This window comes from Aeromicrobium changchenzhani, from assembly GCF_057586615.1.
In genome coordinates, this window is sequence record NZ_CM172480.1 from 3,252,020 (window position 1) to 3,366,404 (window position 114,385).

Consider the following 114,385-nt stretch of genomic DNA (forward strand, 5'->3'; position numbering starts at 1 on the left):
CTACCGCCCGAGCCGACGAGCTCAGCAAACAAGAACTCACTGACGGTGGCCGTGCACTCATCCAGCGCATTCAGCAGATCCAGCCGACCGTCGTGGCGATTCTGGGCATCACTGCCTATCGGAGTGCGTTCGACCGGCCTAAAGCGACCACGGGGCAGCAACTCGAGGAGCTCGGCGGGGCCGCACTGTGGGTTGTGCCAAATCCGAGCGGGCTCAACGCCCATTCATCACTCGATGCGCTCGCTGCGGCCTACCGCGAAGTCGCGATCGCGGCCGGCATCGACGTCTTCGATCAGCCACGCTGAACGTCAGCCGCCAGGCTTGACCGTCGCTTTGGCGCTGGGCTTGGCACTGGGCTTGGCCGAAGGCTTCTTCGTCGGAGTCGCTTTCGAAGGCTTCGGCTTCGGCTTGTTCTCGATCCGGAAGGACGCCTTACCGATCTCGCCGCCAAGCGTCGCCGACTTGATCACGTAGCTGCCCTGCGCGGCGAACCCTTCCTTTTGCGAGCAGGTCTTGCCCGAACCACGGCCAGTCCACGTAGTTTCGACGACCGTCGCCCAGTTCGCCGAGATGGATACCGGACCGGTCAACAGCGCACTCTTACAGACACTTGAGTCCCAGACCGGCTTCTTGTTTGCGCTGATGACGACCAGCAGGTCGGCAGCCTTCGCATCCAGCACGCAGTCTTTGGCGTCGGTAGTACTGATACTCATCGTCACGTCGACCGGGCCACCGGTGAACTGGCCGGGTCGTATCGAGGGCGCGACCAAAACCTTTTCGGGATTACAGGCCGCATTGCCCGCAGTCAGATCGACCTGGACCTTCCCGCTGGTTGGCGCTGCCGCTGGTGCTTCAGTCGTCGCGGTCGCGGTTGGCGCAGCCTTCGACGTCGTGTCGTTGCCGCGATCGAGTACTTGCAGCACGATCCACGTGATCAGCAAGATAACCGCCAGCAGCACGAGCCGTCGGCGCCAGAAAATCGCTCGGGACATACCGCGTTGACTCACAGGCCAACGCTAACCGGGCCGACCCCTCATGCGAAGATCGACGCGCCATGACCATGCCGCCGAGATCGTTGTCACGCACCCAAATCGCCCAATTCCAGGTTCTGCTGCTCGATTGGTATGCCGGCAACGCCCGCGACCTTCCCTGGCGCGGCAATGCTTCGCCTTGGGCAATAATGGTCTCGGAGTTCATGTTGCAACAGACGCCGGTGGCCCGTGTGTTGCCGGTGTTCTCCGAATGGATGCAGCGCTGGCCGGCGCCCGCTGATCTCGCGGCCGAACCTGCCGGCGCTGCCGTACGGGCGTGGGGGCGGCTCGGGTATCCGCGTCGAGCACTCCGCCTGCATGCAGCGGCGACGACGATCGTTGCGGTCCATCACGGCGAGGTGCCGGCCGATCACGATGCGCTACTGGCGCTGCCCGGCGTTGGGTCCTATACGGCTGCCGCGATCGCTTCCTTCGCGTATGGACAGCCGCACGTCGTCCTTGACACGAATATTCGTCGGGTGTTCGCACGCGTCTATCAAGGTACCGCCCAACCGGCCGCGTCGATCACTGCGGCAGAACGGCAAATCGCCAGCACTCTCATGCCGCCGGATCCAACCGCGAGCCGCTGGGCCGCCGCAACGATGGAACTAGGCGCAATCGTCTGCACGTCCCGCTCACCACAGTGCGCGGAATGCCCAGTGGCGGCACTGTGCCGTTGGCGTGCGGCCGATTATCCCGCCCACGGCGGGCCAAAGCGCCCGACCCAAAAATGGCATGGAACCGACCGGCAGTGCCGTGGTCGCATCCTGCAGGCGCTTCGCGATGCCGATGGCCCGCTCCACAAGTCTTCAATCGATCTCGTGTGGCCAGAGGACGATCAGCGCGAGCGCGCCCTGGACGGACTAATGGCCGACGGACTGGTCGAACTGATGTCGGACAACCGATTCGCCCTACCTGGCTAAACGGGTGGACTCAACGGTTTGCGAGAAAGCCCACGGCCGCCGCCAAGTCTTCGATTGCGCGTTGAGTGTCGCTTCCGGCGTCGCTGAGCACCTCGTCCAGTTGTAGGCCCATGAACGTCGCATCGACGAGATTGGCCACTCGCGTAGCGCGCCGAACGGGCACTCCCGAAGCCAATACATAAGCGCGTAGCGCCTCGTACCAAACCGTATTGGCCTCGGCGACGACCGTTGCGTATGGCTCGCTGCCGAACAGGCCGAGTGCGGCGGCCTCGACATACATTCGCTGACAGCGCTGCAGGTCATCGGCGGAGAGCACCCGCCAGAGATCAATCACGGCCTGTTGCGGCGTTCGGGCCGGCGGGAGCGCCCCGATCTGGGCCGCCGAACGATCGGTCGATTCACGCAGGATCGCCGCAACAAGCCCGGCTTTGCTGCCGAAATGATAGTTGAGCATCCGGTCGCTGGTTCCCAATGCAGCTGCAAGCGGACGCAAACTGAGCCCGATTAGTCCCGCCGCCAATACATAGTCAGTAGCTTGGACGACCAGCTCTTCGCGACGATTCATGAATCGAGTGTAGCAAGTGCTACACTTATTTATGTAGCAGTCGCTACATTTTACGCAAGGATCTCACCATGTATGTCGCCCTCGGCCTGCTCTTTGTTGCCATCAGCGCGGAAGTCGGTGCGACAACGGCACTGCCGCGCGCCCAGGGTTTCACCAACCCCGCATGGACCACGATTGTGCTGGTCGGCTACATCTTCTCAATTTGGCTATTGACGATCGTGGTCAAGACGATTCCGGTATCAGTCACCTACGCCACGTGGGCCGGGCTGGGAACCGCAGCGATCGCGGTCGTCGGGGTGGCATTCCTTAATGAGTCGATCAACCCGCTCAAAGTCATCGCGATTGCGTGCATCGTCGGTGGCGTGGTCCTGCTGAACTTCCAGCGCGTTCAATGACCAAATACAGAAGCCCCGCATCCACTGGATGCGGGGCTTCTGTATTTGGGATTACTCCGACTTGGCGGACTCCATCGCCGGCGGGATCTCCGGCAACTCGAGATCGGCCTTCGCCGTCCCCCTGAACGTGAACGTCGCGCTCGGGCCTTCACCCTCGACATCGACAAGCACGATCTGACCGGGACGCAACTCGCCGAACAGCATCTTCTCCGCCATCGCGTCTTCGATCTCACGCTGGATGGTGCGACGCAACGGGCGCGCACCAAGCACCGGATCGAAGCCACGGACGGCCAGCAGCGACTTAGCCTTATCGGTGAGTTCGAGGCCCATATCCTTATCCTGAAGACGAAGCTCAAGACCATCGATCATCATGTCGACCATTGCCACAATTTCTTCTTGAGTCAACGGCGGGAACACGACGATCTCATCGACGCGGTTGAGGAACTCAGGTCGGAAGTGCTGCTTGAGCTCTTCGGTAACCTTCGCCTTCATCTTGTCGTAGGAACCAGCAACATCGCTGGCCTGGCTGAAACCGAGGTTGACGCCCTTGGAAATGTCCCTCGTGCCCAGGTTGGTCGTCATAATGATGATCGTGTTTTTGAAGTCAATGACACGGCCTTGGGAGTCGGTGAGCCGGCCTTCCTCGAGGATCTGCAACAACGAGTTGAAGATGTCAGGGTGAGCCTTCTCAACCTCATCGAACAGGACGACTGAGAACGGCTTACGCCGCACCTTCTCGGTGAGCTGGCCGCCCTCTTCGTAACCGACGTAGCCCGGAGGTGATCCGAACAGCCGGGAAACGGTGTGCTTCTCGGCGTATTCGCTCATGTCGAGCTGGATCAGGGCGTCATCGTCACCGAACAGGAAGTTGGCGAGCGTCTTTGACAGCCACGTCTTGCCGACACCGGATGGGCCAGCGAAGATGAACGATCCACCAGGCCGGCGCGGATCCTTCAGACCTGCGCGGGTGCGTCGGATGGCACGCGACAAGGCCTTGATGGCTTCGTGCTGGCCGATGACACGCTTGGACAGCTCCGCCTCCATGTTGAGCAGGCGGCTGGATTCTTCTTCACTGAGCTTGACGATCGGAATGCCAGTGGCAAGCGCGAGGACCTCGGCGATGAGTTCCTCATCGACGACCGCGACGACGTCCATGTCGCCCGCCTTCCACTGCTTCTCCCGCTCATTGCGTGCAGCAATGAGCTTCTTTTCCTCATCGCGCAATGATGCGGCCGCTTCGAAGTCTTGCCCGTCGATGGCGCCTTCCTTGTTGCGGCGGACGTCAGCGATCTTCTCGTCGAACTCGCGCAGATCCGGCGGCACCGTCATACGGCGGATTCGCAAGCGCGAACCGGCCTCGTCGACGAGGTCGATCGCCTTATCGGGAAGGAAACGGTCGGACACGTAGCGGTCTGCGAGCGTAGCCGCCGCAACGAGGGCCTCATCGGTGATCGTGACCCGGTGGTGAGCCTCATAGCGGTCGCGCAGCCCCTTGAGCATTTCGATCGTATGCGCGACCGACGGCTCGGGGACCTGGATTGGCTGGAACCGGCGTTCGAGCGCGGCATCCTTTTCGAAGTGCTTGCGGTATTCGTCGAGCGTTGTCGCACCGATGGTTTGCAGCTCGCCACGGGCAAGCATCGGCTTGAGGATGCTTGCTGCATCGATCGCGCCTTCGGCCGCACCAGCACCGACGAGGGTATGAATCTCGTCGATGAACAAGATGATGTCGCCGCGGGTCTTAATCTCCTTGAGGACCTTCTTGAGCCGTTCCTCGAAGTCACCGCGGTAGCGCGAACCGGCCACGAGCGCGCCGAGATCAAGCGTGTAGATCTGCTTGTCCTTGAGCGTCTCGGGCACATCGCCCTTGACGATGTCCTGGGCGAGGCCTTCAACGACTGTCGTCTTGCCAACGCCGGGTTCACCGATCAGGACCGGGTTGTTCTTGGTACGGCGGCTGAGCACCTGCATGACGCGCTCGATCTGATCGCCACGACCGATGACCGGGTCCAACTTGCCCTCACGGGCGGCCTGGGTCAGGTTGCGGCCGAACTGGTCGAGCACAGCCGATGTGCTCGGGCCGCTGTCGCTCGGGGCGCCAGCGGACTCTGATTCCTTGCCCTGGAAGCCACTGACCAACTGGATGACCTGCTGGCGGACGCGGTTGAGGTCGGCGCCGAGTTTGACCAAGACTTGGGCGGCAACGCCCTCACCCTCGCGGATCAAACCAAGCAAAATGTGTTCAGTGCCGATGTAATTGTGGCCGAGCTGCAGCGCCTCGCGCAGACTCAACTCAAGCACCTTTTTGGCGCGCGGGGTGAACGGGATGTGCCCGCTCGGCGCCTGCTGGCCCTGACCGATGATGTCCTCAACCTGCCCGCGTACGGCTTCGAGCGAGATGTCGAGGCTTTCGAGCGCCTTGGCGGCAACTCCTTCACCTTCGTGAATCAGACCGAGAAGGATGTGCTCAGTGCCGATGTAGTTGTGGCTGAGCATGCGTGCCTCTTCTTGGGCAAGCACGACCACACGACGGGCTCTGTCGGTGAATCGTTCAAACATTACGTCCCCCTCAACTGGGTATATCTCTTCATCTTAGTCGCCGATTGGTAGACCCGCAGATCAAGTCCACATACCAATTTAACCTCACGCAGCGGCCCAATGTTCCGGCGTTCACTCAGGGCAGAACCGCCGCCCGGGAAGTTTGTGACGGATGGGGGTTATTCGGCGCGCGACAACGGGAACAGGATCGCTTCGCGGATCCCGATACCTTGCAGCAGCATGACTAGACGGTCGACGCCAACGCCCATCCCGCCGGCTGGCGGCATGCCGAATTCGAGCGCCCGCAGGAAGTCCTCGTCCACATCCATCGCCTCGGGATCGCCAGCGGCGGCCAACTGTGATTGGGCGACCAGCCGCTCGCGCTGGATGACCGGATCGTTGAGTTCGGAATATGCCGGTGCAAGTTCGACACCGTTGATGATCAGATCCCACGCCTCGACAAGCCCTGGCTTCGTCCGATGTTTCTTGGCCAGCGGCCGGACCGCTTCGGGGTAGTCACACACGAACGTCGGCGTGATGAGGGTGTGCTCGACGAGCTTCTCAAATAACTCGAGCACGATCTCACCGGCATTCCAGTGGTCCTGAAGTTTGACCTCATGCTTGACCGCAAACGCCCTGAGTTCATCCGCGCTGGTGTCATTGTCAATGTCCTTGCCGAGCGCTTCGGCGACGAGTTCGTGGATGCTGGCACGGCGCCATTCACCCTCAAGGTCGATCTCGCTGCCATCACGGCCCGGGACGACCGTATGACCAACTGCGCGCGCGGCATTGACGACGAGCGTCTTGATCAGGTCGGCCATCGTGTCGTAGGAGCCATAGGCCTCATAAACCTCAAGCATCATGAACTCGGGGTTATGGGTGTTGTCGACGCCCTCGTTGCGGAACGTCTTGCCGATCTCGTAGACCCGGTCGATGCCGCCCACGAGAGCCCGCTTGAGATGCAACTCAATCGCGATGCGCAACAGCATGTCTTCGTCGAACGCGTTGACATGGGTGCCGAACGGGCGCGCAGCGGCGCCGCCGTTGGTGTGTTGCAGGACTGGCGTTTCGACCTCAACATAATCCTGGCCGTCAAGCGTCGCGCGTAGCGACTGCAAAACCTTGGCCTTCACGCGTACGTTGTCACGTGCCTCGGGCCGAACGATCAGATCGACATACCGCATACGACTGCGCGCTTCATCGCTGAGCGGATTGTGTTCATTGGGCAGCGGACGCATCGTCTTCGCCGCCATCTGCCAGGACGTAGCAGCAACGGAGAGTTCGCCGCGTCGGCTCGTGATGATCTCGCCGGTCACCGCAAGGTGGTCGCCGATGTCGACGAGCGATTTGAAATCGGCGAGCGCTTCTTCACCCAGTGCATCGAGGGAGAGCATCGCCTGCAACTCGGTGCCATCGCCTTCACGCAGCCGGGCAAAGCACAACTTGCCCGTGTTGCGCAGGAAAATAACCCGGCCCGCGACAGAGACAATCGTGCCGGTCTGCACGTCGGGGCCCAGCGCGGCTGCATCGTAGGACGCAACGATCTGTTTGAGCGTATGGGTTCGGTCGACAATCACCGGGTAGGGCTCGCGGCCCTTGTCGATCAGGTGCTGCCGTTTGTCACGGCGCACGCGCATCTGCTCGGGAAGGTCGTCAGCCGCTAGATTCTCTTCGCTCATAATTGCCCCAGCCTAGTGGCGACGGAGTGCTATGAGGCCCGGTGGTCGGTCGGCCGCTCTCTTCAACAGCTGCGCCGCCGCGGTCCAGGCAGTCGATTACGAAGCCAGCAAGGACCGAATCAACTCCAAGAATCGTTCCGGCGTCTCCACCATGGGTGTGTGACCGGCTGCCGGGATGCGCACGATGCGAACCCCCGGGACGGTGCTGAAATCGGCGCAGGATCGCTCGGGATCGTGGAAACTGTCCTTATCGCCGAAGACCACCAATGCGGGCAATGCCAGATCGGTCAATCGAGCATCAAGTGGCTTGGCGTCGACGAACCGCGGAAGCCCAAGCTGCATCTCCCGTTAACACGCGTGCGGCAGCATCCTGGCATCTCGGATGCCTTGATTCGGATCGTCAAAGTCCGTTGCCATGTCGAAACCGGGGGCAACCGCCATTCGCAAAGCGATCCGCAGCGCAGCGTCAGGTGCATGCCGGTGCAGCATCGCACCCATCCCCCGCGTCACCATGATCTGGTTCGCCGCCGGGATGGTGGCCGCAGCGCTTGACGGGCAGGTGACCGGGCGCCGGGACACGAGCTGCTCAGCCATGGTTCTTCTCGTGAACCAATCGCAGGCCAGTGAGTGTCAGCCACGGATCGAGGATCGAAATCGTCGAACAGTTGTCAACGACAACATCGGGATAGCTACCGGTAGCCACGACGGTCACGTGATCGCGATCCGCCCCAAGCGCTTCGATCAGCCGCGTGACGATGCCGTCGACCTGACCAGCGAAACCGTAGATAACCCCCGACTGGATCGCTTCGACGGTGTTCTTGCCGATGATGCCGCGTGGCATCGCAAGTTCGACGCTTCGCAATTGAGCGCCGCGGCGACCGAGCGTCTCAAGTGAGAGCTGTACACCCGGAGCGATCGCGCCACCGAGATAACGGTGCTCGGCGTCAATCACATCGAATGTGGTCGCAGTACCGAAATCCACAACGATGCTCGGCCCGCCATACACGGTCGCGGCGGCAAGCGCGTTGACAATGCGATCGGCGCCGACTTCGCGCGGATTGTCGGTAAGGATCGGGACACCGGTCTTGATACCCGGGCCAACGAACGAGACCGGCAGGCCACGGAAATAGCGATCGGCGAGCGTACGCATCTCGACCGCGATGTTCGGGACCGTGCAGCACGCGCTAACCGCGTCAATGTCATCAACGTCAGCGTTGCGCAGCAGCCCCGCGATGATCAGTTGCCATTCATCGGCCGTGCGTCGCTCGTTGGACTCAACTTTCCAATGCGCGAACAGATCATCACCGTCGAAGACCCCGATGACGGTATGGCTGTTGCCGACATCAAGGGCGAGGAGTGACATCAGGCTTTCGCGAGCATCGGGTTATACGCAATGTCGCCGCGCGTCAGACCGGTTCCCGGCAACGCCTCTGCCGGGTCGTTGCCGGTGCCGATGATCTTGTTCTCGGAGTCGACGAAGACGACGTTCGGCTTAAACTCGCGAGCTTCAGCATCCTGCATCTGCCCGTAAGCAATGAGAATGACGAGGTCGCCGGGATGTACAAGTCGGGCCGCCGCGCCATTGATGCCGATGACACCGCTGCCGCGTTCGCCCGCGATCGTGTAGGTCGACAGACGGTTGCCGTTGTCGATATCGACGATGTCGACGCGCTCGCCGGAGAGCAGGTCAGCAGCGTCGAGCAGATCCTCATCGATGGTCACCGATCCCACATAGTGCAGGTCCGCCTGCGTGACGGTGGCGCGGTGAATCTTGCTGGTCATCATGGTTCGCAACATGGTCAGTTACCTAACGTCAATCCGGTGTTGTCGAGCAATCGAGTGGTTCCGACCCGGCCTTCAATAAGAAGGCGGGCCACTTGACCTGGAATATTCCGCTCAGTTGATAGAGCGCCCAAGTCGGGGTCAGTGAGTGCGAGGTAGTCGAGTTCGAATCCGGCGGACTCATCGATGACTCGTTGGGCCGCAGTGAGGACAGCGTCAGCGCCTTCGCTGCCGTGAGCGACACCAGCCGCGAGCGCACGCGACAAAACAGTGGCTTGGCCACGCTGCTCAGCGTCGAGATAGCGGTTGCGCGAACTCATCGCGAGCCCATCGGCTTCGCGTACGGTCGGACAGCCAATGATTTCGGTGCCCATGCACAACTCCCCCGCCATCAGCCGGATGAGCGTCAGCTGTTGGTAGTCCTTCTCGCCGAAGACGGCGACATCGGGTCGTACGAGGTTGAGGAACTTCGCCACAACGGTCAGGACACCACGGAAATGCGTCGGCCGGGTCGCACCTTCAAGTATCTGCCCCAGCGGACCGGGATCGATCATCGTTCCGCCACCGACACCGTGCGGATACATAACCTCAACGCTCGGCGCGAAGACAATTGAGGCACCCGATTCGGCGCACCGTTCGAGGTCGCCGTCCATCGTGCGCGGATACTCCGCAAAATCTTCACCCGGCGCGAACTGTGTCGGGTTCACGAAGATCGAGGCGACAAGCAGATCGGCCAACGGCGCCGCATGCTTCATGAGCTGGGCGTGCCCCTCGTGCAGCGCACCCATCGTCGGGACGAAGGCAACCGTGCCCACGCCTTGAAGCAATCGTCGGAGTTCGGTGGGCGTCCGCACAACAATCGGCTGCATCATCGAAGCCCCGCAACGACCTCGGCGCGGATTTCCAGATCCGTCTCATTGAGCACCTGCCGGACCTGACTGGCTCCGGTCGCGGTCAACCGACCGGCGTCCTCGGCCCGATCGGCGGTAGCTCGTGCCATCGCGAGATATGCCTCAACGGTCGAACCATCTGCACTGACCTTGGCAAACGCTTCAGCATGAGCCCGGATCGTGGTGACGTCGCCGCGCACGACCGGCCCGGTAAGAGCTGCGTCGCCTTGAGCGAGCGTGTTGTCGAGTGCCGCAGCCAGCAACGGGCGAAGCACTGCGGCCGGATCATCGGCACCGGCCTGTCGCAATAGATCCATCGACTGTGCGACCAGCGTGACCAGATGGTTGGCGCCGTGCGCGAGCGCCGCGTGATAGAGCGCACGGTTAGCCTCCGGAACCCACATCGCGGTGCCGCCAAGCTCGGCCACGAGCTCCTCGGCAACCCTTTTATCAGCATCAGCGGCGGTCAGGCCGAAGACGCATGTGCGGTCGAGATCCACGCTAGTCCCGGTGAAGGTCATCGCCGGGTGGAACGCGACCGGCCGGGCACCTTGACGCGTGAGCGCAGCAAGCGCATCAAGCCCGTGGCGTCCGCTGGTGTGTAGAACGATCTGTCCGGGCCGGATTGCGCCGGCCGCGGCCAACTCCTCAGCAACAAGGATCAGGCTGTCATCGGGCACGGCAATAATGAGTATGTCGCTGCGCCGAGCAACGTCGGCAGGTTCATCTAGTTTGACGCCAGGAAGCAACGCTGCGACCCGCTCATAGCTAGCAGCTGAGCGTCCGCTGATCGCGACGATCGGATGACCGGCGAGCCGGAGTTTCGCCGCGAGGACAGTACCAACGCGGCCGGCGCCGATAACGCCAACAGAATGCTTCTTCATGAGTATTGCCTTTCGTTCCAGTCCCGAAAGCGGGTACCAGACAAATTGACACCTTCAGTTTACGTCGAATCCGCAGATGCTGCACACCCTTCGATCACGTGGGCTGCATCACAGTGTGGAGACCACCGACTAGCGTGGCGCCATGAGTCTGACGGCCGTGCCAACACCATGGCGACAGGCGTGGCAATCAGCGCTGTACGGCACCGAGGGGTTCTTCCGCCGTCAGAACCCCGCCAATCATTTCCGTACGAGTGCCAACTCCGGCCCGCAGTTTGCCGAAGCGATCTGGCAATTAATTCAAGCCCACAACTTCGACACCGTTGTCGACGTCGGCGCCGGCCGCGGCGAGTTGCTCGAACATCTGCATAGCCGCTCCGGCGGCGCGCTTCAGCTCAGTGGGATCGAGATCGCGGACCGACCGGAAGGACTCGCTGGGGCAATCGGCTGGTCCGCTGAACTCCCCGACCACATCGACGGCCTGCTGATCGCCAACGAGTGGCTTGACAACGTCCCGTGTGATGTCGTCGAGGCCGACGAGAACGGCGACGTTCGCTCGGTCCTGATCGATCCTCGGACCGGAATCGAAACGCTCGGCGACGAGTGCGCCGACCCCTGGCTCGACTCTTGGTGGCCCCTCGACCACCCCGGTCAGCGTGCTGAGATTGGCCGGCCACGCGATGAAGCCTGGGCCGATGCTGTGGCACGCGTCGACGGCATCGCGATCGCGATCGACTACGGCCACACCCGTGACGATCGCCCGTGCACTGGGTCGCTGCGCTCCTACCGTGACGGTCATGAAACCGACATACGCCCCGATGGAACCCGCGATGTGACCGCGCACGTTGCCGTGGACTCCGTTGCCGCGGCCGTCAGCGCGAGTGTGAGCCGGCAATCCGAGCGATTGACTGCTCTCGGAGTGAGGGGAACTCGACCACCGCTCGAACTCGCACACACCGATCCGGCCGGCTATCTACAAGCGCTGTCGGCGGCGGGGATGGCCGCCGAGCTCAAAGCCCGCGGCGGCTGGGGCGACTTCTGGTGGATCTGGACGGACACTCGTACAGGCGTGCAAGGATGAGCGCATGAACCCGAGCGACGGCGGGCGGCAGGTCACAGTCGGTCTCGGCACCGGCTTCGCCACAACCGACATGGTGCTCAACGTCGGGCCGCAGCACCCCGCGACCCATGGCGTTCTTCGCCTGCGCCTGACCCTCGACGGTGAACGCATCGTGCACACTGAGCCGATCATCGGCTACATGCATCGCGGCGTCGAGAAATTATTCGAAGTTCGTGACTATCGGCAGATCATTGTGCTGGCTAACCGCCATGACTGGCTCAGCGCCTTCTCCTCAGAGCTGGGCGTCGTCCTCGCCGTTGAAGACATGCTCGGCATGGAGGTACCCGAGCGTGCCACCTGGACGCGCATGCTGCTGGCCGAGCTCAACCGGGTCCTCAATCACTTGATGTTTCTCGGTTCATATCCGCTCGAACTCGGCGCGATAACGCCGATCTTCTATGCCTTCCGCGAGCGCGAAACGATTCAGGAAGTCATGGAGGAGCTTTCCGGCGGCCGTATGCATTACATGTTCAACCGTGTCGGCGGCCTCAAAGAAGACATTCCGGCTGGCTGGCTCGATCGTGCGTCGGCAGCCATCGCCGCAGTGCGCGAACGGTTGCCACAGATCGAAGACCTCATTTTCGGCAACGAGATCTTCCGCGCCCGAACGATCGGCGTCGGCACGCTCAGCGCTGCCCTCGTCCATGCCTACGGCGTCTCCGGGCCGATCGCACGTGCCTCTGGTGTCGATTTTGATCTGCGTCGGGACGAGCCATATCTCGCGTATGCCGAGCTAGCCGACATACTCCGTGTCCCGGTCCGCGCCGACGGTGACTGCTATTCACGCTTCGCGGTCATGCTCGAGCAGGCCAAAATCTCGCTCGACCTGGCCGATGCCTGCATCGAACGGCTCCGCTCACTGGCACCAGGCGCGATCAACGTCCGGCTGCCCAAAATCCTCAAGGCCCCAGAAGGATCGATCTACTGCTGGACCGAGAATCCGCTCGGCATCAACGGCTATTACCTCGTCTCTCGCGGCGAAAAAACGCCCTGGCGGCTGAAACTCCGCTCGGCATCGTTCAACAATGTCCAAGTGCTGCCCGAAATCCTCAAGGGGCATGTCGTCGCCGATATGGTCGCCATCCTTGGCTCAATGTTCTTCGTCGTCGGCGACATCGACAAATAGGCCTAAGCAGTGAAGGGTTGGCGTATGACTGACAATCCTGTGCGTGTCCCGTCGGTGGTTGACGTTCTTGCCGAGGAGTGGCTCGACACGTTGCTCGACCTCAACCCGGAGCTGCACACTCACCTTGGTCGGCCGGGCCGCGAATCGGATTATTCGGATCATTCACCCGAAGGCGCGAACGCTGCCGCCGGTGCCGCTCGCGCGATGTTGACGCGCGTACGCGCCTCCGAGCCCGCCGATTCAGTCGACGTCATCACCCGCCTCGAACTTATCCGGACACTTGAACTCGACGTTGAGCAGTACGAAGCCGGCTTCTGGCAACGTGACCTCAATGTGATCGCCTCGGCCGGTCAGGATCTGCGCGACATCTTCGATCTCATGCCAACTGCGGATGAGCCGGATTGGGAACATGTTGCCAAGCGTCTGCACAATCTTCCCGATGCGATGCACGGTTATGTCGAGGCCCTGCGCAGCGGCATCACCGCTGGCAACGTTCCGGCGATCCGGCAGATCCGAGAAGTCATCAAACAGGCCGAAAAGTTGGTGGCCGACAGCGGCTATTTCTTCCAGCTCGCGACCCGCGCCGACGAAACGGTGTCCGACGGGCTCCAATCCGATCTCGTTTCGGGTGCACTCGAATCCTCGAAGGCATATGCCGATCTGATCGCATTTTTGGCCAATGACCTCGCACCGAACGCACCCACGGCCGATGCGGTTGGCCGCGACCACTACGCCCTAGCCTCCCGATATTTCGTCGGCACCACGATCGATCTCGACGAAACGTACGAATGGGGTCTGGATGAGCTCGCCCGCATGGTGGCCGAGCAAGAAGCGATCGCCAAGCTAATCTTGCCGGGTGCGAGCGTCGCCGAGGCGATCAAGTTCCTCGACGGTGACACCAGCCGCAAATTACATGGCACCGACGCGCTTCGGGAATGGATGCAGTCGACCAGCGACCGCGCAGTCACTGACCTCAGTCACAGCCATTTTGACATCCCCGAGAAGATGCGCCGCCTCGAGTGCATGATCGCGCCGACTCAGGAAGGCGGCATCTACTACACCCCGCCCAGCGAAGATTTCACCCGCGCTGGCCGTATGTGGTGGAGCGTTCCCGAAGGAGTCACCGAATTCGACACCTGGCGCGAGCTCACGACGGTCTACCACGAGGGCGTCCCTGGTCACCACCTCCAGTGCGGCCTCGCGACCTACAACAGCGCCCAACTGAACAGCTGGCGCCGGATGAACTGGAACTCAGGCCACGGCGAGGGCTGGGCGCTCTATGCCGAGCGACTGATGGCTGATCTGGGCTATCTAGACGATCCGGCCGACCGGCTCGGGATGCTCGACGGTCAGCGTATGCGGGCCGCTCGCGTAGTCGTCGACCTCGGCGTTCACCTCGGCAAGCCCAAACCCGATGGCACCGGACCGTGGACCGGCGACGATGCCTTTGGGTTCCTGTCCCAGCACGTCAACATGAACGAACCATTCATCCGCTTCGAGGCCAATCGTTATCTCGGTTGGCCCGGGCAGGCGCCGTCATACAAGGTCGGTCAACGGATCTGGGAAGAATTGCGCGACGACTACGTGGCCGCAAACGGACCCGATTTGAAGCAGTTCCACAGCAATGCCCTTGCCCTCGGCAGCGTCGGGCTCGAAACATTGCGCACGGCGTTGCTCCGCTGACTCGGCTCTAGGCCGGGTCGGCATCAGCTTCGGTGTTGCCGGCTTGGTCCTCGCCACCGGGTAGACGCAGCGCGCGCTCAAGCAGCAACCCCGCGACCACCATGAGCAGCCCAGCCGCCCCCGCAAGGCCCGCATGGGTCACCCGCTCGTGGCCGAACGCGGTGTCCATCGAATCAACGAAGGCCAGCGCGAAACCGAAATAGCCACCGGCGCACAGCGCACCAACCCAGGCGCTCGCCTTGGCCAGTGAAAGCATCTTGATGCCGTGGTCCGACGTCATCCGTTCGTCGCGCTTGTGCAGGCTCTGCCATGTGTTCCACGCGGACATCCCGATAATCGCGGCGACAACGAAAAGCGCAACTGCCGCCGACCAGCCGACGCGCGGCGCATTGCCACCATTTCCTTCGACAATCGGCCGCACAAGCCGTCCAACGATCAGACCGAGGCCGCCCAGAAGGACAAGGGTTACCGGGGAAATGCGGCGCATGTGTCTCACGACAGTTTGTTCACACTGCGTCATTCATACTGTGTCATTCATAACAGGAGCTCAAGGTCCTCGCGCCGTGTGACGCCGGACGTGTCGACCGCACCGATCAGATCGGCGACAAAGCCTTTGCCGGGAATCTCGCCCTCGGGATCGATCTCAAGCCACGGGGTGAGCACGAAGCCACGCTCATGAGCACGCGGATGCGGCAGAATGAGTGAATCATCTGAGCACACACGATCGCCAACGACGAGCAGATCGACATCAAGGGTGCGGGGCGCATTGGTCTCGGCGCGCTCGCGACCGAAGGCGTCCTCAATCGCCAGCGCCCGGTCGAGCAGGGTGTGGACCGTCAGAGTCGTGTCGATCAGAACGACCGCATTGAGGAATTTGCCCGATCCGTCGGGAGTGCCGATCGGATCAGTCTCGTAGACCGAGGAGACCGCAACCATCGTGACCTCTGGCGTGTCTTCAAGCGCCGCTACGCCGCCCTGCAGTCGATTGAGTCGGTCGCCCAAATTGGAGCCGAAAGCCAAAACCGCTTGCCGGATTGGGCGCATGCCTCCGGTCATCGTGTCCGCATCAAGGACGTACGGCGTAGGTGATTCTGTCACGTTCGGCTCCGCTCTATCGTGACGGCGACATCAGTAAACGTCACCGCGATGGGCGCTTCGGGTTTGTGGACTGTCACGCTAACCCATTGCACTGACTCGTATTCCAAGCATAAGTCCACCATACGCAGCGCCAATGTCTCAATCAGGTCGACCGGATCATGGGTGATGGCATCGTGTATGCGCTGAGAAAGCTCACCGTAGTCAACCGTTTTGCGCAGATCCTTGTCGTTGGCCGCTGGCCCGAGGTCAAGACCAAGGCGCACATCGACGATAAACGGTTGCCCATTTTCGCGTTCAAACGCGAACAATCCATGCCGCCCACGTGCAGTGATGCCACGCAGATCGATGCGATCGAGGCCTACGGGACAACTCATTGCTGATCCTCTCCGTGCTCGTCAGTCACCATGACCGGCGATGCGTGGCGCATCCAAAATTTCCAGGACTGCCCATCCCTGACCAAGATACTGCTTGCTATTGCCTTAATCCCGGCGAAGGACTCGACCGACTCGAGGCCGTCACCGGACAGAATGTTCTCCGTGCACGTTATGACCGCGGTTTGCGGATCGTCCGAGCCCGGCGGGCAGAGCAAGATCTCGACGTCGGTTAGGAAGAATTGGATGTAACCGACGTTGGCCATCAGCATCGACCAGGACCGCAGCACCGCTGGCGTTCCACGTACGAGCTCGGCGCCCGGGTGCGCACAGCTGACCCGATCAGAGACGGCCCACAACGACGCCATCAGGTCGATATCGCCAAACTCGATCGCATCATAGAACGACCGATGAACCTGCAGCGGATCGTTCATTGGCCCGCCTTCAGCCGGCCAATCGCTCGCACTGCATCGGCGGAGGCTCGAGGTTCGTGAACCCGGACACACCAGGCCCCACGGTCGGCTGAAATCGCGGTTATCGCCAGAGTCGCGGACTCGCGACGATCGGTCGGACGCAACGTGTCGCCGTCGGCAAGCAATTCGCCAAGAAACCGTTTGCGGCTCGCCGCGACCAAAAGCGGATAGCCCAAGGCAGTGAAGGCGTCAAGGTTGTTGAGGACGGTCCAGTTTTGCGCACCGGTCTTTGAGAAGCCGAGGCCCGGGTCGATGATGATCTGTGAATCGTCGATTCCGGCCGCGTGCGCCGCAGCGATCTGCACTTGCAACTCGACGATCACATCGGCGACAACATCGTCATAGTCGGTGTTGTTCTGCATCGTCGCGGAGTGTTCGCGCCAATGCATCAAGACGAGCGGTTGCCCGGCGGCAGCGGCTACCGGCAGCATGTCCTGATCGGCACGACCACCGGATACGTCGTTGATGATCTGCGCGCCGGCGTCAAGCGCTTTGCGGGCCACTGCGGCGCGCATCGTGTCGACCGACACCATGGCGCCCTCGGCTGCCAGCGCTTTGACCACCGGAATGACGCGGCGTAACTCTTCTTCAGCGTCGATCCGAATCGCTCCGGGCCGGGTCGATTCGCCGCCGACGTCAATGATGTCGGCGCCCCCGACGAGCATGTCAACGCCGTGCTTGATCGCCGAGGCCGCATCGAGCCATTTGCCGCCGTCGGAGAACGAATCAGGTGTCACGTTGATAACGCCCATGACGAGGCACCGGTCGGTGGCCAGTCCGTCGAGCGGAGTGGGCGCGGTCATCTGCTCTCAGCCCTTAGGAGGCGGTGATGAGGCCCATGGCCTCGGCTCGAGTCGCCGAATCGCGGAGCTGGCCGCGTACGGCACTGGTGATCGTACGGGCACCGGCCTTACGTACGCCACGCATCGTCATGCACAGGTGCTCGGCCTCGATGACGACAATCACGCCGCGTGGTTGGAGGACATCGGTGAGCGCATCTGCAATTTGCGTGGTGAGTCGTTCCTGCACCTGAGGCCGGCGGGCAAACACGTCGACGAGCCGGGCGAGCTTAGACAAGCCGGTAACCCGGCCGCCCTCTTGTGGGATGTACCCAACGTGGGCGACGCCGGTGAACGGCACCAGATGGTGCTCGCACATCGACCACAATTCGATGTCCTTGACCAGAACGAGCTCATCGTGGCCAACGTCGAACGTCTTCGACAGAACATCGAGTGGATCTTGGCCGAGCCCCGCGAACATCTCCTCATAGCTGCGGGCGACCCGTGCTGGCGTCTCGCGCAGGCCCTCGCGGTCGGGATCCTCACCAACCGCGAACAGCAGCTCGCGGATGGCAGCCTCGGCACGCTCGTGATCGACGGTCACGACTGCTCCGGAGCATCCGTGCCCTGATCGGGTGCGATGACCGTGCCCTGACCCTTCGTGGTTTCATCCTCCGGGACCGGCTGGTTGACCGGCGCCATGCCAGGCAGACTCGAGTTGACGAACACCCGATCTGGCGTTGCCACCGGCGGCAGACTCGATGGCGGGCGCATGTCCGAGCCGGTCCAAGGCGGGCGCACGTCGCGACGTCGCAGCGGCTCAAAGATCGCGGCAATTTGAGCCTTGTCTAGGGTTTCCTTTTCAAGCAGCTCAACGACCAAGCTGTCAAGAACATCGCGATTGGCCTCGAGGATGTCGAAGGCCTCCTGATGCGCGGTCGCGATGAGCTTGTTGATCTCCTCATCGACAATCGCCGCGACCGCCTCAGAGTAATTGCGGGTATGCCCAATGTCGCGACCGAGGAACGGCTGCCCCTCAGTTTCGCCAAGTTTGACCGCGCCAAGACGTTCAGTCATGCCGTACTGGGTGACCATCGCACGCGCGAGCCCGGTGGCCTTTTCGATGTCGTTGCCGGCGCCGGTCGTCGGATCGTGATAGACGAGTTCTTCGGCCGCTCGGCCGCCCAGCATGTAAGCGAGCTTGTCGAGCAACTCGCCACGAGTCTGGCTGTACTTGTCCTCGTCGGGGAGCACCATCGTGTAGCCGAGTGCACGTCCGCGCGGCAGGATCGTGATCTTATGCACCGGATCGCTGCCTGGCAGTGCCGCAGCGACGAGCGCATGGCCGCCCTCGTGATAGGCAGTGATTTTCTTCTCGTGATCGTTCATCAGACGGCTGCGCTTCTGCGGGCCGGAGATGACGCGATCGATTGCCTCGTCGAGGGCGTAGTTGTCGATGACCTTCTTGCCGTTGCGGGCCGTAAGCAGCGCCGCCTCATTGAGCACATTGGCCAGATCAGCACCGCTGAAGCCAGGCGTACGGCGACCAATCGATTCGAGATCGACACCATCGGCCATCGGTTTGCCGCGCGAATGCACTTTGAGGATCTGGGTACGACCAGCCAGATCGGGCGCTTCGACGCCAATCTGTCGATCAAAACGGCCGGGCCGCAACAGTGCGGGGTCGAGAACATCAGGCCGGTTGGTAGCCGCAATCAAGATGACGCCGCCGCGCACGTCGAAGCCATCCATCTCGACCAGCAATTGGTTAAGAGTTTGTTCGCGCTCGTCGTGGCCGCCGCCCATACCGGTGCCGCGATGCCGTCCGACCGCGTCGATCTCGTCGATGAAGACGATTGCCGGGGCGTTTTCCTTGGCCTGTTCGAACAAGTCGCGCACGCGACTGGCGCCAACGCCGACGAACATCTCGACGAAATCGGAGCCCGAGATTGAGTAGAACGGCACGCCAGCTTCACCCGCGACTGCACGGGCCAGCAGTGTCTTGCCGGTGCCGGGCGGACCATACAGAAGGACACCCTTGGGAATCTTCGCGCCGACGGCCTGGAATTTTGCTGGCTCCTGCAAGAACTCTTTGATCTCGCCGAGCTCCTCGATCGCTTCATCACAACCGGCGACATCAGCAAACGTCGTCTTAGGAGTGTCCTTGGTGATCAGCTTGGCCTTGGATTTGGCGAACTGCATAACCCGGCCACCGCCGCCCTGGACGTTGTTCATGAGGAACAGGAACAGCAGTACGAGCAAAATGATCGGCCCGAAGGAGAAGATCAGCGTCGAGAAGAAACTTTGCTTCGGCTTGTCGACAGTCCACGTCTTGAGCGTTTTGTTGGCCACCGATTTTTCCGCTTGGTTTGCCAGATCATAACCCTGATCACCGATCCAGGTGGCACGGACTTTCTTGCCATTCTGGAGCGTCGCACGGATTTGTTGATCGCCTTCGACGAACGTGACGTCCTTTAACTTGTTCGAGTTGAAGTACGTGACCATCGTGGCGGTCTTGATCTCGGTGTAGCCCTTTGAGGAGGAAGCGAAGTTGAACACCGCGAGCACCAGAATGACGGTGACGAGGATCCACATCCATGGACCTTTGAGAAAGCGCTTGAAATTCATAGCCAGCGGACCGGGGCCCACTCCTCCTTGAGAAAATGCCGAGAGTAAGACGGTACCGGAGGCCCGCCCATCTAGTGAACGCGCACGGTCACAGGTTTGGTTCCCGCGGGCGGTGGATCAGGAGTAAATATGCGGCGCGAGAGTGCCGACGCAGCGCAGGTTTCGGTATTTCTCGTTGTAGTCAAGGCCATAGCCGACGACGAAGGCATTAGGGATCTCAAAGCCCACATATTTGACGTCAACGTCCATCTGGACCGCATCTGGCTTGCGCAATAGGGTCGCGATCTCGACCGAGGCCGGGCCGCGCGAGCGCAAGTTGGTGATAAGCCACGACAGAGTCAGACCCGTGTCGATGATGTCCTCGACGATCAACACGTGCCGATCGGTCAAGTCCGAGTCAAGGTCCTTGAGAATGCGAACGACACCGGAGGACTTGGTACCTGATCCATATGACGACACCGCCATCCAGTCCATCTCGACGTGCCGGTTGAGGCTACGTGCAAGATCGGCCATGACCATGACTGCGCCGCGGAGTACGCCGACGAGAAGGATCTCTTTGCCCTCGTAGTCGCGCTCAATCTCGACGGCCATTTCCTTGAGGCGGTCGAGGATCTGCGCTTCAGTGAATAGGGTCTTGTCTAGATCGAGGTCGCCCTCAATATGTGTCTTCTCCACTGGCCTAGCGTCCCACAGGGGTGGGCACGAACACCACTGCGTCCCCCGCGCGCTGCGCCGCAACCCCGCCGGGAAGTTCGATTCGTTGCTGACCGTGCCAGTCGGTGACCAGCCGATCCATGCCGCGTATGTGGTGCGCCGCAAGTTCCGAGCCGTCCGCCCCCGCCGCCAGAGCAGCAGTGCGCAGGACCCGCGACCGGATCGCAGCAGGGAGTTCGGTGAGCATTCGTACCTCAAGCTGGCCGCTATGGCGGGCCGCCGCAAGGTCAAGGGCCGCGTTGTCGTCGCGCAGGAGGTCGGCCGTTCGTGCCAACGCTTTTGCGACTCCGCCACCGAGGATCTCCTCGAGCAATGGCAGCGCTTCGTGTCGAAGGCGTACGCGGGTGAAGGACGGATCGCTGTTGTGTGGATCGGTCCACCAATCGAGCCCGCTCGCCCGACAAACCTGCTCGGTGTCGTGTCGGGTCAGTCCGAGGAATGGCCGTCGCAGGGGACCGTCGATCGCCGCCATGCCAGCCAGCGAACGTGCTCCCGAGCCGCGCCCGAGGCCGAGCAGCACGGTTTCGGCCTGATCGTCCAGGGTGTGGCCAAGCAGAATTGCATCGGCGTCGAGGGCCGCGAACACCTCGCGGCGACAAGCCCGTGCAGCCGCTTCCATCCCGCCTTCGACGCCGACTGTCACCGCAACAATCTCGGCGTGGATGCCTAGCCCAGCAAGCTGGTTGGCTGCGGTCGCGGCCACGTCAGCCGAGCCGGTCTGCAATTGATGATCAACGATGACCGCGCTCACTGCGAGGTCCCGCTTCGCTGCCACGAAAGCAGTTGCTGCGGCCAGCGCCAGCGAGTCGGCGCCGCCTGAGACCGCGACGACGACGCGGGCGTTCCGGTCAAGATCGGCCAGCACCTCGGCGACTGCGTTGCGCGCCCGTGCGACCATCGGGTCGAGTGCACCACCCATCGTCATGTGCCCCGAATCAGCCGTGGATGCGGGTTACCCAAGTGCTGGGTTCGAGGATTTCGGCCTTGGTCGGCAAATTGGCTGGCTTTTCCCAGGCGGCATTGAAGCCGTCGCGGCCGAGACGATCGTTGACCTCGCGGACAAACACGGCGCCGTCACGGTATTGCCGCATCTTGCCCTCGAGGCCGAGCAGTCGACGCAGCAGCCGATCGAACGGCCCAACGCCTTTGCGTCGCTGGGTGAACTTGCGACGAATGTTCTCGACGCTCGGGATGACCTCCGGGCCGACACCGTCCATCACAACATCGGCGTGCCCTTCGAGCAGGGACATGATGCCGGTCATCTGGTCGACGATCGCACGCTGCTTGTCGTTCTGGAATAGCTCGGAAATCGATACTTCGGAGCTGCCCTTGACGATCCGAACGAACTCGCCGACGCCGTCGCTAAGGAACTTTTTCAGGGCATTTCCGTCTAGATCAGTCGCATCGGCGAACTCCTCCATCAATGATTTGAGATGATCGCTCATCCAGTCGACGGCGGTGAACTGAACCCGGTGAGTCTCCTCGTGCAGACAGACCCAAAGCCGGAAGTCGTGTGGGTCGACGTCGAGTTCTCGTTCGGCTTTGACGATATTGGGCGCGACCAACAACAAACGCCCCTGATCGCCATTCGGGCCACGATAGAACGGATCAAACTGGCCCAGCACCTTCGAGGACATGAATGCCATCAATGCGCCGATCTCGCCGCCGCTGATCTTGCGGCCGACTGCCTTGCCGAGCGGTCCCGGAGCCTTCGGCGAATGCTCAAGTTTGTCGATCAACGGATCGAGCATAATCTTGAAACTCTCGAGATTAGCCTCGACCCAGCGCGGCCGATCGACGACGAGAATCGGGGCGGTCGCAGAAGACGCATACAGGTTAGTGAACTCGCGGACCGGTGCCTCAGAACGGGCCGCACCCGCGCGGAGTTCGGCCACCGCCTCGGAAACCTCGGCGGCAGAAATCTGCGGGCCGGGGCGCGACAATCGCTCGGCGGTCTGCAGCGCGAACTCCCAATCGATCATGAGCCAACCGTACGGCCAAAGCGAAAGCGCCGGTCAACCACCGCAGTGACAACGCGCGAGGTCGGCCACGATCCGGTCGATCGCTGCCTCGGCGGTCAAAGTTCCTACGGCCTTCGTCCGATCGGCCATGATCGCGAACACGATGGGCCGGCCGTCGGCGTCCTGAACAATTCCCGCCAGGCTGCTGATGCCGGTCAGCGTGCCGGTTTTGGCACGGGCAACACCTTTGGCCGGCGCCGAGGACGAGTCGCTGAAGCGGCGCAGTAGCGAGCCGCTGAACCCGGCGACGGGCAAATCGCTGACGAGGCTCCCCGGTGGCTCATCCCGCGTTGCCGCACGAACCAGATGCACCAGCGTCGTCGGTGCGATGCGATTATCTCGCGATAGACCACTGCCGTCATACAGCGTGAGTCCGGTCGCGGGTATGCCGTTGCGCGTCAATACGGCCTTGACCGCGGCGACACCGGCAACGAATGATCCGGCGTTGTGTTCGGCAATTGCCACGTGCCGCAGCATGACCTCGGTAGCTTGATTGTCGCTGTGCTGGATCAGTGATTCGACGATCTGCAAGACCGTGCCACTCTCAACACGTGCGAGCTCGGTAGCGCTGCCGCTCGCGGTGATGGGTGCGATCTTGCCGGTGACCTTGATACCTTTCTGCGTCAGCAGGCCGGCGAACTGCTCGGCTGCGGTACGCGCCGGTTCGCGCGAACGGATGCCGTTGCTGTCCACGCCCTGGGAAACCCACAACGCGCTGACCGGAGTGGTGATGTTCTCGGTGATATATGACTTCGGCCAGTGCGGATTAACTGCGGGACCGCTGAACAGCGCCGCGTCAAAACCGAGCGTCACCGACTTCGTATCGGAGTTCTTTAATGCGGCGACCGTTCGGGCAGCCAGACTGCTCAGCGTCGCATGGTGGCCATATTTGGCCGGCTTGGGTTTTTTCGCATCGAGATAGGGGTCGCCGCCGCCGACCAACACGATGGCACCAGATCCGTCACTGACCACGCGAGTCGCGAATCTCGTCTGCGGGGCAATCGTGTCGAGCGCCGCGTATGCGGTGAGCAGCTTGGTCGTCGAGGCCGGGGTGAAGGTACCCGATCCCTTGGTCGCCAGCACCGCGCCGGAGGCCAGATCCAAGGCGACGAATCCGGACTGTGTGCCGAGCCCGGATTGGGCGAGTCCTGGCTTCACCGCCGCAGCAACCTTCGCTGCGCTGAGGGTTCCTGCCGGGATCACGTCCGGCCGGATCGTCATACGCGCGCCGACGGTTCCCAGCTGCTCGGGCGGGTCGACATATTGCGCCGCACACGGACCGTCACAAATCAGCGGATTGAGTTTGCCGCTGCGGTATGCACCGACACCGAGCAGCGCAATCAGCAGTGTCACAACCAATGGGATGGCAATGACACCACGAGATCGCGCTACCCTGCTCGAGCGCCTGTTGACCATATGCGTGACACTATAAGTCCCTGAACCATGCTTTGAACGCGCCATGCGCGCGCACCCAATCTAGTCGGAGGAATTGTGATTTTCGACGTCACCGTGGAGATCCCCAAGGGAGTCCGCAACAAGTACGAAGTCGACCACGCATCGCATCGGATCCGGCTCGACCGCACGCTGTTCACGTCGACGCAGTACCCCGCCGACTACGGTTTCATCGATCTCACGCTCGGTCTCGACGGCGATCCGCTCGACGCACTCGTGCTGCTCTCCGAGCCAACCTTCCCCGGTTGTTTGATTGCTTGCCGCGCGATCGGCATGTTCCGCATGACCGATGAGGCTGGCGGCGATGACAAGGTTCTGTGCGTTCCAGCATCCGATCCACGCCAGGAGCACCTACGCGACATCCACCACGTGCCCGAGTTTGACCGGCTTGAGATCCAGCACTTCTTCGAGGTCTACAAGGATCTTGAGCCCGGCAAGTCGGTCGAAGGCGCCAACTGGGTCGGCCGCACCGAAGCCGAAGCCGAAGTCGCCGCAAGCTTCCAGCGCTACAAAGACAACGGCGGCTACTAACCCCAAAAGGTTTCCCACGATAACCCCGAAAACTGGCGCTTATGACAGGTTACAAACTGTTATAAGCGCCAGTTTTCTGTCTTAGGCACAATGGCGGGTATGAAGTCTTGGCCAATTCTGATCGCCGCCCTCGGGCTGACCGTTTCAGCCTGCGCCGGTGGCGACGCGACGTCCGCGCCCTCGAAGACTGCGACCGCAGCACCGACAACGGCCGCACCGAACCCGACCAAGGTCCCAACACTGACAGCGAAAGTCCTAGTCAAGGGTCTTCAGATCCCGTGGGACATCACTTTTCTCCCAACTGGCGACATGCTTTACACCGAACGCGATCGCGAGCGGATCACGCTGCGCAAGCCTGATGGCAGCTCGACCGTCGTACTCGATTCACCAACCGGCATGTGGCACAACGGCGAAACCGGGCTCATGTCGGTGCTTCCGGCGTCGGACTACAACACCAGTCACGACATCATCACCTGCCACGGCTTCAAGGATTCAAATACCCAAGATGTGCGCGTCGTTCGCTGGCACCTCGGGAAGAAGCTGACCTTCGTACGCAATCTCGTCACCGGGCTGCCTTCAACATCAGGACGCCACGGCGGTTGCGCCCTCGAACACGGCAAGAACGGCGATTTATATGTCGGCACCGGTGATGCCGCCGATGGCCGCAACCCCCAGAACCTGAAATCGGGCGGCGGCAAGGTCCTCCGGATCGACGACGCGACCGGCAAGGGATTGTCCGATAATCCGTTCGCGAGCAGCAGCAACAGAATGAAGCAACGCGTATGGAGTTATGGCCATCGCAATGTGCAGGGCCTGAGTTATCGGCCCGCCGACGGGACGGTCTGGTCGATCGAGCAAGGGTCGTACCGCGACGACGAGGTCAACCGTTCCGTGCGTGGCGGTGACTTCGGCTGGAGTCCGCTACCTGGTTTCAACGAGAAGCGGCCAATGACCGATCACAGCCTGCCGGGCAAGCAGAGCGATGCGGCATGGTCATCGGGCAATTCCACGATCGCCACGTCCGGCGGAACATTCTTGCGCGGCGAGCAGTGGGGCGCGTGGCGTGGCGCGATGATTGTGGCCGCGCTCAAGGACAAATCGCTGACCGTGCTGCAGTTCAATAATGCTGGCAAACTCATGAAGCAGAGCGACGCGAAGTCGATCCGTGGCAAGTACGGTCGTCTCCGCGCCGCAGTAGAAGGCCCCGACGGCGCCCTCTATGTCACGACCTCGAACGGGTCCGACGACAAAGTGCTCAAAATCACGGCACACTGACGACTTCGGTATGTGACACTCTTAATGTCACATACCGAAGGGATGTTCATGATCACCGATCACGTCAACGTCATCATCGTCGGAGCAGGGCTGTCGGGAATCGGCGCGGCCTACCGGCTGCAGGAGACCTGCCCGGACAAAACGTATGCGCTGTTGGAGTCGCGCGACGCAATCGGCGGAACGTGGGACCTCTTTCGCTACCCAGGTATCCGGTCGGACTCCGACATGTACACGCTCAGCTATCCATTCCGCCCCTGGACCAATTCCAAGTCGATCGCCGATGGCGCCGACATTCGCGATTACATCCGCGACGCCGCCGACGAATACGGCATCAAGCAACACATCCGTTTTGGCCACCGTGTCACCAACGCCGCGTGGTCATCGGAGGATGCCCGCTGGACGATCACGTCGAGCACAGCCGATGGCACGACCGAGATCACGGCAAATTTCATCTACCTGTGCAGTGGCTACTACTCCTACGACGAGGGCTACCTCCCCGATTTTCCGGGCCTTGAATCGTACGAAGGAACCCTGATCCACCCGCAGTTCTGGCCCGAAGACCTCGACTACGCCGGCAAGGAGGTCGTCGTCATCGGCAGCGGGGCGACCGCCGTGACACTGATCCCGTCGATGGCCAAGCAGGCCGGCCACATCACGATGCTGCAGCGCTCCCCCACTTACATCACCGCGCTACCGGAGGGTGACAAGATCGCTGACGGTATGCGTAAGGTCCTGCCGGGGAAGCTCGCACATCGGGTGATCCGGCAGAAAAATGCGGTGGTTGCCGTCGGCTTCTACCTGTTCTGCCGACAATTTCCGACGGCCGCGAGGCGTGTCCTGCTGTCCCGCGCAAAGGCAGCATTGCCCAAAGATTTCGACGCCAAACACCTGACCCCGCGCTACAAGCCATGGGATCAACGCCTGTGCATCGTGCCGAATGGCGACCTGTTCCGCACCTTGCGGCACGGCGACGCGTCAATCGTCACCGATCGCATCGTGGCCTTCGACGCCAAGGGAATCGCCCTCGCTTCGGGTGACCGACTCGACGCGGACATCATAATCTCGGCGACCGGTCTCAAAGTCGTCGCCATGGGCCAGATCGAGGTCGAGGTGGATGGCCGCGCGATCGATCCGCACGAGCTCTTCACCTACAAGGGACTCATGTTCAGCGGGCTCCCCAATTTCGCCTGGTGCGTTGGCTACACAAATGCATCCTGGACCCTGCGCGCCGATATTTCGTCGCAGTATGTTGTCCGGCTGATCAAGCATATGGATGACAACGGGTATGCCTTCGGGATGCCAGATCCGGCCGGTGTCGACGGCGCCGCCCCGATCTTGGATTTGTCTTCGGGTTACGTGCAGCGCGTCGTCGGTGACCTGCCCCAACAGGGATCCAATCGGCCTTGGACCGTGCGCCAGAATTATTTCCTCGATGCCTGGGATCACCGTCATACCGACCTTGACGAAGACATGATCTGGATGAGCAAGGAGCCGGCCCGCATTCCGTCCTGACTGTCCTGCCGGACGCCGAGTGGGCACGCGGCGGCCTCAAGCCTTGGCGAGCAGGGCCCTGATGGTGTTGCCGAAGACATCGACATCCAGGCTGCCGTCGAGCGAGCGCATAGCGCCGAGTCCGATGCCGAGACTCAGCAATGCGGTTGCCGCCTGCTGCGGCGTCAGGGCGATCTCGACCCCGGCCTGACTCGTGACTTCGGCGATCAACTGCGCGAGGCCGTCAATTATCTCGCGGTGCCGCTTGGCAAGTTCGGCGGCGACGTATGGGCTCTGCCGCGCCGAGCCGGCGAACTCGACTTCAAGCGCGGTCCATCTAGGTCTGCCCAAGCCAACTCGCGCCCACTCGACAAACGCTTCGATCCGACCGTCAAGGTCGGTGTCCTTCGTGAACGCGGAAAGAACCCCTTCGATCTGCTCGGCATGGATGCTATCGAGAACCGCCATACAGAGCTCCTCCTTGCCGGCGAAATTGGAATAGACCGCGCCCTTGGAGTAGCCCGCCTGCAACGCGACACGGTCAAGCGAGGTCGCGGCATAGCCATCGGACAAGAACATCTCGCGCGCGGTTGCGATCAGCGCGTCACGCGTACGCGCCTGACGCTCGGCTCGGCTGGTGCCAGCTGATTGGTTGAGGCTCATGGCTCCCTTTCGGTGTATGCGTGTTCACGATCACTGGAACACCCATTGGCATCTATTCCAGATACCGATAGTATCTGAAACATGATCTCCAAAGACGTCATCATCATCGGCACCGGATTCTCCGGCATGGGAATGGCCATCAAGCTACTCGAGTCCGGACGAGATGACTTCGTCGTCCTTGAGAAGGCCGGCGATGTCGGTGGCACCTGGCGTGACAATACCTACCCCGGCTGCGAGTGCGACATCCCCAGCCACATGTACTCCTTCTCCTACGAGCTGAACAACGACTGGAGCAAGAGCTTTTCTGGCCAGCCGGAGATCTGGGCATACCTACGCAAGGTGGCCGACGAAAAAGGCATCCGCAGCAAGATTGACTTCGGTGTCGAGGTTAAAGGCGCCACCTGGGATGAAGACGCGAAGCGTTGGACGATCCACACCAACGGCGAGACGTATGTCGCTCGCGTCCTGGTCGCCGGCGTCGGCGGACTGCACATCCCCAACATCCCGGAGATCGACGGAACCGACTCATTCACCGGCGAAATGTTCCACTCCTCCAACTGGAACCACGATGCCGACCTCAAGGGTAAAAAAGTCGTCGTCATCGGCACTGGCGCCAGTGCGATCCAGTTCATCCCGATCATCGCCAAAGAAGTCGACACCCTGACGGTCTTCCAGCGGACTCCTGCCTGGGTACTGCCCAAGAAGGACAAGCCGACTTCTGCAGTCAAAAAGACCATCTTCAGCAACGTGCCCGGCGCCACTCGCATCTACCGCAACGTTCTCTATTGGGGGCTGGAGTCGCGCGCAATCGCCTTCAACGGTCACCTCAATGTGCTGCCCATCGCCGAGCAGGTGGTTAAGCGCTATCTCGCGAAAGCGATCCCCGATGCCGAACTGCGGGCCAAACTCACGCCGGACTATCGCCTCGGCTGCAAGCGCGTCCTGCAATCCAACACCTATTACCCAACCTTTCTTCGCGACAATGTCGAACTCAACACCGATGGCGCCATCACGATCGTCGCGGACGGTGTCATCGACGGCAATGGCGTCAAGCACGATGCCGACGTCATCATTTGGGGCACCGGCTTCCATGTGATCGATGCCTTCGACTACCTCAGCGTCAAAGGCCGCAACGGGATCGATCTCGCAACGCAGTTCAAGGAGGGTGGCACCGAGACCTATATGGGTATGGCGATCCACAACTTCCCAAATCTCTACTTCATGCTTGGGCCCAACACCGCGCTCGGCCACAACTCGGTCGTCTTCATGATCGAGCAGCAAACCAAATACATCATCAAGATGCTCGATGAGATGCAGCAACGCGGCGCAGCTGCCGCCGAGCCAACTCTCGCAGCGCAAAGCGCGTTCAACACCGAAGTTCAACGGCTTGTCGAGAAGGGCATCTGGACTCAGGGCGGCTGCACGAGTTGGTATCTGGACAGTCACGGCAAGAACCGCACAATCTGGCCGAAGTTCACCTTCCAGTACTGGTGGGAGACGCGCAAGATCAAGGCCCCGGACTTTGTCTGGGAGTCCGCGGCATGACTGCCACGGACGCTCCCGCGGCGCTGGCGACACACGACGGACTCCCGCCGGGTCCGTCCGTGCCCGCACTCTTAATGACGTGGCGCTTCATGCGCAAACGCACCAAATTCATGAAGAAGTACCACGCGAAGTATGGCGACACCTTCATGGTGCGCATCCTGCCCGGACCACGACGATTGATCATTTTCAGCAGACCCGAAGACTTCAAGGAAATCTTCGCCGGCGACCCAACTCAGTTCCATGCGGGCGAAGGCAACGCGATCCTCAAGCCGGTCATGGGTCCGCACTCGCTGCTGCTCACTGACGACGACGAGCATCAGCGAGCACGCAAATTGCTGATGCCAGCCTTCAACGGAGCCTCACTGCGCGGCTACCGCTCGATCGTTGAGTCGATTGCGAAGCACGAGATCGACACGTGGACCGACGGCCAGACCCTTGTGACGTTGGATCGCATGAATGCGTTGACGTTGGAGGTCATCCTCCAAGTTGTGTTCGGTGTGACCGATGAGTCCCGACTGGAGGTGTTGCGCCCGCTAGTCAACCGGATGGTCAACATCGACGCCAAAATGCTGCTCGCCTGGTCCTATCCGAAACTCTTCGCGCTGCCACCGTGGAAGGGCTATTTCCAGAACCAGGCCAAGGTCGACGCTCTTTTGTATGCCGAGATCGCCGAGCGTCGCGCCGCCCCGGATCTGGATGATCGAGGCGACGTCCTATCCCGGCTGCTGCGGGTCGGCACCGGCACGGATCAGGACCACGAGCCGCTGACCGACGCCGAACTGCGCGATCAATTGGTCACTTTAATGCTGGCCGGTCACGAGACGACGGCGTCGGCGCTGTCCTTCACGCTGCACGAACTCGGCCGCAATCCTGAGCTCCGACAGACCGCGATCACGGCTGCTGACGCGGGCGATGACGCCTTTCTCGAGGCCTGCCTCAAGGAAGGCATGCGATTGCATCCGGTCATCGACTTCGTCGCCCGTAGTCTCAAGTCACCGCAGGTCATTGGCGGTTGGTCGTTGCCACGCGGGGTCACTGTCGCACCGTCAATCATGCTCTCGCACCGACGAAACTTCTCCGCTGAACACCGCTACCGCCCGCGGCGCTTCCTTGACGACCCGATCGCTCCCAACACGTGGATCCCGTTCGGCGGAGGCGTACGACGTTGCATCGGCGCTGGCTTCTCGTTGATGGAGGGGACGACAGTGCTCAAGGAGATCTTGCAGCGCTATGACGTGACCGCAGTCAAACCAACGACCAACCGATTGCGGAACATCACGAATGTGCCCGAAGACAAGGCACCACTCACATTGGCTGCGCGCCGGGCCTGAAAACCGTCCAGGTGTCGATTGACTCTTCAGTTTTCTAAGCAAGCGCTTAGTCGTGCGGTAGGGTGCCAATATGAAGGCAATTCAGATCACCTCACTCGATGGTCCCGAAGCAATCGAACTCCTCGACGTCGATGCGCCCGTTGCCGCCGAAGGGCAGGTCTTAATTGACGTGAAGGCCGCTGGCGTCGCATTTCCCGAGGTCCTGCAGTCACGCGGCAAGTATCAAATCAAGCCCGACTTGCCATTCACGCCGGGCGCCGAAGTCGCTGGCGTCGTACTCGCTGCCGCCGAATCAACCGGGTTCACGGTCGGCGACCGGGTTGCCGCGTTACCGCTGTTGGGCGGCTTCGCCGAGCAGGTCGCCGCGCAGGCTGACCTGACCTTCAAGCTTCCCGACAATGTGCCGTTCGAGCAGGCCGCAGCGATCCCGTTCAACTACCTCACGGTTTATTTTGCATTGATCGAGCGCGGCCAGATGCTCGCGGGCGACTCGGTCCTCGTGCACGGCGCTGCTGGCGGCATCGGCACCGCCGCAATTCAGCTCGCCAAAGCGTACGGCGCGGGTCGAGTCATCGCCGTGACTTCCACGGCCGAGAAGGGCGCAATCGCGCTCGAAGTTGGCGCCGACGAGTTCGTCCTCGTTGACGGTTTCAAGGATGCGGTCAAGGCCCAAGGCGGCGTGGATCTCGTTGTCGATCCAGTCGGCGGCGACCGATTCACCGACTCACTTCGTTGCCTCAAAGAAAACGGTCGCTTGCTGGTTATCGGGTTCACTGGCGGCTCGATCCCGACCGTCCAGGTCAACCGGTTGCTACTCAACAACATTTCAGTTGTTGGTGTGGGTTGGGGCGCGTTCGTACTTAAGCGGCCCGGTTATGTCGGACGGCAATGGGCAGCAATCCTTCCGCATATCGAGTCCGGTGCCCTGTCGCCGGTCATCGGCGGCAGTTTCGCGCTGGCCGACGCAGCACAGGCACTCAACCTGATCGACAATCGCAAAGCAACCGGGAAGATCCTGCTGACGCCCTGACATCGCATGACGGGTGGACCCGGCCGGTCCCGTTTCCGCCAATCCCTCGGGTTGGATTTCATCTTGCATCCCGCGCAATCGGTGGGAGGCTAGTTGAATGCCGCGACCACCGAACCGAAGGGCTGAGACTGCATGCCCGACGCCTTAAACACGTCCTTTTGGCCCGATCTTGTCGCCAAGGTGCATGCGCGAGTGCCGCTCCTAACCGGTAAACTCGTCGATACAATTCTCGCCGAAAACCCCGGCTACGGCTCTGCCGATGTGGTCCCAACCGAAGACCTCACGCGATCTTGCCATGACAACATCGTGCGCGTGCTGCAACTCATGGACACTCTCGAGACCGACCGACTCGACGAGCACGCACACTATTTCGACGCAGCACGAGCCACCGGCGGACGTCGCGCCCAGCAGGGGTTGCCGTTGGACGATGTGCTGCGATCGTTCAGATTCGGCGGCAGCATTATCTGGGAGGCATTCAACGACGAAGCCAGCGGCGATGAGCAGATCGGCCCCGATGCGCTGCGCATTGTCGGCACCAGGCTCTGGTCTGCTGTTGATAGGACATCGGCCCAGGTCGCAGCGGCATACCATTCGACCGAGATGCGTCTTGTCCGCGCGGACGACCAGCGACGAGCCGCTGTTTGGGAAGGGCTGCTGAGCGGGCGGGCTACCGACCCACGTTTTCTCCAGGAAACTTCGCGGGTCATCGATCTGCCACTGAATGGGCGGTTCGTGGTGGTCGTGATCGGCGACGCCACCGCTGGTGCGGGACTCGAGCCGGCTGACCTTGTGAGTCGCGTGCAGCACGGACTACTGCGTCGCGGTATCGAATCGACCTGGCAACCGCGGGCCGACAGCACTGTCGGCATCCTTCAACTCGACGAGCAATCCACGCAGACTGCCCTGCATGTTTTGTCGGTTGACCCGCTGTGTTCAGCTGGCATGTCGTCGGTCATCCATGAGTTGGCCGACATCGAGGTCGCTCATAGGCAGGCGCTACTCGCACTGCACAGTCTCGCCAGCGGCGTCGGCGCAGTCTCGCTCGATGATCGGCTGCCCGAGGCACTGCTACTGAACTCGGCCGAGCTCAGTGCGAGCCTTGTCCGGCTTTGGCTCGGGCCGCTGCTCGATCTCGACGCTGCCGCTCGCAAACCACTGTGGGACGCCCTCCAAGTCTGGGTCGGCACGGGTGGATCCACGGCGCGCAGTGCCGAACAACTGCACTGCCACCGCAACACTGTCATTAACCGGATACGACACCTCGAGGAAGTCCTCGGTCAGCCGCTCTCCACGGCACCGCTGCCGATCGAGTTTAGCTTGGCGATCCGCGCCCATCTGCTGACTCGCAGCCGTGACTGAGTGACGCTGGTGCACAACCGCAGGGGCCGAATGCTGGGCATCGGAACCATGTTGAAGAGCAGTGATGTGTGTCACGGTGGTTATGGGTGGGAGTGACCCAGTGACCCGAAGTAAACCGGCGGGAGACGGTTTCGGGCTGGCACCGATGAGAGGATCACCATGGCACGAACCCCAGAAAAATCCGACTCCGCGACCCCTATGGCCAACCCGGCCACGCCCGAAACGGCAGACGGCACTGACCGCCGTCACTTCCTTGGCTACCTTGTCGCCGCCCCGACCCTGGCGGTCGCCGCCCAATTCGGCGGCGCTGTGTTCGACCCGGCCGCAGCCGCCATTCCGTCACTTCCACAGCCCGCTGATTTATTCGATCTCAACGACCTGTTGACCGCCGCCACGTTGCCGACATCTGGGCTGATCAAGATCGTGATCAATAAGGACGGCAGCGCCTCATTCGCGATGCCCCGCCTGGAGATGGGCCAAGGCATCGCGACGTCGAGCGCCATGATCATTGCCGAGGAGCTAGACCTGCCGCTGGACAAGGTGCACGTCACGCTTGCCGATGCACGACCCGAACTCATCTTTAATCAGTTCACCGCCGGCTCCAACACCACGATCTCTACTTACACTCCGTTCCGGGTTGCCGCGGCGCTCGCCCGCAAGCAACTCCTCGGCGCCGCTTCAATTGTCCTCGGAGACGCCGTCACCGAACTGACCGCCAAGGCAGGCATGATCATCTCCGCCAGCGGCGGCAGGGCGTCTTACGGTTCGCTTGCTGAGAAGGCAGCCGTCACCAAGACAAGCCGCGCATCGGTGACGCTCAAACAACGGGCGAAGTTCTCGATCATCGGGACGCCGCAAAGCCGCACCGATGCGCTCGAAGTCGTCACGGGCCGCAAGAAATATGCGATGGACATCGATGTGCCCAACGCGCTGCCCACCATGATTTGTCGCGCACCCACAATTAACGGCAAGGTCAAGTCCGTCCAGAATGCCGCCGCAGTCACCGCGATGCCCGGCATCACCGATGTCGTGACGATCGATACCGGGGTCGCCGTACGCGGTGCGACCTTTGGGCAATGCATCGATGCGATACGTGCGCTCAAAGTCGACTGGGGTCCCGGGACCGTGGACAACGAGTCCGACGCGACCGTGCTGAAAAAGCTCCGCGCCTCCCAGCTTCCGCTCGTCGTCCCGAAGTTGCCCATACTTGCCAAGAGCATCGAATCGGAGTTTGTCTTCCACTGGAAGAGCAACAGTGCGCTCGAGCCGCAAACCGCGATCGCCGACGTACGCAAGGACCGTGCCGAAATCTGGTCAGCGATGCAGTCGCCGATCCTCGCTCAAGAACGCATTGCCGCGAAGCTGAAGATGCCAATCAACAAGGTCACGGCGCACGTCGTCCAGGCTGGCGGCGCCTTCGGCCGGCGGATGTTCGCCAATGCCCCCATTGAGGCGGCCGAAATCTCGCAGAAGATCGGCAAGCCAGTCAAACTGATGTGGCACCGTACCGATGAGTTTAGGTTTGGGCGGGTACATCCGATCTGCACGTCGCGCATCCGGGCAAGCTACTTACTTGGCAATGTTCTGGCCTTCGAACAACGTCATACCGGTGTCTCGACCGACTACACCCAGGGCTTCGGCGAAGCGATCACCGGCGGTTTGGCGCAATTGCCCGCTCAAAACTTCATCCAATATTCGACGACGATCTTTGAGACGACCGTCAACGTCCCCTACAACTTCGGCGTTGTGACCCAACTGCTCAACGAGACCGAGGCATTCGATACCTACCACACCGGCAGCGCCCGTAACCTCTTCAATCCCGACGTCGTGACCGCGGTCGAACTGATGGTCGACCAGCTCGCCGCGAAGCTTGGCAAGGATCCCTACAAGTTCCGCCGCGAGTTCCTCAAGGACAAGCGGGCCGTGGCGGTCCTCGATGCGGTCGCCAAAGCCGGCAACTGGGGCAAGAAGATGCCCAAGAACACTGCGCAGGGCGTTGCATTGCATTCAGAATACAAGGGCGTCAATGCGGCGCTCGTCGAAGTGGATGCGCGCCCTGAGACGATCAATCGACCGATTCGCGACGGCGTGACCGGGCCCCGCGTCACGAAAGTAATTCTCGCGATCGACATCGGTCTAGCGATCAATCCACGTGGTCTCGCCGCCCAGATGGAGGGCGGTATCACCGACGCGATCGGCCAAATATTCACCGAGAGCCTGCACCTCAAGGACGGGCACTTCCTCGAAGGCAGTTGGGACGAGTACTTCTACACCCGCGAGTGGAACACGCCGCCGGAGGTTCAGATCATCGTTATGCCGCCCACGACAGGTAAGCCCGGCGGCGCTGGTGAGTTCGGCGTGGCCACGGCCAAGGCCGCGGTCGCCACCGCCTATGCCAGGGCGGTGGGCAAGATGCCGACCAGCTTCCCGATCAATCATTACGATGCGCTCGAGTTCGGCGAGCCGCTTCCGACCGTCCCATCCATACCGCAGTCGCCCACTGACGGCCTGAAATACCAGTACTGAGGAGCATGACGTGCCAAAACACACTTTCACACTGAATGGCGAAAAAACTACCGTCGACGTCGCCAATGGCGTACGGCTCCTCTGGGTGCTCCGCGACGTCCTTGGCGTCACCGGCCCGAAGTATGGTTGCGGACTCAACGTTTGCAAGGCGTGTACGAGCCACATCAACGGCAAGGCATTCAATCCCTGTGCCGTGCCGATTGAGCAGATCAAAGCCACCGACGAAATCACCACAATCGAGGGCTTGCCCGACACGGTGAACAAGGACCTGCATCCGATGCAGGAGGCCTGGATCGAACGCGATGTGGCCCAGTGCGGCTACTGCCAGCCGGGCCAGATCATGGCCGCGGTGGCGCTGGTCAGGAAGGTTCAGGCCGAGAAGCGCGAAATCACCGACGATGACCTTGACGGAATTCGCAACATTTGCCGATGCGGGACCTATACCCGCATCCGTGACGCCATCAAGGTCGGCGCCAAAAAGATGTGAGCCCGGCTAATCTCAGACCATGGTCACATTCGAAGGATTTCCTGAAGCCGCACTGGATTTCTACGACGACCTCGAATTGGACAACACCAAGGCATTCTGGGCCGAGCACCGTGGCACCTATGACAGCGCAGTGGCCGCGCCGATGCGAGCACTGACCGCTGACCTCGCTGATGAGTTCGGCGATGCAAAGACTTTTCGTCCCTACCGCGATGTCCGCTTCGCCAAGGACAAAACGCCCTACAAAACCCATCAGGGCGCCTTCATTGCGCGCGGACCAGCAACCGGCTTCTATCTGCAGGTTGGCGCACCGGGGGTACGCGTCGGAGTTGGCTTTTACGCCGCGGATGCACTGCGGCTGGCAACAATCCGCGAAGCAATCGTCGATCCAGCGCACGGTGCACAACTCCAACAGATCATCGACGACCTCCGTGGCAAAGGCTGGACGCTCGGCGGCGATCAACTCAAGACGGCGCCGCGCGGCTACTCGGTTGACCATCCGCGGATTGAGTTGCTTCGACACAAGTCGATGACGCTCGGTAAGGACTACGGCTTCGAGCCGATAATTCATACCGCTGAACTGGTTGAGCGCATTCGCGCCGATTGGCGCGAGGCAACGCCATTCGTCGAATGGGTTCTCGCCCACGCCAAATCCTGACGAAGCACCGATCGGGTTGCTGGCGCTACCCGCCAGCGGCCTAGTTCTCCTAAAGACACAGCGCAGCCCTTCCCATTTGTGCGCTGGGTCACTACGTTCGATGGGGGCCCATGCGGGCCGCCGGGTCTCAGTTCGTCAAGGAGTACATGTATGCCACTCGCCAACCGTGCACGAACTCTCATCGGGGCCGTCGGTCTCGCGTTCATCGGAGCTACCCTCGTCGCGACGCCGGCGCAGGCCGAAGGGCCCGGCGCAGGATCGCCTTGGGTCGTGTCGGTTGGCGACTCTTACATCTCCGGAGAGGCCGGTCGTTGGGCCGGCGCGTCCAACAGCAACTCCGCTTCAGCCGACGCCCTCGGCAGCACGGCATATTTTGACAATTCAGCCAATAATGCCGAGACGATCAACCGCTGCCATCGCAGCAAGAGTGCTGAGATCAGCATCGGCGATGCCAACAGCTTGAACCTGGCCTGCTCGGGTGCCAAGGCCGCGACCTATACCGACGGCAGCTATTTCAAGCCCGGTCTCGACTTCTACGACAACGGCGCCGGCAAGCAAGGCCAGGCGAAGATGCTGCAAACCTTCGCAGCAAGCCACAACGTTAAAATGGTCACCGTCTCGATCGGCGGCAACGACTTCAACTTTGCCAAGATCATCCAGTCGTGTGTGACCGACTGGCTGACCTCGCCGACGTGGAACAAGGATTATTGCAACGACGACCGGAGCGTCAAAGCGAACTTCACCAGCGCCAACGTTGCTGCGGTGAAAGCCAGAATCGCCAATGCCTACGCCAACGTCCGCACAGCGATGCGCAATGCCGGCTATGCCGACACTTCATGGACGATGTTGGTCCAGAACTACCCATCGCCGATCCCCAACAGCAGCAGTTTTCGATACAGCGAGAGCGGCTATTCTCGGCAAAACGTCGGCGGCTGTGGATTCTGGAACAACGACGCCAACTGGGCCAACTCGACTGCATTGCCCACGATCAACAACGCAGTGACCGGCGCGATCAGTCAGGCCGGCGTCTCGAACGCCAAGACCCTCAACCTGGCGTCGGCGTTCAATGGTCGTCGTCTGTGCGAGAGCGGTGTCGGCCTGTATGAAGAGGTCGGCCTGACCTCGTGGACGCAGCCAAGTGCGGTCGACCGGACCGAGTGGGTCAATCAGATCCGTACGGTGACGACTGCCGGCAGCAGTCCCTACTACATCCAGGAGTCGCTGCACCCGAACTATTGGGGACAGCTCGCGGTCCGCAACTGCGTACGCCAGGCCTACAACGGCGGTGTGCCCAAGAACGGTACGTGCACACGCAGCGGCAATGGCAAGAATGCCAAGGGCGAACCGAATATGGTCAATCAGTAGTTAGGCAGCGTGGCGCTGCGCGATGATGGAGTTGGCGAAATCGATCTCTAATGCCGATTCTCCGCCAATTCGTCGCATAATCGTGGAGTCCGAACCCCCTGAGCGAACGGTCTTGCCCGCCGGCAGATGCCATTGATGACCATCCGGTCCGATCGTCGTATCGACGATGCCGAAGGTCTTGAATCGATGGTGCCGCCGGCACAAATTGCGCAAATTAGCTGCCGCTGTCGGCCCGCGTGGTGAAGGTATGACGTGGTCGGCGTCGCAATTGGCCGCTGCCACATTGCAGGTCGGGAAGGCACACGTGCCATCGCGTAGGTCGAGTGCAACATGCAGCTTCGCGGACGGAAAGCGGCCGATTTCGGTGACATCGAGAATGTGGCCGAGTCGATCGGTCAACAAACGATAAAACAGGGTGCCTGGTTCTGCCGCCAATTCACGAACCATGCCCGCAGGCAACACGAATCGCTGATCGAACGACTCGCCGGGAGTGTCATCGAGGCCGGCCAATGTGGTGATCGGCACCGTCACCCCAATGACTGCACCACCATGGGTCCGGCCGGTCGCCGATCCGGCCAGATCAACCCGCCCTAACAGAATGTCGGCGAACAGATCCGCCCGGCGCTGGCCAAGAGCACAGTCGTCGGCTGGCGTTTGTTTAGCTAGGCCGGTCAGCAAGGAGTCGATTCGCACCGCATCGGAGGTGTGGATCAATGCGTGCAGCCACGTCATGCCGTCTTCGTCTGGATCGAGGTAGACGCTGCGCCGCTCAAACGCCGAAGCAACCCGATCCCTATCCGGCCCGTTGTGAGCAACGAATCGTTTAAGCCAAGACTTGAGCTGCGCCACCGTATGGCTCGCGGCATAGCCAATGACCCGGTAGTCGAGCTCAATAATCGGATGATTGCCGTCCAGTTTGTCGGCCGCTTCAGCGATCAGCCGGATCCGAATCTGATCGACCAGACCATCGGCCCAGGCGGCCCAGGTCAGTGGGAGAAGTCCGCGTACGCGCCGCGCCTCGGCAACACGACGCTGCACCGTCATAGTCGGCTGCCGCAACACCAACGAGAGTTCATCAGCCGCAAAAGAAGCCTCCAGCTCACCGATCCTTGGATCGAGCGCTAGTTCGGATTCGCGACGCCGAAGATCGCAGAAGTCGAGCGCACGCCGGGCAATCTTCGACTCAATCCGCGCACGCTCAACCTCGAGCGCGGCGATCTCATCAAGAATCACCGCGCCACGGTCGTCGAGAACTGCTTCCATAACTCAAATCTAGCCGTACCCACTGACAGCCAAAATTCTTACAAATTGACGCGCCGAAGCAGATAGATGTCCATGATCCAGCCGGCTGCCGCTTTTGCGGCAGCGCGCGCATCGATGATCTGAGCAGCGACATCGCTAAGCCGGCCCGAGACCAACGCCTCGTTTCGGGTCCCAAGGTTCGTGCCCCACCAGATGTCCCAGTCGCCGTCCAGATCGGTGGCGACGAAGCTCGAGTTGAGCATCACCACGAGGTTGTCGTGGCCGGCCGCGACCGCTTCCACCAGCCGCCGTCCGGTGGTGACCGTGAACGGTTCGCCGATGCCGTTCAGCACAATTTTGTGCCGCGCGGCCAGCACCTGCAGACTCGAAATACCGGGGATAACGTCATAGTCGAATTCGACGTTTCCGCGCGCATGAATGCGCTCGACGATACGGATGTTCGAGTCGTAGAACGCAGGATCGCCCCAGACCAAGAACCCGGCATCACCAAGATTGTCGAGCAGCGCCTGTTCGTAGGCCACCGCCCGAGCTTCGTGCCAGTCAGCGACGGCCTGGTCATATGCCTGTTGATCGGTCGATGAAACCGAACGATCACGTTCGGGATCGCGGACCGCGATGATGCGCCAGCTGCCGTCGATGTGCTGTCGGCAGATCTCTTCACGGGCGCGCACGAGACCGTCGGGGTCTTCCCCGCCAAGTGCGTTGCCCTTGTCCGGGACGATGAAATAGTCGACCTCGTTGAGCGCGCGCGCCGCTTCGGCAGTGACCTGATCGGGATGGCCCGCACCAATCCCGATGATCCGCACCTTACGCGTCATTGGCGGTCCTCCAGGTCACCCTCGATGTCGAGGTAGACCTGTTGCATCTGTGCCAACACCTCCGCATCGGGCTCTTCCCAGAGCTCGCGATCTGCCGCCTCGTTGAGCCGTTCGATGATGCCGCGCAGCGCCCACGGGTTGGCCCGCCGCATGAATTCTTGGTTGTCCTCATCAAGCACATACGTCTTGGCCAGGGTGTCGTACATCCAGTCCTCGACGACACCGGTCGTGGCGTCATAGCCGAACAGGAAGTCGACCGTCGCGGCAAGTTCGAAGGCGCCCTTGTAGCCGTGTCGCTGCATCGCGCTGATCCAGCGCGGGTTCACGACTCGGGCACGAAAGACTCGCGCTGTTTCCTCGGCGAGCGACCGCGTGCGCACCGCATCGGGCGTTGTTGAGTCGCCGATATATGCCCGCGGCGCTGCTCCGCTCAATGCCCGTACGGTTGCCACCATCCCACCATGGAACTGGAAGTAGTCGCCCGAATCGGCGATGTCGTGCTCGCGTGTGTCGGTGTTCTTCGCCGCAACAGCGATTCGCGTGTAGTTGGCACGCATGTCCTCAGCAGCTGGAACACCATCGAGATTCCGGCCGTAAGCGAAGCCGCTCCAAGCGCTGTAGACCTCGGCCAGATCCTTGTCATCGCGCCAACTGCCCGACTCAATCAATTGCATGATGCCCGCGCCATAGGCGCCAGGCTTCGAGCCGAAAATTCGGGTCGTCGCACGACGGGCGTCACCGTGCTCAGCTAGATCACGTTGCGCGTGCGCACGCACATAATTCTGCTCGTCGGTCTCCTCGAGTTCGGCCACCATACGAATCGCATCATCGAGGATGGCGATGACGTGCGGGAACGCATCGCGGAAGAAGCCCGAGATACGGACTGTCACGTCAATACGGGGACGACCGAGTTCCTCCAGCGATACGACTGACATGCCATTCACCCGGCGCGAGGCCGGATCCCATTCGAGTTGGACGCCAATCAGTGCAAGGACCTCGGCGATATCATCGCCGGATGTTCGCATTGCCGACGTGCCCCATACCGATAGACCGACCGACTTGGGATATTCGCCGGTCTCGGCGAGATAGCGCTCGATCAGCGACTCGGCCATCCGCCGACCGGTTTCGTAGGCGAGTTTCGAGGGCACTGCCTTGGGATCAACGGTGTAGAAATTGCGGCCCGTCGGCAGGACATTGACGAGTCCGCGCAGTGGCGAACCCGACGGGCCGGCCGGAATGAAGCCGCCGGCCAAAGCATGCAAGACAGCAGTAAGTTCGTCCGTAGTTTGAGCAAGGCGCGGGACGACCTGCTCGGCCGCGAATTCAAGCACCCGTATGACAGTGGGGTCGTCATGCAACGTTGCTGCCGCCGCGACGTTCCAGTCGGCAGCTTCCATCGCGATGATGAGCGCACGAGCCTGCTCCTCGATCGCATCGACGGCAGCGGTCGACTCCGTGTCCTCCTTGAGTCCGAGCGCGGCGCGCAAGCCGGGAAGTGAGTTCGTGTCACCGCCCCAGATTTGGGTCGCGCGCAGGATCGACAACACCAGATTGACCCGAACCTCGCCCTCGGGTGCTTGACCAAGAATGTGCAAGCCATCACGAATCTGCGCATCTTTGATCTCGCACAACCAACCGTCGATGTGGAGCACGAAGTCGTCAAACTCCTCTTCATCGGGTGCATCGTCTAGGCCGAGATCGCGGTGCATTTCGGCGGCCTTCAACAGCGTCCAGATCTCTGCCCTGATCATCGGCAGTTTGGCCGGATCCATTGCGGCGATATTGGCGTACTCGTCCAATAACTGTTCAAGTTTGGCAATGTCGCCGTAGGACTCCGCCCGTGCCATCGGCGGAATCAGGTGATCAATGATGGTGGCGTGGGCGCGGCGCTTGGCCTGTGCGCCTTCGCCCGGGTCGTTGATCAAGAAGGGATAGATCAGCGGCATGCTGCCGATCGCGGCATCCGTCGCGCAGGCCGCCGACAAACCCGCGGTCTTACCCGGTAGCCATTCCATCGAACCATGTTTGCCCAGATGTACGACCGCATGAGCGCCGAAGCCGCCATCGTCGACGGTATTTTCCAGCCAGCGGTAGGCCGCCAGATAGTGGTGCGACGGCGGCATGTCCGGATCGTGATAGATCGCGACGGGATTCTCGCCGAACCCACGCGGCGGCTGGATCATAATCACGATGTTGCCGGCTTGAAGGGTCGCGAGCACGATCTCGTCAGCATCGTTGACGAAGAGTTTGCCTGGCGCCTCGCCCCACGTTTCGGCCATCGCACCGGTGAGTTCGGCCGGGAGATGTTCGATCCACGTCTTGTAGGACTCGGCCGGGACGCGAACTGTGCTGTCAGTCAGCTGAGCCGAAGTCAGCCATTCCTCGTCCTGGCCACCGGCGGCGATAAGGGCGTGGATCAGAGCATTGCCCGATGTTGTGTCGGGCTCCTCGCCCTCGATTGGTGGCAACGGATCCAATCCCGGGATGAGTCCGGGCTCGCCAACGTCGTAGCCGGCGTCGCGCATTCCGCGGAGCAGCCGAATCGCCGAGACTGGGGTGTCGAGGCCGACGGCGTTGCCGATGCGACTGTGTTTGGTCGGGTAGGCCGATAGCATGACCGCGACTTTGCGATCGGCCGGCGCGACGTGACGCAACCGGGCATGGGCGACGGCGATGCCAGCGACCCGCGCACAGCGTTCGGGATCAGCAACATAATGCGGCAGCCCGTCCTTGTCGATCTCTTTGAACGAGAACGGGGCGGTGATGATGCGGCCGTCGAATTCGGGGATCGCAACTTGATTGGCCGAGTCGAGCGGCGACATTCCGTCATCAGACTGAAGCCATGCGTCACGTCCCCAGGTCAGACACAATCCCTGCAGGACCGGGATGTCCAGCGCCTTCATACGTTCGACGTCCCAGGCTTCGTCATCGCCACCCGCGCTGACGGTGCCGGGCTTCGTACCGCCGGCGGCGAGCACCGTAACGATCAGAGCATCCAGCGTGCCGAGCGCGGCATAGAGGTCATCGGGAGCAGAGCGTAGTGACGCCGAGAAGATCGGAACGCCAACTGCCTGCCCGGTGGCATCGATCGAGTCGGCGAGGTCGTGGACGAACTGGTTGTTGCCACTGCTTTCGTGGGCGCGATAAAAGAGGATGCCCACGCGTGGTAGGTCCCCCGCGGTCGCGCCGCGAGTTGAATAGCCCCATTCAGGGAGCGACTTGGGCGGCTCGAAACCTTCGCCGGTGAGCAGGATCGTGTCAGAGAGAAAGGCATGCAGCTGCGCGATGTTGGCTGGTCCACCTTCGGCGAGGTAGCGATGCGCCTCGGCCGCAACTCCGATCGGGACGGTGGATTGTTCCATCAACTCGGCACTTGGCGTCTGCTCGCCGCCGAGTACGACCATCGGCTTACCGGTCGCACGGATGCGTTCAAACCCGCCACACAGATCGTCGACGGTGCCCAAGATCCGAGCCACAATGATGTCGGCAGCCTCGAGCGCATCGCTCATTGCTTGATGCGGCGGCCGGCTCGGATTGGCCAGCAGGTAGTCAGCCCCCGAAGCCCGTGCCGACAGCAAATCGGTGTCGGAGGTGGAAAGCAAAGCAATTGTGGTCATGATGTTCCTTCGGGGTTGTACGTTTCGAAATCCGGGCGTTTGGGTGTGCGCGGCAACAGGTGAGCTTCGACCGGGCGCCCGCCAATCAGGTGTTCGCTGACGATCGCGGCAGCTGCAGCCGCGTCGACCAGTCCGTACCAAGCGTCATCGGGATGCACCGTGACGATCGGCGCAGGATTGCAAGGGAATTGACACCCGGTCTGGGTCACCAGAACGTCGGTGTCGGTCAGCCCCGCCGCCGTGAGAGTAGTGGCGAGCGCTGCGGCGGTTGCATCAGCACCCTGCGCACTACAGCGGGGGCCACGACATACGAAAACCTGATGCCGATAGCCCGGCACATCTTCCCAGCCCGGCGAACAAAGCGGCGCTTCCTGACCGGTCACTTCGCTGCGAAGGGACGGATCGCCCAGTTGGAGGAAAGCCACCGACGTGGCACTGCGACGGGCCGCCAGCTCTATGAGCATTTTCTTATCGCTGGCGTCACGGACCGACATACCGACCAAGATCACCGCAGTCATACACGATCCCGATGCGGAGTGACGTCACTCCAAGTGACGTGAGGTCGCGCCACGTGCGGATGCTCCTGCACAGATCCGTCCACCTGATAAACGGCAGCAAGAAGGCTGCGATTCAAGACCTGGTCAACGGTTCCGTAGGCCACTGTGTTGCCCTGATCGAGCACAATCAGGCGATCGCAGAACGCCGCGGCGAGTTCCAAGTCATGCAGCGCAGCGATAGTGGTAATGCCAAAGCCCTTGACGGCTTTTAGCAAATCGATCTGATGGCCAAGATCGAGATGATTGGTCGGCTCGTCCAGCAACAGGAGCGATGGTTGTTGAGCCATCGCGCGCGCCAAATGCGTACGTTGACGCTCGCCGCCCGATAGCGTCGGCCAGACTTGATCGGCCAAATGGGAGATTCGACTTGCCGCCATTGCCTCGGCAACGATCGACGCATCATCGCACTGCGCTCCTGGCCACCGCCCGCGGTGCGGCGTGCGGCCCAATTCGACAACTTGGCGAACCGTGAGATCAAGACCGGTGTCGGCCTGTTGCTCAACGAACGCGATCTTGCGTGCCCGATCGCGACCACTCAGGCGATGCAGATCGACGTCGTCAATCAGCACTTGGCCATGGCTCGGCCGGTGAATTCCGGCCAGCACATTGAGTAGCGTGGATTTGCCCGAGCCATTCGGTCCGAGCAATCCCAGGAACATTCCCGGTTCAACACTTAGGGAAATGTGCTCGATGATCGTTCGCGACGGCGCACGCCACGCCACATCTTTGGCAGTGAGTTTCATGAGCCGCTCGCTTTCCGCCGCAACAGCCAACCGAACAGCGGCGCACCCACTGCCGCGGTCACCACGCCAACCGGAATTTCCTGACCGCTGACCAAGGAGCGTGCAGCGGTGTCGGCCCAGACCAGCATGACCGCCCCAAGCAGCGCACTCAGTGGGAGCAACGTGTGGTGTCGCGGACCGAACAGCATCCGCACCATGTGCGGGACGATCAAACCGACAAAGCCAATCGCACCGGTGTACGCAACAAGACTTGAGGTAAGGAATGCGGTGCCGATCAGCAGCACCCACCGGACCGTATTGACGTTGACGCCCAAGGTTCGCGCCGCCGTCTCACCGAAGGCAAATGCATCCAGACTCGACGCGAACATCATGATCACGATGATCGACACTGCGGTCGCCAGCAGGAGGAATATGGCCGACCCCCAGCGCAATCCCGCCAACGAGCCGAGCGTCCAGCTCAACACTTCGCGCGCAGCATCACGATTGCCGCTGAAGATGACCAAAAAAGCGGTGTAGGCGGCGCACACTTGACCGACCGCAACTCCGGCAAGGATGGTCCGCGCCGGAGGTAGGTCACCTGATCGTCCTGCGGCAAGCGCCAGGACCGCAATCAGCGCCAGAATCGCGCCCGCGAACGCGAACGCAGTGATCGCGGCCGACCCGATCAGAGTTCCGAATGACACGCCGAGGACGATCACGCTAACGGCACCGACCGTCGCGCCACCGCTGATCCCCAACAGATAAGGATCTGCCAGGTCGTTGCGCGTCAACGATTGAAGTACCGCGCCAGCAATCGCGAGTCCGGCGCCCGTCGCTGCTGCACCAATCACCCGCGGCATCCGCAACTGCCACACAATCTGGTCATCAAGCAGCGTCACGTCGAAACTGCCCAATTGCAATCTTCGAGCCACCACCTCGGCGACCGTGTGCAACGGCATCGACACCGAGCCGAAGGTCAACGCAATCCCGATCGTGGCGATCAGCAGAATCGACAAGACTATGGCCGCCAATGCCGCCTGCGGCAACGTGGAACGGCTGCGGCTGCGGCTGGCTATCGCATTGAACATCAGCCCACGTCGAGATTCCCGAGGACGTACTTACCGCTGATCGTGCGTCTCATTTGCCCTTCTCCAGCGCCGCCATCTGATCGGCGACCGTGATGGCACCGTCCACAAGCCGCACCCCCGGGGTGGTCTCGGAGAACGGGATCTCGACATATGCCTTGGCCTTGACCGCCCGCAGTTGACTCAACACCGGGTCCTTGGCCAGGTAGGTCTGCTTGGCCGCAACGGTCGACCAGTTGGCGTCAGCGAACACGATGACATCGGGATCAGCCTTGATGACCTTCTCCCAGCTGACATCGGCCCAGCCGCCGCTGAGCTTCGCAAAGACGTTCTCGGCACCCACCGCGTCGAGGATCAACTGCGGTCCGCCCTCACCTGCGCCGGCGAATGCTGCCTTGTCACCCGAGTCGAACCAGAAAACCCGCAGGCCTTTGCCATCAGCAGACGCCTTTAGCTGTGCCAATGTCTTCTTCTGGTCGGTTTCGATCGCAGTTGCGCGCTTCGAGACACCAAAGATGTCGGCCACGGCATGAACCTCAGCCCATACCGAATCAAATGAAGCATCGGCATTCGGATGATCTTTGCCGCAACCGAATGGCGATATATAGGTCGCAACGCCACTTTTGGCCAGTTCTGCTTGGGTTCCAACCGCCTTGGCATCGAAGGCGCTCCCGTACGACGCGTACGCAAAGTCTGGTTTGGCAGCAAGGAACGATTCGTGGTCGGGGTATTCCTTAGCCAACACCTTGACCGAATCGTAAGCCTTCTTCCACTTCGCCGGCACGGCGTCGTCGAGATAAGCGGTCCCCGCTAGTTGGCTCTCGACACCGAGCGCCAGCGCGACCTCAGTTGCGCCTTGATTCAGTGTCACCGCGCGTTTGGGTTTGGTATCAACCGCGGAGGTATGGTCGCAACTCTTGGCTTGTACAGGATAGTTGTCGCCACTCACAGCGGCTTTTTCGGCAGCAGGTGCGCCCGCGCAAGCGGTGAGCACCAACCCTCCCGCGATGGCGACAAGGACAATCTTTGGCAGGGGTCGTCTGCGCATTTTTACTCCAAACCCTCGTGGAAATATGACGCGCCTTGGCCGGTCTCCTGACTCACGCATCAACATCGTGCGGCTGACCTTCCCAGACTGCTGTCCAGTGGTCCCCATGACGTGAATCATGGGCATGAGTCGCACGACTCAGCGCTTACAGTGGCGAGGGCCGCGTCGGATTTTCACCGACTTCCCGAGCACCAGGGCACCCGCAACGTAGCAGAGCGGACCGGTCAACTGCCAGCCCGGCCCACCGTGCGATGTGGCACGATGAGCCGGTGACGCGCACGTATGTCGACCGCTGCCCAGGTGTTCTCCGGCCGTGGATCGCCGAGGATGGGGCCCTCATCCGGCTTCGGCTCATCGGCGGCGCGCTGCCGGTTAAGGCGCTGTGTGCGCTGGCCGAAGTTTCGGCTGTTTGGGCCGACGGAAACATCCTGATGACCAAACGCGCCAACTTGCAGTTGCGCGGAATCGAGCACGTCGATGGGTGCCTACCCGCCGAGTTCATCGCCGCAATTTCAGCGACCGGACTGTTGCCGGTTCCCTCGCACGAGTTGGTCCGCAACATCATGATTTCGCCGCTTACCGGGCGCTCCGAGGGCCGCCTCGATGTTCGGCCGATCGCCGATGAACTCGACGCGTTGTTATGCGCCGACCCTGTCTTCGCAGGTTTGGCCGGTCGTTTCCTGTTCGTGCTCGATGACGGGCGCGGTGATCTCGTCGATCGGCAACTCGACCTCGGCCTCATGGCGGTCGACAGCGATACGGTCCAATTGCGGATCGGCTCACACATCTGGGGTCCGATCGTGCCGCCATCCGATGCGGCTGAACTGCTGCTGGACAGCGCGGGCCGGTTTCTTTCGATTCATGGCGATGGTGACACCGCGTTGTGGCACATCGATGAGTTGCCCGCCCAGGGTGCCGAACTCCTCAACCACCGGCACGCCCGCCACTTACGCACCCAGGTCACCTCGTTGCCTCTGCCGTACGGCAGGATCAGCCAGGCTGACGGCCTCGTGGCTCGCCATCTCGAGGTACCTGACGGTGTTCTGACTCCCGCTTTCGTCGATGAGGTGGCCGAACTCGCGAGTCCTGAGGTAATCGTCACTCCCTGGCGCAGCGTCATTGTTCCCGATTTGGAGTCCGCATGAAACTCGAACGACCGAACCGTCATTTCGACTACATCGATGACGGCCCGGCCATTTACGTCGACTCATTTGCGACGATTCGGGCCGAGTCGGATTTGTCGCAGATACCGGCTGCGGCCGAGAAGATCGCGGTCCGCATGATCCACGCCACCGGTCAGACCGACCTGGCGAAGGATCTGATCATTCATCCGGGTCTCGTCGCCGCAGCTCGTGCGGCATTGGCCGCTGGTGCTCCGATTCTGACCGACGCCAATATGGTTGCTTCCGGTGTGACTCGTGCACGCCTCCCCAAAGACAACGACGTGTTGTGCTTCCTGCGTGCTCCTCGGGTGCCGGCACTCGCTGCCGAATGGGGCACAACCCGATCGGCGGCTGCGGCCTCGCTCTGGACCGACCATCTCGAAGGTTCGGTTGTGGCGATCGGCAATGCCCCTACCGCGCTGTTCCACCTGCTGGAGATGCTGCTCGATGGCGCACCTCGACCGGCAGCAATCATCGGTGTGCCAGTCGGCTTCATCGGTGCGGCCGAGTCCAAAGAAGCGCTCATCAATTTGCATATCGATCACCCCGAGCTGGATATTCCGTTCTTGGCCGTGCGTGGTCGACGCGGCGGCTCGGCGATGGCCGCCTCGGCGCTCAACGCGATCGCGCAGGAGAAGGAATGACCGGCAAATTGTACGGCGCCGGGCTCGGTCCCGGCGATCCCGAACTCATCACCATCAAAGCAGCTCGGTTGATCGCGGCGGCCGATGTCATCGCCTATCACTCAGGCGTCGGTAAGAGCTCTATCGCGCGAAGGATCGCAGCGCATCTGTTTCCCGCCAACGTTGTCGAGGAAGATCTGCGCTATCCGGTCACGACCGGAATGACCGACCATCCGGGTGGCTACGCCGGGGCGATGGCTGACTTCTATGAGGAATGCGCGGCGCGACTAGCCATACATCTTGAGGCTGACCGAACCGTTGTGATTATCGCCGAGGGCGACCCGTTGTTCTATGGCTCGTACATGTACATGCATGACCGGCTCTCATCACGATTCCACACCGAAGTCATACCTGGGGTCACCTCGATCGCGGCCGCTACGGCAGCAGTCGCCTCCCCGCTGGTGCGCCAGACCGATGTGCTCACGATCCTGCCCGGCACGCTGCCCGAGCCCGAGCTGGCGCGGCGACTGGCTGACACCGATGGCGCGATCATCATGAAACTCGGCCGGACGTTCCCCACCGTTTATGCCGCTCTGACCCAGGCTGGCCGGCTCGACGATGCGTTGTACGTTGAGCGCGCCTCGATGGCCGAGGAACGCTGGCTGCCGGTCCGCGATGTCGATCCGACCTCAGTACCGTACTTCTCCATCATCGTCGTACCCACCCGCACCGTCGACCATGAGCCTGCCGAGCAGCCAACTGCCAGCGGTGCCGCCGCTGAACTCCTCGTTGTCGGCCTCGGCCCCGGTCCAGACCGATGGCTGACGCCCGAGGTCAGCGACGCACTCGCCACGGTTGACCATGTGATCGGCTACGCCCCGTACGTCAACCGGGTTCCGCAGCGAGTTGGCCTCGAACGTCATGCGAGTGGCAACACGGTTGAGATCGACCGCGCACGCCATGCCCTGGAGTTGGCCAAGGCTGGTGAAAGGGTTGCTGTCGTTTCCGGCGGCGACGCCGGGGTCTTCGGCATGGCCGCCGCAATATTCGAAGCTGCTGAGGATCTGGAATTCGCCGAGGTCCCAATCCGCGTTCTGCCCGGTATGACGGCAGTACAAGCGGTTGCGGCACGGGCGGGCGCTCCGCTCGGCGGCGATTTCGCCGTGATGAGCTTGTCGGACCGGCTGAAACCATGGGCATTGATCGAGAAGCGGCTCCGCGCGGTGTCCGAGGCCGACCTCGTGCTCGGCATCTACAATCCGGCATCGCGATCACGCAGCACTCAGGTCGCCGAAACACAGGCAATCCTGCTTGAGCATCGTTCACCGGAGACCGTCGTGATCATCGGCCGTGATGTCGGCCGCGAAGACGAGTCGCTCACTGTCACGACGTTGGCTGAACTCGATGCACCGTCAATCGATATGAAATGCCTGTTGATCATCGGTGCCAGCGGCACAAGAGTGACCGCGGCGGGTCTGACCTGGACTCCGCGATCGACGGCATGAACGGCCCGCCAGAATTGCCGATCGCAGAGTTTGCCTTCCCCGGGCCATTGCGTGACCGATTAGTCGCCGCGATTCTCGAAGGCGCCAAAACCACAACGTCCTCGACCCTGATCGAGACAACCAACGTCCGCATCACCCGGCTTGCCGACGTTGATGAGGAACATGCCTTTGGCGAGGGCGAGGGCTACGCATCGGTCGATGAATGGCACTCCGGCCATGAACGCTTCTGGCACGGCGACGAGATGCGCGACTATCTTCAGGACCCAGATTTCGGGGTCGATGATGAGACCCAGATTGTTCTCGAGCAATTTAAGCTTGTGGAGATTCTGGGCTAACCGAAGCAGCATTCAGGCAGCGTGGCGCTGCGCGATGATGGAGTTGGCGAAATCGATCTCTAATGCCGATTCTCCGCCAATTCGTCGCATAATCGTGGAGTCCGAACCCCCTGAGCGGACGGTCTTGCCCGCCGGCAGATGCCATTGATGACCATCCGGTCCGATCGTCGTATCGACGATGCCGAAGGTCTTGAATCGATGGTGCCGCCGGCACAAATTGCGCAAATTAGCTGCCGCTGTCGGCCCGCGTGGTGAAGGTATGACGTGGTCGGCGTCGCAATTGGCCGCTGCCACATTGCAGGTCGGGAAGGCACACGTCCCATCGCGTAGGTCGAGTGCAACATGCAGCTTCGCGGACGGAAAGCGGCCGATTTCGGTGACATCGAGAATGTGGCCGAGTCGATCGGTCAACAAACGATAAAACAGGGTGCCTGGTTCTGCCGCCAATTCACGAACCATGCCCGCAGGCAACACGAATCGCTGATCGAACGACTCGCCGGGAGTGTCATCGAGGCCAGCCAATGTGGTGACCGGCACCGTCACCCCAATGACTGCACCACCATGGGTCCGGCCGGTCGCCGATCCGGCCAGATCAACCCGCCCTAACAGAATGTCGGCGAACAGATCCGCCCGGCGCTGGCCAAGAGCACAGTCGTCGGCTGGCGTTTGTTTAGCTAGGCCGGTCAGCAAGGAGTCGATTCGCACCGCATCGGAGGTGTGGATCAATGCGTGCAGCCACGTCATGCCGTCTTCGTCTGGATCGAGGTAGACGCTGCGCCGCTCAAACGCCGAAGCAACCCGATCCCTATCCGGCCCGTTGTGAGCAACGAATCGTTTAAGCCAAGACTTGAGCTGCGCCACCGTATGGCTCGCGGCATAGCCAATGACCCGGTAGTCGAGCTCAATAATCGGATGATTGCCGTCCAGTTTGTCGGCCGCTTCAGCGATCAGCCGGATCCGAATCTGATCGACCAGACCATCGGCCCAGGCGGCCCAGGTCAGTGGGAGAAGTCCGCGTACGCGCCGCGCCTCGGCAACACGACGCTGCACCGTCATAGTCGGCTGCCGCAACACCAACGAGAGTTCATCAGCCGCAAAAGAAGCCTCCAGCTCACCGATCCTTGGATCGAGCGCAAACTCAGATTCGCGACGACGAAGGTCACAGAAGTCGAGCGCACGCCGGGCAATCTTCGACTCAATCCGCGCACGCTCAACCTCGAGCGCGGCGATCTCATCAAGAATCACCGCGCCACGGTCGTCGAGAACTGCTTCCATAACTCAAATCTAGCCGTACCCACTGACAGCCAAGATCGGCGCGAACAGGCCAGCATTCGAAACCTTTGACCGACCGCGCATGATGGAATCATGACTCAAATCAATGCGTTGCTGACCGATGCTTTCGACCGAATCAAGCAACTGGTCCATTCGACCGTCGACGGCCTATCCGAACAGCAGTTGACCGCGCGTGTTGGGCCAGACGCCAACACAATCGGCTGGCTCGTGTGGCACCTCGCGCGGGTTCAGGACGACCACATCGCTGCTGCCGCGGACCTTGACCAGGTGTGGACCTCTGCCGGGTTCTATGAGGACTTCGGACTCCCATTCGACCCCGCCGCCCACGGTTTTGGACACTCCAGCGAGGACGTCGCCGCGGTCAAGGACATCACGGCCGATCAGCTGATCAGCTATTATGACGCCGCTCACGCCCAAACCCTGGCGTATGTCGCCGGGCTGAACGATAGCGATCTTGAGCGAATCGTCGACACCAACTGGGACCCGCCGGTCACACTGGCCGCCCGGTTGATCAGCGTGCTGAGCGATGACCTCCAGCACATCGGGCAGGCGGCATACGTCAAAGGACTGGTTTAGCCAACGCGCCGCGTACGACGCTGTGATACTCACTGGATGACCGACGAACGCGTGCCCACTTGGCCCGAACTGATAACCCTCATGTGTTTCGGCGAGGAGGAGCCCTTCGTCGGCATCCTTGAACTCGACCCAAAATACGACGAGGATCGCGCGGGCAAGTTGCGGGTCCTCAAGCGGGGGCCGTACGTATGGGTCGAACAACTGGACGGCACGCCGGTCGGCATCAGACGGCCGAACTGCTCTTGGACTTTCGGGTCTGACCCGGCCGCACCCTTGTTCATCGAGAACGAGGACGAGAGTGTGATTTTCGCAAATTCACCCGGCTACGACTATTTGGTTGGCCGACCGACTCTCGACCGCTGGGAAGGCGATGACTTCAGCAAACCGACTGCGCCTGCCGTCAGGACGACATGGCTCGGCCGCGAAGCCTGGGAGATCGAGCTTGCCCCGCCATCCCACAAGCCCTCGCCTTTGCTCGTGACGATCGATGCACAGAACGGCATGACGCTACGTGAGCGGAGTTTGAAGTACGGACCGCTCGGCCAGTACGTCGACGCGAACGACGACCAGTCACAGCGGTGGTCCGATGGCACTTGGGACTGGTGTCTCGGCGTCGACGACGACGTCAGCCCTGAGCGGTTCGAGCAGATCCGCACCGAGATCGCCAGAACGAGCGAACGCTAGCCGATCTTTCTGAGCAGCGGCTCGACCCGCGTATGCCGCTCGCGAAATACGGCAACAACTGCCGGTATCAGCGACAGCAGAACAACACCGATAACGATGATTTCAACGTGCGCCGCGATGATCGGTATGCCGCCAAGGAAGTAGCCGGCAAGCACAATGCCACCTGCCCAGAGCAGCCCGCCGACGATGTTGTAGGTCACGAAGCGGCGGTATTTCATCCGGCCAACCCCTGCCGTGACCGGCACAAACGTACGGACGACCGGAATGAAGCGGCCGAGGATGACCGCCTTCGGGCCGAAGCGCGCGTAAAAGGCATTGGCTCGGGCGGCATGGGTCGGCGCGAAAAGACGCGACTCCTCCCGTGCGAAGATCTTCGGGCCAAAGCGGCGGCCGAGAAGATAGCCGACCTGATCACCGGTCACGGCGGCGATGAACACGCCAACCGCGACCAGCCAGATCGGCAGGTGCAGGACGCCGGTGGCTACGAGCGCGCCGGCGATGAAGAGCAGCGAGTCGCCTGGCAAGAAGAAGCCCACCAGGAGTCCCGTCTCGGCAAACACAACGCCCATGACTAGCAGCAGCGCAGCGGGACCGAGTGCATACATCAGCGGTGTCAGGGTGGCGAGCATTAGGAATGCACAGCCGCGCGCTCAGGATTGGCGGGAATCGCCACGCTGCGGCGATCCATCTTGGTGAACCAGACGACGCAACCGACGATCACGGCAAGGAAGATGGCACTCGTCCCGTTGGTGCCGAGTCCTAGCCCGCCGTCATGACGTGTGGCCGTGAGGAAGTCGCCCATCGACGCACCGAACGGGCGGGTCACGATGTACGCGAGCCAGAAGGCGAGCACCGCATTGAGCTTGAAACGGTAGTGCGCGATCGTGATGAGCGCGATGACGCCGGCGAACACCGCCGCTGAGGGCAGATAGCCGAAGGCGAGCTTTTCCGCGATCAGGTCGCCCGCTGACGTACCCAGCGCAAAGGTGAACAGGATCGCGAGCCAATAGAATGCTTCGCGCTTGCGCGTCATGATGGTGTGGATCGACAGGGTCCGTTCGGTGCGATACCAGGCGAAAAATGAGGCGGCGAGACATGTGGTGAAGACCCCGGTCGTCACCCACAGACTCACGCCGAGGTTATCGACGAGATTGTCGGAGAACAACGTGCCGACGACACTAATGAGAACGACAGCAAGCCAATAAATCAAAGGGATGTAACGGCGGACCGAGAACTGCGCGATAAGGACGACTGCCAAGCCCAGGCTCATCACCGCGGTCGTCGCTGGCAGCCCTAATCCGAGGTTGCCGGAGAGAAAATCGGCGGCCGTTTCACCGACCGTGGTGGACAGAATTTTGACGACCCAGAACAGGATCGTGACTTCGGGGACCTTGTTGAGGAGCGTTCGCGTCCACGTGGTCTCGGGTAAATGAGTATTGGTCATAGTGCCACTGTCGGGGACTGAACCTGCATACGACCTGACTGCAAATCGTGTACTACGGTATGGCGATGGACAGTGGCGGGAGTCCCGAGCCGGTTCGCTATCGGCGCACGCTATTGCAGGTGCCCATCCTGTCTGCGTGCGTGATCATCGCAGCGCTGTGGTTAATGGTCGCGTTCGGGCAACCCTTGCAACGCGCCGATGCGGCGAGCTGGTGCGGGACCGCGCTCGCAATAGTCATCGCCGCCGTGCTTAGCTGAGTTTTGCTGCAATCAGCAGACCCGTCCTAGTACGACGGGAATTCGACGGTGAAGGTCGTTGGCTTGGCCGCTGAGGTCAACCGCACATCGCCACCGAGGGTTCGCGCCACGCGTTGCGAGAGCGCCAAGCCAAGGCCCGCGCCGAAGACCTCCGCAGCCGGATCCATACCCGGTCCGTCATCACTGATCCGCACCTGGACGACCCGGCCAGCCAGCGATGTCGACACGGTCAGTCTTGCGGTCGCGAAGCGCAACGCGTTGTCGATCAATGGGGCGAGCGTACGTTCAACCATCTCTACCGTCGCCCCCACTTCAATCGAGTCATCGACCTGCGCAGCATCAATACTGATCCCGGCCGGAACCTGAAGTCCCCCGATAACATTCGACACCGCCATGGCCACAAAACACCGCTGACCGCTTATCGAGCGACCGCGTGCCAACGCCACCAACGTTGAGATTGTCGAGGTCATTCGGTCCGACAGCGCGACAACTCGCTCGAGCCGATCGCGCGCAGCCGGATCAAGAGTTCCCATCAACCCCAGTTCGGCTTCGCCGCGGATAGCGGTGAGTGGGGTACGAAGTTCGTGCGCTAGCTCCGAGGTCAGGAGTTGCTCGCCACGGATCGTGATCGCGACTCGGTCGAGTAGGAGGTTGAGGGTCCTGCCTAGATCGGCGATCTCATCATCAGCCAGACCAGGCTCGAAACGGGAATCGAGGTCATACTCGCTCCATTCCTCGGCATTTTCAGCCATCAACTTAACCGGTCCGAGAGTTCTGCCGACGATCCATGCGGACAGTGCCGATGTTCCCCCGATGACTATCAGACCAAGCACGCCCAAGCCGATGAAGATTCCGGTGTGCTGATTTTCGTAAGGCTCCGATGACGCCGCGGCCACCACTACGGCAAATGTCTTGCCGGTGCGCTCGTTCCGGACCGGTCCGGCTGTATAACGGAAGTGACCGCGATGCGCCTCGGTCCGTTTGGTCACATCCGAAAGCGACTGGACGACATCAGAAATATCCGATCCTGCCGATGGCCCGGCCAGCTGTTTACCGTCCGAGTCAAACACCCAAACTCGGTCTTCAATCACATCCGATGGTGTTTCAAGCAAGGAGATGTGGCCGGACCTATCCTGCGAAATCGTTGCGACTCCGGTGTCGAAACGATAATCAGCGGAGGCCTTCACCCTGCCGTTGGTGAGGCTGATGACCACGAGCACCATCGTGCTGACCACCGCGATCATCGCAATCGAGGACACAATCGCGGTCGACCACACAATGCGAGCGCGCAGGCTCCGGGGGCGGATGTTCATTCGAGGATGAACCCGACACCGCGGACCGTCGTCAATGTCATTGGCGATCCGACCGCAGCGAGTTTGACCCGAATGCGGCGAATATAAGAGTCAATCGTGTTCTCGCTGACGATTGCACCATCGGGCCAACCCGCCGCGACGACCGCATGCCGGCGCACAATGACGCCACGATCAGCCGCGAGTGCGGCCAATAACCGGAACTCCGTCGGCGTCAGTTTCTCCTCCATGTCATCCACCCGTATGGAGAACCGTTCGGGATCTAACTGCAACCCAGCGTTCTGCACGGTGCGGGGGCTTGAGCGTCGCAGCAGCGACTCAAGCCGCACCAAAATCTCGGCAATCGCAAACGGTTTGATGACGTAGTCGTCGCCGCCGGCATGAAATCCCGAAACCCGATCGTGCACCCCGTCGAGCGCGGTGAGAAACAGCACCGGCGCGTGCTGGCCACCCGCGCGCAATGCCTGACACACGTCGCGGCCATCGGCGTCTGGGAGGCCGATATCCATGATCAGGAGCTCAACGCCACTGACCGGGGCAAAGTTGGCAACCGCTTCATGGCCGTTGCGGGCGATGACAATGTCGTAGCCCTTCATCTTCAGCGCATCGGTCAAGACATGACGAACCGCTTCATCGTCCTCGCAGATGCCAACTTTAGTCACGGTTTCATCGTGCCTGATTCGGACAACATGCGCGCTCTAATCAGGTCACATCAGGACTTCCATTCAGGTTGTGGTCAGGTTCAACGGATCACGCTGTCGATATGGCCCTCGTCCTTGATCGACCACGCTCCGTTGCCAGCTCGCGCAACGTGGCGCGCTGGACCGTGCCAATCGCCATTATTTTGTCCGTTGCGGCACGCATGCCGTTCCTCAATCATTCGGCTGTCGCCGACGAGGCGGGATTCCTTACGGTGGGCGGCCAGTGGCACCGCGACGGCACAGCGCTCTACGGCAATTACTGGGTAGACCGGCCACCACTTCTAATCCAGATCTCCCAGTTCGCCTCCTCATTCGGCGGTCTGATCACGCTGCGGTTGATTGGTTGTGTGGCGATTGCCGTCATCATTGCCGGCTGTGCCAAGTCCGCGAGCCTCATCGCCGGACCCCACGCCGCCCGTTGGACAGCCGTGACTGCAGCCGCACTGTGCACGACACCGCTATTCGGCACCGTCGAGGTAGACGGCGAGATGATCGCTGCCCCGTTTGTGGTCATCGGCATAACCGCCACGATCGCCGCGATCAGGAGCGATCACAAACGACACGCCCAGTTGCTCGCCACAAGTGCGGGTGTCGCCGCTCTGTGTGCCCTCCTGATCAAACAAAATTTTGCCGATGTCTTCGTGTTTCTGCTGGTCGCCATCATCGTCGCCTGGCACCGCAACGAGGTCACGGCACGTCGTGGACTGCAGCTGATCGGCGACTTTTTGATCGGCGTTTTCATTACCGCCTTTGTGATCGGTATCGACACGTGGTTGCACGGCACACCATTTCGCGGTGTCTTCGACGCAATGTATCCATTTCGGCTTCAGGCCGGCCGTGTCCTGGCCGCAGCCGGCAGCCCGCCATCCTCTGGTCGACTTGTCGCCCTGCTGACAGCATCGGTCACAAGCGGGCTCGTCGCGCTGGTCGTTTTGACAGCATGGGGTGTCAAAACCCGCCGGGTTTATGGTGCTGCAGCTTGGGGCCTCGTCGCCGTCATCGCATTCGATGCCGCTTCGATTGCGTTCGGCGGTAGCTACTGGACGCACTATTTGATCCAACTAATCGCACCCGTCGCGATCATCACCGGCGTACTGATCGCTAGGCATCAATGGCTTGTCCGACCACTCGTAGTGCTCGTCGTCCTCTCGACGGTGATGAGTTGGCATACAGCATTACCGACGGCTGGCCAGCCGAGCAGAGCTATCACTGTCGGTAGGGCGATCGCGTCCTCGGCCAACAGGAGCGACACTCTCGTTACGGTCTATGGCCATGCCAATGTCAACTTCGCGGCGAATCTTGCCTCGCCGTATCCGTATTTGTGGAGCCTGCCGGTCAAGACCCTCGATCCACAGTTGCATGACCTCGGCCGAGTTCTCTCGGGCCCGAATGCCCCCACGTGGTTTGTGACCTGGAAACACGTCCATTCCTGGGGCGTCGATAGCACGGGTTTAGTGGCCACCGTCCGGAGCGACTACCACCGGTTTGGCCATATCTGCGGCCGAACCATTTATCTCCACAACGGCATCACCCGGCCACCGCTACCGACAACGACTTATTGCTCTGAGCACCCGCTCGTACCTCCCACCACGAAGGGCTAACTGCCATGGCCACACTCATCGTCATCCCGACCTACAACGAGGCGCTCAACATCAGCCGGCTGCTGACCGACGTTCGCGCGACCGTACCGGAGGCCCAGATTTTGATCGTCGACGACAGCAGCCCAGATGGGACCGCCGCGCTCGTGACCGGCCATCCCGACTTCGGCCGCCACATCAACCTGCTCAGCCGCAGCACGAAAGACGGGCTCGGCGCGGCCTATCGCGCTGGCTTCGCCTGGGCCGAAATCCGGGGCTTCGATCGTGTCGTCCAAATGGATGCCGACTTCTCCCATCCGATCGACCGAATTCCGGCGCTGCTCGACGCGCTCGACACCGCCGATGTCGCTATCGGTTCGCGCTATGTCGCTGGCGGTGGCGTTCAGAACTGGCCGTGGCATCGCCGGTTGATTTCGGCCGGCGGCAACCTGTATGTCCGGCTGATGCTGCGGCTTCCCGTCAAAGATGCGACGGCTGGCTTCAAAGCGTTCCGGCTCGAAGCGCTCGTGCGGCTTGGAGCGATCGACGCCGCGTCCAATGGCTACTGCTTCCAGATCGAGAACACATGGCGCGCCTGCCGACTTGGATTGCAGGTCACCGAGGTGCCGATCACGTTCACCGATCGTACCGACGGCAGCTCGAAGATGACCGGCTCAATCGTCCGCGAGGCGCTTGTCCGGGTGTTGTTCTGGCGCTGGGATGAGATCCTCGGTCGAGCGCTGCGGCAGTCGAGGCCGGCGGTGGCCGGGCGATGAAACTCTCCCCCGAGGTCTTCTCCTTCCTCACGGTCGGCGGCGCCGGCTATGTCGTCGACGTCGCGGCATTCAACGAACTTCGAAACTTGCCGGTGCTCGCCACGCTGGACCCGTCGGTCTCAAAGATCCTCGCTGTCATCCTGGCCATGGTGGTGACCTATATCGGCAACCGTCTCTTCACCTGGCGCGGCGACAGTGCAAATCGTGCTCGTGAGGTGGCACTGTTCGTGTTGTTCAACGCGATCGGGCTTGGCTTCTCCGTCGTCACCTTGACCGTGTCGCACGATCTCATGGGTTTGACCAGCCGGTTCGCCGACAATATCTCGGCGAATGTCATCGGGCTGGCATTGGGCACAGCGTTCCGCTTCTGGACCTACAAGAAGTGGGTCTTTGCTCAGCCTCAGGTCACCGATCAGATGTTGACCGTACGCATACCCGCCTCGTGATAGCGCGCACCCGAAGCAACGCCGACCGGTGCCACCGCGTCCAGCGCAGACAAGTCGTCTGCGGTCAATTCCAGCTCGGCCGCGGCGATGTTCTGCTCGAGATAAGTACGCCGTTTGGTGCCCGGGATCGCGACGACGCCGGGTTGGTTGAGCACCCAGGCCAGCGCCAACTGGGCCGGGCTGATGCCCTTCGCATCGGCGAGCTCACGAACCTTGTCAACCACCTTGAGGTTGGCGGCGATGTTGTCATCGCTGAAGCGTGGCGAGTTCCGCCGGCTGTCCGCATCTTCCAGATCGTTGGCACTCGCGATCTGTCCTGACAGCAGGCCGCGGCCGATCGGTGAATATGCAACGAACGCGATGCCTAGTTCCCGCACAGTGTCCAACACGCCATTGGTTTCCGGCGACCGCTCGAACAACGAATATTCAGTCTGCACTGCCGTCAGCGGATGAACCGCATGCGCTCGACGGATCGTTTCGGGCGCAGCCTCGGAGACGCCAAGGAAGCACACTTTGCCTTCCTGTACGAACTCGGCCATCGCACCAACCGTCTCCTCGATCGGCCGGGTCGGGTCAACGCGGTGCAGATAATAGAGCTCGATGTGGTCAGTGCCGAGGTGTCGCAGCGAACGTTCAAGAGCCTTGCGCGCATACTCAGGGCTGCCGTTAACAGCCCCGCGTTCACCATCATCAGTGATCTCGCCGCCGAACTTCGTCGCGATCGAAAACTCGTCCCGCCGACCACCCAGCGTCTGACCGATGAGCTGTTCGTTGAGGAACGGCCCGTAGATCTCTGCGGTATCGATGAGATTGACGCCAAGATCGAGCGCGCGATTGAGCGTCGCGGCCGATTCCGCATCATCACGCCCGCCATAGAACGCGCTCATCCCCATCGCGCCGAGCCCTTCGATCGAGGCGTTGAGTCCCTGGCTTCCCCATGCAATTGTCTTCATACCGTCCAGCATGATCCGTGCACCAATATCTGCATACCCCGCCATGGATTGCTCGGTTTGTTTCGAAAGCGGCACGGGCGACGTCAGAAGCGACTAGTCTTCGGAGCCGAGGTCGGTGCATGCAGCACCGACCAACTAACACGAAGGTAAACCACCTCACCATGACAACAGACAACATCTATACGGAGCAGCCGACCCCGGCTGGTTTCGCTGGCACGGGCGAAGTGGGCAAAGTTCGAAGCACCGGCATCTGCATCCTGCTGCTCATCGTCACCCTCGGCATCTATTCACTCGTCTGGTTTTTCAAGACCCACAGCGAAATGAAGCGCCACACCGGAGCCGGCATCGGCGGCGCCGTGGCCTTGCTGCTGGCGCTCTTCGTTGGAATCGTTATGCCGTATCTGACGTCGAGTGAAGTCGGCGGCCTTTATACCAAGAAGGGTCAGCCCGCACCGGTTAGCGGCACGACTGGACTCTGGTATTTCCCAGGGATGTTCATTCTTGTCGGCCCGATCGTGTGGTTCGTCAAGACGAACGGCGCGCTGAACAACTACTGGCAATCACAGGGTGCCAACTGAATCTGACAGTTGTGTGAAGGCGGCCGGCAGAGTTTCTGTCGGCCGCTTTCGTACTCACGTGAGTGACTCGTCGGCGTACGTGAGTGACTCGTCAGCGGAGTTTGGTGGTTCGGTCGCGGTTCGTGTCATAAAGGTACGACTCCGTAACGACGGCGGGGTCCAGCGCCGGGCCGACCAGAATCACCGCCGCCTGTCGAACTCCGGCCGCCTCGACTCGATCGGCAATGTCGACAAGGGTGCCGCGGAACACCTGTTCGGTCGGTTGGCTCGCATTCGCGACGACTGCAACCGGACAATCCGGCCCGTATTCGCCGACCAATTCCTCGGCAAGTACTCGTATGCGCGTGATGGCCAGATGCAGCACGAGGCTCGCCCCCGTGCGCGCAAAGTTAGCCAATGCTTCACGGTCGGGCATCGCAGTCGACCGCGCCTGCGTGCGGGTGAGCACGACCGACTGGGTGAGCAACGGAACGGTAAGTTCCTTGCCGAGCAGCGCTGCCGCCGCCGCATAGGCCGGAACCCCCGGCGTCACGTCCCACGGCACACCGTGTCGGTCGAGGCGACGGGATTGTTCAGCGAGCGCGGAGTAGATCGATGGATCGCCCGAACATAGTCGCACCACATCGAGGCCCTGTTCGTGAGCATCTACGATATGTCCGATGATCTGATCGAGGTCAAGGTCTTGGGTGTCGATCAGCAATACGTCGGCACGACAATGTGAAAGGACCGCATCGTCGAGATAGGTGCCCGCATAGACGCAGACGTCGGTCCGCTGGAGTAGCGCGACCGCGCGCAGCGTGAGCAGATCAGCCGCACCTGGACCAGCGCCGATGAAATGGACGGTCATCAAGATTCCTTCGTCAACGACAGTTGGGTCACGGTGCGTGCTGGGGTCCAGCCCGTGAAGCCGCCAATCGGCGCGGCACGCTCGACGCCGATCCGAATGAGTTCGCCACCGGATCTGCCATACCAGTCGGCGAGAATCGCTTCGGTCTCAAGCGTGACGCCATGGGCGACTAGGCGGCCGCCGTCACACAGAGCCGCCCAACAGGCTTCGAGCACGCCGGGAATCGATGCGCCGCCACCGACGAAGACAGCGTGTGGGGGCTCGAGACCTTGGAGTGTTTCGGGCGCACGTCCCTCGACGATCCGCAATGCCGGAACCCCAAGCTTCGCTGCGTTGGTCGCGATCCGTTCAGCTCGGTCGTGGCGCGCTTCAATCGCAATCGCACGGCAGGTCGGATGGGCCCGCATCCACTCGATTCCGATGCTTCCTGCGCCGGCCCCGACATCCCACAACAACTGCCCCGGCAGCGGTACGAGCCGGGCAAGCGCGGACGCGCGCAAATCGCGTTTAGTGACCTGGCCAGCGCTGTCATAGGCATCATCAGGGAGCCCCACGGCCCAACCAAGTCCGCCCGCACCACACCCCTCCGCGCCGATGCATTCGATCGCAATAATATTGAGGTCCGCAGCTGGCCCGTCCCAGGTGGCCGCAGTCTGCTCATCGCGCCGTTCACCGGTCGTTCCGAGATCGGCCAACACGGTCAATGTGCTGGCTCCGTACCCGGCATCGACGAGCAATTCGGCGACTCGGCCGGGGGTCGATCCGTCACCGGAGAGCAACAGCAACCGGTGTTTTGGGGCGAGCCCGCGCAGGATCGTATGCGGATCGCGACCGACGAGGCTGATGACCTCAGCTGATTCGGCCGACCACTTCATCCGAGCTCGGGCCAGTGCCACCGAGGAGACGGCGGGAATGATTTCGACCTGGTCCGGGCCAAGCAGATCAATCAAGGTCGTGCCAATTCCCGAGACAAGTGGATCTCCCGACGCCACTACGACGATCGAGCCGACCTGGGCGGCCATAAAGGCTTCCAGTTGTGGCTTAAGCGGGCTCGGCCACGGCACCCTCGGCCGACCCGATAGCGGCAGCATCGCGAGATGCCGTGCCCCGCCGATGACAGTGTCGGCTGTCTCGATCAACGCTTTGGTGGGGGCGTCGAGGCCGTCCCAGCCATCAGCACCAATGCCGATGATGGTGATCGCGGGGCTCATGACGGTTGAGGTTATCTGGCCCTTCGGTTCTGGGCTGGAGCGGCCCGATCGGACATGCTCTTCACCTCAGGTGCGACCAAGGGATAGTGTGACCAGCGATAGACGAGTCCGAGGTGCCTCGCAAGAGGAGAATCTGGGAAGCCGGTGAGAGTCCGGCACAGGCCCGCTGCGGTAACTCCGGCAGTGCTCGAAAGAGCATCAACCGGGGAAGTCCGAAGACCGGCCTTGGGCTCATCCACGGCACTAGGAGCGGGAGCCTCACATGCCAACGCACTACCCTTTTAGCGCAATCGTCGGATCCGATGACATGGCGCTCGCCCTCGCATTAACCACGATCTCGCCAGCTGTTGGCGGGGTACTCGTTCGCGGCGAGAAGGGCACCGCCAAGTCGACCATGGTGCGCGCGCTCGCTGACATTCTGCCGCCGATCGACGTTATTGCCGGCGACCGATTCTCCAGCGACCCGCGGGAGACAAATCCGCTTTCTCCCGACGGCCCATTTGCCGCTGACGTCGCGGTCGAGACACGGTCCGTGCGCCTGGTCGAATTGCCAGTCGGCGCCACCGAAGACCGGGTCGTCGGCTCGCTGCATCTAGAAAAAGCGCTGTCCGCTGGCGTCACCGAATACGAACCGGGGCTCCTCGCCCGAGCGAACCGCGGCATTCTGTATGTCGATGAGGTCAACCTGCTGCACGATCACCTCGTCGACCTGCTGCTCGATGCCGCTGCTATGGGCCGGTCAACGGTTGAGCGCGACGGCATTTCGGTCGAGCACGCGGCACGCTTCATCCTCGTTGGCACCATGAATCCCGAGGAAGGCGAACTCCGCCCGCAACTGCTCGATCGTTTCGGCCTGACCGTCGAGGTCGCTGCGTCCCGTGATCCGCAGGTTCGCGTCGAGGTCGTGCGGCGCCGCATCGCATACGAGAGTGATCCGGCCGGATTCGTCGCGCAGTATGCGGAGGCCGAGGCTGAACTGACATTGCGCATCCGCACCGCCCAAACTTTGATCGACAAGGTTGAACTGTCCGATGCGGCGTTGTTCAAGATCGCTGAAGTCTGCGCCGCATTTGATGTCGACGGGATGCGCGCCGACATCGTGACCGCTCGGACCGCAGTCGCGCATGCCGCCTGGAACGATCGTTTGTCGGTGGCCCGCGAGGATATTCGCGCCGCTGCTCGACTGTCGATCCCACATCGTTGCCGCCGCAATCCCTTCGATGCGCCCGGCATCGACGAGGACCTGCTCGACGCGATCCTCGGTGACACGGAGCTCCCGCCGGATGGGCCACCCGAACCCGACGATCTTCCGCCGAGCGACTCACCACCCGACGACAGTCCCGAACCCGCTGACCTTCCGCCGAGCGACTCACCCTCCGAGGGTACGAACGAACCCGCTGAGTCTGGGGGTCCCCCCACAAGCCCTGCGAGTAGGGGGAACGTTTCGGCTCAACGCGATGGTGAGCAGGGTAGCGACACGGAGACAAGCGGGCCTGGCGAATCCCCCACGTCGGTCGTCGAGTCCCAGCAGCCATACCGACCGAAGTTGTTCAGTGTCAGCGGTATGGGTGCCGGTGAGTCCGGACGCCGTTCACGCGCAATCACTTCATCTGGGCGCCGCACGGGCGCGGAGAAAGCCAGTGGCCAGAACGGATCCATCCATCTGACCGAGACCATCCGGGCCGCCGCGCCGCACCAGATCGCCCGCGGCCGCACAACCGCTGGCCTGACGTTCCGCACCGAGGACCTGCGAATCGCGATCAAAGAAGGTCGCGAGTCTAATCTGATCTTGTTCTGCGTTGACGCTTCTGGCTCGATGGCGGCACGCAAACGCATGGAACAGGTCAAGACCGCAATCATCTCGCTGCTGTTGGATGCCTACCAGCGCCGCGACAAGGTCGGTCTCATCACCTTCCGTCAAGATCGTGCTGACCTCGCGCTGCCGCCAACCTCATCGATCGACATCGCGGCGGCCCGAATGCAAGAGCTCCCGGCCGGCGGTCGCACGCCACTTGCCGAAGGGTTGTTGTTGGCCGCCCATTCGCTCAAGCTCGAGCGCATTCGCGACCCACGGCGGCGGCCGTTATTGGTCGTGATCACCGACGGCCGGGCGACATACGGCAAGGATGCGCTGGAACGCTCCCAGCAGGCCGCCCGCCATCTCAGCCAAACGGGAATCGCAAGCCTCGTGATCGACTGCGAAACCGGGCCATTCACGATGGGCCTTGCCCGGAAACTCGCAACCGACCTGCTGGCCGAATACGTACCACTGGGCGAAGTGACCGCTTCGGCCCTGACCACGGCTATCCATCACGAACTCCGTGAGACCGACGTTTCGGCCCCAAAAACCGCCGAAACAGGACCAAAACGCCGGACCCAGCGCGAAGGTGAGGTCGCCTGATGCCTGAAGGGAAACCGCTTTCGATCCCCGACGACGGGCTCACCACTCGCCAGCGCCGCAACCGGCCGCTCGTGATGATTCACACCGGCGACGGCAAAGGTAAGTCCACCGCCGCTTTCGGAATGGCCCTACGCGGCTGGAATCAGGGCTGGAATATCGGCGTCTTCCAGTTCGTGAAGTCGGCCAAATGGCGTATCGGCGAGGAGTCAGTCTTCACCCGTCTGAACGAATTACACACCGAGACCGGCGAGGGTGGACCGGTCGAGTGGCACAAAATGGGTTCGGGCTGGTCGTGGTCGCGCAAGGGCGGATCCGAGGCCGACCATGCCGCCGACGCAAAAGAGGGCTGGCTTGAGATCAAGCGTCGTATCAATGCCGAGGAACATGATCTCTATCTGCTCGATGAGTTCACCTACCCAATCAATTGGGGCTGGATCGATATTGACGATGTCGTCGAGACGTTGGCCAACCGGCCAGGCCGCCAACACATCATCGCAACTGGCCGGCGCGCCGATGCCAAGTTGATCGAGGTCGCTGATCTGGTCACTGAGATGGGCAAAACCAAGCATCCGATGGACGCCGGCCAGAAGGGCCAGCGGGGCATCGAGTGGTGACTTCGTCAGCTCGTCGCCCGGCGAACGATCGCGATGATGTCCTGCAACCCATGAATGCCGGGCGGCTCGATATGGTCGGGCAGACTTCGCTGCCTCGTCTTGTCATTGCGGCTCCTGCATCGGGACACGGTAAGACGACGGTCGCTACCGGCTTAATGGCTGCGCTCGCGGCTGCCGGCCATACCGTTTCGGGGCACAAGGTCGGCCCGGACTACATCGATCCGGGCTATCACGCGCTGGCCACCGGCAAACCAGGTCGCAATCTCGACCCACATCTGGTCGGTGAACGCCGCCTCGTGCCGCTGCTGCTCCACGGCGCTGCAGGTGCAGATATTGCCATCATCGAGGGCGTCATGGGCCTGTACGACGGCCAGATCGGCGGCGATGGTTTCGCCTCGACCGCACATGTCGCGACGGTCACCAAATCGCCAGTCGTACTCGTCGTCGACATCTCGCACGCTTCCCGTTCGATCGCGGCGATCGTCCACGGAATGGTGGCCTTCGATCCGTCGGTCCGGATCGTCGGAGTGATCCTCAACAAGGCTGGCTCCGTACGTCATTCGGACGAGGTAACCCGCGCGCTCGAGTCGACGGGAATCCCCGTTCTCGGTGTGTTGCAGCGCGATGAGGGAATCGTCGCCCCGTCACGGCATCTCGGACTCGTACCGGCGGCTGAACGTGACGACGCCGCGCACGCGCTTGACCGGTTGTCGACGCAGATCGCGGCCAAGGTCGACCTCGAGCAGATCATGGCGCTTGCCGCCTCGGCGCCGCCGCTCGATGCGCGACCGTGGAATCCAAGCGCCGAAGTCGCGCCACCGACAGGCCGGCGCCCGATCGTTGCGGTCGCCGGCGGACGAGCATTCACCTTCCGCTACGCCGAGACCGAGGAGCTCCTGCGTGCGGCGGGCTGTGAAGTCGCGGTCTTTGATCCGCTGACCGACTCCACGCTGCCACCCGGAACCGCCGGCATCTATCTTGGTGGCGGCTTCCCCGAGGTACATGCAAGCTCATTAGCAGCCAACCACGCGTTACGTGATTCAATCCAGACAGCCATCGCTGCTGGTGTCCCAACCGTCGCCGAATGCGCAGGATTGCTCTACCTTTGCCGCAGCGTTGACGCCGCGCCCATGATCGGTGCAATCGATGCCGAAGGGGCCATGACTCCCCGGCTGACGCTGACCTATCGACAGGCTATCGCGCCGCAGGAAACCTTGCTGTTGCCAGCCGGTGGGCGTATGGCTGGCCACGAATTCCACCGGACCACGGTGACGCCAGCGGCTTCGACAGACGCAGCTTGGCTCATCGATGGAACCCCCAGCGGGTTCAGCACACCGACGTTGCACGCGTCCTATCTGCATACGCATTGGGCCGGCTATCCACAGGTCGCACAACGCTTCGCCAACGCCGTCCACGCCTATGTTCCCGGCCCCCACGCTGAGCGCAGTATTCGGCAACTCGCACGCAGTGAACCTGTGGTCAAACAAGCCGCACGGCAAACGGCTGGGAATCTCAAACATCATGGCGACGCCGAAACGGCCGATGGGCTGGTCGATTTTGCCGTCAATGTATTCGACGGCTCGTTGCCGGGCTGGTTCGACACGGCGCTGCGCGACAGCCTGACGCGCATCCATCAATATCCTGAAGCCGGTACGGCCGAGGCGGCAATCGCCCGGCGGCACAGCCGATCATTCGATGAGGTCCTGGCGACCGCCGGGGCCGCGGAGGCCTTCACCCTGATCGCCCGTATCCGCAGCTGGCAACGCCCCGTCGTGGTCCATCCCCAGTTCACGGAGCCCGACGTCGCGCTCGCCGCCGCGGGCCACACGGTCGAACACATCGTGCTGACCGAAGCTTCAGGATTCGTCCTCGACCCGGATGCTATTCCCGCCGATGCCGATCTCGTCATCATTGGCAATCCCACCAATCCGACGAGCGTTTTGCATCCAGCCGACCGACTCCGAGCGCTGGTTCGCCCCGGCCGAATTTTGGTGGTCGACGAGGCGTTCATGGATTCAGTGCCCGCCGAGCAACATTCGCTAGCCGCCAACCGCGTGCCCGGCCTCATTGTGGTTCGAAGCCTCACCAAGTTGTGGGCAATCCCCGGCATTCGCGCTGGCTATATTCTCGCCGAACGTTCCGTCATCCAAGAGCTGCGCGATCGGCAGACACCTTGGTCGGTGTCGACCTCCGCTGCGGCGGCGCTGATCGCGGGTATGAGTGACGTGGCCGTCCCCGAGGCCGCCGCGCGAGTTGCCTCGATTGGGATGCGCAGAAAGCTCCTCGTCGACGGATTGACCGAACTTGGGTTGGCGCCAGTTGGCCCGGCCGCAGCACCATTCGTTCTGGTCAAAGTCGACACGTCGATCCACCAACAACTCCGCGCTGCTGGTTTCGCCGTACGCCGGGCCGACACATTTCCAGGTCTCGACGACAGCTGGATCCGGATCGCCGTACGCCGGGCCGAACGTACCCGCCAGTTGCTTGCAGCGCTCACCCCCATGTTGCTTAAGATTCCAGAGAAAGTCCGGTGAAGAGGGTGAATCGACAGTCATTGGCGGGTCGCCAGGTTACGGTATTCGGTGGTGAGGGGTCTGCAATCGGGCACATCGCAGACCTCCTTGAGCAGCGGGCAATCGTCCTGGTCGTCGCACCGACCGTTTCGGCGACGGTGACTGATCTGGTGGACCGTCGCCTAGTCACCTGGGACCAACGCGAACCTACGCTCGCCGACCTGGCCGCGATCCAATTCGGCGTTGGAGCGGCCCGGGCGCAGCTCGCTCCGACACCGGCAAGCAATGCCGGTCAGGTCATCCTCGTTGGCGGCGGTCCCGGCGACCCCGGACTGCTCACCGTCGCCGGGCGGGAGGCGCTCGAACGCGCTGACGTCATCGTCACCGATCGACTGGCGCCGCTGGCCGCCCTCAAATGGGCCCGACCGGACGCCGAGATCATCGATGTTGCCAAAATCCCCGGTGGTCGGTCAGCGCGCCAGGAGGACATCAACCAGCTCCTGATCGACCATGCCCGCTCTGGCCGCACGGTGGTCCGGTTCAAGGGCGGCGACAATTTCGTCTTCGGTCGCGGCGGTGAAGAACTCATCGCTTGCCTTGCCGCTGGCATCGACAGCCAGGTGATCCCGGGCGTGAGCTCGTCAATCGCCGCGCCCGCGGCCGCCAATATCCCGGTCACCCACCGCAGCCTCACCCAAGCCTTCACTGTCATTTCAGGCCATGTGCCACCCGGACATCCCGATTCAACCCTCGATTACGCCGCGCTTGCCAACTCCGGCGCAACCCTCGTCCTGCTGATGGCGGTACGGAATCTGCCGGCAATCACTACCGCGCTGATCGATGCCGGTATGGACCCCGAGATACCGGCCGCAATAATCGCCGACGGTGCACTGCCGAGCCAGCGGGTCGTACGGGCGTCACTGACAAAGATTGCTGCCGCCGGATCGGCCGCCGAGATCAAGCCTCCCGCAGTGACCGTAATCGGTTCAGTCGCGTCGATCGACGGCTTGATGCCATGATCCTTTGGGTCCGTCATGGCCAGTCGACCTGGAATGTCTTCGACCGCATGCAGGGGCAGGCTGTTCATCCGCCGCTAACCGAACTCGGGCAGCAACAAGCTGTCGCAGTCGCCGAACTTCTGGCCGATCGTGGCGTCACGCGCATCGTGTCGTCGCCGGCGGCACGAGCGACGCAGACCGCCGACGCAATCGCCGCGCGACTCAGCCTCGGCTATGACATCACCCCATTGTTAGCCGAGAAGGATCTCACCGAATCGATCCCCGACGTGCTCACCCGCATCCATACTTTCTTGGCTGGCGACACTTCCGGGAGGATCGTTGTGGTCAGCCATGGCGACACAATTGGACTCGCAATAGGGCTGCTCGCAGGACTTCGCCCCGAGTTGCCAGCCAATTGCTCGATCACCTCAATCAACCCCGAAAGTGGCGCCGTCGAAGTCGTGACTGCTACGCCATTGACCGACTAAATCAGCGCGCGATAGAGTGCGATTGCTTACTCTGAGGAAGCCGGTGAGAATCCGGCACAGTCGCGCTACTGTGAAGCCGCAAGGCCAAGTCAGACACTCAGGTTGAGTTTTCACTCAATGGGACGCGTTTTATCCCCTACTGGAGGTCTCCATGTCATCGGCATCCCCCGCAATCACCCCCGAACTCGAGATTCCTTCGATACCCATCGGAAAGATTGCCCCGTGGGCGCTGTTCTTCGGAATGCTCGCGCTCATCGTTTTGTTCTTCATCAGCGCCGATCAGGGCGCAATCTCGATCCCAGCTGGCAATGCCGTCCACGAGTGGGTCCACGACGGACGCCACCTGCTCGGCTTCCCCTGCCACTGACCCTTCCCTGAGCAACCGAACCCACTTGTGGGTTCGGCCTACTCGTCATCCCTGATCGGAATCATCATGACCGTACGCAACATTCTCATCCGTGGACTCATTGCCGGACTGTTCGCCGGCTTCTTCACTTTTCTCGTCGCCCATCAGGTCGGCGAACCACACGTAAACGCCGCCATCGCGGTCGAAGAAGCGCACTCCGCGCCTGAAGCGGCGGATCCGGCCGAAACTGCTGGGCATCACCACGAGGAGAGCGAAACCGTGGTCACCCGCCACAATCAGCGCACCTGGGGCTTGGCCACCGGAACGATCTCAGTCGGTGTCGCCCTCGGCGGGCTTGTCGCCCTCGTTTCCGCCGCCGCCATCGGCCGCATTGGTCGACTGCGCCCAAGCCAATCGACCGCACTGATTGCACTGCTCGGGTTTATCGCAATCGCGTTCGTACCATTCATCAAATACCCCTCGACACCACCAGCCGTCGGTGAGCCCGACACGATCGGTGCCCGCACCGGCGAGTATTTCGCCTACCTGGTCATCTCCGTCGTAGCGGCTGTCGTTGCAGTGCTCCTCACCCGACGGCTGCTGGCCACGTTGAGCGTTTATCAGGCCGTACTGACCGGCATCGCCGTCTACCTCGCGACCGTGGTCCTCGCCGGCGAGTTGATGCCAACGGTCAACGAGGTGGGCGACTTCCCAGCCGACACGCTGTGGTATTTTCGTCGCGCATCGCTCATCACCCTGGCCACGATGTGGGGCTCGATCGGGATCATTCTGACTGGCTTGGTCGGCAAACTGTATGAGCGAGACGTCCTCTCCAATACGCGTCTAGAGTTTGCTGCCAGCCTGTGAACAACCCGACTGTGAACACTGCGTGGGACGGCGCCACCCCGGTTGCTGCTCCGTCGGCGGCAACCCGGGTGGCGGCGACCGAGCGGCTAGCCGGGTTGGCCACGCCCGCCGGAGCGCTCGGTCGCCTCGGCGACCTCGCAGTCTGGGTCGCGACCACCCAGGGGGTATGCCCACCCGTGCCGGTCGACCATATCCGGGCCGTCATCTTTGCCGGTGATCATGGGGTGTCGGGGCACGGGGTCTCGGCCTATCCGAAAGAAATCACGCCGGCAATGGTGCGGCTGTTCCTTGCAGGTAAGGCCGGTGCCTCGGTCCTTGCTGCCCAGCACGGTGTATCGGTTCGAGTACTCGATCTCGGCGTCGATGACGATCTCGCCGGGGCTGATCCGGCGGTCAGTGAGTTTAAAATCCGCCGTTCGAGCGGTGCGATCCATCTCGAAGATGCGTTGACTGCCGAGCAGACGACTCGAGCACTCAACGCGGGCGCAACCGTGGCCGCACAGGAGATCGCGGCCGGCGCTCAAATGCTAATCAGCGGCGACATGGGAATCGGCAACACCACGCCCGCTGCCGCGCTGATCGCCGCTTCACTCGGACTGCCCGCGACGGAGGTCACCGGGCTCGGCACCGGCGTGGACGAAGCTGGGTTGGCACGCAAGATCGAAGTCGTTCAAGCAGCCCTCGACCGCACTGGCGATCGGTCCGATGATCCATTTGCGACGTTGCAATCGCTCGGCAGCGCGGATTTGGCCGCATCGACCGGCTATATGGTGGCCGCTGCCCGGGCGGGAATCCCGGTACTCATCGACGGTGTCCTCTCGGTCGCTTGCGCGATCATGGCCGATCGCTTCGCTCCCGGCGCCGCTGCCTGGTTTGCGGCCGGACATCGATCACCCGAGCCGGCCCAATCGTTCGCGTTGGAGAAGCTCGGCATCCTGCCGATTCTCGACCTCGAAATGCGACTCGGCGAAGGCAGCGGAGCGATGGCGGCGGTGCCGCTCGTCCGTTCGGCCGCACTGTTGCTGAGCAATGTCGCACTACTGGCCGACATACTTCCTTGATCGCTTCAAAGCACTGTCCCCATTCAAAGTGCTGTAACGCTTCAAAGCTTCAAGGTGCGTCCGGCAACGACCAGCAGGACTTCATCGCACTCGGCGGCGAATCGTTGGTTGACGGTGCCGAGCAAGTCGCGGAACAGCCGGCCGGATCGGTGCTCGGGAACCACACCCATACCGACTTCGTTGGTGACGGCAACCAGGGTCGCGCTGCTGGCGCGCCACGCCTCAACTGCTGCGTCCACACGTTCGAAGACCTTCGGCTCCCAGTCCTCGCGGATCGCATCCCACACGTCAAACTCGTCGAGCAGCGCGGTGAGCCAAGTGCCCAGACAGTCGATCAGCACTGCGCCCTCGGCCTGCTCGATCGCCGAACTCAAGTCATGGGTCTCGACGGTATGCCAATGGGCCGGGCGACGCGCCTGATGCGCGGCGATCCGTGCCCCCCAGTCCGGATCGAGATCGTCCTCGACCGATGGGCCGGGTGCGATATAAGTGACGCTGGCCTCAGCGATCAGCAACGACTCGGCATGGAACGACTTGCCCGAGCGCACTCCCCCGGTAACCAAAACCTTCATTTTGTCTCGCTCATGATGATTTCATCGTATCGGCAAAATTGCCCATTGACGGTGTATGAATGAGCCGATCTCGTGCCGCAGGTTTGGCGCTCGGCTATGCCGCCGATCGAGTGTTCGGCGATCCGACCCGGTTTCATCCGGTCGCTGGGTTCGGCCAACTGGCAACCGCGGTCGAGCGACGCACTTACGCCGATAGCCGTGCGCGCGGAGTGCTCCATTCGCTGGTTCTCGTGGGTTCGGTGGGGCTGGTCGGCAGCGTCGCGGATCGACTGATCCGGCGTCGTCCGATCATCCATACCGCGTGCACGGCGCTGGCAACTTGGGCGGTGATCGGCGGCAATTCGCTCGGTCGGGAGGGCGTCGCGGTCCATCAAATGCTCGCCACCGATGACCTTCCTGCCACACGGCAACAACTGACGCATCTGGTCGGTCGGGACACATCCGAACTCGATGCTGCGGAGATCTCAAGGGCGACGATCGAATCAATTGCTGAAAACACGTCAGACGCCGTGGTTGCGCCGCTCGTGGCGGGTGCAATTGGCGGGATCAGCGGGCTGCTGGCATACCGCGCAGCCAACACACTCGACGCCATGGTCGGGCATCGGAATGCGCGTTATGGCAATTTTGGCTGGGCGTCGGCCCGGCTGGACGACCTGCTCAATCTTCCCGGCGCACGACTGACCGCAGTGCTTACGACCCTCCTCGCGCCTACTGTCGGCGGCAGTTCGCGCGCCGCGTTGACCGTATGGCGACGCGACGCCCGACACCATCCGAGCCCGAATGCGGGGCCGGTCGAGGCGGCATTTGCTGGCGCGCTGGGGGTGACTCTCGGCGGCATCAACCGTTATGGCAACTGGATCGAAGACCGACATACGCTGGGCGACGGGCCGGCACCGACAGCGGCGGAGATCGAACAGACCGTGGCGCTGGCGAAGAGGGTCGGGCTCGGCGCACTCCTTGTCACCATCGCGCGGACCAGTCGAATGCCGACGCGACGTCGTTGACGGTCAGCACCTGCGGATCGCTCGGCTTCCGCCTGACCACGATCACCTTGACGCCAAGTTCAGCGGCGGCTTCCAGTTTGGACCAGGTGTAGGCGCCACCGGAGTCCTTGGTGATCAGCACATCTGTGCTGTGGGCTCGCATCAGATTGCGTTCGCCCTCGAGGTGGTATGGACCTCGACTTGTCAGGACCGTCCAAGCGTCCGGCAACTCGATGTCGGGGACGTCAACGACGCGAATCAGCGCCTCATAGCTGCCCAGCGGACCGGTGAAATGACCCAATGCCTGCCGTCCGGTGGTCAGAAATGGTCGTGTACCGAGCCGCGCAGCAAGCGCTGCGGCCGCATCATGGTCGTCGACCCAATGCCACGTGTTGCTGAGCGGCGACCCGTGCCAACCGGGTCGTTCGAGCCGCAGTAGCGGTAGCGCGGCCCGCGCGCAGGAGGCGATCGCATTTGCGGTGATGCCTTCGGCAAATGGATGGGTGGCATCGACGACAGCCGAGATTTCAGCAGTTCGGTAGTAGTCGATCATGCCCTCGACACCGCCAAAGCCACCGACCCGCAACGCCCCAACTGGCAGCCGCGGCCGCAAAACTCGTCCCGCGAGCGAGGACACGACAGAAACGTCGGCCGCCACCAGCTCGGCTGCAAGTGTGCGTGCCTCGGCTGTTCCGCCGAGGATCAGGACCGTCATTCGCCGGTGCCCGGCGGCAGGATCGCCAAATCTGCTGGTGCACCCTTGGCCATCAAGGTGAGTAGGGCGTCAACATCGAGATGCTGTTCGACCAGATCACCAAGCAGGTCGAGTCGGGCTTCGCGCAATGCGGCGAAGCTGACGTCAGCCGACTCGTAGCTATGCCCGACCGCGGCCGCGACCTCGCCCAGAAACGCACGTCGGAAGTTGTCCGATTCCAAACTTCCGTGCCACATGGTGCCGAACACATTGCCGCGTCGAGCACCGCCTAGGAAATCGTCGTCGCCACCGTGTTCGATGTGCCCATGATGGATCTCATATCCCGTTGCTGGCTGTCCCAACGCCGTACCACTGGGCAACCGCAGCGTTTTGTCCCGCTGAAACGTCGTACTGACATCGAGCAGGCCAAGCCCTTCGATTTCGGCGCCCGCAGGCTCGTCTTCGATCCCGTTTGGATCAGCAATCGATCGCCCGAGCATTTGAAAGCCACCGCAAATACCAAGCACCGGTCGTCCAGCTGCCGCGTGTTCCAGCACGACTCGATCGAGACCGAGCCGTCGCAACCAGGCCAGATCGGCAATCGTCGCGCGTGTTCCGGGCAAAACAATAAGATCCGCATCGCGAAGTCCGCGCGCATCGGAACTGAATACAACGTCGACACCGGGCTCGATACCAAGCGCATCGACATCGGTGAAGTTGCTGATGCGCGGTAGTCGTATGACGGCAACTTTCAGCGCCCGTCCACGGTCGATCGCCTGCCGGCCGCCAAGATCAAGCGCGTCCTCGGAGTCGAGCCAGAGATCGGGATGCCAGGGCAGTGTGCCAAAGACGGTGCGCCCCGTGAGCTTCTCAAGCTGATCGAGTCCGGGTTTCAGCAACGACACATCGCCGCGGAACTTATTGAGCACAAAGCCCGCGATCAGCCGTTGATCAGCCGCCTCCAGCAGGGCGACCGTGCCATACAAAGCCGCGAACACTCCGCCGCGGTCGATGTCGCCAACGACGATGGTGGGGATATCGGCGTGGCGAGCAAGGCCCATGTTGACGTAGTCGCTGGCGCGCAAATTAATTTCGGTGGGGCTGCCTGCGCCCTCACAAACGATCAGGTCGAAGCGCGAGGCCAGGTCGTCGTAAGCCGCGTGGGCCGCCGCAGCAAGCGCGGTTCGGCCCGAAATGAAGTCGCGGGAGGAAAGTTCACCAGCGGGCTGGCCCATGACCACAACGTGACTGAGCCGATCACCACCGGGCTTCAATAGCACCGGATTCATGGCCGCTTCGGGTTCCGCACGGGCGGCGAGCGCCTGGATCCATTGCGCTCGGCCGATCTCGACCCCGCCGACCCCATCCAGACCAGCGCACACCATCGAATTATTGGACATGTTCTGCGCCTTGTATGGCGCCACACGAAATCCCCGCCGGGCGAATGCGCGACACAATCCCGTTGTGACGATGCTCTTACCCGCGTCCGAGGTTGTGCCCGCGACCAAAAGGGCTCCGCGTGTGACGGTCATTGTGCTCGACGACGATGGGTGACGACCGCTCCCGCGACCAGCCCCAGCACGACGACGAGCGCCAACCACGGCACCCAGCTTGTTCCGCTGTCCTTCGGTGCGTCAGCAGCCGTATCGGCCGACGTTGCGTCAGTCGAGGGAGTGTTGGTCGACGGAGAAGCCGAAGCCGTCGGTGCTGCCGAATCGGCCGAACTGCCGGACCGTGGTTTCGGTTTGGGCAGCGCCTTGTTCTCGGTCGACGATGGCCCTTCCACGGTGCCCTGACCGTTCGCCCCCGACGCAGCACCATTGCCAGTCCCAGCATTCGATCCACCCGCGCGCCGCGGCGAATAACCTGGCGTGCTTCCTGCACCGAAACTCCAGCCCTCGAAGCCGCCTTGGACAACATTTCGATTGCCCGCACCCGACTGGCTGAAAGCCCAGTTACCACCGTTGCTGGCATGAAAATAGCGCCATGACTTGCCCGCCGGCGGCGTGGAGCCGCACTTTTCGGCTTTCAGTCCCGGCTTTCCGTTGACTCGGCAAATGAACGACGGTCCATCTTTCTGCGTTCCCTCAGTGGAGAAGCCTGCGGCACGCAACGCCGCAACGCCCGACCCACGAGTCTGAGCACAGCGCACAACCGTGCCACCGCCGAGCGAGCCAAATGACACCACAACCGTCACGCCTGACGCCGTCTTACAGGCGCCACCGGCGGCAACTGCCGGGCTCGTCACACCCAGAAACGGAATCATGGCCGCGATCAATAAGCCGGCCGCGACAAGCCGCCTCATGCAGGTCCACGCTTACGGGACAGACCCGCAATACCGAATCCCAGCGAGGCCAAAATCAGAACACCGAGCGCGCCACCGCCGGCATACGCTGCTGGCCGAGAAATACTGAAATCATCGCTCGCCTGCTTGAGCCCCACGGGGGTCTTCGCGTTCGCAGCAGTGGCAGGCGCGAGCGGGAACGATAGTCCACCCGACAGATTCGATCTGGACATCGCCATCAGCGAACTCGCACCAATCGCGGGTGCAGCTTCCAACGAGATATCCAGATCGCTCTTCTTCCCGCCGAGGCCGCCATTCTTCAATTGGTGTGACGCGACAAAACGTGCGGCCGGCCGGGTATCAAATCCGGCAGTCTGACGCCCAGCAGCAACGGCGGCGGTCATCGGGATGTTTGGTGCGCCGTCGGTCCCATCGACCGAACCATCGACATGCACGACGGTGCGCAGCGTCCGCGCAGCGGACTCCATCGTGGTCACGTGGTCAGCGTTCCAACCGGTGGGCAGGTCGCCCAGCATGGCGCTAGCCGGCAAATCCGCTGCGTTCACAGCACCAAGCGCTTGAAGTGCCCAGCCGGTCGCCGCCGGATCGCTGGTCGTGCAAACCACACCGAGCGATGCACCAAAGCCGCCATCATCACATTGCGACTTTTCAATGAAACCGACTGCTTTGTCCGCGGCCGCACCGTCGCCAGCCATGCGCAAGGCGAGGGTGGCAAGCACCTGGCGCTGCGGGTCGCCGATCCGGTCGGCGTACTTACCCTTGTCCTTGAACGAGCCGTCGGCCTGTTGCAGTCCGGACAGCTCATCGGCGAGCGACTTCAACACCTTCTGATCAGTCTTCTTGGCGACCGAACCCGCGATGATCAGTTTGGCGAGCGGCCCCACGTACGAGGCCTTTTTCTCATAGGGTGCGCCGTGGGCATAGGCCGCGATCGATTTCTTGTCGAACAGAAATTTCGTCGTACGGTTTGCCAACGAACCCTGCTGGTTCAGTTGACGCAGGCCGAGAACAGCCCGTGCGGTCAGGTCATAGTCGACAAATGTGTCGCTGCCCTTCTTGACCTCGACGTGATCGCCGTTGGTAAGTTTGCCGCCCAAATATTGTCCAAGTTTGCCCGCTGGCGTTGTCGCCTCGGCAACTTGAGGCGTTTCGTTGGTGGCAGCCGGCGTCACAACAGTTGCACCCTTGACCGTGCGAACGATCGGCTTGAGCCGAATGATCTTAACCGTCTCGCGATCGATGATCGTGCCTTGGGCGAGATAGAACAGACCGTATATCGCCTGTGCAGAAGCGCGCCGCCACGTGCTTCGAGTAGCCGACGCAATACCAGACTTTTTGGCCGCGTCGAACTCAGTGGGACTAAGTGCAATCGCACCAATTTCGGACCGCAATTTACCCCCGGTGATCTTCCGAACCTGGACGCCCGCGACCCATCGCCCGGCTTTGGCAGCAGCCTCGCGCTCACCGGTCATGCCCAAAGCTTTTGCAGCAAGCCCAGTGCTGTTGGAGTTGGCCTTGGACGTCAAAGGATCACCGCCGCCGAAAGACCCATCCGACGCCTGCTCGTTGATCAACCAGCCAACAGCTTTTTTGATCGACGTTTCCACGCCGCTCAGACCTTGGCTTCGCGCGGACACGAGCGCAGACACCGCAGTCGCAGTGGCGTCCGTGTCTGATGTGCAAGCGCCAGAGAACGCGAGGCGGAACGAACCGTTTGCACATTGCTGGTCGAGCAGAAAATCTCTGGCATTGTCGGCCTCTGACGAATCAGCTGTCGCTAAGCCTTGCACTGCGTAAGACTGGCCCAACACATTTGCGTAGTCGCCGAAATCAGAGTCGTCTTTAATCTGTCCGTTCGACCCGGTGACCGACTCCAGCCGTTTGACCAGATCGACCCCGCCGAAGGACGTGTCGTTCTTACCAGCGGTTTGCGCAGCGACGAGAGCCTTCGCCGTCGCACCGGCATATGTGCTCTCGGTGTCCGATTCGCCGTCGTCACCAAAAGCGTTTCCGGTGATGTAACTCTTCAACCCGGTCCGGGTGGCATCGACAATTTCGCCTTGTTCCGGTTTAAATACGTGCGCATATTCGAATGCGAAGTACGCATCGAGTGCCAGACCGTAATCGGAACCACCAAACCCGTTGTCAAACGATCCATTCGAAAGATCATGTGCGAGCCAGCCAGCGGTGGACACTGCCTCGCTGCTGGTCGCTTGAGCGGGACTCGCGACAAGAGTGAGGGCGCACAACGTGGAGGCGGCGAGGGCCGTGACGAGGCGAGTGTGGAGTTTCATGGTGCCTTTCCTACTGCTGCAGGAAAGGTCCGAGGATTCTCGTTCCCTGCTTTCGCGGCAGCGTTATGAGGTACTGCATGAATTCAGGTTTCCCGGCTCACCCACAGAAGCGTTGATCATTCTGTGGATTTACGGTTGCGCGACAGCGTCGGAATTGAACCGACTTCCCCTGGCAACATGCGATGTAGTTATCTACCCAAGTGGGCGGGGCGATTCTATCAGTGTGTGGCGTCCCGTGGCTCGGCCACAGCAACTACATCTGCGGCCCGTGAGGAGTACGACGCGCGCCGCGCTGCCCGGCGCAGAGTGGCAAGAACCGCCGGACCCAAAAGCCCGATGGCGATCGCGTTCGTGATCGCGCGTCCGGTATCCCATCCGGCCGAGGTGTTCACGACGGTGTAGATGATGAAGCGATGCAGGTTGTCGAGCACAGGCGCGCCCGCAACGAATGCGATGCTCGCTTTACCGGCGGTGTTCTCAACCCCGAGCAGAAACGGCCACGTCGTAAGGTTCATGAGGAAGCCATAGGCATACGAGATGAGCACGGCATAGCCGATCAGCATCAAAATCTCGCGCTTGCCCCTGACTCGTTTGGGAAGAAAACCCGCCCCCATACCGATCCAGGCGGCACACATCATCTGGAACGGCAGCCATGGACCGACGCCCGCGGTCAACAGTGCCGAAGCGAACAACGATGTACATCCCAGCACGAAGCCGAAGCCCGGACCGAACACCCGACCGGCCAGAATCAGCATGAAGAACACCAGTTCGACGCCGGCGGTGCCTGCCCCAATTGGGCGAAGTCCAGCGTTGATGGCCGATAGGACGCCGAGCATCGCCAACGCTTTGGAATCCATGCCGCCCTCGGACAACTCCGCAAGGACCACGATGATGATGACCGGCAAGATCACGATGAAAATGAATGGCGCATCGGTGCGTTCACTCGTCGCAGACGGATCGACGCGGACCAGCAGTGGCCAGATAAACATCATCAATCCGGCGACCGAGGCGACACTCAACACGATCGCCGAACGCAATCCGGTGCCGATCCGGTTCTGAGTCATCATGAGGCGGCCGACGCCAGTGCACTACGAACTTGGCCGACGGTGAGCCATTCAGGCCCGATGATCTTGGCGACCTGCGGCGCGAACGCCGGCGAACCACCGAGCACCTCAACCGCTGGCCCCTCGGAAACGATTTCTCCCTCAGCCATGATGATGACCCGATCGGCGACGATCGCAGCGAACTCGACATCGTGGGTCGCGATCATGATGGCCCGGTCCTCAGCCGCAAGATCGGTCACGATGCGGGCGAATTCGGCCTTGGCCCGATAGTCCAGGCCGCGCGTGGGCTCATCGAGCAGCATGACTTGTGGAGCGGCGACGAGTTGCACGGCCAGAACCAGTCCAAGCTTCTGCCCCTCGGAAAGATCGCGCGGATGCGAAGCCGCGTCGATGCCAGGAACCATCCGGTCGAGCAGTTCGCGGCAGGACCCTGCGGTGGTCTCAGCTTGCTGATCGGCTGCGGCGCATTCGGCGGCCACCGATTCGAGATAGAGCAGATCGCTTGCCGTTTGCGGCACAAGTCCGACGAGCCGGCGTGCTTGTGCGCTGGATTCACTTTGCGGATCGATGTCATCGACCAGCACCGAACCGCCTTGCCGAGATCCTGAACCCTGCAGTGCCCACAGCATTGACGACTTGCCCGAGCCATTACGGCCCATCACGACGACGACTTCGTTCTTGTGCAACTTCAGCGACACATCGCGCACCGCGACGGTTGAGCCATATCGGACCAGAACCCGATCGGCGGCCAAAAGTGTCGCGGTGTCGGTGACCGGCCGTGCGACTGCCGGTGGGAGTTTGGCTCGAACGGCTCCGGCTCGACGCCGAGCATCACGGATCGTCAGGGGGAGCGGCGACCAGCCGACCAGTCTGCCGAGTTCGATGATTGGCGGTGCGATCTCCATGCGATCAAGAATGTGTGCCGGTTCGCCGACCAGCACTTTCCCATCACCTGGAAGATAGAGCATCCGGTCAGCAAACGGCACGACCCGCTCCATCCGATGCTCGGCCAGAATCACGGTCGTACCCAGGTCGTGAACTAGTCGCGACAGCGTCGCAAGAACTTCCTCGGCCGCAGTCGGATCGAGTGCCGAAGTCGGTTCATCGAGCACCAGAACCTTCGGGTTCATCGTCAGAACGGCACCAATCGCCACGCGCTGCTGCTGGCCACCGGACAACGTACGAAGGGCGCGGCGGCGTAGATCGGCAATACCCAACAGGTCGAGCGTTTCCTCGACACGACGGCGCATGACTTGGGGTGCGAGACCGAGCTGTTCCATCCCGTAGGCCAGCTCTTCCTCCACCACATCGGTGACGAAGCCGGCCAACGGATCTTGGCCGACCATGCCGACCAGGTGGGCAAATTCCCGGGGCGGGCGGTCTTGTGTCGAGATCCCAGCGACGGTGACGGTGCCATCGAGATGACCGCCGGTGAAGTGTGGAACAAGTCCGTTGAACAAGCCAAGAAGCGTCGATTTCCCGGCACCTGTGCGGCCGGTCACCAAGACGAGTTCGCCCTCCTCGATCGTCAAATCCAGATCGTGCAGGGTCGGCTGATCAGCACCGTCATACGTCATGGAGACGTGGGCGAGCTCGATCATGCGTCCACCTTGTCACTCAAACCAATTGCCGCGAAAGCCGGCGGCGGCGTCAGGAATGCCGGCAAGACGCCGACGACCACACCGATCAAGGGTACGAGCCCGAGTTCCGGCCACGCGATTTTCATGGTCGCCGTATACATCGACTCAGGATCGAAAGACCCCATGGCAATCAAAGTTGTCGCCACCCCGAGGCCACAGACGGCGGTGACAACCTCGGCAAGCTGCCAGCGATCGGGCCGGTAACGGGTCCGCTGCACGCGCTTGCCAGCAACCACAAAGCCAATCAGCGCGACGACGCTGCCGGCGGCCAAGACCGGCGCAGCGAGATAGCGGGGTGTGGTCGCATCGAGCGATGCGTAGGTCCCCACACAGATGCCGATCAGTCCACCGATCATCAGCGTTCCGGTGATCGCACGTTCGCGCCGGTCTGCGGTGCCCAAGCGTCCATAGCCGCGCGAATCCATCGAGGCGGCGAGGTGCAGTGAACGATCCAACGCATCTTCCATCACGGGAATGACGATTGTCTTGAGCACCCGGAAACTCTTGCCACTGATGCCGCGCAACTTGCGCGCCCGATTGACCCGAATGATGCTCTCGGCGAGTTGCGGGAACACGCTTACGGCAACAACGATGGCGGTGCCAATTTCATACAGGGCGGGCGGCATCGACCGCAGTAACCGTTTCGGATTGGCCAAGGAGTTCGCGGCGCCCAGGCAGATCAGCATCGTGGCGAGCCGGAGCCCGTCATAGAAGCCGCCCAACAGCGATTCGGCCGAAATGTCGCCGAAGAGTTGGATGCCGCGGGCAATATCGGGCAGCGGGATTTCGGGCAGGTGGAACAGGACCGTCTGACCGCCCCCACCACTGAACACAAACCGAAATGCCACCCGAAAAAGCACGACGAACAGCCCAAGATAGAGGTAGAGCCGAAATGACATGGCCCAAGGCGAATCAGAACGACGCGCCACCACTACATAGATAACGACGGCCAGGATCACTGCGAGCAACAGCGGATTGGTCGTCCGGCTAGCCGCCGTCGCAAGGCCTATCGCCCAGATCCACCAGGCACCCGGGTGGAGATCTCGCGGCAGGAAATAGGAAGCCACCGAAATCATGAAGGTCAGCCTATGCGCAATCCTTCGGTGCAGCCGCCACCCCGGGCGGGTAGCGTCAATGCATGAGCCTTTCAGTTGAGCTTCGTCATATCCTTGACGGCAAGTGGCGCAGCGTGCGCGAACAATCCCGCGAACAGCTGTCCCAACTTGACCTGCTTGCCGACCCATCACTGAGTCTCGATGATGCCTGTGACCGTGCGCTCGATCAGATGCAGCAACTGGTGTCGGCGGGAATACCTGCCGCCGGATTCCCCGAGGCGTACGGCGGAGAAGGCGATCCCGGCAAGGCCGTCACCGGCATCGAAGCCCTCGCCCAGTTCGATTTGTCACTGATGGTCAAGGCCGGCGTCCAATGGGGGCTGTTCGGTGGCGCGGTCGAAAATCTCGGCACCGACCGGCACCACGAGGCCTACCTGCAGGATCTGATCAATCTTGATCTCCTCGGCTGCTTCGCCATGACCGAGACTGGCCACGGTAGTGATGTGCAAAGCTTGGAAACAACCGCAACCTACGACGTCGCGACGCAAGAGTTCGTGATCAATTCACCCACTCCATCCGCGCGCAAGGACTACATCGGCGGCGCCGCGAAACACGCGACTATGGCAGCGGTGTTCGCACAACTGATCAGCCATGGCGAGGATTTCGGCGTGCACTGTTTGCTCGTGCCGCTGCGCACGGCCAAGGGCAAGAATCTGCCCGGCGTTACGACGTCGAGCTGCGGCTACAAGGGCGGCCTTGCTGGCGTGGACAACGGGCGGATTATGTTCGACAACGTGCGGGTGCCGCGCGAGAATCTGCTCGACCGCTACGGCCACGTCGCCGCGGACGGCACCTACTCCTCGCCGATCGACAGTAAGAACAAGCGCTTCTTCACCATGCTCGGCACCCTGATCCGTGGCCGTGTCAGCGTTGGTGGCTCGGCCAATGCGGCGGCACAGACCGCGCTCAGCATCGCGGGTCGGTATGCGCTGCAGCGCACGCAATTCGAGGGCAAGGATGGTGCCGAGGTCGTCCTGATGGACTACCGCATGCACCAGCGCCGACTCCTTCCGTTGATCGCCCGCTCGTACGCCATGCAGTTCGCGCAAAACCAACTTGTCGCGCGCATGCATCGGATCCAAGTAGACGACGATCCTGATCCGCAGGCGGCGCGCGAGCTCGAAGCCCGCGCCGCTGGCATCAAAGCGGTCGCCACCTGGCATGCGTCGCACGCGATCCAGGAATGCCGCGAAGCCTGCGGTGGTGCCGGCTATATGGCCGAAAATCGACTCACTATTCTGCGTGGCGATGTCGATGTGTTCACCACCTTCGAGGGTGACAATCATGTGTTGCTCCAGCTTGTCGCCAAGGGTTTGTTGACGTCATACGCCGAAGAAGTCGGTGGCTTGGATCCACTCGGCATGGTGCAGTTTGTTGCTAGTTCGGTTGCCGATGTTGTGAAGGAGCGCACCGCCGCCTCACAACTGATCCAACGATTGATCGATGCCCGGCCCGGCAAGGAAGACTCCGAAGCGAGCCTGCGTGATCGGGGCACTCAGCTCGATCTGTTCGAGGATCGTGAGCAGCATGTCCTAGAAACCGCGGCGCGCCGGCTCCAGCGTGCCGACAAGAAGGACAAAAACCAGGCGTTCGATACTTTTAATGCGGCGCAGGACCACGTCGCCAAGGCAGGTCGGGTTCACATCGACCGGATCGTGCTCGAGGCCTTCACCGCCGCGATTGCCCGTTGCGAAGATCCCGAGGCCCAAGACCTCCTCCGCCTCGTATGCGATGCATATGCCTTGTCGATTCTTGAGGAGGACAAGGCCTGGTTCATGGAGCACAAACGGTTGACTGCCGCCCGCGCCAAGGCCGTGACAAGTGAGCTCAACAATGTGCTTGAAGAGTTGCGACCACATACGTTGACGCTGATCGAAGGTTTCGGCATCCCCGAGGAATCACTTGGCACCGTGATGCTGGAAGTCTGAGCCGGGCTTGGCATTAAACGGCGCTGGCAACTAGATTGTTGCGGGCAGAAACTTTCGAACTAGCACGGGGGAAGATCGATGGTGGCACGAGTCTACGGGCCGTTTGGGTACTATCAGGACATCTACGGGGGCGCAAACGGCGACGCGATTCGCCGTTCGTTGGATCATCCGGCCAACAATGTTAAGTCGATCTCGACTGTCGCCGGCGACTTGGCCGACGACAAACAGGCCGCGATGAATGCTACCGAGGGCAACATCGCGAAGAGCGTCGGCATCAATCCCGAATCGGCTCATGGGACGGCTCTCAAACTCGTTCAGAACGGGCAGTATGCACTCGGTTGCCTTCGACGGTTTGCCACCCATGTCGATGACTTCGACACCACAGTCAATTCGCTCAACACGAGATATAACGCCAGTGTCAACAGCGCACGGCACGACCCCGACTTCGACTCGAACGGTGGCGATCTCTCGCTCAGCGATTTTCGCAAGACCGCCGAGTCCAACCTGTAACCCGAATACAAGGATGCGCTCTTCAAGGTCGAATCAGACGCCGATGCGGTTCAAGCGATGCTCGATCAGGGCGCGACGACCAGCAACGTCAAAGAACTCGTGATGTCCGGGATGATCCCGCTCGAGGCCGCTGCCGCCTACCGCAGCCTCAGCCTGACTCCCGAGGAGCGCTACAAGGCCTATCGCGCCGGTATCAAAACCGGCGCCAACGAGGACTTCGCCAAGATGACCGAGGATGAGCGTCAACAGTTCGTCAAGGACGAGCCGGGCATGGTCCCGTTTCTGATGAATCTGCCCCATCCGAGCGAGCAGCAAATTGCCGATGTCGTGGCACTCGTTCTGCCACACGTCGACGGCGTCGACGCCAAGGCGGATGCCAGTGAGATCAAATCCGCCCTCGAGGGCGGCAAAGGCCCCGCAGTCTTCCTGCACGGTTTCGAACGGTCGCAGCAGATCTCCGCGGCAATGGCGACTCTGGCCCCGTGGCTGAAACAACACCAACTCGATGTCTCTGACGTGCCCGTGGCCAAGGACATGAATGCCTATCTCAAGGAATTCGCCAAGGAAACCTGGCCAAAACACAATGAGATCATGGACTACATCAAGGCCGACGAACACGTCTGGAATCTCGCTATCAACACCGATGGCGGAAACTTCAATATCACCGCCGACGAAGCGCCAGGGTTCACCGATGCGCAAAAGCCGGGACTCATGACGTCGTTTGCCAATGACTTCCTACATCTGTCGAATGAAGACATTGCCGGCGGCTGGGATGATCTTCCCAAATCGTTCCGTGACGATGCCGATCAGCTTCCGCCGACACAATCGTCCACCACCGCCGCTGGATCTTCTAGCATCATGCACAAAAACAAGGATTTCATGGACTTGGCCGGATTCTTGGTCAATGGCGATGCAATGGGCGGCGATGACCTGAGCAAACACGTTGCCTCGACGGCGATGACCTCGGTTGCCATGTGGGATTCCTACACCGACAGAGTCGCCGGCGGCGACAAGATGGGCGAGTGGGACGACGAACTCGCGGGCAAGGTCATGAACTTGGTGAGCCGCAATCACGAGGCGGCCGCCGACCTGCTCGAAGGTGGCGACCAGGTGCCGCCGAACTACATGGGCAATGGCAGCAGTGGCATGCTCACGATGTATGGGACGAGTTTCAACGAGACGCTGTTGGGACACCACTGGAGCAACAAGCACGCTGACTTCGATGGCAACACGCCCGAAGAGAACATCGCCTCGATGCTCAACTGGATGCATGACGCCCACAACGGTGACACCGGTCTCCCGGTCGATGCGGCCGAACGAGAGCTGGCCGACAGGGCATTCGATGGGTTCGTGAAGACCATCACGAACGCCGAACCGATCGGGTACGAGAAGGACAACAACAGTGTCTTCAAGGAGTTGATGGGTTCAGGTGGCGACGGTGGCGACGATTCGGCCGCCGCGTACAACCGCGCGATCGCCTTGGGCCTCACCGATGCGCTGGCCGATCATCTCGACGAGTTCTCACTGGAGGCCGCTGACCTGCCCGTGGATGGCTTGACCAAAACCGACCAGGTCCGACTTATGACACTTCTGATGAGCGATAACGACGACGGCGACCGGCAGAGCAATGCATTCCGTTTGTCGACCATCGTGACCGCGCACGAGCAGGATCGGATCCACGACTTCATTGCCCATGTGAGCGACAAGGATGGAATCGGGCCACGTGCGCTTGCGGGCGGGAACGCGCGCCTGTCGGCGATGCTCGACTCGGCCGCCTTCAACGAGGCGGTCGAGCGAGGCGCCAACCTGCAAGACGCGAAAGCGGAGCAGGTCCGCAATATGAAGATCGCCTCGGGCATTGTGGCCAGCCTTGCCGGAGGCCTTCCTGATCCCACCGGACTCATCGGGCCAGCCGCAGGCATCGGCAACACGCTCGTCGCAAACCTGACCGAAGCGCCAGCCATTCCCGCCCCACCGGCTGACTTGCCGGAGAACTACTCGCCGACGGGGTCGCACGTTTCGACTGCTAACACGATCGGACTCATCCAATCGATGCTCGACGCGAAGATGCTTGACAAGTCGGATCTGCCGCCGAGCCTGACCTATCCTTACGTCAACAGCGATGGATCAGTTCCCCCATCGGACCAGATTGGCGACGACGCAGCGAACATTCTCGATCCCTACTTCGAGAAGTACCCGCCGGCGGGGACTTCTCCCAAGCCGGGCCAGGCGCCGTTCTTCACGACGTTCGAGAATGACCTCACCGATCAATACAACACGCTCGGCAATTACTACACGCTCCCTGACACCGGCAATTCCTCCGATTCGGCCAACAGTTTCCTGACCAACCCCGATTGGAAGGTCCACAAATGAGACACCGACTAATCCGCTGGCTGGTCGCGGCCTTGCTCGCGGTGTCGATCACTGGTTGTGGGGAGTCGCCCAAGCCGGTGCCGAAGGAAAAGTCGGTGTGCTCCACCGCAGGCGGAACGTGTTTCGGTATCCCCGAGATCACCGTCACCTATTGCGAGATCGAAGGAATCCGCGAACTCATTCGCAAAGGCAAGCTCGATGCCAAAGATCTCCCGGCCGATTCAGACTTCACGATGCTAAACGGCGCGCCCCTGATCGTGGACTTCCGACGCGACTCGATGCGTGACATCGTCCGGTTCCTCGACCGCGAACTCGGAGCCGCAGTTTACCGGCAGGGACTTCACGTTGACCCCGACTTCAAGCATCGCTGCCTTCGAAACCCGACCCAAACACGTATGCAGCGGACCGAGGGCGGCCCCCGGATCCCTCGCTCCTGAACAATCGTCGCCCCACACCTCGTTACGTCATACGAATCGTGGCCTATAGCCCTCACCCGGTATGACGTAATGGCGGCAACGAGGCGAAATTGCCCTGACCCGTGCGATGGCTTAACATGGAAACTACTAGGACATCCTAGTAATATCTCGCGCGACCGAGGAATCCCATGAAAACCGAACTCCACAAGCCCGTCAACCCGGTCCGTTTGGTGACCGCATCGGCGTTATTCGACGGTCATGATGCCTCGATCAACATCATGCGGCGCATCTTCCAGAGCCAAGGCGCAGAGGTCGTACACCTCGGCCACAACCGCTCGGTGCAAGAAGTCGTCGATGCGGCGATCGAGGAAGACGTCCAAGGCATCGCTGTCTCCTCCTATCAGGGCGGCCACGTCGAGTACTTCGAATACCTCATGCAGTTGCTGCATCAGATGGGCGCGGACCACATCAAGGTCGTCGGCGGTGGCGGCGGCGTGATCGTCGCAGAAGAGATCGATCGGCTACGCAAGTCCGGCGTCACGATCTTCTCGCCCGAGGATGGCCAGCGAATGGGCTTGGTCGGGATGATCAACTCGGTCGTCAAGGATTGCGACGTCGATCTGACCCAAGATCCAGCTGACATCGGCGCCGTCCTAGCTGGCGAGCGAGCCGCTTTGGCCCGTGCCATCACCTGCGCCGAGGCGGGCAAACTCGCCGCCGATGACGTGCGCCAGATCACGACGGCCGCCGCCGCATCGCATGCGCCCGTGCTGGGCGTAACCGGTACCGGCGGATCGGGCAAGTCCTCACTCGACGACGAGATCATCCGTCGTTTCCGCGTCGACCAACAAGACAAACTCCGCATCGCCGTCATCGCGGTCGATCCCACTAGGCGTAAGGGCGGCGGCGCACTGCTCGGCGACCGCATCCGGATGAATTCGCTCGATGGCGACCGCATCTTCTTCCGCTCGCTCGCGACGCGCGGCAACCGCGAGGTGCCCGAATGCCTCCCGCAGGTCATCGAACTCTGCAAGGCAGCCGGCTTCGATCTGATCCTGGTGGAGACACCCGGCATCGGCCAGGGTGATGCCGCAATCGTTTCGTTGGTCGATGTGTCCATGTATGTCATGACGCCCGAATTCGGTGCGGCCTCCCAACTGGAGAAGATCGACATGCTCGACTTCGCCGATGTCGTCGCGATCAACAAATTCGAGCGGCGCGGCGCAAAAGATGCCATGCGCGATGTCGGCCGCCAACTCGTACGCAACCGTGAGGCGTTCGGCTCCGGACCCGGTGACATGCCAGTCTTCGGCACCTCCGCGGCGACCTTCAATGACGATGGCGTCACCGCGCTATACCAATTCCTCAAAGAGCTCCTCAGCGCGAAAGGTCTGGTCCTCGACGAGCCGCTGCTAGCGCAGGTCACCGTCAAGCACTCCAGCGGCCTCGCCCATGTCGTTCCGCCCGAACGCGGCCGCTATCTCGCCGAAATCACCGAGCTCATCCGGGCTTATCACGCCGAAACCGAAGCACTCGCGGCCAAGGCCGTACGCATCCAACAGCTCACGGCAGTCAACTCCGAGCTTGAGCAGGCGGGCCTCGATCACAGCGACGTCACCGGCCTCCTCACTCAGGCGACGAAGGCATTGCCGGCGACGGTTGCCGATCAGCTTGAGGGCTGGCCGGCGGTTGTTGAGTCCTATTCCGGCGATGAACAGATCTTCACGATTCGTGGCAAGCAGATCCACAATCAGTTAACCCGCGAATCATTGTCCGGTAACAAGGTTTCCCGCGTCGCGCTGCCGCGGACAACCGATCACGGCGAGCTCATCAAATTTTGGCGGCGCGAAAATCTGCCCGGCTATTTCCCGTTCACCGCAGGGGTCTTCCCGTTCAAGCGCGAGGGCGAAGATCCGGCCCGTATGTTTGCCGGCGAGGGCGACCCGTTCCGGACGAATGCCCGTTTCAAACTCTTGTCCGAGGATGCTCCGGCAACCCGCCTATCGACGGCTTTCGACTCGGTGACCCTGTATGGCCGCGATCCCGGTCTAAGCCCCGATGTCTACGGCAAAGTCGGCACCTCGGGCGTCTCAGTAGCAACGCTCGACGACATGAAGGCACTGTTCGACGGCTTCGATTTGACCGAGCCGACGACCTCGGTGTCGATGACGATCAACGGGCCAGCGCCGACCGTCCTTGCCTTTTTCCTCAACACCGTGATCGACCAACAACTCGACAAGTTCGCCGTCGACAATGATCGAGCACCCTCGGCCGAAGAAGCCGCAGATGTCCGCGCCGCCGCGCTCGAGGCCGTTCGCGGCACCGTGCAAGCCGATATCCTCAAGGAAGATCAGGGCCAGAACACCTGCCTGTTCTCCACCGAGTTCAGCCTGCGCATGATGGCCGACATCCAGGAATGGTTCATCGAGCAGCAGGTCCGTAACTTCTATTCGGTATCGATCTCCGGCTATCACATTGCCGAGGCCGGGGCCAACCCGATCAGCCAGCTCGCCTTCACCCTGTCCAACGCATTCACCTACGTCGAGGCTTATCTGGCGCGCGGTATGGCGATCGACGACTTCGCGCACAATCTCTCGTTTTTCTTTTCCAACGGGATGGACCCGGAGTACGCAGTGCTTGGCAGGGTGGCCCGGCGCATCTGGGCGGTTGCCATGCGCGACAAGTATGGCGCCAATGAACGCTCACAGAAGCTGAAGTACCACGTGCAAACATCGGGTCGATCGCTGCACGCGCAAGAAATGCAGTTCAACGACATTCGTACGACGCTGCAGGCGCTCATCGCGATCAATGACAACGCCAATAGTCTGCACACGAATGCCTTCGACGAAGCAGTGACGACGCCCAGCCCCGAATCGGTACGCCGAGCGCTGGCGATCCAGCTCATCATCAACCGCGAATGGGGCCTCTCACTCAACGAGAACCAGCTCCAAGGCTCCTACATCATCGACGAACTCACCGATCTTGTGGAGGAGCGGGTGCTCGCCGAATTCGACAGCATCAATGAGCGCGGCGGCGTACTTGGCGCGATGGAAACCGGCTATCAACGCGGCCGGATCCAGGACGAGTCAATGCTTTATGAGCATCGCAAGCACGACGGCTCGATCCCGATCGTGGGCGTCAACACCTTCCGGCACCCCGAGGGGACCGAAGAGGAGAAGCCGACGATCGAGCTGATGCGTGCGACCGACGCGGAGAAGGAATCACAACTCAATCGCGTACATGCCTTCCAATCGAGCCACAGCCAAGACGCCGAGCAGGCGATCCAGCGGCTCAAGGAAGCCGCCATCTCGCACGAGAATGTCTTCGCCGTTCTGATGGATGCGGCGCGGGTTTGCTCGCTCCAGCAGATCACCGAGACATTCTTCGAGGTCGGTGGCCAGTACCGTCGGAACGTGTGACTGACCGCTCTTCACCCGGGTGAGTGTGGAATGTGGGCAACGGGGTACCACTCCGCATGGTGCGTCAGACACGGGTCGTCCGGACACGTGCACTGGCACCGTGAGAAGGAGGGTTCAACATGGGAAACATCGACTGGTGGGTCTGGCTGATCATCGCAGTTGTTCTGGTATTGGTCGTCGCAGCGGTATTCGCTAGCGCAACATCGGGCCGACGTAAGGAGACCCGTCGTAGCAAGGCCGCAGAGATCCGTGACCACGTAAGAGGTTCGGAGATCGAGGCACGCCGCAGCGAGGCCGATGCATCGGCGGCTCGCGCCGATGCCGACGAGGCGAGAATGGCTGCCGAGCAGCTCGACCGTCAGGCTCAGGAGCACGAGCAGCGGGCGGCCTCGAACTACGACGAGGTGAACGAGCAGTTGGTCGAAGCCGACCGGATCGACCCCGATGTCAACACCCGCCACGGCAGTCGTGACGATCGAGTTGACGATCGAGTTGACGACCGAGGCGATGACCGGGGTGACCACGGCGGGGCCCATTCGACGGCCCGGGACTGAACCCAACGCGCGACTCGTAAGGTGGAGCGTATGAGCGCCTCTCCCAGTGTCGAGCAGGTTTTCGAACTTCCCGCGGTCACCGAAATGCTGGTGCCTGCGGAATTCCTCGACGAGAACACGCACATGAACATCGGTCACTACCTCACGTTGTGCGCGCGAGGCGTCGGTGCTCGCTGTGACGAGATGGGGCTCGGTCAGGACTATATCGACCACCGGCGCCTGACAATGTTCACCGCCGAGCACCATATCCGCTACTTCGCGGAGCTTCGGCTCGGCCAGGAATTGTCGGTCCACACCCGTCTGCTGGACCGCTCAGACAAGGTGCTTCACGCCATGGCTTTCCTGGTCAACCGGTCGACCAACGCGCTTGCCTGCACATTCGAAGTGACGCTCGTTCATGTCGGTATGGACACCCGCACGGCCGAACCGTTCCCCATCGATATTGCTGATCGAATCGACCTCACGCTCAAGGACGACGACTATTCCTGGTCTGCGCCGCTATGCGGTGTGATGGGCATTCGGCACAAGTGAAGGACGATCTCGGTCAGCTGATTGACCGCACCGGCCCGGCCCAGCGGATCGTCTCGTTGGTTCCGTCCCTGACCGAGGCAATCGCGGCAACCCGTCCCGATGCACTTGTCGGCGCCACCGACTGGTGCACACATCCTGCCGATCTCGACGTGACCCGGGTCCGCGGGACGAAGAATCCGAATCTCCAGACGATCCTCGAGCTGGCTCCGGATCTCGTGCTGGCCAATCGGGAGGAGAACCGTGAACTCGACGTAACCCGGCTTCGGGCGGCCGGGATCGATGTCTGGGTCACGGTCATCGAGACGGTCGAGCAGGCCTGCGCTTCGATGCGGCGGCTGTTCACCGACGGACTGCAATGGCCGGTGCCGCAATGGCTCGATGAGGTCGAGCAACTCTGGCTTGGACCGGTCCCAGCTGTCAGTGCGACCGTCGCGATCCCGATCTGGCGCGATCCGTGGATGGTGGTCGGCAGCTCAACGTTCACCGGTGATCTCGCACGTCGACTTGGCTGGGCTAATGCTTTCGATGGCTCGGCTGAACGCTATCCGCATGTTGAGTTGGCCGAGATCGACCGGCCCGACACCGATCTCGTGCTACTACCCGACGAGCCGTATGCGTTCGGCCCCGACGATGGTCCCGAGGCCTTCACCCATACGCCCACCCAACTCGTCGCGGGCCGGCTACTCACCTGGTACGGGCCGGCGATGCTTGAAGCTCACCGCGAGCTCGCAAAAATCAGGCTGCCGTGAACCACGAACGAGTCAAGCGGCTCAGCCCAAACGCACTCGATGGGCCGCAACGAGCGTTGTACGACAGCATGGTCGGCGGAAAGCGCGGACAAGGGCAGCAACACTTCCCATTAACCAAGCCTGATGGCTCTCTTAACGGGCCATTCGGGCTGATGCTGCACACCCCCGAACTCGGTGCTCCCCTCCAGCGATTGGGGTCTCAGATCCGTTATGCGACGAAGATCTCCGACCGCGTCCGCGAGATCGCAATTCTGACCGTCGCTCGTGACTGCAGCAGTTCCTTCGAGGCCTTCGCACACGAAGCGGTCGGCCGTTCAGTCGGACTCAGCGACGAGGAGATCACCGCGCTTCGGGACGGGGCATTCAGCTCAGAGCGGCCCGAAGAAAATTGCGCGGCCGCATTGTGCTCATCGCTCGCTGCGCATGCCCACACCAGCACCGACGCTTTCGACACGGCGCGGTCCGGATTGACCACCGAACAAATCCTCGAACTCGTCACGCTCGTGGGCTACTACCGATTACTCGCCCAACTGATGAATATCGCCGGCGTCGAATCCTAGCCGGGTCAGTCCTCGTTGCCGTTGTATTTGGCCTCGAGGATTGCCACCGACTCAGGGCTGCTTGCCACGACTGGCGGAGTCTCACCCACGATCGCGTTGTGACTACCCCACGCGAGGTATTTGGCCGTCAGGTTGATCATGGTGGCAAAACGATTGCGATTGCCGAGCAGCGTCGCAACGTGCAAACCGACCCAGATCGCCCAAGCCGGGAACCCTTTGAGCCGCGGCAGACCCTTGATCTGCGCGATCGCCGAGGCGCGACCAATCGTGGCCATAGTGCCTTTGTCGCCGTATTTGAACGCTTTAATCGTTTCGCCCTGAAGGCCCTTGCGGATCACTTTGGCGACGTGCTTACCACCTTGGATTGCTGGCTGCGCCAGTTGCGGCAACGCCGCCGGACCGATCGAGACGTCACCAATCGCATAGACATTGTCGAGCCCCTCAACCTTCCAGTGCTCGTCGACCATAATGCGACCGCCGCGACCTTGCGGGACGTCCCAGTCCTTGACCGTCGAGTGGACTGTGACGCCGCTGGCCCAAACCACGATGCCGGCGGGCAGAAACTCTTCGGCCGCGTCGCCGCGGGCAATCAGGACGCCATCGGCACGAACTTCCTTAACGGTCGTGCCCAGGCGCATATCGACGCCACGCTTCTCGAGCGCTTTGCGCGCATAGTCGCGGAGGTTCGGGTGGAACGGCCCAAGAACGTGCGGCGCCATTTCGATGAGCGTGATGTGGACGTGGTCGCGATCGAGTTCGGGGTAGGTCGTTGGCATGTCGTTGTTGCGCAGTTCGGCAAACGCGCCTGCAGTCTCTACACCGGTCGCACCACCGCCGACGACAACGAGGCGCAGATCATCATCAAGTCGGTTAACGGCGGCATTTTCGAGCGCGGCGAACATCCGATCACGGACCGCGAGTGCCTGCGAACGCCGATACAGCGGCATCGAGAATTCCTCGGCACCGGGAATTCCAAAGAAGTTGGCCGTGACGCCAGTCGCAATGACCACGTAGTCGTAGGAGATACGGACACCGCTGGCGAGCAGGATCTGCTTCACGGAGTGGTCCATCGACTCGACCGTTCCCTTGAGGAATCGGACGTTGTCCTGCTTGGCGCGAATTGCGCGGAGGAACCAGGTGACATCACCCGGGTTCAGGCTTGCGGTGGCCACTTGGTAGAGCAGCGGCTGGAACGTGTTGTAGGTATGACGGTCAATTAGGGTCACGTCTACATTGGCGCGCTTGAGCTTACGGACGACCGCGACGCCGCCGAATCCGCCGCCGATCACGACAACGTGCGGGCGCTTCGTCATGGTGTTTTTACTATCAGCCATAACAACAGGTTATCGGTGCATCCGATGCCGTTAAACACCGAATCACCTCATTTGTCTCGGACGAACCAGGCGTGTGATTCAGGTCTCCGCAAAAGTATGAAGGTCGCGACCGCGAGGCCGGTCATCACAAAGCCGAGCGGCGGGACAAACAGCGAGATCAGCGCGGTGACCACTGAAAGCACCAATAACCCGGTGCGACCCCAGCGTTGACGAAGCAATGTCGCTGTCGCAAAAACGATGCCAAGTAGTGCGAGCACAGCGCAAACACTGCACGCCACGAACATGAAACCCGCCAGTTGTTCGGCACTCTTGCCGCTCGACTTGACCGCATCGGCGATCAACCGGTTGTCGTTCATCAGCGTGATGTAGTCGCTCTTGGCGACCGCATAGAACAGCACATTGATCGCGCAGATGAAGCCGACAAGCGCCGAGCCGAGGCCAGCGATCAGTCCGGCGATCAGGACTGGTCGGGGCATCTTGGCCGGGATCGCGGGTTGAGTAGCCGAGTCGCCGGGTTGAGTAGCCGAGGAACGAGGCGCATCGAGACCATCACCGGCGATTGCCGCGACTGGCACCGCGACCGGCGGCACATATTTGCCGTTCTTGAACGCGAACCAACGCCGCGCTTCGGGCGTCCAGAGCAACGTCGCGCACCAGATCGAGAACGCTGCTGGGATTAACCCGAGGATGCTCAGACTCAGGAATGACACGGCGGCCAAAACACAGATGACGGTCAGGATAATCCGCGACGCCTGATGTCCAAGGGCGGTGTAGATCGCGAAGATGACACCGACCGCGGCGATAACCGCCAGCGCCATGAGCCCCCAGCGCAGCCAGCCGATGACATCGTCAAATTGGAGGCCGGCGCGCTTGAGGGCATCACCATCGAGGGCCTTACGGATCTCCTTTTGGACTGCAATCGAGCCCCAATTGCTGAGCGCCCAACCGACCTGGAAGAACAACATCAGGCACAGCGCGCCAGCAAAAAGACAGGCGGTGAGTATGCGCGGCGGTCGTTCCAGGGCGGGGACGGTCATACGCCTATCCCATCACGCGGAGGTGACAGTGAGCGCGTCGGCTTCACCTTCGCGATCGACAACAACCGTGTCGCCATCGCGAATCTCGCCAGCCAGCAATGCGCGAGCCAACCGATCACCGATCGACTGTTGCACGAGTCGGCGCAGCGGCCGGGCACCATAGGCCGGGTCCCATCCGGTGACCGCCAACCACTCACGCGCGGCGGCAGTGACATCGAGCGTGATGCGCCGCGATGCGAGTCGAGCGGCAAGCGCCAGGACCTGGAGATCGACGATGTGCGCAAGCTCCTCAGTGCCGAGCGCATCGAAGATCACGACCTCATCGAGTCGGTTGAGGAACTCAGGCTTGAACGAAGCCCGTACGACCGTCATGACTGCCTCTCGTTTAGCCGCATCGTCCAATGCCGGATCGACCAGGAAGGTGCTACCAAGGTTCGACGTCAGGATCAAGATGACATTGCGGAAGTCGACCGTACGTCCCTGTCCATCGGTCAGTCGCCCGTCATCGAGCACCTGCAGCAGAATGTCGAAGACTTCCGGATGTGCCTTTTCGACCTCGTCGAGCAGGACCACTGAATAGGGCCTACGGCGCACGGCCTCGGTGAGCTGCCCGCCCTCTTCGTAGCCGACATAACCCGGAGGTGCACCGACAAGCCGGCTGACCGAGTGCTTCTCGGAGTATTCGCTCATGTCGATTCGAATGATCGCGCGCTCGTCGTCGAACAGGAATTCTGCCAACGTTTTGGCCAGCTCGGTCTTGCCGACACCGGTCGGGCCAAGGAACAGGAATGATCCCGTCGGACGGTCCGGGTCGGAGATTCCAGCGCGCGACCGGCGCACGGCATCGGAGACGGCCGTGACTGCGGTCTTCTGACCAATCAATCGCTTGCCGAGTTCGTCCTCCATCCGGAGCAACTTGCCGGTTTCACCCTCGAGCAGCCGGCCGGTCGGTATGCCGGTCCAGGCCGCCACCACTTCGGCGATGTCGTCGGCGCCGACCTCCTCATGCACCATGAGATCAGCTTTGTCGACCGGCTCGGCCGCCTGAGCCGCTATCAGAGCGGCCTCCATCTGCGGTAATTCGCTGTAGAGCAACCGGCTAGCAGTTTCCATGTCGCCATCGCGCTGTGCGCGCTCAGCCGCGGAGCGAACCTCATCGATACGCTCCTTGATCTCACCAACCGCGTTGAGGCTCTGCTTCTCGGTCGCCCAACGCGCTTCAAGGCCACGGAGCTGCTCCTGCTTATCGGCCAGTTCGACCCGCAGCTTGGAGAGCCGCTCCTTGGAAGCTTCATCGTCTTCCTTGGCAAGATGCATCTCTTCCATCATGAGCCGGTCGGCGGCGCGGCGCAGCTCGTCGATCTCGATCGGACTCGAGTCGATCTCCATACGCAGCCGGCTGCTCGACTCATCGATCAAGTCGATGGCTTTATCCGGTAGTTGGCGACCGGGAATGTAACGGTCGGACAGCGTTGCGGCAGCCACCAGAGCGGCATCGGCGATTGCGACCTTGTGATGGCTCTCGTACTTCTCTTTGATGCCGCGCAGGATCGCGATCGTGTCCTCGACGGTGGGCTCGCCAACGAAGACCTGTTGGAAGCGTCGCTCGAGCGCCGGGTCCTTCTCGATGCGCTCGCGATATTCATCAAGCGTCGTCGCACCGATCATCCGCAACTCGCCGCGGGCCAACATCGGCTTGAGCATGTTGCCAGCGTCCATCGCGCTGTCGCCCCCGGCGCCCGCACCGACGACGGTATGCAGTTCGTCGATGAAGGTGATGACCTGCCCGTCGGACGCCTTGATCTCGGCGAGCACGGCCTTGAGCCGCTCCTCGAATTCGCCGCGATATTTGGCGCCTGCGATCATGGCGCTCAGGTCAAGGGAAATAAGTCGACGACCTTTGAGCGATTCGGGCACGTCGCCAGCCACGATGCGTTGCGCGAGGCCCTCGACGACCGCGGTCTTGCCGACGCCGGGTTCACCAATCAGCACGGGGTTGTTTTTCGTACGACGGCTCAGTACCTGGATCACGCGGCGGATCTCACTGTCACGGCCGATCACCGGATCGAGTTTGCCCTCACGTGCGATGGCGGTCAGGTCGACGCCGTACTTCTCCAAGGACTGATAACTGTCCTCGGCGTCCTGGCTGGTCACGCGCGCCGCACCACGCACAGAGGAAAACGCCGCCTGCAGCGCTTCGGCCGAGGCACCCGCATTCTCAAGAACCGTTCGTGCGCCGGAGTCGACCGTCGCGATCCCGACGACAAAATGCTCGGTCGAGATGAACTCATCGCCGAGTTGGCCGGCCAGATCTTGCGCCCGTTGCAACACCTCGTGGCTGGCGCGCGACAGACCTGGATTTTTCACACTGGCGCCGCTGGCCGCGGGCAGTGACTCCAACTCAGCTTTGAGTCCGGCGGCAACCGCATTCGGGTCTGCGCCGACCGCCTGCAGCAAGGGCGCGGCGGGGCCACCTTCCTGCGTTAAGAGGGCGGCCAGCAAATGCGCCGGCTCGACGGCGGGATTGCCAGCAGCGGCGGCGGTCGAAATTGCCGAGGCCAAGGCCTGCTGACTGCGCGTCGTGAACTTCGAAAGATCCATAGAAATACTCCTAGCACCTGAGGGGATCGTTATCTACCACAACAACAATTAAGTTGAGTCCATTCCACTCAACTCTACAACTTTGCGCGGAAGAGTCCAGACCGGCGTGATATATCGCATACTCGCCCTTGATTAATTCCGGCGCTCTGCCTATTAGGCTTACCTAAGGGTGGGATGTAGGTGAGGAGAGCGAATGGATAGGCAACTGAGGGTCGCAGTCATTGGCGCCGGACCTGCGGGGATTTATGCAGCGGACATCCTCTCGAAGGAACATCCGAATGCGATGATCGACATCATCGAGCGCGATCCGACTCCATTCGGCCTCATCCGATATGGCGTCGCGCCCGATCATCCGCGCATCAAGGAGATCGTCAAGGCGCTCAAACGCGTCTTCACCCACGACAACATCCGCTTCCTCGGCAACGTCAACTACGGCACGGATCTGAAGCTCGACGACATCCGCTACTTCTATGACGCAGTGATTTTCGCAACCGGCGCCAACAAGGACCGGGATCTGCAGATCCCCGGCATCGATCTCAACGGCTCCTTCGGCGCGGCCGATTTCGTCTACTGGTACGACGGCCACCCCGAAGCGCCTCGCGACTGGGACTTCCAGCCGCATGCCGAGCAGATCGCTGTGCTGGGTGTCGGCAATGTCGGTCTCGACGTTGCCCGCATCCTCGCCAAAACCGCCGACGAACTCCTTGTGACCGAGATTGCTGACAATGTGCACGCCGGCCTGCTCAAGAATGTCGCAAAGGACGTCCACCTCTTCGCGCGTCGTGGCCCCGCCCAGGTGAAATTCACGCCGATGGAACTCCGCGAGCTCGCCAAATCGCCCAACATCGATGTCGTGATCCATCCCGAGGGCTTCGAGTTCGACGAAGGTTCACTCGAGGCACTGCGCACCAACAAAAGTCAGAAACTCGTCGTCGACGTACTCCAAAACTATTTGGCAAAGGAAGAGTCAGGCGCATCACATCGCATCCACATCCACTTCTGCCAGAACCCAGTCGAGATCCTCGGCGCGGACGGCAAGGTCACCGCGCTGCGTACCGAAGTCACCGAACTCGATGGCAATGGCGGCGCTCGGGGCACCGGGGAGTTCATCGACTGGCCAGTTCAGGCGGTCTACCGTGCGATCGGCTACTACTCCGATGAGCTTGCCGGTATGCCGTTCGACCTCAAATCGGGTGTCGTTCCCAATGACGGTGGCCGAGTCATCGACATCAACGGCGAGCCAGTCCCCGGCGCCTATGTAACTGGCTGGATCAAACGTGGCCCGGTGGGCCTAATCGGGCAAACCAAGTCCGATGCCACCAAGACCATCCGGCTGCTGCTGGAGGACATCGATCAATTGCCGACGCCTGAGCAGCCTGAGCCCGGCGCCTTGGATGCCTACCTTGAAGGCCGCGGCATCCAGTTCACAACGTGGGAAGGTTGGGAGAAGCTCGACGCGCACGAGATCGCGCTCGGCGAGCAACACACCCACCGCCGCGAACGCGTCAAGGTTGTCCCGCGCGAAGACATGGTGCACGTCTCCCGTTCCTGAAATCGGGTGCGACCGGCAGTTATTTTGCGAGCACCTGTACGTAGCATCGAGCGGCGTCCTTCGGGGCCGGCAACTTGGTCAAACCGATTCTCGCCGAGCCCTCAGGTGCGACCACATACTGCTTGGTCTTCGCTTTCGACCGTTCACCATTTGCCTCACCGACGAACACCGTGACCTGATAGGCCACTGTCTTCTTCGAGGTATTTTGCAGAATTCCCGTTGAATTCCAGACCCCGTCCTTGTCAGCAGCGCACTGAAAGTCGTTCAAATCTTGCAGCCTGCTGGTGCCGGTCGGTGCAGCCACGGTAGGGGTACTTGATGGCGTCGGCGTGGCGGCTTTCGTGGTCGCTGTTGTCGGTGCGGCCTTCGGCGTCGCCTTTGTGGTCGGCTCACTGCCGGCCCCACAACCGGAGAGCAATAGGCATACGGCCACGGCGATACCGACAAAGCGCATACCTCATCACATCACGAGGTAACGTCACGATTAGGGAGCAACACCGTATTTCGATAAAGTCTACGACAGAACATGAGGAAAGCCTCATGCCTTCAAAGGAGTAAGTGTATGAGTGTGATCGAATCGGTCGGCGTCGTCGGTGGCGGCCTGATGGGCTCAGGTATTGCTGAAGTGTCAAGCCGTTCCGGGATACCGGTAACGCTTATCGAGATCAGCGCTGCGGCCGCTACGGCAGCACAGGAGCGCATCGAGGGGTCGCTACGACGGGCTGAGAAGCGCGGCAAGATCGACGCGGCCGAAGTCGAGGCCATCATGGGCCGGATCACGTTTACGACCGACCTCAAACAGCTCGCGCAATGCGATCTCGTGATCGAGGCAGCCTCGGAGAACGAGCAGGTCAAACTCGACTTGTTCCGCACGATCGGTGGCATCCTCGAGAAGGACGATGCGATCCTCGCGTCGAACACGTCGTCCATCCCGATCGTCAAGCTCGGCGCGGTGTCGGGACGCGCCAGTCGCGTCATGGGCGTGCACTTCTTCAACCCGGCTCCCGTTATGAAGCTGGTCGAGCTCATCCCTTCGTTGACGACCGCTCCAGAGACGAAGGGACGGATGGCGACATTCGTCACCGAACAGCTTGGCAAAGATCCGATCGCAGCCACGGACCGCGCCGGCTTCGTCGTCAACTCCCTCCTCGTCCCTTACCTGTTGTCAGCAATCCGCATGTACGAGGCTGGCTATGCATCGGCGGCCGATATCGATCGCGGCATGGTGCTCGGCTGCGGCCACCCGATGGGGCCACTCGCGCTGTCCGACCTGATCGGGCTCGACACAATCCGCGCAATCGGCGAGTCCATGTATGACGAGTTCAAAGAACCGCTCTACAGCCCGCCGCCACTGCTCGAGCGTATGGTCGAGGCCGGCCTGCTGGGCAAGAAGTCCGGCCAGGGCTTCTACGGCTACGCGGAATAGCGACCAATGGCTCACGACCACGCGCAGGACGCCACCGAGTTCTTCAGCAAGGAATATTGGAACGAACGCTATGGCTCGTCCGACCGGGTATGGAGTGGCGAGCCCAATCCGCATCTCGTGACCGTAGCCGGCGACCTGCGTGTCGGTCGTGCGCTGGATATCGGTAGCGGCGAGGGTGCCGATGTGATCTGGCTCGCCAGTCAGGGCTGGACGGTCAAGGCCCTTGATCTGTCCCAGGTTGCACTCGACAAGGCGGCGGCTCTGGCGCGCAGCCTCGGCGACGACGTCGCCGATCGCATCACGTGGCAACAGGCTGACCTGTTCGAGTGGCAGGCCGAGCCGCGGGCATACGACCTCGTCAGCGCGCAGTTCATGCACTTACCGAAACCGGCAATCTTTGAGTTACAGCGACGCCTCGCCGCATCCGTCGCGCCGGGCGGCACGCTGTTGATCGTGGGCCATCACCCCAACGACGAGCGACATTCGGCCGAGGGCACCAGCTTTCCTGACATTCGCTATACCGCCGAGGAAGTCGCGGCACTGCTCGACCCCGAGGACTGGACGATCGATGCGACCACGTTTTCGCGCAACTGGGTCAACCCGGACGGCGAGCCGGCGGTGGCGTTGGATGCGATCCTCCAAGCCGTTCGGCGCTGATTCGAAGCCATTCAGCGAATATTCCACCGTTGCACCCGCAACCCGGGTGCAGCCGTGACCGGAGTATGAATAAAGTGGAGTAAGCCACATTTGAGTTCTGCCCGGGAGGCACCGTGTTTTGCCCACTCACCGTCAATGACTTTCTCGACCGTGCCGTCACGGTTTATCCCGACCGTGTTGCCGTCGTGGATGAGTCTGACCAACCTGCTCCGTCGTGGGGTGAGATGACCTATGCGGAGATGGGGCGGCGCGCTGCCGCGCAGGCCGCTAATCTCGATGCGCTCGGCGTACCGGTCGGCGGTCGTGTCGCGATTATTTCGCACAACTCCGCGCGGCTCTTGACGTCATACTTCGGCGTCTCGGGTTGGGGTCGGATCCTCGTACCGGTCAATTTTCGTCTTGCACCTGCCGAGGTCAAGTACATCGTTGAACACTCCGGCGCTGAAGTTCTGATCGTTGATCCATCATTGCGGTCGTTATTGGACACGGTGACCGCCAAACATGTCTTCGTAATCGGCGAGGACGATGACAAGATCTGGGGCGGCACCGGCACGCCAGAGCCTTGGGCGGGCGATGAAGGTGCGACCGCAACGATCAACTACACCTCGGGTACGACGGCACGGCCCAAGGGCGTCCAACTGACCCACCGCACGCTGTGGCTCAATGCGACGGTGTTCGGCTGGCAGTCCTCGGTCGACGACCGCGACGTCTACCTGCACACGCTTCCGATGTTTCATGCCAATGGCTGGGGGATGCCCTATGCCATGACCGGCATGGGCGCCAAACACATCGTCATACGACAAATCGACGGCACCGAGATACTCAAACGCATCGAGAAATACGGTGTCACGATCATGTGCGCCGCCCCGGCGGTCGTCACGATGGCACTGGATGCGGCAAAGGCGTGGGACGGTGAGATCCCCGGCCGCGATCGGGTCCGCATCATCGTCGCCGGCGCCCCGCCGCCGACCAGCACGATCCAGCGCGTACGTGAGGAACTTGGCTGGGAATTCATTCAGATCTACGGGCTCACCGAGACCGCGCCGTTGCTGACGATGAGTCGCATGCGCGCTGAGTGGGAAGAGCTAGATCCCACTCAGCAGGCCCGAAATCTCGGGCACGCAGGAGCGCCGGCGGTTGGCGTGCGCATGATGGTCGACGATCTGGGCGAGGTCCTCTCGCAGACCAACCACAACCTTGAGTCCTACTGGGACAACCCGGACGAAACCGCGCGAGTCCTCAAAGATGGCTGGTTCCACACCGGCGACGGTGGAACATTCGAGGATGGCTGCATCATCATCGCCGACCGCAAGAAGGACGTCATTATCACCGGTGGCGAGAATGTCTCTTCGATTGAGGTCGAAGATGCGATCATGTCGCACCCCAATGTCACCGAGGTCGCCGTGATCGGCATCCCCGACGAGAAGTGGGGCGAGCTGATCATGGCGCTGGTAGTCTCCGATGATCCGGCGGTGACGCAGGAGGATGTCATCAACCATTGCCGCCAGTATCTCGCCGGCTACAAGTGCCCCAAGAAGGTTGAGTTCCGCGAGTCGCTCGAACGTACGGCGACCGGCAAATTGCAGAAATTCAAGTTACGCAAGCCGTACTGGGGGGGCATCGAGCGACAGGTCAACTGACCGCTCGTTCGGCTCCCCAACTCAGGCACGCTAAGGAAGTTCGATCGGCAGGTCGAGCCCGTCGAGTGAGTGCGCGCATGAACAGCTCGGATCGGGATCGACCGTTGCGGCAATCGTGCGAAGGAGGTCACGCAGGGTGTCGGTGTAGCGGGCGAACACCTCAACCACCTCCGCATGGCTGACCGCGGATACCTCGTCGACCCCGGCGTCCAGATCAGTGACGAGCGCGACGGTGGCGTAGCAAAGCCCCAACTCGCGCGCCAGCACTGCTTCGGGATGACCAGTCATACCGATAATTGACCAGCCTTGGTCGCCATACCAACGCGATTCGGCACGGGTCGAGAACCGCGGACCGTCGATCACAACGAGAGTGCCGCCGTCGGTTGGCTCCTCCGCGGCGAGTCCGGCGAGCAATGCACCGCGCAGTCGCGGGCAGTATGGATCGGCGAACGACACGTGCACCGCGCCGTCGTCGTAGAACGTCTGGATCCGGTCGGTGGTGCGATCGAAGATCTGATCGGGTACGACGAACGATCCGGGGCCACGCTCGGGTTGGAGACCGCCGACCGCGCACGGTGCCAGGATCTGGCGCACACCCAGGCTACGCAGAGCCCAGAGGTTGGCCCGATAGTTGACCCGGTGTGCGGGGAACTCATGATGTCGGCCGTGCCGCGGCAGGAACGCCACCGTTTTGCCGCCCTCAACAGTGCCAATTGCGATCGGTGCCGCTGGTTTGCCGTAGGGCGTATCGACCTCAACGGTCTCGGGATCGTCAATGAATGTGTAGAAGCCGGTGCCGCCGATCACGGCGAGTTCGGGTGTATTCATGTCCTGAGTGTTTCACTCAACCGGTAGGGGCGGCGTGTGACGCCGCTAGCGCCGCAGCTTCATCCTTCAGAACTTCGATGATCAGCCGGATGGATGGCCGCTCAAAGCGGTCGGGACGCAGGAGTGCGGAGATCTCGCGCCGGCTTCGTACGCCCGCGAGTGGGCGCGTAACTAGACCGTTCTCCCGCTCACGAGTCGTGTAGCGGGGCAGGATCGCAATGCCGTGGCCAGCCGCGACCAAGGCCTCCACAATCCCGTTGTCCATGAAGCGTTGGGCGACCTTCGCCGGAGTGCCATTGACCGCATCGATCTCTTTCAAGATCCGGTCGAATGGGAAGTCCAGCGGTGAGGCAATCCAGGTTTCGTCAGCGACGTCGGCCGGTGTTACCTTGCTCATTCCTGCCAGCCGATGTCCCTCCGCCATCGCGATGTCGAGCGGCTCGCTCAGGAGTGGGACGACCGCGAGTCCGCGTTCACGCCACGACGGGGCATTCGTCGGCGAATCGGCAAGTACGATGTCGAAATCCGGGGTCAAGTCGGCGAAGTCCGGGAGCAACGGATCCTGGTCGGTGCAGACGAGTTGCAGCCCCTCGACCGACTCAAGCCGGGACAACACCTGGGGCAACAGCATCCGGCCGCCGGTGGGAAAAGTCGTCAGCGTCACACGACCAGCTGGCTGCTTGATGAACTCATGGAATCGGCCTTCGGCGCGCTCCACCGCGACCGCTATCTCGGTCGCTGTTTCGACCAACGCTTGGCCCGCGATCGTCAACGCGATTCCGCGACCAAATGGTTCGGTAAGCGGCACGCCGGCCTCATGACTGAGCACCTTGAGCTGTTGCGAAACGGCCGACGGTGTGATTCCCGTCGCATCGGCAACCGCCCCGATGGTGCCCCGCTGGGCCAATTCCCGCAGCAATTCAAGCCTTCTGAGGTCCATGAAGTAATACTACATGAAGCGTGCAGTTAACATCGCTTGTGCTTGATGGTCAAAGGGGTGAAAATTGACTCAGTCGAGCACGAACAAAGGAGAGTCACATGATCGTTACCATCACCGCAATTATTGCCATCGCGGCTGGCGCCGCTGGTTCGGTCGCAGTAGTGACGAGGGACGGCTTGAGCCGTATCCCCACCCGCCACATCTGAACCGAATAGACCACAAACCCCCACGACGATGCCGTGGGGGTTTTGCTTTGTCCCAGCAATTAAGCGGGCGAACCGTCAGGCGACGTGGCTCCGATAACCGGGCAGCAACTCATCGACCAAGGCATCAGTTTCGGCCGCCGAGCCGACGATCGAACCATGCTCAGCGATCGCTGCATACATCTCTTCAACGACTGCCTCGACGTCATCGCGGCCGCCAAAATGTTGGGTAAGACGTAGCCGGGAGCGCCACAACTCTTCATTCGCCGGCAACAAGGTGAGGCCTTGGATCAACGCCGCCCGAGCCGCCGGTTCGTCGTCGTGCGCTACCGCTGCCTCGGCGCAGGCTTGCACCGTCAAGCTCACCGCCATCACGATGTCACCCTCGATCGACATGGCCTCAAGCCAGGCATAGCGACCGACAGGTGCATCGGCGAACGGCAGACCGGACACCAAATCGAGTGCTCGACGGAAATGCGCTTCGCGCCGTTCACCGTCGTGGGCAGCCTGGTTCAGAGCGGTGCGGAAGGAATCCCAGTCGAGATCGACTGCACCGGGCGCAAATCGCCATACGCCCGATTCCTGTTGCAGCAGCGACGTGCCATCGGCCGCGGCACCCACCCAGGTGGCCAGCTGGCCAAGCGCGCCATCACGAACGCTGTTGTCGACGCCACGCGGCCACAGCGCCGCACTGATGCGGTTGACATGGGCGCCCGCCGGGTGAAGGGCAAGGAAGCACGCGAGTTCGGTAAGCAAGACGGTGCGCTCTGGCTCAACGTGACCGGAAGCACTGAGCGCAACCGGACCAAGAATGCGCAACTGCGCCAACGCTGCCGGGGACACAACGGCTTCCTGCTCGGCCTCAAGGGAATCGACCAAGTCGTTGATCCCAACCCGGCGAGCCTTCGGCAACGGTTCATACAGGGCCGCGAGGGATTTGGCCGCATCGACCGTGAGTACCTGTGCGATGACATCCACGCCGTGGATTGGCGACGAGATCCGACCATCGGGTCGAGCCGTCAGACGCAGCGCGGCATCGGGTACGTCGCCGATGATGACGACGCCGAGCGCAATCTGCGGATCGGCCGCGAGCGCCGACAGCCGGCTCAGCTGATCGCCCGACGGCACTCCCGAACAGACGACGAGATGATAGGTCCAGTCCCCTGCAGCATCGACGGCTGCACGCGCCTCGCGCACGCTGTGAGCGCCCACTCGCCGGCAGCCAGCCCGCTGGAATCGAGCGACATTCTCGAGGCTCTCAAACACGCGCTCAAGATCATCTGTACGGCGAATACTGCCCTGTCCGATGCTCGACACATCGCCAGCAAAGCCAACCAACGTAACGACTCGGTTGTCGGCCCACAAGTGGGTCGCGGTGTCGACCGCCATGCTGAGTCCAAGTCCGCGCGCAGTATCGCTGTCGCCGTCGAACGCGACGACACCAGGAATCGATTCGGGGTCAATCAACAGCACGCTGCCGTCATCACGCCGGCCGATGCTGGCAAGCCCGGGAAGCGCAGCGGAGCCGGTGCCGTCAATTGACGTTTGACGGTCGAGCATCCATACCTTGGCGCGCGCGGTCCAGCCATGTGGCGGTTCGATTTCGGGGGCATCCTCGAATGCCATGGCGAGTCCACCTTCACCGATCGAGACGCGTATCGGTGCCGGCATGCTTGGGCTCAACGAACGCAGCGCTCGATTGAGCCAACTGGCAGTTTCGGTGTCGGCCTCAGCGCGCAGTCGCGATCCGGGAGTCGGCGGCGTCGGCGTCGGGTCACGTGGATCTGGCCCGCCACTCGTACGCTTCAGCCAGCGCGCGGCGGTTGGCGTGGACGCACGGCGGCGGCGCAATCCGAGCAATGCACCGGCAAGAGCGAGGCCTCCGGCGACGCCGAAGAACGGCGACCAACTGGAGCTGATGCCGAGCCCGCCGCCAGCCTGTTCATTCGAATCAGCCTTCGCGATTACGGCCGAATCCGCTGCGGAGTCCGCTGCGGCACGGGTCGTCGACGTTGATTCCGGCGCCGCCGGCGAAGATTCACTTGCAGCCGCGTGATCGACCACCTTGAGTCCGGGACCCTTGGCATCGTTCGGCAGCTTCATAACCCAACCGGGGTAGATGAGGTCGGCGTTCTTCAGGACTTGCCCGTCGGGTTGAGCCACGCCCTTGTTGAGTTCCCAGATCTCCTTATAACGAAGTCCGTCGCCCAGAAATCGTTCGGCCATGTCCCACAAGGTGTCGTAGTGGCGACCGCTGTGCGGCTTCACGTCGTAGTAGGTCGTGATGCCTTCGACGATATCCTCCGATGTTGCGTTTTCGAGTGTGCCGGCTGCGGGTAGCGCTCCGTCGAGTGCGCCGGCCTGTGACGTAAGCGGCGCAACCGATGCGCTGGTGACCTGATCGGACACCGGTGATGCGCTGGTCGTTGCCGCGGATGCAGATGACATACCGACCGAGGTAGCAGCGGCGAGCAGCACAATCGTGGCTACCAGCCGGCGGGCCAAGGTTTGCGTGCCCATACCGCCGCCAGGGATATGCGGCGCGAGGCCACGGTTGCGGCGTTCGGCGACGGCTTCTACGACCAGGCAGATCACAAAATGGAGCCATGCGAGCCATACGATGACGGCCAGAACGGCAAGAACGGTCTCGCCGGTCGTCGGGCTGCTCAGCCAATCACGCGTCGGCATCGTGTCTGGCCACGGCGCGCCAAAGGCTGCCAGCAAGGCGATCGGGACGCCGACAACGATCACGATGGTGCCGAGCAGTGCCAAGGCACCTTTGGCGATTTGTCCGCGCCGGTTCGATTCTTGGTCGGCGGCGGGCAGCCGGTTCGTTTGTGATTTGTTCAGCGTTGCTGGCGACATGATTTGCACCCTGTATTCGGATCTCAGTAGATGACTGATGGTGGCTGGTTGGGGGCCTGGACTTCTTGGACCGGGAGGACCTGCTTCATCCGCATCGTGAACCCATCACCCAACGTATTCATCACAGTCCCATCCCCATAAGTAACCTTCCACGTCACCTCAACACTGGCATAAAACGCGTCCTTCACATTCAACGGAATCGGCTCAGACGCATACCTACGCGCCGACGCCGACGACCGATCAAACGTAATCGAACACGCATTCGCCGGCTGATACCGCGACGACACACCCTGCCGATACGGCGTGTCCGGATCACACACCACCGCCCTCATACCATCCTGATTCGGATCAACCCGCACCTTCGTCGCCTCAGCCCGCATCACCACACCATTCGTACGAATCTGACGAACCGGACCAGCAACAGTCTTATTCGTGGCCGGATCAACCCACCGGAACGTGAAAAACGTAGGAACCCCCACCAACGGAGTCACATTCGGCCGCGTCACCATAAACGGCACCGGCATCTGCGTCGACGAATCAAACTGATCAAACAAAAACTTAGTAATCCCATTATCGCGATCAGCAACATCAGTGCCATCAGGCACGAACACCATCGACACATCCAACGTACGATCCGGGCCACCATTAAACGTATCAAAATCAATATTGCCCAAACACGTCATCATCATGTACCGGCCATCACCCGGAGACGCATTAAACGGTTCCTTGATGCCCTCAGGGATGCTGCTATAGCGACACTTCTGCAACTTCTGCTCACCAAACCGCTCCCGCAACGACTTCGCATTCCCACCACCAAGCGCCAAACAATACATCCCCATACCGCCACCATTGGCATACACCGAACACGACCGCGCCGGCGTCACATACGACTCCGTCTTCGTCCCATCACTCTGACCATCCGCCGGCGGCGGATCAGTCTTCGGCGGCGGCTTCGTACATCCATCCGGCGGACACGCAAATGCCGGCTGCGAAGACACCGCCACCAATGCGAAGCAGACCATTGCCAATGCTAGGAGAAGTGCCGACACCCGGCGCGAAAAGATTGTCATGCCGGAGCACCTCCGAGGCACTTGCCGTCATAGACGGAGGAGGTAATGACCCAGCGGTCCTCGACCAACTTCAACTGAGCATTCTGCTTGAACCAGAAAACTTCAGTCTTGCCATAGTATTTGCCGCTCTTTTCATACAGGCCTGTTGTTGGAGCCCACATACACATCGTAAGACTCGCCTTGTCTCCCGAAATATCGGCGGACTGAACTTTCACCTGTCCAACGTCTTTGACGTGCCACTGGTTCTTCTTCGCCTGGACGACGGCGGTCAAATATGTTCTCAACGCTGGCTTGACCGCCCCAGCACGCAATGCGGGTAACACCTTCCCTGCGTTTAGGGATGCACCAAGTGCCTCATAGGTCCGCTTCCACGCCAGAACTGCGGGGTCGTTGGCGTAGTCGTCCCAGTTCTGGATGTCGTAGGTGACCCCGTTGGCGCCCTTGGGCTGCACCGGAACAGCCGGCGTCGTCGCGGTCGTCGCCGTCGGTTTGGGTGTCGCTTTCTTATCGCTGCCACCACACGCGGACAACCCACACGCCAACGCAACAACAGCGACACCAGCCACCAAAACTTGCCGATTCACAAACATTCCCCCGAAGCATCAACTACCGAACACCACCAATCCTAGCGAAATCCGCGGTTACGCGCCTCCTCGCCAATTTCCCGCCCGACAAAAAGACAAAGCGGGGGGGGACTACACCCAAGGGATAGCGTTCACTTATTGTCCTTGAGCGTTGGGCCTTCGACGGTTGGTGCGAGATACCAGGCATCGGTCTCACCGACTACCCCGTGCGGCGTCAAGTCCGTCTTCCCGCACGGTGTACCACCGCTAATAGTGATAATTTCCTCGCCGGACGCATTGGGCGATGAGTTCACGCTGAGGCGCAGTACGCCCTTGTTCCAGATGAAATACAGCGGATTCTGGCTGTCGGAACGGTCGCGTAACGACCACCCGTTCTTTTTCATTTTGGCTTTCAACTCGCCCGTCACATAATCGATGGCACCCGGCTTGGGCATCGCAAACACCGTGTAGTCTGACTGACCGATCGAGTGGTCCAGATCGTCGCCGCTCTCGCACGCACCGATGGTCTCTTCCACACTGAATGCATGCGCCGAAACCCGATCGGCCACTCCTGTCACCCGATCAATATTCACCTGCCGGGACTTCGCCCACTCATCTACCGAATCCACACCCGCACCCCCACACCCGGCCACACCAACAAGCGCAACAACCACCACAACAAAAACCCCGAGTCGTCGGATCATCTAATCTTGACCTCTCCACCAGACTCAAAACACCGTACGGGCGCAGTCCGCTGTTTCCGCTTCTTAGTAGATGACTGATGGTGGCTGGTTGGGGGCCTGGACTTCTTGGACCGGGAGGACCTGCTTCATCCGCATCGTGAACCCATCACCCAACGTATTCATCACAGTCCCATCCCCATAAGTAACCTTCCACGTCACCTCAACACTGGCATAAAACGCGTCCTTCACATTCAACGGAATCGGCTCAGACGCATACCTACGCGCCGACGCCGACGACCGATCAAACGTAATCGAACACGCATTCGCCGGCTGATACCGCGACGACACACCCTGCCGATACGGCGTGTCCGGATCACACACCACCGCCCTCATACCGGTATTTTTCAAGTCAAGTGAGACAGTTTCTTTTTAGACTGTTTGTGTCGCTGGGATCGCCGCCAGATTCGCCTCCGTCTGTGGTTCGTTGATCCAGACTTCGGTCCGGATCTGGGGCGGGACCGGCTGGCGGGCGAAGCGTTCGGGATGGTTCTGCCAGGCCCGGTTCAGGGTTTGTTGTCGGGCGTCGTCGATGGCTCCGTAGGTGCCGTAATGGACCGATGCTGGCGTGTGCCAACCGATGCCCGAATGATGATGAACGTGATTATATTCGGCGAAGAACCCGTCGCAGAAGACCCGCGCTTCGGCCAGTGAATCGAAGTGGTGCGGGAAGTCGTGCACATACTTCAACGTCTTGAACTGTGCTTCGGAGAACGGGTTGTCGTTGGAGACTCGGGGCCTTGAGTGTGACCTGGTGATGCCCAGATCGGCCAGCAGCGCGGAGACCGGTTTGGACGTCATCGACGTTCCCCTGTCGGCATGAACAGTGTGTGGTGCGGTGCCGTTACGACAGATGGCACCGTCGATGAAGTCCGCTGCCACGACCGAGTCCTCTGCAGCGCAAACCAGATAGCCCGGTGAGTAACGCGAATAGATGTCGATCAACGCATAAAGATGGAACCAGATCCCCTTGGCCGGGCCACGGAGTTTCGTTATATCCCACGACCAGACTTGTGACGGCCCGGTGGCTAGGAGTTCGGGTTTGACCTTCGCCGGATGCGTGGCCAGGCGTCTGCGTTCGCGGGTTTGCCCGGCCGTCCTAGCGATCCGATACATGCTCGACATCGAGCAGTGATACCGGTCCTCGTCGAGTTCACGAGCCCAAATCTGACAGATCGACAAATCGGCATACTGGACTGAATTGATCACCTCCAGCACGTTGACTCGCTCAGTGTGGGACAGGGTCGACGGCGGTTTGGTCCGATCAGCCTGCGCCATCGAATCGACCTTGCCCGCCGGCGGTTTGACGCGCCGGTAGTGCGTCGCCCGTGACCGGCCGGTCAACGCGCACGCTGCCACCACAGTCAGGCTCAAGGCGATCAACGCAGTGAACGCATCGCCCAGAATCGAGTCGGCACTCACGACCGGTCCCTCGTCGCTGTCGGCTGGCTCTCGTCGTTGCTCGCCGAGAGCAACTCCAAGAGCCTGTGCGCTTTTCCCATCACATCTAAAGCTGCCTGCGTGGTCTCCAACTGGCGGGCCAATCGTTTGTTCTCGGCCTCCAACTTCACCGCCCGGACCGCCGCCGATGACTCTTTCGACCGCGGTTTACGATCCCGCCGATACGTGATGCCGACGGCCTTCGCATCGCGGGCTCTGGCCCACTCAGCGACCTGTGTCTGATAGATCCCTTCGCGACGCAACACCGCGGACTTCTCCCCATGCGGTGCCGCCTCGTACTCGGCCAACACGCGGGCCCGATACTCCGCCGTGAACGACCGACGAGTCGGCTTCGCAGCCGGATCAACACCATCGCCCGACAACGGCATTTGGGCCTCTGGATTCAACATAATTACGTCCGATCCCCGCCCTCTCAAAGACCACCCCACAACACGAGCGGTGTCTCACCTCAGCCTGACAGAGAGGGTACCATCCTGATTCGGATCAACCCGCACCTTCGTCGCCTCAGCCCGTGGGACTGCCCCCGATTTGGTTGACACCTCGGGTTGGTGGTTTTCAGGCCGCGTTAGCGGCCATGTAAATGGTCTCAAACTCGACTGGTGTGAGTTTGCCCAGGCCCCGTTGGCGGCGCTTGCGGTGGTACTTGGTCTCGATCCAGGTCACGATCGCGAGGCGGA

General features: G+C 61.6%; 109 protein-coding genes, 1 pseudogene and 4 riboswitches (2 of these 114 cut by a window edge). Of the genes and pseudogenes, 51 read left to right on the forward strand and 59 right to left on the reverse strand.

Translation table 11 applies throughout. The features are described from left to right. Window positions 1-305, forward strand: partial view of a G/U mismatch-specific DNA glycosylase gene (gene mug, locus AC2YB9_RS16410; protein ID WP_487266432.1) — the 3' portion only. 277 nt of this gene lie to the left of the window's left edge; 305 of the gene's 582 nt are visible here — the last part of the coding sequence; its start codon lies beyond the left edge, outside the window; it ends in the stop codon at window positions 303-305. 3 nt (window positions 306-308) lie between these two features. Here the strand turns inward: mug and AC2YB9_RS16415 are convergent, their stop codons facing one another. Beyond that, complete coding sequence (locus AC2YB9_RS16415; RefSeq protein WP_487266433.1) at window positions 309-1,007, reverse strand: hypothetical protein; 699 nt, start codon at window positions 1,005-1,007, stop codon at window positions 309-311. A 53-nt stretch (window positions 1,008-1,060) separates the two neighbouring features. Here AC2YB9_RS16415 and AC2YB9_RS16420 point away from each other — a divergent pair, with 53 nt between their 5' ends. After that, entirely contained in the window at window positions 1,061-1,954 is an 894-nt protein-coding gene (locus AC2YB9_RS16420; RefSeq protein ID WP_487268637.1) for an HhH-GPD family protein, read from the forward strand. A gap of 10 nt (window positions 1,955-1,964) precedes the next feature. Here the strand turns inward: AC2YB9_RS16420 and AC2YB9_RS16425 are convergent, their stop codons facing one another. Continuing rightward, window positions 1,965-2,519, reverse strand: a complete 555-nt coding sequence (locus AC2YB9_RS16425; RefSeq protein ID WP_487266434.1) for a TetR/AcrR family transcriptional regulator — start codon at window positions 2,517-2,519, stop codon at window positions 1,965-1,967. Between the two features lie 68 nt (window positions 2,520-2,587). Here AC2YB9_RS16425 and AC2YB9_RS16430 point away from each other — a divergent pair, with 68 nt between their 5' ends. Next, the gene (locus tag AC2YB9_RS16430; RefSeq protein ID WP_487266435.1) at window positions 2,588-2,914 is read left to right on the forward strand and encodes a DMT family transporter; all 327 of its coding nucleotides are present in this window, start codon (window positions 2,588-2,590) and stop codon (window positions 2,912-2,914) included. A gap of 51 nt (window positions 2,915-2,965) precedes the next feature. On the opposite strand, the gene AC2YB9_RS16435 is transcribed toward AC2YB9_RS16430, so the two are convergent. The 8 genes from AC2YB9_RS16435 to AC2YB9_RS16470 all read right to left on the reverse strand — a co-directional run bounded on the left by AC2YB9_RS16435 (window position 2,966) and on the right by AC2YB9_RS16470 (window position 10,687). Beyond that, window positions 2,966-5,473, reverse strand: coding sequence for an ATP-dependent Clp protease ATP-binding subunit (locus AC2YB9_RS16435; RefSeq protein WP_487266436.1), 2,508 nt, complete (start codon window positions 5,471-5,473; stop codon window positions 2,966-2,968). Between the two features lie 158 nt (window positions 5,474-5,631). After that, complete coding sequence (lysS, locus tag AC2YB9_RS16440; RefSeq protein ID WP_487266437.1) at window positions 5,632-7,131, reverse strand: lysine--tRNA ligase; 1,500 nt, start codon at window positions 7,129-7,131, stop codon at window positions 5,632-5,634. A 96-nt stretch (window positions 7,132-7,227) separates the two neighbouring features. Continuing rightward, entirely contained in the window at window positions 7,228-7,473 is a 246-nt protein-coding gene (locus AC2YB9_RS16445) for an alpha/beta fold hydrolase (protein WP_487266438.1), read from the reverse strand. 6 nt (window positions 7,474-7,479) lie between these two features. Next, entirely contained in the window at window positions 7,480-7,725 is a 246-nt protein-coding gene (locus tag AC2YB9_RS16450) for a hypothetical protein (RefSeq protein ID WP_487266439.1), read from the reverse strand. After that, entirely contained in the window at window positions 7,718-8,494 is a 777-nt protein-coding gene (locus tag AC2YB9_RS16455; RefSeq protein WP_487266440.1) for a type III pantothenate kinase, read from the reverse strand. Before AC2YB9_RS16455 ends, AC2YB9_RS16450 begins: the two co-directional genes overlap by 8 nt. Further along, window positions 8,494-8,928 carry an aspartate 1-decarboxylase gene (panD, locus tag AC2YB9_RS16460; RefSeq protein WP_487266441.1) on the reverse strand — a complete coding sequence of 145 codons (435 nt, stop codon included), beginning with the start codon at window positions 8,926-8,928 and terminating at the stop codon, window positions 8,494-8,496. The genes AC2YB9_RS16455 and panD overlap by 1 nt, the downstream gene beginning before the upstream one ends. A 2-nt stretch (window positions 8,929-8,930) precedes the next feature. After that, window positions 8,931-9,785 carry a pantoate--beta-alanine ligase gene (gene panC, locus AC2YB9_RS16465; RefSeq protein ID WP_487266442.1) on the reverse strand — a complete coding sequence of 285 codons (855 nt, stop codon included), beginning with the start codon at window positions 9,783-9,785 and terminating at the stop codon, window positions 8,931-8,933. Continuing rightward, window positions 9,782-10,687 carry a Rossmann-like and DUF2520 domain-containing protein gene (locus tag AC2YB9_RS16470; protein WP_487266443.1) on the reverse strand — a complete coding sequence of 302 codons (906 nt, stop codon included), beginning with the start codon at window positions 10,685-10,687 and terminating at the stop codon, window positions 9,782-9,784. Before AC2YB9_RS16470 ends, panC begins: the two co-directional genes overlap by 4 nt. A gap of 142 nt (window positions 10,688-10,829) precedes the next feature. On the opposite strand from AC2YB9_RS16470, the gene AC2YB9_RS16475 reads away from it, so the two are divergent. The 3 genes from AC2YB9_RS16475 to AC2YB9_RS16485 are packed head-to-tail and all read left to right on the forward strand — an operon-like array spanning window position 10,830 to window position 14,613. Then, the gene (locus tag AC2YB9_RS16475; protein ID WP_487266444.1) at window positions 10,830-11,765 is read left to right on the forward strand and encodes an SAM-dependent methyltransferase; all 936 of its coding nucleotides are present in this window, start codon (window positions 10,830-10,832) and stop codon (window positions 11,763-11,765) included. A gap of 4 nt (window positions 11,766-11,769) precedes the next feature. Then, entirely contained in the window at window positions 11,770-12,930 is a 1,161-nt protein-coding gene (locus AC2YB9_RS16480; protein WP_487266445.1) for an NADH-quinone oxidoreductase subunit D, read from the forward strand. Between the two features lie 24 nt (window positions 12,931-12,954). Next, window positions 12,955-14,613: a DUF885 domain-containing protein gene (locus AC2YB9_RS16485; RefSeq protein ID WP_487266446.1), complete on the forward strand. Its 1,659-nt coding sequence runs from the start codon at window positions 12,955-12,957 to the stop codon at window positions 14,611-14,613. A 7-nt stretch (window positions 14,614-14,620) separates the two neighbouring features. On the opposite strand, the gene AC2YB9_RS16490 is transcribed toward AC2YB9_RS16485, so the two are convergent. The 11 genes from AC2YB9_RS16490 to dacB form a co-directional block, all read right to left on the reverse strand. Next, window positions 14,621-15,100, reverse strand: coding sequence for a DUF3180 domain-containing protein (locus AC2YB9_RS16490; RefSeq protein WP_487266447.1), 480 nt, complete (start codon window positions 15,098-15,100; stop codon window positions 14,621-14,623). A gap of 47 nt (window positions 15,101-15,147) precedes the next feature. Continuing rightward, window positions 15,148-15,711, reverse strand: a complete 564-nt coding sequence (folK, locus tag AC2YB9_RS16495) for a 2-amino-4-hydroxy-6-hydroxymethyldihydropteridine diphosphokinase (protein WP_487266448.1) — start codon at window positions 15,709-15,711, stop codon at window positions 15,148-15,150. Beyond that, on the reverse strand, window positions 15,708-16,085 hold the full coding sequence (gene folB, locus AC2YB9_RS16500; protein WP_487266449.1) for a dihydroneopterin aldolase: 378 nt from the start codon (window positions 16,083-16,085) through the stop codon (window positions 15,708-15,710). The genes folK and folB overlap by 4 nt, the downstream gene beginning before the upstream one ends. Next, entirely contained in the window at window positions 16,082-16,516 is a 435-nt protein-coding gene (locus AC2YB9_RS16505) for a nuclear transport factor 2 family protein (RefSeq protein ID WP_487266450.1), read from the reverse strand. Before AC2YB9_RS16505 ends, folB begins: the two co-directional genes overlap by 4 nt. Then, complete coding sequence (gene folP / locus AC2YB9_RS16510; protein ID WP_487266451.1) at window positions 16,513-17,358, reverse strand: dihydropteroate synthase; 846 nt, start codon at window positions 17,356-17,358, stop codon at window positions 16,513-16,515. Before folP ends, AC2YB9_RS16505 begins: the two co-directional genes overlap by 4 nt. Before the next feature lie 13 nt (window positions 17,359-17,371). Next, on the reverse strand, window positions 17,372-17,938 hold the full coding sequence (gene folE, locus AC2YB9_RS16515) for a GTP cyclohydrolase I FolE (protein ID WP_487266452.1): 567 nt from the start codon (window positions 17,936-17,938) through the stop codon (window positions 17,372-17,374). Next, window positions 17,935-19,962 (reverse strand): ATP-dependent zinc metalloprotease FtsH, encoded by a 2,028-nt coding sequence (ftsH, locus tag AC2YB9_RS16520; protein ID WP_487266453.1) that lies wholly within the window; start codon window positions 19,960-19,962, stop codon window positions 17,935-17,937. The genes folE and ftsH overlap by 4 nt, the downstream gene beginning before the upstream one ends. A gap of 117 nt (window positions 19,963-20,079) precedes the next feature. Next, window positions 20,080-20,637, reverse strand: a complete 558-nt coding sequence (hpt, locus tag AC2YB9_RS16525; protein ID WP_487266454.1) for a hypoxanthine phosphoribosyltransferase — start codon at window positions 20,635-20,637, stop codon at window positions 20,080-20,082. Between the two features lie 4 nt (window positions 20,638-20,641). Beyond that, on the reverse strand, window positions 20,642-21,601 hold the full coding sequence (gene tilS / locus AC2YB9_RS16530; RefSeq protein ID WP_487266455.1) for a tRNA lysidine(34) synthetase TilS: 960 nt from the start codon (window positions 21,599-21,601) through the stop codon (window positions 20,642-20,644). A 10-nt stretch (window positions 21,602-21,611) separates the two neighbouring features. Further along, a complete protein-coding gene (locus tag AC2YB9_RS16535; RefSeq protein ID WP_487266456.1) occupies window positions 21,612-22,658 on the reverse strand; it encodes a zinc-dependent metalloprotease in 1,047 nt (348 codons plus the stop codon). A gap of 33 nt (window positions 22,659-22,691) precedes the next feature. After that, entirely contained in the window at window positions 22,692-24,050 is a 1,359-nt protein-coding gene (gene dacB / locus AC2YB9_RS16540) for a D-alanyl-D-alanine carboxypeptidase/D-alanyl-D-alanine endopeptidase (RefSeq protein ID WP_487266457.1), read from the reverse strand. 138 nt (window positions 24,051-24,188) lie between these two features. On the opposite strand from dacB, the gene AC2YB9_RS16545 reads away from it, so the two are divergent. The 3 genes from AC2YB9_RS16545 to AC2YB9_RS16555 all read left to right on the forward strand — a co-directional run bounded on the left by AC2YB9_RS16545 (window position 24,189) and on the right by AC2YB9_RS16555 (window position 27,467). Continuing rightward, on the forward strand, window positions 24,189-24,680 hold the full coding sequence (locus tag AC2YB9_RS16545) for an inorganic diphosphatase (RefSeq protein WP_487266458.1): 492 nt from the start codon (window positions 24,189-24,191) through the stop codon (window positions 24,678-24,680). Between the two features lie 99 nt (window positions 24,681-24,779). After that, window positions 24,780-25,955 carry a PQQ-dependent sugar dehydrogenase gene (locus tag AC2YB9_RS16550; RefSeq protein WP_487266459.1) on the forward strand — a complete coding sequence of 392 codons (1,176 nt, stop codon included), beginning with the start codon at window positions 24,780-24,782 and terminating at the stop codon, window positions 25,953-25,955. A 48-nt stretch (window positions 25,956-26,003) separates the two neighbouring features. Then, window positions 26,004-27,467, forward strand: a complete 1,464-nt coding sequence (locus tag AC2YB9_RS16555; protein ID WP_487266460.1) for a flavin-containing monooxygenase — start codon at window positions 26,004-26,006, stop codon at window positions 27,465-27,467. A gap of 36 nt (window positions 27,468-27,503) precedes the next feature. Here AC2YB9_RS16555 and AC2YB9_RS16560 read toward each other — a convergent pair whose 3' ends face one another. Further along, window positions 27,504-28,109, reverse strand: coding sequence for a TetR/AcrR family transcriptional regulator (locus AC2YB9_RS16560; protein ID WP_487266461.1), 606 nt, complete (start codon window positions 28,107-28,109; stop codon window positions 27,504-27,506). Window positions 28,110-28,190: 81 nt separating this feature from the next. Between AC2YB9_RS16560 and AC2YB9_RS16565 the strand changes: the two genes are divergently transcribed. The 8 genes from AC2YB9_RS16565 to AC2YB9_RS16600 all read left to right on the forward strand — a co-directional run bounded on the left by AC2YB9_RS16565 (window position 28,191) and on the right by AC2YB9_RS16600 (window position 38,407). Then, window positions 28,191-29,654, forward strand: a complete 1,464-nt coding sequence (locus AC2YB9_RS16565) for a flavin-containing monooxygenase (protein ID WP_487266462.1) — start codon at window positions 28,191-28,193, stop codon at window positions 29,652-29,654. Continuing rightward, complete coding sequence (locus tag AC2YB9_RS16570; protein ID WP_487266463.1) at window positions 29,651-30,985, forward strand: cytochrome P450; 1,335 nt, start codon at window positions 29,651-29,653, stop codon at window positions 30,983-30,985. The genes AC2YB9_RS16565 and AC2YB9_RS16570 overlap by 4 nt, the downstream gene beginning before the upstream one ends. Before the next feature lie 70 nt (window positions 30,986-31,055). Next, window positions 31,056-32,015, forward strand: a complete 960-nt coding sequence (locus AC2YB9_RS16575; protein ID WP_487266464.1) for an NADPH:quinone oxidoreductase family protein — start codon at window positions 31,056-31,058, stop codon at window positions 32,013-32,015. 132 nt (window positions 32,016-32,147) lie between these two features. After that, window positions 32,148-33,374 carry a PucR family transcriptional regulator gene (locus AC2YB9_RS16580; RefSeq protein ID WP_487266465.1) on the forward strand — a complete coding sequence of 409 codons (1,227 nt, stop codon included), beginning with the start codon at window positions 32,148-32,150 and terminating at the stop codon, window positions 33,372-33,374. A gap of 159 nt (window positions 33,375-33,533) precedes the next feature. Continuing rightward, on the forward strand, window positions 33,534-35,900 hold the full coding sequence (locus tag AC2YB9_RS16585) for a molybdopterin cofactor-binding domain-containing protein (protein ID WP_487266466.1): 2,367 nt from the start codon (window positions 33,534-33,536) through the stop codon (window positions 35,898-35,900). A gap of 10 nt (window positions 35,901-35,910) precedes the next feature. Further along, the gene (locus AC2YB9_RS16590) at window positions 35,911-36,387 is read left to right on the forward strand and encodes a (2Fe-2S)-binding protein (protein WP_487266467.1); all 477 of its coding nucleotides are present in this window, start codon (window positions 35,911-35,913) and stop codon (window positions 36,385-36,387) included. 19 nt (window positions 36,388-36,406) lie between these two features. After that, window positions 36,407-37,042, forward strand: a complete 636-nt coding sequence (locus AC2YB9_RS16595) for a DUF2461 domain-containing protein (protein ID WP_487266468.1) — start codon at window positions 36,407-36,409, stop codon at window positions 37,040-37,042. Window positions 37,043-37,192: 150 nt separating this feature from the next. Further along, entirely contained in the window at window positions 37,193-38,407 is a 1,215-nt protein-coding gene (locus AC2YB9_RS16600; RefSeq protein ID WP_487266469.1) for an SGNH/GDSL hydrolase family protein, read from the forward strand. Here the strand turns inward: AC2YB9_RS16600 and AC2YB9_RS16605 are convergent, their stop codons facing one another. The 7 genes from AC2YB9_RS16605 to AC2YB9_RS16635 are packed head-to-tail and all read right to left on the reverse strand — an operon-like array spanning window position 38,408 to window position 47,517. Continuing rightward, a complete protein-coding gene (locus tag AC2YB9_RS16605; RefSeq protein WP_487266470.1) occupies window positions 38,408-39,670 on the reverse strand; it encodes an HNH endonuclease signature motif containing protein in 1,263 nt (420 codons plus the stop codon). 38 nt (window positions 39,671-39,708) lie between these two features. Continuing rightward, window positions 39,709-40,488: a precorrin-6A synthase (deacetylating) gene (gene cobF / locus AC2YB9_RS16610; RefSeq protein WP_487266471.1), complete on the reverse strand. Its 780-nt coding sequence runs from the start codon at window positions 40,486-40,488 to the stop codon at window positions 39,709-39,711. After that, window positions 40,485-44,105 (reverse strand): cobaltochelatase subunit CobN, encoded by a 3,621-nt coding sequence (cobN, locus tag AC2YB9_RS16615; protein WP_487266472.1) that lies wholly within the window; start codon window positions 44,103-44,105, stop codon window positions 40,485-40,487. The genes cobF and cobN overlap by 4 nt, the downstream gene beginning before the upstream one ends. Continuing rightward, complete coding sequence (locus tag AC2YB9_RS16620) at window positions 44,102-44,623, reverse strand: (2Fe-2S) ferredoxin domain-containing protein (protein ID WP_487266473.1); 522 nt, start codon at window positions 44,621-44,623, stop codon at window positions 44,102-44,104. The genes cobN and AC2YB9_RS16620 overlap by 4 nt, the downstream gene beginning before the upstream one ends. Next, a complete protein-coding gene (locus tag AC2YB9_RS16625) occupies window positions 44,620-45,405 on the reverse strand; it encodes an ABC transporter ATP-binding protein (protein WP_487266474.1) in 786 nt (261 codons plus the stop codon). Before AC2YB9_RS16625 ends, AC2YB9_RS16620 begins: the two co-directional genes overlap by 4 nt. Then, window positions 45,402-46,472: a FecCD family ABC transporter permease gene (locus AC2YB9_RS16630; RefSeq protein ID WP_487266475.1), complete on the reverse strand. Its 1,071-nt coding sequence runs from the start codon at window positions 46,470-46,472 to the stop codon at window positions 45,402-45,404. Before AC2YB9_RS16630 ends, AC2YB9_RS16625 begins: the two co-directional genes overlap by 4 nt. Before the next feature lie 49 nt (window positions 46,473-46,521). Further along, window positions 46,522-47,517, reverse strand: coding sequence for an ABC transporter substrate-binding protein (locus AC2YB9_RS16635; RefSeq protein WP_487266476.1), 996 nt, complete (start codon window positions 47,515-47,517; stop codon window positions 46,522-46,524). A 20-nt stretch (window positions 47,518-47,537) separates the two neighbouring features. Then, window positions 47,538-47,728: riboswitch (cobalamin riboswitch) on the reverse strand. Between the two features lie 58 nt (window positions 47,729-47,786). On the opposite strand from AC2YB9_RS16635, the gene AC2YB9_RS16640 reads away from it, so the two are divergent. The 4 genes from AC2YB9_RS16640 to AC2YB9_RS16655 are packed head-to-tail and all read left to right on the forward strand — an operon-like array spanning window position 47,787 to window position 51,143. After that, window positions 47,787-48,662 (forward strand): nitrite reductase, encoded by an 876-nt coding sequence (locus AC2YB9_RS16640; protein WP_487266477.1) that lies wholly within the window; start codon window positions 47,787-47,789, stop codon window positions 48,660-48,662. Further along, complete coding sequence (locus AC2YB9_RS16645; protein ID WP_487266478.1) at window positions 48,659-49,324, forward strand: precorrin-8X methylmutase; 666 nt, start codon at window positions 48,659-48,661, stop codon at window positions 49,322-49,324. The genes AC2YB9_RS16640 and AC2YB9_RS16645 overlap by 4 nt, the downstream gene beginning before the upstream one ends. Beyond that, on the forward strand, window positions 49,321-50,808 hold the full coding sequence (gene cobJ, locus AC2YB9_RS16650) for a precorrin-3B C(17)-methyltransferase (RefSeq protein ID WP_487266479.1): 1,488 nt from the start codon (window positions 49,321-49,323) through the stop codon (window positions 50,806-50,808). Before AC2YB9_RS16645 ends, cobJ begins: the two co-directional genes overlap by 4 nt. After that, window positions 50,805-51,143: an ASCH domain-containing protein gene (locus AC2YB9_RS16655; protein ID WP_487266480.1), complete on the forward strand. Its 339-nt coding sequence runs from the start codon at window positions 50,805-50,807 to the stop codon at window positions 51,141-51,143. The genes cobJ and AC2YB9_RS16655 overlap by 4 nt, the downstream gene beginning before the upstream one ends. Window positions 51,144-51,155: 12 nt before the next feature. Here AC2YB9_RS16655 and AC2YB9_RS16660 read toward each other — a convergent pair whose 3' ends face one another. Then, on the reverse strand, window positions 51,156-52,418 hold the full coding sequence (locus AC2YB9_RS16660) for an HNH endonuclease signature motif containing protein (protein ID WP_487266481.1): 1,263 nt from the start codon (window positions 52,416-52,418) through the stop codon (window positions 51,156-51,158). A 90-nt stretch (window positions 52,419-52,508) separates the two neighbouring features. Between AC2YB9_RS16660 and AC2YB9_RS16665 the strand changes: the two genes are divergently transcribed. Together AC2YB9_RS16665 and AC2YB9_RS16670 are read left to right on the forward strand one after the other, a co-directional pair. Continuing rightward, window positions 52,509-53,012: a mycothiol transferase gene (locus AC2YB9_RS16665; protein ID WP_487266482.1), complete on the forward strand. Its 504-nt coding sequence runs from the start codon at window positions 52,509-52,511 to the stop codon at window positions 53,010-53,012. Between the two features lie 36 nt (window positions 53,013-53,048). Further along, a complete protein-coding gene (locus tag AC2YB9_RS16670) occupies window positions 53,049-53,696 on the forward strand; it encodes a hypothetical protein (protein ID WP_487266483.1) in 648 nt (215 codons plus the stop codon). Here the strand turns inward: AC2YB9_RS16670 and AC2YB9_RS16675 are convergent. Both AC2YB9_RS16675 and AC2YB9_RS16680 read right to left on the reverse strand, forming a co-directional pair. After that, window positions 53,693-54,325 carry a VTT domain-containing protein gene (locus AC2YB9_RS16675; protein ID WP_487266484.1) on the reverse strand — a complete coding sequence of 211 codons (633 nt, stop codon included), beginning with the start codon at window positions 54,323-54,325 and terminating at the stop codon, window positions 53,693-53,695. The genes AC2YB9_RS16670 and AC2YB9_RS16675 overlap by 4 nt on opposite strands. Further along, window positions 54,325-55,140, reverse strand: coding sequence for a COG4705 family protein (locus AC2YB9_RS16680; RefSeq protein ID WP_487266485.1), 816 nt, complete (start codon window positions 55,138-55,140; stop codon window positions 54,325-54,327). Before AC2YB9_RS16680 ends, AC2YB9_RS16675 begins: the two co-directional genes overlap by 1 nt. Before the next feature lie 65 nt (window positions 55,141-55,205). Between AC2YB9_RS16680 and AC2YB9_RS16685 the strand changes: the two genes are divergently transcribed. Next, window positions 55,206-55,397 (forward strand): hypothetical protein, encoded by a 192-nt coding sequence (locus tag AC2YB9_RS16685; RefSeq protein ID WP_487266486.1) that lies wholly within the window; start codon window positions 55,206-55,208, stop codon window positions 55,395-55,397. 26 nt (window positions 55,398-55,423) lie between these two features. On the opposite strand, the gene AC2YB9_RS16690 is transcribed toward AC2YB9_RS16685, so the two are convergent. Together AC2YB9_RS16690 and AC2YB9_RS16695 are read right to left on the reverse strand one after the other, a co-directional pair. Next, complete coding sequence (locus AC2YB9_RS16690) at window positions 55,424-56,710, reverse strand: sensor histidine kinase (RefSeq protein WP_487266487.1); 1,287 nt, start codon at window positions 56,708-56,710, stop codon at window positions 55,424-55,426. Beyond that, the gene (locus AC2YB9_RS16695) at window positions 56,707-57,369 is read right to left on the reverse strand and encodes a response regulator transcription factor (protein WP_487266488.1); all 663 of its coding nucleotides are present in this window, start codon (window positions 57,367-57,369) and stop codon (window positions 56,707-56,709) included. Before AC2YB9_RS16695 ends, AC2YB9_RS16690 begins: the two co-directional genes overlap by 4 nt. A 101-nt stretch (window positions 57,370-57,470) precedes the next feature. On the opposite strand from AC2YB9_RS16695, the gene AC2YB9_RS16700 reads away from it, so the two are divergent. From AC2YB9_RS16700 to AC2YB9_RS16710, 3 genes are read left to right on the forward strand one after another with little or no spacing between them, the layout of a single operon-like run. Then, window positions 57,471-59,009, forward strand: a complete 1,539-nt coding sequence (locus AC2YB9_RS16700; protein ID WP_487266489.1) for a hypothetical protein — start codon at window positions 57,471-57,473, stop codon at window positions 59,007-59,009. 5 nt (window positions 59,010-59,014) lie between these two features. Further along, entirely contained in the window at window positions 59,015-59,761 is a 747-nt protein-coding gene (locus tag AC2YB9_RS16705; protein ID WP_487266490.1) for a polyprenol monophosphomannose synthase, read from the forward strand. Further along, window positions 59,758-60,207, forward strand: a complete 450-nt coding sequence (locus tag AC2YB9_RS16710) for a GtrA family protein (RefSeq protein WP_487266491.1) — start codon at window positions 59,758-59,760, stop codon at window positions 60,205-60,207. The genes AC2YB9_RS16705 and AC2YB9_RS16710 overlap by 4 nt, the downstream gene beginning before the upstream one ends. Here the strand turns inward: AC2YB9_RS16710 and AC2YB9_RS16715 are convergent. Next, on the reverse strand, window positions 60,174-61,160 hold the full coding sequence (locus tag AC2YB9_RS16715) for an aldo/keto reductase (RefSeq protein WP_487266492.1): 987 nt from the start codon (window positions 61,158-61,160) through the stop codon (window positions 60,174-60,176). The genes AC2YB9_RS16710 and AC2YB9_RS16715 overlap by 34 nt on opposite strands. Window positions 61,161-61,321: 161 nt before the next feature. Between AC2YB9_RS16715 and AC2YB9_RS16720 the strand changes: the two genes are divergently transcribed. After that, entirely contained in the window at window positions 61,322-61,738 is a 417-nt protein-coding gene (locus AC2YB9_RS16720; protein ID WP_487266493.1) for a DUF4234 domain-containing protein, read from the forward strand. Between the two features lie 91 nt (window positions 61,739-61,829). Here AC2YB9_RS16720 and cobM read toward each other — a convergent pair whose 3' ends face one another. Continuing rightward, window positions 61,830-62,585: a precorrin-4 C(11)-methyltransferase gene (gene cobM / locus AC2YB9_RS16725; RefSeq protein ID WP_487266494.1), complete on the reverse strand. Its 756-nt coding sequence runs from the start codon at window positions 62,583-62,585 to the stop codon at window positions 61,830-61,832. Continuing rightward, the gene (gene cbiE / locus AC2YB9_RS16730; RefSeq protein WP_487266495.1) at window positions 62,585-63,796 is read right to left on the reverse strand and encodes a precorrin-6y C5,15-methyltransferase (decarboxylating) subunit CbiE; all 1,212 of its coding nucleotides are present in this window, start codon (window positions 63,794-63,796) and stop codon (window positions 62,585-62,587) included. Before cbiE ends, cobM begins: the two co-directional genes overlap by 1 nt. A gap of 94 nt (window positions 63,797-63,890) precedes the next feature. Beyond that, window positions 63,891-64,038: riboswitch (cobalamin riboswitch) on the forward strand. A 20-nt stretch (window positions 64,039-64,058) separates the two neighbouring features. Here cbiE and AC2YB9_RS16735 point away from each other — a divergent pair. From AC2YB9_RS16735 to cobT, 9 genes and pseudogenes are all read left to right on the forward strand, one after another. After that, window positions 64,059-66,197 carry a magnesium chelatase subunit D family protein gene (locus tag AC2YB9_RS16735; protein WP_487266496.1) on the forward strand — a complete coding sequence of 713 codons (2,139 nt, stop codon included), beginning with the start codon at window positions 64,059-64,061 and terminating at the stop codon, window positions 66,195-66,197. Then, a complete protein-coding gene (gene cobO / locus AC2YB9_RS16740; RefSeq protein ID WP_487266497.1) occupies window positions 66,197-66,811 on the forward strand; it encodes a cob(I)yrinic acid a,c-diamide adenosyltransferase in 615 nt (204 codons plus the stop codon). Before AC2YB9_RS16735 ends, cobO begins: the two co-directional genes overlap by 1 nt. A 50-nt stretch (window positions 66,812-66,861) precedes the next feature. Further along, the gene (cobBC, locus tag AC2YB9_RS16745; protein ID WP_487266498.1) at window positions 66,862-69,345 is read left to right on the forward strand and encodes a bifunctional hydrogenobyrinic acid a,c-diamide synthase/histidinol phosphate aminotransferase CobBC; all 2,484 of its coding nucleotides are present in this window, start codon (window positions 66,862-66,864) and stop codon (window positions 69,343-69,345) included. Window positions 69,346-69,350: 5 nt separating this feature from the next. Continuing rightward, window positions 69,351-69,548 (forward strand): annotated as a pseudogene (locus AC2YB9_RS16750) (NAD(P)-dependent oxidoreductase); the annotation flags it as partial. A 6-nt stretch (window positions 69,549-69,554) separates the two neighbouring features. Beyond that, window positions 69,555-70,343: a uroporphyrinogen-III C-methyltransferase gene (cobA, locus tag AC2YB9_RS16755; protein ID WP_487268638.1), complete on the forward strand. Its 789-nt coding sequence runs from the start codon at window positions 69,555-69,557 to the stop codon at window positions 70,341-70,343. Beyond that, window positions 70,340-70,810 (forward strand): histidine phosphatase family protein, encoded by a 471-nt coding sequence (locus tag AC2YB9_RS16760; RefSeq protein WP_487266499.1) that lies wholly within the window; start codon window positions 70,340-70,342, stop codon window positions 70,808-70,810. Before cobA ends, AC2YB9_RS16760 begins: the two co-directional genes overlap by 4 nt. Then, window positions 70,797-70,926: riboswitch (cobalamin riboswitch) on the forward strand. It overlaps the preceding gene by 14 nt. 35 nt (window positions 70,927-70,961) lie before the next feature. Next, the gene (locus AC2YB9_RS16765; RefSeq protein WP_487266500.1) at window positions 70,962-71,177 is read left to right on the forward strand and encodes a CbtB domain-containing protein; all 216 of its coding nucleotides are present in this window, start codon (window positions 70,962-70,964) and stop codon (window positions 71,175-71,177) included. A 66-nt stretch (window positions 71,178-71,243) separates the two neighbouring features. Then, the gene (locus tag AC2YB9_RS16770) at window positions 71,244-72,023 is read left to right on the forward strand and encodes a CbtA family protein (protein WP_487266501.1); all 780 of its coding nucleotides are present in this window, start codon (window positions 71,244-71,246) and stop codon (window positions 72,021-72,023) included. A gap of 11 nt (window positions 72,024-72,034) precedes the next feature. After that, window positions 72,035-73,084: a nicotinate-nucleotide--dimethylbenzimidazole phosphoribosyltransferase gene (gene cobT, locus AC2YB9_RS16775; RefSeq protein WP_487266502.1), complete on the forward strand. Its 1,050-nt coding sequence runs from the start codon at window positions 72,035-72,037 to the stop codon at window positions 73,082-73,084. 41 nt (window positions 73,085-73,125) lie between these two features. Here the strand turns inward: cobT and cobU are convergent, their stop codons facing one another. Next, the gene (gene cobU / locus AC2YB9_RS16780; RefSeq protein ID WP_487266503.1) at window positions 73,126-73,656 is read right to left on the reverse strand and encodes a bifunctional adenosylcobinamide kinase/adenosylcobinamide-phosphate guanylyltransferase; all 531 of its coding nucleotides are present in this window, start codon (window positions 73,654-73,656) and stop codon (window positions 73,126-73,128) included. 59 nt (window positions 73,657-73,715) lie between these two features. On the opposite strand from cobU, the gene AC2YB9_RS16785 reads away from it, so the two are divergent. Further along, window positions 73,716-74,660, forward strand: coding sequence for a cobalamin biosynthesis protein (locus tag AC2YB9_RS16785; RefSeq protein ID WP_487266504.1), 945 nt, complete (start codon window positions 73,716-73,718; stop codon window positions 74,658-74,660). Here AC2YB9_RS16785 and AC2YB9_RS16790 read toward each other — a convergent pair. From AC2YB9_RS16790 to AC2YB9_RS16820, 7 genes are all read right to left on the reverse strand, one after another. Next, window positions 74,617-75,354, reverse strand: a complete 738-nt coding sequence (locus AC2YB9_RS16790; protein WP_487266505.1) for a cobalt-precorrin-6A reductase — start codon at window positions 75,352-75,354, stop codon at window positions 74,617-74,619. The two genes, AC2YB9_RS16785 and AC2YB9_RS16790, sit on opposite strands and share 44 nt — an antisense overlap. Then, window positions 75,351-76,865, reverse strand: coding sequence for a cobyric acid synthase (locus AC2YB9_RS16795; RefSeq protein WP_487266506.1), 1,515 nt, complete (start codon window positions 76,863-76,865; stop codon window positions 75,351-75,353). The genes AC2YB9_RS16790 and AC2YB9_RS16795 overlap by 4 nt, the downstream gene beginning before the upstream one ends. Next, a complete protein-coding gene (locus tag AC2YB9_RS16800; RefSeq protein ID WP_487266507.1) occupies window positions 76,862-77,638 on the reverse strand; it encodes a hypothetical protein in 777 nt (258 codons plus the stop codon). The genes AC2YB9_RS16795 and AC2YB9_RS16800 overlap by 4 nt, the downstream gene beginning before the upstream one ends. Further along, window positions 77,635-79,932: a prenyltransferase/squalene oxidase repeat-containing protein gene (locus AC2YB9_RS16805; RefSeq protein WP_487266508.1), complete on the reverse strand. Its 2,298-nt coding sequence runs from the start codon at window positions 79,930-79,932 to the stop codon at window positions 77,635-77,637. Before AC2YB9_RS16805 ends, AC2YB9_RS16800 begins: the two co-directional genes overlap by 4 nt. Window positions 79,933-80,018: 86 nt before the next feature. Then, a riboswitch (cobalamin riboswitch) is annotated at window positions 80,019-80,101 on the reverse strand. Between the two features lie 49 nt (window positions 80,102-80,150). Further along, window positions 80,151-80,999: an ECF transporter S component gene (locus tag AC2YB9_RS16810; RefSeq protein ID WP_487266509.1), complete on the reverse strand. Its 849-nt coding sequence runs from the start codon at window positions 80,997-80,999 to the stop codon at window positions 80,151-80,153. After that, window positions 80,996-82,597, reverse strand: coding sequence for an ABC transporter ATP-binding protein (locus AC2YB9_RS16815; RefSeq protein WP_487266510.1), 1,602 nt, complete (start codon window positions 82,595-82,597; stop codon window positions 80,996-80,998). The genes AC2YB9_RS16810 and AC2YB9_RS16815 overlap by 4 nt, the downstream gene beginning before the upstream one ends. Then, complete coding sequence (locus AC2YB9_RS16820) at window positions 82,594-83,712, reverse strand: energy-coupling factor transporter transmembrane component T (protein WP_487266511.1); 1,119 nt, start codon at window positions 83,710-83,712, stop codon at window positions 82,594-82,596. Before AC2YB9_RS16820 ends, AC2YB9_RS16815 begins: the two co-directional genes overlap by 4 nt. 62 nt (window positions 83,713-83,774) lie before the next feature. Between AC2YB9_RS16820 and AC2YB9_RS16825 the strand changes: the two genes are divergently transcribed. From AC2YB9_RS16825 to AC2YB9_RS16865, 9 genes are all read left to right on the forward strand, one after another. After that, on the forward strand, window positions 83,775-85,679 hold the full coding sequence (locus tag AC2YB9_RS16825; protein WP_487266512.1) for an acyl-CoA dehydrogenase family protein: 1,905 nt from the start codon (window positions 83,775-83,777) through the stop codon (window positions 85,677-85,679). Between the two features lie 78 nt (window positions 85,680-85,757). Beyond that, the gene (locus AC2YB9_RS16830; RefSeq protein WP_487266513.1) at window positions 85,758-86,189 is read left to right on the forward strand and encodes a hypothetical protein; all 432 of its coding nucleotides are present in this window, start codon (window positions 85,758-85,760) and stop codon (window positions 86,187-86,189) included. 57 nt (window positions 86,190-86,246) lie between these two features. Then, on the forward strand, window positions 86,247-88,562 hold the full coding sequence (locus AC2YB9_RS16835) for a TPR repeat domain-containing protein (RefSeq protein WP_487266514.1): 2,316 nt from the start codon (window positions 86,247-86,249) through the stop codon (window positions 88,560-88,562). Further along, window positions 88,559-88,999 carry a hypothetical protein gene (locus AC2YB9_RS16840; protein ID WP_487266515.1) on the forward strand — a complete coding sequence of 147 codons (441 nt, stop codon included), beginning with the start codon at window positions 88,559-88,561 and terminating at the stop codon, window positions 88,997-88,999. The genes AC2YB9_RS16835 and AC2YB9_RS16840 overlap by 4 nt, the downstream gene beginning before the upstream one ends. Before the next feature lie 167 nt (window positions 89,000-89,166). Next, a complete protein-coding gene (icmF, locus tag AC2YB9_RS16845) occupies window positions 89,167-92,397 on the forward strand; it encodes a fused isobutyryl-CoA mutase/GTPase IcmF (protein WP_487266516.1) in 3,231 nt (1,076 codons plus the stop codon). Window positions 92,398-92,516: 119 nt separating this feature from the next. Then, window positions 92,517-92,951 (forward strand): hypothetical protein, encoded by a 435-nt coding sequence (locus tag AC2YB9_RS16850; RefSeq protein WP_487266517.1) that lies wholly within the window; start codon window positions 92,517-92,519, stop codon window positions 92,949-92,951. A gap of 30 nt (window positions 92,952-92,981) precedes the next feature. Beyond that, the gene (locus AC2YB9_RS16855) at window positions 92,982-93,482 is read left to right on the forward strand and encodes a thioesterase family protein (RefSeq protein ID WP_487266518.1); all 501 of its coding nucleotides are present in this window, start codon (window positions 92,982-92,984) and stop codon (window positions 93,480-93,482) included. Next, complete coding sequence (locus tag AC2YB9_RS16860) at window positions 93,479-94,231, forward strand: helical backbone metal receptor (protein WP_487266519.1); 753 nt, start codon at window positions 93,479-93,481, stop codon at window positions 94,229-94,231. The genes AC2YB9_RS16855 and AC2YB9_RS16860 overlap by 4 nt, the downstream gene beginning before the upstream one ends. Beyond that, complete coding sequence (locus AC2YB9_RS16865) at window positions 94,228-94,791, forward strand: carboxymuconolactone decarboxylase family protein (RefSeq protein ID WP_487266520.1); 564 nt, start codon at window positions 94,228-94,230, stop codon at window positions 94,789-94,791. Before AC2YB9_RS16860 ends, AC2YB9_RS16865 begins: the two co-directional genes overlap by 4 nt. 5 nt (window positions 94,792-94,796) lie before the next feature. Here the strand turns inward: AC2YB9_RS16865 and AC2YB9_RS16870 are convergent, their stop codons facing one another. Genes AC2YB9_RS16870 through clpB form a run of 3 tightly spaced genes read right to left on the reverse strand, consistent with a single transcriptional unit; the run spans window position 94,797 to window position 99,763 of the window. After that, window positions 94,797-96,125 (reverse strand): NAD(P)/FAD-dependent oxidoreductase, encoded by a 1,329-nt coding sequence (locus tag AC2YB9_RS16870; RefSeq protein ID WP_487266521.1) that lies wholly within the window; start codon window positions 96,123-96,125, stop codon window positions 94,797-94,799. A 47-nt stretch (window positions 96,126-96,172) separates the two neighbouring features. Then, window positions 96,173-97,162, reverse strand: coding sequence for a hypothetical protein (locus tag AC2YB9_RS16875; protein ID WP_487266522.1), 990 nt, complete (start codon window positions 97,160-97,162; stop codon window positions 96,173-96,175). Window positions 97,163-97,174: 12 nt separating this feature from the next. Further along, on the reverse strand, window positions 97,175-99,763 hold the full coding sequence (gene clpB / locus AC2YB9_RS16880; protein ID WP_487266523.1) for an ATP-dependent chaperone ClpB: 2,589 nt from the start codon (window positions 99,761-99,763) through the stop codon (window positions 97,175-97,177). Window positions 99,764-99,956: 193 nt separating this feature from the next. Here clpB and AC2YB9_RS16885 point away from each other — a divergent pair, with 193 nt between their 5' ends. Then, on the forward strand, window positions 99,957-101,315 hold the full coding sequence (locus AC2YB9_RS16885) for an FAD-dependent oxidoreductase (protein WP_487266524.1): 1,359 nt from the start codon (window positions 99,957-99,959) through the stop codon (window positions 101,313-101,315). Between the two features lie 19 nt (window positions 101,316-101,334). Here the strand turns inward: AC2YB9_RS16885 and AC2YB9_RS16890 are convergent, their stop codons facing one another. Beyond that, window positions 101,335-101,769 (reverse strand): hypothetical protein, encoded by a 435-nt coding sequence (locus AC2YB9_RS16890; protein ID WP_487266525.1) that lies wholly within the window; start codon window positions 101,767-101,769, stop codon window positions 101,335-101,337. Window positions 101,770-101,877: 108 nt separating this feature from the next. Between AC2YB9_RS16890 and AC2YB9_RS16895 the strand changes: the two genes are divergently transcribed. From AC2YB9_RS16895 to AC2YB9_RS16905, 3 genes are all read left to right on the forward strand, one after another. Further along, entirely contained in the window at window positions 101,878-102,741 is an 864-nt protein-coding gene (locus tag AC2YB9_RS16895; RefSeq protein ID WP_487266526.1) for a 3-hydroxybutyryl-CoA dehydrogenase, read from the forward strand. 6 nt (window positions 102,742-102,747) lie between these two features. After that, on the forward strand, window positions 102,748-103,398 hold the full coding sequence (locus AC2YB9_RS16900) for a class I SAM-dependent methyltransferase (protein WP_487266527.1): 651 nt from the start codon (window positions 102,748-102,750) through the stop codon (window positions 103,396-103,398). A 113-nt stretch (window positions 103,399-103,511) separates the two neighbouring features. Then, window positions 103,512-105,038 (forward strand): AMP-binding protein, encoded by a 1,527-nt coding sequence (locus AC2YB9_RS16905; protein WP_487266528.1) that lies wholly within the window; start codon window positions 103,512-103,514, stop codon window positions 105,036-105,038. 30 nt (window positions 105,039-105,068) lie between these two features. On the opposite strand, the gene AC2YB9_RS16910 is transcribed toward AC2YB9_RS16905, so the two are convergent. The 10 genes from AC2YB9_RS16910 to AC2YB9_RS16955 all read right to left on the reverse strand — a co-directional run. Next, window positions 105,069-105,866: an S-methyl-5'-thioadenosine phosphorylase gene (locus tag AC2YB9_RS16910; protein WP_487266529.1), complete on the reverse strand. Its 798-nt coding sequence runs from the start codon at window positions 105,864-105,866 to the stop codon at window positions 105,069-105,071. Window positions 105,867-105,882: 16 nt separating this feature from the next. After that, window positions 105,883-106,806, reverse strand: coding sequence for a LysR family transcriptional regulator (locus AC2YB9_RS16915; protein WP_487266530.1), 924 nt, complete (start codon window positions 106,804-106,806; stop codon window positions 105,883-105,885). A 281-nt stretch (window positions 106,807-107,087) separates the two neighbouring features. Continuing rightward, window positions 107,088-109,874, reverse strand: a complete 2,787-nt coding sequence (locus tag AC2YB9_RS16920) for an AfsR/SARP family transcriptional regulator (protein WP_487266531.1) — start codon at window positions 109,872-109,874, stop codon at window positions 107,088-107,090. A 23-nt stretch (window positions 109,875-109,897) separates the two neighbouring features. Beyond that, window positions 109,898-110,734, reverse strand: a complete 837-nt coding sequence (locus tag AC2YB9_RS16925; protein ID WP_487266532.1) for a hypothetical protein — start codon at window positions 110,732-110,734, stop codon at window positions 109,898-109,900. 206 nt (window positions 110,735-110,940) lie between these two features. Further along, window positions 110,941-111,528: a hypothetical protein gene (locus AC2YB9_RS16930; protein ID WP_487266533.1), complete on the reverse strand. Its 588-nt coding sequence runs from the start codon at window positions 111,526-111,528 to the stop codon at window positions 110,941-110,943. Window positions 111,529-111,659: 131 nt separating this feature from the next. Next, window positions 111,660-112,211, reverse strand: coding sequence for a hypothetical protein (locus AC2YB9_RS16935; RefSeq protein WP_487266534.1), 552 nt, complete (start codon window positions 112,209-112,211; stop codon window positions 111,660-111,662). A 63-nt stretch (window positions 112,212-112,274) separates the two neighbouring features. Next, window positions 112,275-112,583, reverse strand: coding sequence for a hypothetical protein (locus AC2YB9_RS16940; protein WP_487266535.1), 309 nt, complete (start codon window positions 112,581-112,583; stop codon window positions 112,275-112,277). A 36-nt stretch (window positions 112,584-112,619) separates the two neighbouring features. After that, window positions 112,620-113,669 carry a transposase gene (locus AC2YB9_RS16945; protein ID WP_487266536.1) on the reverse strand — a complete coding sequence of 350 codons (1,050 nt, stop codon included), beginning with the start codon at window positions 113,667-113,669 and terminating at the stop codon, window positions 112,620-112,622. Further along, window positions 113,666-114,097 (reverse strand): hypothetical protein, encoded by a 432-nt coding sequence (locus tag AC2YB9_RS16950; RefSeq protein WP_487266537.1) that lies wholly within the window; start codon window positions 114,095-114,097, stop codon window positions 113,666-113,668. Before AC2YB9_RS16950 ends, AC2YB9_RS16945 begins: the two co-directional genes overlap by 4 nt. A 166-nt stretch (window positions 114,098-114,263) precedes the next feature. Next, window positions 114,264-114,385, reverse strand: a protein-coding gene (locus AC2YB9_RS16955; RefSeq protein ID WP_487266538.1) for an IS3 family transposase; it runs 1,065 nt beyond the window's last position. Within the gene, window positions 114,264-114,385 belong to an annotated coding region that runs on past the window's edge; the region does not span the whole gene.

Coding starts and splice junctions, on each gene's coding strand:
- AC2YB9_RS16420 (WP_487268637.1), top strand. CDS start 1,061: ATGCCGCCGAGATCGTTGTCACGCACCCAAATCGCCCAATTCCAGGTT.
- AC2YB9_RS16425 (WP_487266434.1), bottom strand. CDS start 2,519: ATGAATCGTCGCGAAGAGCTGGTCGTCCAAGCTACTGACTATGTATTG.
- AC2YB9_RS16430 (WP_487266435.1), top strand. CDS start 2,588: ATGTATGTCGCCCTCGGCCTGCTCTTTGTTGCCATCAGCGCGGAAGTC.
- AC2YB9_RS16435 (WP_487266436.1), bottom strand. CDS start 5,473: ATGTTTGAACGATTCACCGACAGAGCCCGTCGTGTGGTCGTGCTTGCC.
- lysS (WP_487266437.1), bottom strand. CDS start 7,131: ATGAGCGAAGAGAATCTAGCGGCTGACGACCTTCCCGAGCAGATGCGC.
- AC2YB9_RS16445 (WP_487266438.1), bottom strand. CDS start 7,473: ATGCAGCTTGGGCTTCCGCGGTTCGTCGACGCCAAGCCACTTGATGCT.
- AC2YB9_RS16450 (WP_487266439.1), bottom strand. CDS start 7,725: ATGGCTGAGCAGCTCGTGTCCCGGCGCCCGGTCACCTGCCCGTCAAGC.
- AC2YB9_RS16455 (WP_487266440.1), bottom strand. CDS start 8,494: ATGTCACTCCTCGCCCTTGATGTCGGCAACAGCCATACCGTCATCGGG.
- panD (WP_487266441.1), bottom strand. CDS start 8,928: ATGTTGCGAACCATGATGACCAGCAAGATTCACCGCGCCACCGTCACG.
- panC (WP_487266442.1), bottom strand. CDS start 9,785: ATGATGCAGCCGATTGTTGTGCGGACGCCCACCGAACTCCGACGATTG.
- AC2YB9_RS16470 (WP_487266443.1), bottom strand. CDS start 10,687: ATGAAGAAGCATTCTGTTGGCGTTATCGGCGCCGGCCGCGTTGGTACT.
- AC2YB9_RS16475 (WP_487266444.1), top strand. CDS start 10,830: ATGAGTCTGACGGCCGTGCCAACACCATGGCGACAGGCGTGGCAATCA.
- AC2YB9_RS16480 (WP_487266445.1), top strand. CDS start 11,770: ATGAACCCGAGCGACGGCGGGCGGCAGGTCACAGTCGGTCTCGGCACC.
- AC2YB9_RS16485 (WP_487266446.1), top strand. CDS start 12,955: ATGACTGACAATCCTGTGCGTGTCCCGTCGGTGGTTGACGTTCTTGCC.
- AC2YB9_RS16490 (WP_487266447.1), bottom strand. CDS start 15,100: ATGCGCCGCATTTCCCCGGTAACCCTTGTCCTTCTGGGCGGCCTCGGT.
- folB (WP_487266449.1), bottom strand. CDS start 16,085: ATGAGTTGTCCCGTAGGCCTCGATCGCATCGATCTGCGTGGCATCACT.
- AC2YB9_RS16505 (WP_487266450.1), bottom strand. CDS start 16,516: ATGAACGATCCGCTGCAGGTTCATCGGTCGTTCTATGATGCGATCGAG.
- folP (WP_487266451.1), bottom strand. CDS start 17,358: ATGACCGCGCCCACTCCGCTCGACGGACTGGCCACCGACCGGTGCCTC.
- ftsH (WP_487266453.1), bottom strand. CDS start 19,962: ATGAATTTCAAGCGCTTTCTCAAAGGTCCATGGATGTGGATCCTCGTC.
- tilS (WP_487266455.1), bottom strand. CDS start 21,601: ATGACGATGGGTGGTGCACTCGACCCGATGGTCGCACGGGCGCGCAAC.
- AC2YB9_RS16535 (WP_487266456.1), bottom strand. CDS start 22,658: ATGATCGATTGGGAGTTCGCGCTGCAGACCGCCGAGCGATTGTCGCGC.
- AC2YB9_RS16550 (WP_487266459.1), top strand. CDS start 24,780: ATGAAGTCTTGGCCAATTCTGATCGCCGCCCTCGGGCTGACCGTTTCA.
- AC2YB9_RS16555 (WP_487266460.1), top strand. CDS start 26,004: ATGATCACCGATCACGTCAACGTCATCATCGTCGGAGCAGGGCTGTCG.
- AC2YB9_RS16560 (WP_487266461.1), bottom strand. CDS start 28,109: ATGAGCCTCAACCAATCAGCTGGCACCAGCCGAGCCGAGCGTCAGGCG.
- AC2YB9_RS16565 (WP_487266462.1), top strand. CDS start 28,191: ATGATCTCCAAAGACGTCATCATCATCGGCACCGGATTCTCCGGCATG.
- AC2YB9_RS16570 (WP_487266463.1), top strand. CDS start 29,651: ATGACTGCCACGGACGCTCCCGCGGCGCTGGCGACACACGACGGACTC.
- AC2YB9_RS16575 (WP_487266464.1), top strand. CDS start 31,056: ATGAAGGCAATTCAGATCACCTCACTCGATGGTCCCGAAGCAATCGAA.
- AC2YB9_RS16580 (WP_487266465.1), top strand. CDS start 32,148: ATGCCCGACGCCTTAAACACGTCCTTTTGGCCCGATCTTGTCGCCAAG.
- AC2YB9_RS16585 (WP_487266466.1), top strand. CDS start 33,534: ATGGCACGAACCCCAGAAAAATCCGACTCCGCGACCCCTATGGCCAAC.
- AC2YB9_RS16595 (WP_487266468.1), top strand. CDS start 36,407: ATGGTCACATTCGAAGGATTTCCTGAAGCCGCACTGGATTTCTACGAC.
- AC2YB9_RS16600 (WP_487266469.1), top strand. CDS start 37,193: ATGCCACTCGCCAACCGTGCACGAACTCTCATCGGGGCCGTCGGTCTC.
- AC2YB9_RS16605 (WP_487266470.1), bottom strand. CDS start 39,670: ATGGAAGCAGTTCTCGACGACCGTGGCGCGGTGATTCTTGATGAGATC.
- cobF (WP_487266471.1), bottom strand. CDS start 40,488: ATGACGCGTAAGGTGCGGATCATCGGGATTGGTGCGGGCCATCCCGAT.
- cobN (WP_487266472.1), bottom strand. CDS start 44,105: ATGACCACAATTGCTTTGCTTTCCACCTCCGACACCGATTTGCTGTCG.
- AC2YB9_RS16620 (WP_487266473.1), bottom strand. CDS start 44,623: ATGACTGCGGTGATCTTGGTCGGTATGTCGGTCCGTGACGCCAGCGAT.
- AC2YB9_RS16625 (WP_487266474.1), bottom strand. CDS start 45,405: ATGAAACTCACTGCCAAAGATGTGGCGTGGCGTGCGCCGTCGCGAACG.
- AC2YB9_RS16630 (WP_487266475.1), bottom strand. CDS start 46,472: ATGTTCAATGCGATAGCCAGCCGCAGCCGCAGCCGTTCCACGTTGCCG.
- AC2YB9_RS16635 (WP_487266476.1), bottom strand. CDS start 47,517: ATGCGCAGACGACCCCTGCCAAAGATTGTCCTTGTCGCCATCGCGGGA.
- AC2YB9_RS16645 (WP_487266478.1), top strand. CDS start 48,659: ATGAAACTCGAACGACCGAACCGTCATTTCGACTACATCGATGACGGC.
- cobJ (WP_487266479.1), top strand. CDS start 49,321: ATGACCGGCAAATTGTACGGCGCCGGGCTCGGTCCCGGCGATCCCGAA.
- AC2YB9_RS16655 (WP_487266480.1), top strand. CDS start 50,805: ATGAACGGCCCGCCAGAATTGCCGATCGCAGAGTTTGCCTTCCCCGGG.
- AC2YB9_RS16660 (WP_487266481.1), bottom strand. CDS start 52,418: ATGGAAGCAGTTCTCGACGACCGTGGCGCGGTGATTCTTGATGAGATC.
- AC2YB9_RS16665 (WP_487266482.1), top strand. CDS start 52,509: ATGACTCAAATCAATGCGTTGCTGACCGATGCTTTCGACCGAATCAAG.
- AC2YB9_RS16670 (WP_487266483.1), top strand. CDS start 53,049: ATGACCGACGAACGCGTGCCCACTTGGCCCGAACTGATAACCCTCATG.
- AC2YB9_RS16675 (WP_487266484.1), bottom strand. CDS start 54,325: ATGCTCGCCACCCTGACACCGCTGATGTATGCACTCGGTCCCGCTGCG.
- AC2YB9_RS16680 (WP_487266485.1), bottom strand. CDS start 55,140: ATGACCAATACTCATTTACCCGAGACCACGTGGACGCGAACGCTCCTC.
- AC2YB9_RS16685 (WP_487266486.1), top strand. CDS start 55,206: ATGGACAGTGGCGGGAGTCCCGAGCCGGTTCGCTATCGGCGCACGCTA.
- AC2YB9_RS16690 (WP_487266487.1), bottom strand. CDS start 56,710: ATGAACATCCGCCCCCGGAGCCTGCGCGCTCGCATTGTGTGGTCGACC.
- AC2YB9_RS16700 (WP_487266489.1), top strand. CDS start 57,471: ATGGCCCTCGTCCTTGATCGACCACGCTCCGTTGCCAGCTCGCGCAAC.
- AC2YB9_RS16705 (WP_487266490.1), top strand. CDS start 59,015: ATGGCCACACTCATCGTCATCCCGACCTACAACGAGGCGCTCAACATC.
- AC2YB9_RS16710 (WP_487266491.1), top strand. CDS start 59,758: ATGAAACTCTCCCCCGAGGTCTTCTCCTTCCTCACGGTCGGCGGCGCC.
- AC2YB9_RS16715 (WP_487266492.1), bottom strand. CDS start 61,160: ATGAAGACAATTGCATGGGGAAGCCAGGGACTCAACGCCTCGATCGAA.
- AC2YB9_RS16720 (WP_487266493.1), top strand. CDS start 61,322: ATGACAACAGACAACATCTATACGGAGCAGCCGACCCCGGCTGGTTTC.
- cobM (WP_487266494.1), bottom strand. CDS start 62,585: ATGACCGTCCATTTCATCGGCGCTGGTCCAGGTGCGGCTGATCTGCTC.
- cbiE (WP_487266495.1), bottom strand. CDS start 63,796: ATGAGCCCCGCGATCACCATCATCGGCATTGGTGCTGATGGCTGGGAC.
- AC2YB9_RS16735 (WP_487266496.1), top strand. CDS start 64,059: ATGCCAACGCACTACCCTTTTAGCGCAATCGTCGGATCCGATGACATG.
- cobO (WP_487266497.1), top strand. CDS start 66,197: ATGCCTGAAGGGAAACCGCTTTCGATCCCCGACGACGGGCTCACCACT.
- cobBC (WP_487266498.1), top strand. CDS start 66,862: ATGAATGCCGGGCGGCTCGATATGGTCGGGCAGACTTCGCTGCCTCGT.
- AC2YB9_RS16760 (WP_487266499.1), top strand. CDS start 70,340: ATGATCCTTTGGGTCCGTCATGGCCAGTCGACCTGGAATGTCTTCGAC.
- AC2YB9_RS16765 (WP_487266500.1), top strand. CDS start 70,962: ATGTCATCGGCATCCCCCGCAATCACCCCCGAACTCGAGATTCCTTCG.
- AC2YB9_RS16770 (WP_487266501.1), top strand. CDS start 71,244: ATGACCGTACGCAACATTCTCATCCGTGGACTCATTGCCGGACTGTTC.
- cobU (WP_487266503.1), bottom strand. CDS start 73,656: ATGAAGGTTTTGGTTACCGGGGGAGTGCGCTCGGGCAAGTCGTTCCAT.
- AC2YB9_RS16785 (WP_487266504.1), top strand. CDS start 73,716: ATGAGCCGATCTCGTGCCGCAGGTTTGGCGCTCGGCTATGCCGCCGAT.
- AC2YB9_RS16790 (WP_487266505.1), bottom strand. CDS start 75,354: ATGACGGTCCTGATCCTCGGCGGAACAGCCGAGGCACGCACACTTGCA.
- AC2YB9_RS16795 (WP_487266506.1), bottom strand. CDS start 76,865: ATGACCGTCACACGCGGAGCCCTTTTGGTCGCGGGCACAACCTCGGAC.
- AC2YB9_RS16800 (WP_487266507.1), bottom strand. CDS start 77,638: ATGAGGCGGCTTGTCGCGGCCGGCTTATTGATCGCGGCCATGATTCCG.
- AC2YB9_RS16805 (WP_487266508.1), bottom strand. CDS start 79,932: ATGAAACTCCACACTCGCCTCGTCACGGCCCTCGCCGCCTCCACGTTG.
- AC2YB9_RS16810 (WP_487266509.1), bottom strand. CDS start 80,999: ATGATGACTCAGAACCGGATCGGCACCGGATTGCGTTCGGCGATCGTG.
- AC2YB9_RS16815 (WP_487266510.1), bottom strand. CDS start 82,597: ATGATCGAGCTCGCCCACGTCTCCATGACGTATGACGGTGCTGATCAG.
- AC2YB9_RS16820 (WP_487266511.1), bottom strand. CDS start 83,712: ATGATTTCGGTGGCTTCCTATTTCCTGCCGCGAGATCTCCACCCGGGT.
- AC2YB9_RS16825 (WP_487266512.1), top strand. CDS start 83,775: ATGAGCCTTTCAGTTGAGCTTCGTCATATCCTTGACGGCAAGTGGCGC.
- AC2YB9_RS16830 (WP_487266513.1), top strand. CDS start 85,758: ATGGTGGCACGAGTCTACGGGCCGTTTGGGTACTATCAGGACATCTAC.
- AC2YB9_RS16835 (WP_487266514.1), top strand. CDS start 86,247: ATGCTCGATCAGGGCGCGACGACCAGCAACGTCAAAGAACTCGTGATG.
- AC2YB9_RS16840 (WP_487266515.1), top strand. CDS start 88,559: ATGAGACACCGACTAATCCGCTGGCTGGTCGCGGCCTTGCTCGCGGTG.
- icmF (WP_487266516.1), top strand. CDS start 89,167: ATGAAAACCGAACTCCACAAGCCCGTCAACCCGGTCCGTTTGGTGACC.
- AC2YB9_RS16850 (WP_487266517.1), top strand. CDS start 92,517: ATGGGAAACATCGACTGGTGGGTCTGGCTGATCATCGCAGTTGTTCTG.
- AC2YB9_RS16855 (WP_487266518.1), top strand. CDS start 92,982: ATGAGCGCCTCTCCCAGTGTCGAGCAGGTTTTCGAACTTCCCGCGGTC.
- AC2YB9_RS16870 (WP_487266521.1), bottom strand. CDS start 96,125: ATGGCTGATAGTAAAAACACCATGACGAAGCGCCCGCACGTTGTCGTG.
- AC2YB9_RS16875 (WP_487266522.1), bottom strand. CDS start 97,162: ATGACCGTCCCCGCCCTGGAACGACCGCCGCGCATACTCACCGCCTGT.
- clpB (WP_487266523.1), bottom strand. CDS start 99,763: ATGGATCTTTCGAAGTTCACGACGCGCAGTCAGCAGGCCTTGGCCTCG.
- AC2YB9_RS16885 (WP_487266524.1), top strand. CDS start 99,957: ATGGATAGGCAACTGAGGGTCGCAGTCATTGGCGCCGGACCTGCGGGG.
- AC2YB9_RS16890 (WP_487266525.1), bottom strand. CDS start 101,769: ATGCGCTTTGTCGGTATCGCCGTGGCCGTATGCCTATTGCTCTCCGGT.
- AC2YB9_RS16895 (WP_487266526.1), top strand. CDS start 101,878: ATGAGTGTGATCGAATCGGTCGGCGTCGTCGGTGGCGGCCTGATGGGC.
- AC2YB9_RS16900 (WP_487266527.1), top strand. CDS start 102,748: ATGGCTCACGACCACGCGCAGGACGCCACCGAGTTCTTCAGCAAGGAA.
- AC2YB9_RS16910 (WP_487266529.1), bottom strand. CDS start 105,866: ATGAATACACCCGAACTCGCCGTGATCGGCGGCACCGGCTTCTACACA.
- AC2YB9_RS16915 (WP_487266530.1), bottom strand. CDS start 106,806: ATGGACCTCAGAAGGCTTGAATTGCTGCGGGAATTGGCCCAGCGGGGC.
- AC2YB9_RS16920 (WP_487266531.1), bottom strand. CDS start 109,874: ATGTCGCCAGCAACGCTGAACAAATCACAAACGAACCGGCTGCCCGCC.
- AC2YB9_RS16935 (WP_487266534.1), bottom strand. CDS start 112,211: ATGATCCGACGACTCGGGGTTTTTGTTGTGGTGGTTGTTGCGCTTGTT.
- AC2YB9_RS16940 (WP_487266535.1), bottom strand. CDS start 112,583: ATGAGGGCGGTGGTGTGTGATCCGGACACGCCGTATCGGCAGGGTGTG.
- AC2YB9_RS16950 (WP_487266537.1), bottom strand. CDS start 114,097: ATGTTGAATCCAGAGGCCCAAATGCCGTTGTCGGGCGATGGTGTTGAT.